General features: G+C 42.3%; 111 protein-coding genes, 1 tRNA gene, 1 other RNA gene and 2 riboswitches (1 of these 115 only partly in view). Of the genes, 37 read left to right on the top strand and 76 right to left on the bottom strand.

The genetic code is table 11. The features are described from left to right. The 27 genes from ABD960_RS08815 to ABD960_RS08685 all read right to left on the bottom strand — a co-directional run. Nucleotides 1-946, bottom strand: partial view of a phage/plasmid replication domain-containing protein gene (locus tag ABD960_RS08815; protein WP_345330704.1) — the 5' portion only. 380 nt of this gene lie to the left of the window's left edge; 946 of the gene's 1,326 nt are visible here — the first part of the coding sequence; the start codon lies at nt 944-946; its stop codon lies off the left edge, out of view. Between the two features lie 3 nt (nt 947-949). Then, complete coding sequence (locus tag ABD960_RS08810) at nt 950-1,198, bottom strand: hypothetical protein (RefSeq protein ID WP_345330702.1); 249 nt, start codon at nt 1,196-1,198, stop codon at nt 950-952. A gap of 288 nt (nt 1,199-1,486) precedes the next feature. Beyond that, nucleotides 1,487-2,116, bottom strand: a complete 630-nt coding sequence (locus ABD960_RS08805) for a D-Ala-D-Ala carboxypeptidase family metallohydrolase (RefSeq protein ID WP_345330700.1) — start codon at nt 2,114-2,116, stop codon at nt 1,487-1,489. A 3-nt stretch (nt 2,117-2,119) separates the two neighbouring features. Beyond that, nucleotides 2,120-2,980 (bottom strand): hypothetical protein, encoded by an 861-nt coding sequence (locus tag ABD960_RS08800; RefSeq protein WP_345330698.1) that lies wholly within the window; start codon nt 2,978-2,980, stop codon nt 2,120-2,122. Between the two features lie 3 nt (nt 2,981-2,983). Next, on the bottom strand, nt 2,984-4,294 hold the full coding sequence (locus tag ABD960_RS08795; RefSeq protein WP_345330696.1) for an SGNH/GDSL hydrolase family protein: 1,311 nt from the start codon (nt 4,292-4,294) through the stop codon (nt 2,984-2,986). Further along, nucleotides 4,294-4,707, bottom strand: a complete 414-nt coding sequence (locus ABD960_RS08790; RefSeq protein ID WP_345330694.1) for a hypothetical protein — start codon at nt 4,705-4,707, stop codon at nt 4,294-4,296. Before ABD960_RS08790 ends, ABD960_RS08795 begins: the two co-directional genes overlap by 1 nt. 16 nt (nt 4,708-4,723) lie before the next feature. Continuing rightward, nucleotides 4,724-5,302 (bottom strand): hypothetical protein, encoded by a 579-nt coding sequence (locus ABD960_RS08785; protein ID WP_345330692.1) that lies wholly within the window; start codon nt 5,300-5,302, stop codon nt 4,724-4,726. Continuing rightward, on the bottom strand, nt 5,302-5,904 hold the full coding sequence (locus tag ABD960_RS08780; protein WP_345330690.1) for a hypothetical protein: 603 nt from the start codon (nt 5,902-5,904) through the stop codon (nt 5,302-5,304). The genes ABD960_RS08785 and ABD960_RS08780 overlap by 1 nt, the downstream gene beginning before the upstream one ends. After that, nucleotides 5,904-6,227 (bottom strand): hypothetical protein, encoded by a 324-nt coding sequence (locus ABD960_RS08775; RefSeq protein WP_345330688.1) that lies wholly within the window; start codon nt 6,225-6,227, stop codon nt 5,904-5,906. The genes ABD960_RS08780 and ABD960_RS08775 overlap by 1 nt, the downstream gene beginning before the upstream one ends. Before the next feature lie 173 nt (nt 6,228-6,400). Further along, complete coding sequence (locus ABD960_RS08770) at nt 6,401-6,847, bottom strand: hypothetical protein (RefSeq protein ID WP_345330686.1); 447 nt, start codon at nt 6,845-6,847, stop codon at nt 6,401-6,403. Next, entirely contained in the window at nt 6,847-7,782 is a 936-nt protein-coding gene (locus ABD960_RS08765; protein ID WP_345330684.1) for a hypothetical protein, read from the bottom strand. The genes ABD960_RS08770 and ABD960_RS08765 overlap by 1 nt, the downstream gene beginning before the upstream one ends. A 448-nt stretch (nt 7,783-8,230) precedes the next feature. After that, the gene (locus tag ABD960_RS08760) at nt 8,231-8,623 is read right to left on the bottom strand and encodes a hypothetical protein (protein ID WP_345330682.1); all 393 of its coding nucleotides are present in this window, start codon (nt 8,621-8,623) and stop codon (nt 8,231-8,233) included. A gap of 355 nt (nt 8,624-8,978) precedes the next feature. After that, nucleotides 8,979-9,224 carry a hypothetical protein gene (locus ABD960_RS08755; protein ID WP_345330680.1) on the bottom strand — a complete coding sequence of 82 codons (246 nt, stop codon included), beginning with the start codon at nt 9,222-9,224 and terminating at the stop codon, nt 8,979-8,981. A 103-nt stretch (nt 9,225-9,327) separates the two neighbouring features. Next, the gene (locus ABD960_RS08750; RefSeq protein ID WP_345330678.1) at nt 9,328-9,864 is read right to left on the bottom strand and encodes a lysozyme; all 537 of its coding nucleotides are present in this window, start codon (nt 9,862-9,864) and stop codon (nt 9,328-9,330) included. Between the two features lie 164 nt (nt 9,865-10,028). Next, nucleotides 10,029-10,358: a hypothetical protein gene (locus ABD960_RS08745; protein ID WP_345330676.1), complete on the bottom strand. Its 330-nt coding sequence runs from the start codon at nt 10,356-10,358 to the stop codon at nt 10,029-10,031. Nucleotides 10,359-10,400: 42 nt separating this feature from the next. Next, entirely contained in the window at nt 10,401-10,661 is a 261-nt protein-coding gene (locus tag ABD960_RS08740; RefSeq protein ID WP_345330674.1) for a hypothetical protein, read from the bottom strand. Nucleotides 10,662-10,695: 34 nt separating this feature from the next. Then, a complete protein-coding gene (locus ABD960_RS08735) occupies nt 10,696-10,926 on the bottom strand; it encodes a hypothetical protein (RefSeq protein WP_345330672.1) in 231 nt (76 codons plus the stop codon). A gap of 215 nt (nt 10,927-11,141) precedes the next feature. Then, nucleotides 11,142-11,339 (bottom strand): hypothetical protein, encoded by a 198-nt coding sequence (locus ABD960_RS08730; protein WP_345330670.1) that lies wholly within the window; start codon nt 11,337-11,339, stop codon nt 11,142-11,144. 207 nt (nt 11,340-11,546) lie between these two features. After that, on the bottom strand, nt 11,547-12,818 hold the full coding sequence (locus ABD960_RS08725) for a tetratricopeptide repeat protein (protein WP_345330668.1): 1,272 nt from the start codon (nt 12,816-12,818) through the stop codon (nt 11,547-11,549). Further along, nucleotides 12,808-13,947, bottom strand: coding sequence for a tetratricopeptide repeat protein (locus tag ABD960_RS08720; RefSeq protein WP_345330666.1), 1,140 nt, complete (start codon nt 13,945-13,947; stop codon nt 12,808-12,810). Before ABD960_RS08720 ends, ABD960_RS08725 begins: the two co-directional genes overlap by 11 nt. 8 nt (nt 13,948-13,955) lie before the next feature. Next, a complete protein-coding gene (gyrA, locus tag ABD960_RS08715) occupies nt 13,956-16,544 on the bottom strand; it encodes a DNA gyrase subunit A (protein ID WP_345330664.1) in 2,589 nt (862 codons plus the stop codon). 150 nt (nt 16,545-16,694) lie between these two features. Beyond that, nucleotides 16,695-17,090, bottom strand: a complete 396-nt coding sequence (locus tag ABD960_RS08710; protein ID WP_345330662.1) for a hypothetical protein — start codon at nt 17,088-17,090, stop codon at nt 16,695-16,697. Then, entirely contained in the window at nt 17,087-18,001 is a 915-nt protein-coding gene (gene hemF / locus ABD960_RS08705; RefSeq protein WP_345330660.1) for an oxygen-dependent coproporphyrinogen oxidase, read from the bottom strand. The genes ABD960_RS08710 and hemF overlap by 4 nt, the downstream gene beginning before the upstream one ends. Before the next feature lie 56 nt (nt 18,002-18,057). Then, the gene (locus tag ABD960_RS08700) at nt 18,058-19,287 is read right to left on the bottom strand and encodes an MFS transporter (RefSeq protein ID WP_345330658.1); all 1,230 of its coding nucleotides are present in this window, start codon (nt 19,285-19,287) and stop codon (nt 18,058-18,060) included. Nucleotides 19,288-19,390: 103 nt separating this feature from the next. Continuing rightward, nucleotides 19,391-19,588, bottom strand: coding sequence for a cold-shock protein (locus ABD960_RS08695; RefSeq protein WP_232175771.1), 198 nt, complete (start codon nt 19,586-19,588; stop codon nt 19,391-19,393). 133 nt (nt 19,589-19,721) lie between these two features. Then, the gene (locus ABD960_RS08690; RefSeq protein ID WP_345330654.1) at nt 19,722-20,357 is read right to left on the bottom strand and encodes a peroxiredoxin; all 636 of its coding nucleotides are present in this window, start codon (nt 20,355-20,357) and stop codon (nt 19,722-19,724) included. A 201-nt stretch (nt 20,358-20,558) separates the two neighbouring features. Continuing rightward, nucleotides 20,559-20,996: an Hsp20/alpha crystallin family protein gene (locus ABD960_RS08685; RefSeq protein WP_345330652.1), complete on the bottom strand. Its 438-nt coding sequence runs from the start codon at nt 20,994-20,996 to the stop codon at nt 20,559-20,561. Nucleotides 20,997-21,136: 140 nt separating this feature from the next. On the opposite strand from ABD960_RS08685, the gene ABD960_RS08680 reads away from it, so the two are divergent. After that, entirely contained in the window at nt 21,137-21,583 is a 447-nt protein-coding gene (locus ABD960_RS08680; RefSeq protein ID WP_345330650.1) for an acyl-CoA thioesterase, read from the top strand. Here the strand turns inward: ABD960_RS08680 and folB are convergent. Further along, nucleotides 21,569-21,943: a dihydroneopterin aldolase gene (gene folB / locus ABD960_RS08675; protein ID WP_345330648.1), complete on the bottom strand. Its 375-nt coding sequence runs from the start codon at nt 21,941-21,943 to the stop codon at nt 21,569-21,571. The two genes, ABD960_RS08680 and folB, sit on opposite strands and share 15 nt — an antisense overlap. 204 nt (nt 21,944-22,147) lie before the next feature. Here folB and ABD960_RS08670 point away from each other — a divergent pair, with 204 nt between their 5' ends. Together ABD960_RS08670 and ABD960_RS08665 are read left to right on the top strand one after the other, a co-directional pair. Then, entirely contained in the window at nt 22,148-24,229 is a 2,082-nt protein-coding gene (locus ABD960_RS08670; protein WP_345330646.1) for a tetratricopeptide repeat-containing sensor histidine kinase, read from the top strand. A gap of 113 nt (nt 24,230-24,342) precedes the next feature. Further along, the gene (locus ABD960_RS08665) at nt 24,343-25,179 is read left to right on the top strand and encodes a sensor histidine kinase (RefSeq protein WP_345330644.1); all 837 of its coding nucleotides are present in this window, start codon (nt 24,343-24,345) and stop codon (nt 25,177-25,179) included. On the opposite strand, the gene ABD960_RS08660 is transcribed toward ABD960_RS08665, so the two are convergent. Then, entirely contained in the window at nt 25,176-26,540 is a 1,365-nt protein-coding gene (locus ABD960_RS08660; protein ID WP_345330642.1) for a GH1 family beta-glucosidase, read from the bottom strand. The genes ABD960_RS08665 and ABD960_RS08660 overlap by 4 nt on opposite strands. Nucleotides 26,541-26,833: 293 nt before the next feature. On the opposite strand from ABD960_RS08660, the gene ABD960_RS08655 reads away from it, so the two are divergent. From ABD960_RS08655 to rnpB, 5 genes are all read left to right on the top strand, one after another. Further along, nucleotides 26,834-27,301, top strand: a complete 468-nt coding sequence (locus ABD960_RS08655) for a DinB family protein (RefSeq protein ID WP_345330640.1) — start codon at nt 26,834-26,836, stop codon at nt 27,299-27,301. 29 nt (nt 27,302-27,330) lie between these two features. After that, nucleotides 27,331-27,747, top strand: a complete 417-nt coding sequence (locus ABD960_RS08650) for a hypothetical protein (RefSeq protein WP_345330638.1) — start codon at nt 27,331-27,333, stop codon at nt 27,745-27,747. Then, on the top strand, nt 27,748-28,404 hold the full coding sequence (locus ABD960_RS08645; RefSeq protein ID WP_345330636.1) for an SCO family protein: 657 nt from the start codon (nt 27,748-27,750) through the stop codon (nt 28,402-28,404). It abuts the gene before it with no gap. Further along, nucleotides 28,401-28,820, top strand: coding sequence for a c-type cytochrome (locus tag ABD960_RS08640; RefSeq protein ID WP_345330634.1), 420 nt, complete (start codon nt 28,401-28,403; stop codon nt 28,818-28,820). The genes ABD960_RS08645 and ABD960_RS08640 overlap by 4 nt, the downstream gene beginning before the upstream one ends. Before the next feature lie 31 nt (nt 28,821-28,851). Further along, nucleotides 28,852-29,225: RNase P RNA component class A (gene rnpB / locus ABD960_RS08635), an RNA gene on the top strand. 92 nt (nt 29,226-29,317) lie between these two features. Here rnpB and ABD960_RS08630 read toward each other — a convergent pair. After that, a complete protein-coding gene (locus tag ABD960_RS08630) occupies nt 29,318-29,932 on the bottom strand; it encodes an outer membrane beta-barrel protein (protein WP_345330632.1) in 615 nt (204 codons plus the stop codon). 189 nt (nt 29,933-30,121) lie between these two features. On the opposite strand from ABD960_RS08630, the gene htpG reads away from it, so the two are divergent. Further along, the gene (gene htpG, locus ABD960_RS08625) at nt 30,122-32,005 is read left to right on the top strand and encodes a molecular chaperone HtpG (protein ID WP_345330630.1); all 1,884 of its coding nucleotides are present in this window, start codon (nt 30,122-30,124) and stop codon (nt 32,003-32,005) included. 131 nt (nt 32,006-32,136) lie between these two features. Further along, nucleotides 32,137-32,637 carry a DUF4251 domain-containing protein gene (locus tag ABD960_RS08620; RefSeq protein WP_345330628.1) on the top strand — a complete coding sequence of 167 codons (501 nt, stop codon included), beginning with the start codon at nt 32,137-32,139 and terminating at the stop codon, nt 32,635-32,637. On the opposite strand, the gene eutC is transcribed toward ABD960_RS08620, so the two are convergent. The 3 genes from eutC to eat are packed head-to-tail and all read right to left on the bottom strand — an operon-like array spanning nt 32,638 to nt 36,114. Further along, nucleotides 32,638-33,393: an ethanolamine ammonia-lyase subunit EutC gene (eutC, locus tag ABD960_RS08615; RefSeq protein WP_345330626.1), complete on the bottom strand. Its 756-nt coding sequence runs from the start codon at nt 33,391-33,393 to the stop codon at nt 32,638-32,640. It lies immediately after the preceding gene. Continuing rightward, nucleotides 33,390-34,808: an ethanolamine ammonia-lyase subunit EutB gene (locus tag ABD960_RS08610; protein ID WP_345330624.1), complete on the bottom strand. Its 1,419-nt coding sequence runs from the start codon at nt 34,806-34,808 to the stop codon at nt 33,390-33,392. Before ABD960_RS08610 ends, eutC begins: the two co-directional genes overlap by 4 nt. Further along, entirely contained in the window at nt 34,768-36,114 is a 1,347-nt protein-coding gene (gene eat, locus ABD960_RS08605) for an ethanolamine permease (RefSeq protein WP_345330622.1), read from the bottom strand. The genes ABD960_RS08610 and eat overlap by 41 nt, the downstream gene beginning before the upstream one ends. Nucleotides 36,115-36,240: 126 nt before the next feature. On the opposite strand from eat, the gene ABD960_RS08600 reads away from it, so the two are divergent. Beyond that, nucleotides 36,241-37,305, top strand: a complete 1,065-nt coding sequence (locus ABD960_RS08600) for a hypothetical protein (protein ID WP_345330619.1) — start codon at nt 36,241-36,243, stop codon at nt 37,303-37,305. Between the two features lie 45 nt (nt 37,306-37,350). Here ABD960_RS08600 and ABD960_RS08595 read toward each other — a convergent pair whose 3' ends face one another. From ABD960_RS08595 to ppk1, 7 genes are all read right to left on the bottom strand, one after another. Then, nucleotides 37,351-39,306: an OmpA family protein gene (locus ABD960_RS08595; protein ID WP_345330617.1), complete on the bottom strand. Its 1,956-nt coding sequence runs from the start codon at nt 39,304-39,306 to the stop codon at nt 37,351-37,353. Nucleotides 39,307-39,311: 5 nt separating this feature from the next. Next, nucleotides 39,312-40,277, bottom strand: coding sequence for a PorP/SprF family type IX secretion system membrane protein (locus ABD960_RS08590; RefSeq protein ID WP_345330615.1), 966 nt, complete (start codon nt 40,275-40,277; stop codon nt 39,312-39,314). 42 nt (nt 40,278-40,319) lie between these two features. Then, a complete protein-coding gene (locus ABD960_RS08585; RefSeq protein ID WP_345330613.1) occupies nt 40,320-44,465 on the bottom strand; it encodes a CshA/CshB family fibrillar adhesin-related protein in 4,146 nt (1,381 codons plus the stop codon). A gap of 235 nt (nt 44,466-44,700) precedes the next feature. After that, nucleotides 44,701-45,789 carry an SGNH/GDSL hydrolase family protein gene (locus ABD960_RS08580; protein ID WP_345330612.1) on the bottom strand — a complete coding sequence of 363 codons (1,089 nt, stop codon included), beginning with the start codon at nt 45,787-45,789 and terminating at the stop codon, nt 44,701-44,703. 98 nt (nt 45,790-45,887) lie between these two features. Continuing rightward, nucleotides 45,888-46,454: a UbiX family flavin prenyltransferase gene (locus ABD960_RS08575; RefSeq protein WP_345330611.1), complete on the bottom strand. Its 567-nt coding sequence runs from the start codon at nt 46,452-46,454 to the stop codon at nt 45,888-45,890. A gap of 173 nt (nt 46,455-46,627) precedes the next feature. After that, a complete protein-coding gene (locus ABD960_RS08570) occupies nt 46,628-47,515 on the bottom strand; it encodes a Ppx/GppA phosphatase family protein (protein ID WP_345330610.1) in 888 nt (295 codons plus the stop codon). Further along, nucleotides 47,512-49,566, bottom strand: a complete 2,055-nt coding sequence (ppk1, locus tag ABD960_RS08565) for a polyphosphate kinase 1 (protein ID WP_345330609.1) — start codon at nt 49,564-49,566, stop codon at nt 47,512-47,514. The genes ABD960_RS08570 and ppk1 overlap by 4 nt, the downstream gene beginning before the upstream one ends. A gap of 141 nt (nt 49,567-49,707) precedes the next feature. On the opposite strand from ppk1, the gene ABD960_RS08560 reads away from it, so the two are divergent. From ABD960_RS08560 to ABD960_RS08540, 5 genes are all read left to right on the top strand, one after another. Continuing rightward, nucleotides 49,708-50,199, top strand: a complete 492-nt coding sequence (locus tag ABD960_RS08560) for a YajQ family cyclic di-GMP-binding protein (protein WP_345330608.1) — start codon at nt 49,708-49,710, stop codon at nt 50,197-50,199. 390 nt (nt 50,200-50,589) lie between these two features. Continuing rightward, complete coding sequence (locus ABD960_RS08555) at nt 50,590-53,754, top strand: SusC/RagA family TonB-linked outer membrane protein (protein ID WP_345330607.1); 3,165 nt, start codon at nt 50,590-50,592, stop codon at nt 53,752-53,754. Between the two features lie 14 nt (nt 53,755-53,768). Continuing rightward, the gene (locus tag ABD960_RS08550; protein WP_345330605.1) at nt 53,769-55,295 is read left to right on the top strand and encodes a RagB/SusD family nutrient uptake outer membrane protein; all 1,527 of its coding nucleotides are present in this window, start codon (nt 53,769-53,771) and stop codon (nt 55,293-55,295) included. Between the two features lie 23 nt (nt 55,296-55,318). Beyond that, nucleotides 55,319-56,008: a hypothetical protein gene (locus ABD960_RS08545; protein WP_345330604.1), complete on the top strand. Its 690-nt coding sequence runs from the start codon at nt 55,319-55,321 to the stop codon at nt 56,006-56,008. Nucleotides 56,009-56,036: 28 nt separating this feature from the next. Next, a complete protein-coding gene (locus ABD960_RS08540) occupies nt 56,037-57,020 on the top strand; it encodes a hypothetical protein (RefSeq protein ID WP_345330603.1) in 984 nt (327 codons plus the stop codon). A gap of 99 nt (nt 57,021-57,119) precedes the next feature. Here ABD960_RS08540 and ABD960_RS08535 read toward each other — a convergent pair whose 3' ends face one another. The 5 genes from ABD960_RS08535 to ABD960_RS08515 all read right to left on the bottom strand — a co-directional run bounded on the left by ABD960_RS08535 (nt 57,120) and on the right by ABD960_RS08515 (nt 63,174). Next, a complete protein-coding gene (locus ABD960_RS08535; RefSeq protein ID WP_345330602.1) occupies nt 57,120-58,955 on the bottom strand; it encodes a DUF885 family protein in 1,836 nt (611 codons plus the stop codon). A 4-nt stretch (nt 58,956-58,959) separates the two neighbouring features. After that, nucleotides 58,960-59,862 carry an AraC family transcriptional regulator gene (locus ABD960_RS08530; RefSeq protein WP_345330601.1) on the bottom strand — a complete coding sequence of 301 codons (903 nt, stop codon included), beginning with the start codon at nt 59,860-59,862 and terminating at the stop codon, nt 58,960-58,962. Between the two features lie 712 nt (nt 59,863-60,574). Then, a tRNA-Cys gene (locus ABD960_RS08525) sits at nt 60,575-60,645 on the bottom strand. 12 nt (nt 60,646-60,657) lie between these two features. Next, nucleotides 60,658-61,794 (bottom strand): cysteine desulfurase family protein, encoded by a 1,137-nt coding sequence (locus ABD960_RS08520; RefSeq protein ID WP_345330600.1) that lies wholly within the window; start codon nt 61,792-61,794, stop codon nt 60,658-60,660. A 66-nt stretch (nt 61,795-61,860) separates the two neighbouring features. Further along, a riboswitch (SAM riboswitch) is annotated at nt 61,861-61,965 on the bottom strand. Between the two features lie 90 nt (nt 61,966-62,055). Continuing rightward, entirely contained in the window at nt 62,056-63,174 is a 1,119-nt protein-coding gene (locus ABD960_RS08515; protein ID WP_345330599.1) for an SMP-30/gluconolactonase/LRE family protein, read from the bottom strand. A 190-nt stretch (nt 63,175-63,364) separates the two neighbouring features. Between ABD960_RS08515 and ABD960_RS08510 the strand changes: the two genes are divergently transcribed. Both ABD960_RS08510 and ABD960_RS08505 read left to right on the top strand, forming a co-directional pair. Next, complete coding sequence (locus tag ABD960_RS08510; RefSeq protein ID WP_345330598.1) at nt 63,365-64,759, top strand: arginine decarboxylase; 1,395 nt, start codon at nt 63,365-63,367, stop codon at nt 64,757-64,759. 190 nt (nt 64,760-64,949) lie between these two features. Continuing rightward, entirely contained in the window at nt 64,950-65,837 is an 888-nt protein-coding gene (locus ABD960_RS08505; RefSeq protein WP_345330597.1) for a bestrophin family protein, read from the top strand. Nucleotides 65,838-65,893: 56 nt separating this feature from the next. Here the strand turns inward: ABD960_RS08505 and ABD960_RS08500 are convergent, their stop codons facing one another. Continuing rightward, nucleotides 65,894-66,112: a hypothetical protein gene (locus ABD960_RS08500; protein WP_345330596.1), complete on the bottom strand. Its 219-nt coding sequence runs from the start codon at nt 66,110-66,112 to the stop codon at nt 65,894-65,896. Nucleotides 66,113-66,289: 177 nt separating this feature from the next. Between ABD960_RS08500 and ABD960_RS08495 the strand changes: the two genes are divergently transcribed. The 4 genes from ABD960_RS08495 to ABD960_RS08480 are packed head-to-tail and all read left to right on the top strand — an operon-like array spanning nt 66,290 to nt 69,287. After that, on the top strand, nt 66,290-66,775 hold the full coding sequence (locus ABD960_RS08495) for a PaaI family thioesterase (protein WP_345330595.1): 486 nt from the start codon (nt 66,290-66,292) through the stop codon (nt 66,773-66,775). Further along, on the top strand, nt 66,772-67,248 hold the full coding sequence (locus ABD960_RS08490; protein ID WP_345330594.1) for a GNAT family N-acetyltransferase: 477 nt from the start codon (nt 66,772-66,774) through the stop codon (nt 67,246-67,248). The genes ABD960_RS08495 and ABD960_RS08490 overlap by 4 nt, the downstream gene beginning before the upstream one ends. Beyond that, nucleotides 67,245-67,868: an AlbA family DNA-binding domain-containing protein gene (locus ABD960_RS08485; RefSeq protein ID WP_345330593.1), complete on the top strand. Its 624-nt coding sequence runs from the start codon at nt 67,245-67,247 to the stop codon at nt 67,866-67,868. The genes ABD960_RS08490 and ABD960_RS08485 overlap by 4 nt, the downstream gene beginning before the upstream one ends. A 60-nt stretch (nt 67,869-67,928) precedes the next feature. Then, on the top strand, nt 67,929-69,287 hold the full coding sequence (locus ABD960_RS08480) for an MATE family efflux transporter (protein ID WP_345330592.1): 1,359 nt from the start codon (nt 67,929-67,931) through the stop codon (nt 69,285-69,287). 1 nt (nt 69,288) lies between these two features. On the opposite strand, the gene ABD960_RS08475 is transcribed toward ABD960_RS08480, so the two are convergent. The 6 genes from ABD960_RS08475 to ABD960_RS08450 are packed head-to-tail and all read right to left on the bottom strand — an operon-like array spanning nt 69,289 to nt 74,106. Beyond that, on the bottom strand, nt 69,289-70,191 hold the full coding sequence (locus ABD960_RS08475; protein WP_345330591.1) for a histone deacetylase family protein: 903 nt from the start codon (nt 70,189-70,191) through the stop codon (nt 69,289-69,291). A gap of 5 nt (nt 70,192-70,196) precedes the next feature. Next, nucleotides 70,197-71,054, bottom strand: coding sequence for a bestrophin family protein (locus tag ABD960_RS08470; RefSeq protein WP_345330590.1), 858 nt, complete (start codon nt 71,052-71,054; stop codon nt 70,197-70,199). A gap of 6 nt (nt 71,055-71,060) precedes the next feature. Then, nucleotides 71,061-72,347: a kynureninase gene (kynU, locus tag ABD960_RS08465; RefSeq protein ID WP_345330589.1), complete on the bottom strand. Its 1,287-nt coding sequence runs from the start codon at nt 72,345-72,347 to the stop codon at nt 71,061-71,063. Between the two features lie 36 nt (nt 72,348-72,383). After that, nucleotides 72,384-72,986: a DNA-3-methyladenine glycosylase gene (locus tag ABD960_RS08460; RefSeq protein ID WP_345330588.1), complete on the bottom strand. Its 603-nt coding sequence runs from the start codon at nt 72,984-72,986 to the stop codon at nt 72,384-72,386. Then, nucleotides 72,986-73,630 carry an alpha/beta hydrolase gene (locus ABD960_RS08455; RefSeq protein ID WP_345330587.1) on the bottom strand — a complete coding sequence of 215 codons (645 nt, stop codon included), beginning with the start codon at nt 73,628-73,630 and terminating at the stop codon, nt 72,986-72,988. Before ABD960_RS08455 ends, ABD960_RS08460 begins: the two co-directional genes overlap by 1 nt. Continuing rightward, nucleotides 73,630-74,106, bottom strand: coding sequence for a GAF domain-containing protein (locus tag ABD960_RS08450; RefSeq protein WP_345330586.1), 477 nt, complete (start codon nt 74,104-74,106; stop codon nt 73,630-73,632). The genes ABD960_RS08455 and ABD960_RS08450 overlap by 1 nt, the downstream gene beginning before the upstream one ends. 72 nt (nt 74,107-74,178) lie before the next feature. On the opposite strand from ABD960_RS08450, the gene ABD960_RS08445 reads away from it, so the two are divergent. Together ABD960_RS08445 and ABD960_RS08440 are read left to right on the top strand one after the other, a co-directional pair. Further along, nucleotides 74,179-74,883 carry a DUF3291 domain-containing protein gene (locus ABD960_RS08445; RefSeq protein WP_345330585.1) on the top strand — a complete coding sequence of 235 codons (705 nt, stop codon included), beginning with the start codon at nt 74,179-74,181 and terminating at the stop codon, nt 74,881-74,883. Next, nucleotides 74,884-75,132, top strand: coding sequence for a hypothetical protein (locus ABD960_RS08440; protein ID WP_345330584.1), 249 nt, complete (start codon nt 74,884-74,886; stop codon nt 75,130-75,132). A gap of 75 nt (nt 75,133-75,207) precedes the next feature. On the opposite strand, the gene ABD960_RS08435 is transcribed toward ABD960_RS08440, so the two are convergent. Then, nucleotides 75,208-75,897 carry an SIR2 family NAD-dependent protein deacylase gene (locus ABD960_RS08435; protein ID WP_345330583.1) on the bottom strand — a complete coding sequence of 230 codons (690 nt, stop codon included), beginning with the start codon at nt 75,895-75,897 and terminating at the stop codon, nt 75,208-75,210. 99 nt (nt 75,898-75,996) lie between these two features. Beyond that, nucleotides 75,997-77,061 (bottom strand): acyltransferase family protein, encoded by a 1,065-nt coding sequence (locus ABD960_RS08430; protein WP_345330582.1) that lies wholly within the window; start codon nt 77,059-77,061, stop codon nt 75,997-75,999. A gap of 111 nt (nt 77,062-77,172) precedes the next feature. Between ABD960_RS08430 and ABD960_RS08425 the strand changes: the two genes are divergently transcribed. After that, nucleotides 77,173-77,337, top strand: coding sequence for a hypothetical protein (locus ABD960_RS08425; RefSeq protein WP_345330581.1), 165 nt, complete (start codon nt 77,173-77,175; stop codon nt 77,335-77,337). Nucleotides 77,338-77,470: 133 nt separating this feature from the next. Here ABD960_RS08425 and ABD960_RS08420 read toward each other — a convergent pair whose 3' ends face one another. The 3 genes from ABD960_RS08420 to ABD960_RS08410 are packed head-to-tail and all read right to left on the bottom strand — an operon-like array spanning nt 77,471 to nt 81,181. Then, nucleotides 77,471-78,043: a DUF6580 family putative transport protein gene (locus tag ABD960_RS08420; protein ID WP_345330580.1), complete on the bottom strand. Its 573-nt coding sequence runs from the start codon at nt 78,041-78,043 to the stop codon at nt 77,471-77,473. A 57-nt stretch (nt 78,044-78,100) separates the two neighbouring features. Then, nucleotides 78,101-79,171: a DUF5074 domain-containing protein gene (locus tag ABD960_RS08415; protein ID WP_345330579.1), complete on the bottom strand. Its 1,071-nt coding sequence runs from the start codon at nt 79,169-79,171 to the stop codon at nt 78,101-78,103. A gap of 9 nt (nt 79,172-79,180) precedes the next feature. Next, entirely contained in the window at nt 79,181-81,181 is a 2,001-nt protein-coding gene (locus tag ABD960_RS08410; RefSeq protein WP_345330578.1) for a TonB-dependent receptor plug domain-containing protein, read from the bottom strand. A gap of 107 nt (nt 81,182-81,288) precedes the next feature. After that, nucleotides 81,289-81,489: riboswitch (cobalamin riboswitch) on the bottom strand. Nucleotides 81,490-81,609: 120 nt separating this feature from the next. Here ABD960_RS08410 and ABD960_RS08405 point away from each other — a divergent pair. Beyond that, complete coding sequence (locus tag ABD960_RS08405; RefSeq protein ID WP_345330577.1) at nt 81,610-82,353, top strand: SRPBCC family protein; 744 nt, start codon at nt 81,610-81,612, stop codon at nt 82,351-82,353. 49 nt (nt 82,354-82,402) lie between these two features. Here ABD960_RS08405 and ABD960_RS08400 read toward each other — a convergent pair whose 3' ends face one another. From ABD960_RS08400 to ABD960_RS08330, 15 genes are all read right to left on the bottom strand, one after another. Continuing rightward, complete coding sequence (locus tag ABD960_RS08400) at nt 82,403-83,071, bottom strand: helix-turn-helix transcriptional regulator (protein ID WP_345330576.1); 669 nt, start codon at nt 83,069-83,071, stop codon at nt 82,403-82,405. A gap of 121 nt (nt 83,072-83,192) precedes the next feature. Then, nucleotides 83,193-83,537, bottom strand: a complete 345-nt coding sequence (rplT, locus tag ABD960_RS08395) for a 50S ribosomal protein L20 (RefSeq protein WP_345330575.1) — start codon at nt 83,535-83,537, stop codon at nt 83,193-83,195. Between the two features lie 79 nt (nt 83,538-83,616). After that, nucleotides 83,617-83,817, bottom strand: a complete 201-nt coding sequence (gene rpmI / locus ABD960_RS08390) for a 50S ribosomal protein L35 (protein WP_173413919.1) — start codon at nt 83,815-83,817, stop codon at nt 83,617-83,619. 63 nt (nt 83,818-83,880) lie between these two features. Further along, a complete protein-coding gene (infC, locus tag ABD960_RS08385; protein ID WP_232175673.1) occupies nt 83,881-84,447 on the bottom strand; it encodes a translation initiation factor IF-3 in 567 nt (188 codons plus the stop codon). Between the two features lies 1 nt (nt 84,448). Next, nucleotides 84,449-86,374, bottom strand: coding sequence for a threonine--tRNA ligase (thrS, locus tag ABD960_RS08380; protein WP_345330574.1), 1,926 nt, complete (start codon nt 86,372-86,374; stop codon nt 84,449-84,451). A gap of 210 nt (nt 86,375-86,584) precedes the next feature. Then, on the bottom strand, nt 86,585-87,424 hold the full coding sequence (locus tag ABD960_RS08375; RefSeq protein ID WP_345330573.1) for an endonuclease/exonuclease/phosphatase family protein: 840 nt from the start codon (nt 87,422-87,424) through the stop codon (nt 86,585-86,587). 22 nt (nt 87,425-87,446) lie between these two features. Continuing rightward, nucleotides 87,447-89,243 (bottom strand): RagB/SusD family nutrient uptake outer membrane protein, encoded by a 1,797-nt coding sequence (locus ABD960_RS08370; RefSeq protein WP_345330572.1) that lies wholly within the window; start codon nt 89,241-89,243, stop codon nt 87,447-87,449. A 30-nt stretch (nt 89,244-89,273) separates the two neighbouring features. After that, nucleotides 89,274-92,780 carry a SusC/RagA family TonB-linked outer membrane protein gene (locus tag ABD960_RS08365; RefSeq protein ID WP_345330571.1) on the bottom strand — a complete coding sequence of 1,169 codons (3,507 nt, stop codon included), beginning with the start codon at nt 92,778-92,780 and terminating at the stop codon, nt 89,274-89,276. A gap of 154 nt (nt 92,781-92,934) precedes the next feature. Beyond that, nucleotides 92,935-93,888, bottom strand: a complete 954-nt coding sequence (locus tag ABD960_RS08360) for a FecR family protein (protein ID WP_345330570.1) — start codon at nt 93,886-93,888, stop codon at nt 92,935-92,937. A 71-nt stretch (nt 93,889-93,959) separates the two neighbouring features. After that, a complete protein-coding gene (locus tag ABD960_RS08355; RefSeq protein WP_345330569.1) occupies nt 93,960-94,580 on the bottom strand; it encodes a sigma-70 family RNA polymerase sigma factor in 621 nt (206 codons plus the stop codon). 66 nt (nt 94,581-94,646) lie between these two features. Next, nucleotides 94,647-95,633: a glycosyl hydrolase gene (locus ABD960_RS08350; protein WP_345330568.1), complete on the bottom strand. Its 987-nt coding sequence runs from the start codon at nt 95,631-95,633 to the stop codon at nt 94,647-94,649. 66 nt (nt 95,634-95,699) lie between these two features. After that, entirely contained in the window at nt 95,700-96,077 is a 378-nt protein-coding gene (locus tag ABD960_RS08345) for a hypothetical protein (RefSeq protein WP_345330567.1), read from the bottom strand. Continuing rightward, a complete protein-coding gene (locus ABD960_RS08340) occupies nt 96,001-97,521 on the bottom strand; it encodes a mechanosensitive ion channel family protein (RefSeq protein ID WP_345330566.1) in 1,521 nt (506 codons plus the stop codon). Before ABD960_RS08340 ends, ABD960_RS08345 begins: the two co-directional genes overlap by 77 nt. A 140-nt stretch (nt 97,522-97,661) precedes the next feature. Continuing rightward, a complete protein-coding gene (locus tag ABD960_RS08335; RefSeq protein ID WP_345330565.1) occupies nt 97,662-98,342 on the bottom strand; it encodes a metal-dependent hydrolase in 681 nt (226 codons plus the stop codon). 66 nt (nt 98,343-98,408) lie between these two features. After that, nucleotides 98,409-99,062 carry an HAD family hydrolase gene (locus tag ABD960_RS08330; protein ID WP_345330564.1) on the bottom strand — a complete coding sequence of 218 codons (654 nt, stop codon included), beginning with the start codon at nt 99,060-99,062 and terminating at the stop codon, nt 98,409-98,411. Nucleotides 99,063-99,226: 164 nt separating this feature from the next. Between ABD960_RS08330 and uxaC the strand changes: the two genes are divergently transcribed. After that, the gene (gene uxaC, locus ABD960_RS08325; RefSeq protein WP_345330563.1) at nt 99,227-100,633 is read left to right on the top strand and encodes a glucuronate isomerase; all 1,407 of its coding nucleotides are present in this window, start codon (nt 99,227-99,229) and stop codon (nt 100,631-100,633) included. Here uxaC and cysM read toward each other — a convergent pair. The 3 genes from cysM to ABD960_RS08310 form a co-directional block, all read right to left on the bottom strand. Continuing rightward, nucleotides 100,623-101,516: a cysteine synthase CysM gene (cysM, locus tag ABD960_RS08320; protein ID WP_345330562.1), complete on the bottom strand. Its 894-nt coding sequence runs from the start codon at nt 101,514-101,516 to the stop codon at nt 100,623-100,625. The two genes, uxaC and cysM, sit on opposite strands and share 11 nt — an antisense overlap. A 10-nt stretch (nt 101,517-101,526) precedes the next feature. Further along, on the bottom strand, nt 101,527-102,336 hold the full coding sequence (epsC, locus tag ABD960_RS08315) for a serine O-acetyltransferase EpsC (protein WP_345330561.1): 810 nt from the start codon (nt 102,334-102,336) through the stop codon (nt 101,527-101,529). Between the two features lie 93 nt (nt 102,337-102,429). Further along, the gene (locus ABD960_RS08310) at nt 102,430-102,942 is read right to left on the bottom strand and encodes a DUF4269 domain-containing protein (RefSeq protein WP_345330560.1); all 513 of its coding nucleotides are present in this window, start codon (nt 102,940-102,942) and stop codon (nt 102,430-102,432) included. Nucleotides 102,943-103,151: 209 nt separating this feature from the next. On the opposite strand from ABD960_RS08310, the gene ABD960_RS08305 reads away from it, so the two are divergent. The 10 genes from ABD960_RS08305 (at nt 103,152) to ABD960_RS08260 (ending at nt 114,511) form a co-directional block, all read left to right on the top strand. Then, complete coding sequence (locus ABD960_RS08305) at nt 103,152-105,191, top strand: ATP-binding protein (RefSeq protein ID WP_345330559.1); 2,040 nt, start codon at nt 103,152-103,154, stop codon at nt 105,189-105,191. A gap of 69 nt (nt 105,192-105,260) precedes the next feature. Beyond that, entirely contained in the window at nt 105,261-105,644 is a 384-nt protein-coding gene (locus tag ABD960_RS08300) for an acyl-CoA thioesterase (RefSeq protein ID WP_232175597.1), read from the top strand. Nucleotides 105,645-105,666: 22 nt separating this feature from the next. Then, on the top strand, nt 105,667-106,491 hold the full coding sequence (locus ABD960_RS08295; RefSeq protein WP_345330558.1) for an MOSC domain-containing protein: 825 nt from the start codon (nt 105,667-105,669) through the stop codon (nt 106,489-106,491). Between the two features lie 106 nt (nt 106,492-106,597). Beyond that, on the top strand, nt 106,598-107,035 hold the full coding sequence (locus ABD960_RS08290; protein WP_345330557.1) for an RrF2 family transcriptional regulator: 438 nt from the start codon (nt 106,598-106,600) through the stop codon (nt 107,033-107,035). 227 nt (nt 107,036-107,262) lie between these two features. Next, entirely contained in the window at nt 107,263-109,353 is a 2,091-nt protein-coding gene (locus ABD960_RS08285; RefSeq protein WP_345330556.1) for a nitrite reductase, read from the top strand. Then, the gene (gene cobA / locus ABD960_RS08280; RefSeq protein WP_345330555.1) at nt 109,353-110,129 is read left to right on the top strand and encodes a uroporphyrinogen-III C-methyltransferase; all 777 of its coding nucleotides are present in this window, start codon (nt 109,353-109,355) and stop codon (nt 110,127-110,129) included. Before ABD960_RS08285 ends, cobA begins: the two co-directional genes overlap by 1 nt. Continuing rightward, complete coding sequence (locus tag ABD960_RS08275) at nt 110,113-111,630, top strand: TSUP family transporter (RefSeq protein ID WP_345330554.1); 1,518 nt, start codon at nt 110,113-110,115, stop codon at nt 111,628-111,630. Before cobA ends, ABD960_RS08275 begins: the two co-directional genes overlap by 17 nt. 1 nt (nt 111,631) lies before the next feature. Beyond that, on the top strand, nt 111,632-112,336 hold the full coding sequence (locus tag ABD960_RS08270) for a phosphoadenylyl-sulfate reductase (RefSeq protein WP_345330553.1): 705 nt from the start codon (nt 111,632-111,634) through the stop codon (nt 112,334-112,336). A gap of 14 nt (nt 112,337-112,350) precedes the next feature. Continuing rightward, complete coding sequence (cysD, locus tag ABD960_RS08265) at nt 112,351-113,259, top strand: sulfate adenylyltransferase subunit CysD (protein WP_345330552.1); 909 nt, start codon at nt 112,351-112,353, stop codon at nt 113,257-113,259. A 1-nt stretch (nt 113,260) separates the two neighbouring features. Further along, nucleotides 113,261-114,511, top strand: coding sequence for a sulfate adenylyltransferase subunit 1 (locus tag ABD960_RS08260; RefSeq protein WP_345330551.1), 1,251 nt, complete (start codon nt 113,261-113,263; stop codon nt 114,509-114,511). 178 nt (nt 114,512-114,689) lie between these two features. On the opposite strand, the gene ABD960_RS08255 is transcribed toward ABD960_RS08260, so the two are convergent. Beyond that, nucleotides 114,690-115,154, bottom strand: a complete 465-nt coding sequence (locus tag ABD960_RS08255; protein WP_345330550.1) for a hypothetical protein — start codon at nt 115,152-115,154, stop codon at nt 114,690-114,692. Nucleotides 115,155-115,343 lie beyond the last annotated feature (189 nt).

Below are 115,343 nucleotides of genomic sequence, written 5' to 3'. Positions count from 1 at the left end.
GCTTACTAAAATGTACATCACCGGTACGAATAGCGGTAGCCTGTACGACAGGCGCACAAACATAATTATGACCACGCTCACAGAAGTTTAAAACATCCCTGTATAATTGCGGCTGCATTTGCCTAAATGATTTACGTGAACGCTCATTAAAGAAAAATTTAACATAATCGGAATAAAGCTGTTTTTCACGAAAGAAATAATCTATTTGCGCTTTGCGGAATGTAATCTCATAACGCAACATCCTATCAGATTGATCCTGTAACTCTAAAAGCGGAATACCTGTAGGATTTTTAATAGAAAGTTTACGCTTATCATGTTTATGAAACTCAGTTCCTTTATGATATATTTTAAAAGAATAACGCTTGGTAACATAAGTTAAAGACGTATCATAATTAGTATAATCATTCTTTGTTGAACGAGCATATTTCGGCAATAATTGCTTTTGCTCACTGAGATATTTTAAAGCGTCATATTTAGAATTAAAGAACTGATTATAACTAAAATCAATACGATGAATAGAAATATCTTTGAAATCAATGGGTTCAAGGCTATACTTATTAAAAAATGATTTTATGAAGCCCATCAAATAACGATACATACCGTCGCTATCCTGGTCATGCCATTTTACAAACTGTAAAATATTTGAACCATATAAATATTTTGGAATTGAAAACTCAAAATCTAAGCAATCACTTTTGATATAATATTTATACAGTAGTTTATAATTAGAAGAAGCGTTATACAGACTGTTAGATTTAGTAAGAGGAATAATATTACCGGTATCATGGTGCAGTATAGCCCTAACTTTAGTATCATTGAAACACTCACCGGTATTCTCATCCACAGAGATAAGGGTTTTTCCCTCTTTGTCCGTGTGTTCATACCTGAATTTAGTAAGCGGATAATTGCTGACATTGTTTAATCTTAGTTTAATGGTATCGATCATAGTTTAATTAAATAGTTGTAGCTGTTTAGCCAACCAATCATCATGAGTTTGATTTGCCAGGTTAGCATGATGCCGGCGCTCATCGTAAAAACCTTTACGAGCAGCTTCAAGAAATAAGTGTTGGTTAAGCTGTTTAACAAGTTCCGGTATCATTTCAAGAGGAAAACGATCAAGCGAAAACTTAACGGATGCCTTATTATCAGGCGAAACGTCAACCTCATAAAAGAGCATATAAGAGTTTTGTTCAGGCATAACATAGTTTTAAAGGTTAAAAAAAAAGTGCCTGACCGAAGCCAAGCACCTATTAACAAGGTTTATTTAGACAGAGAAATTACCGCCAGGCGACCAAGAACGCCAACGATTTAGTAACGACGACCACGACGGCGAGAACGGAAAGAACGGGTAAACCGTTTTCCATAACGCCGAGCAGAACGGTAACGGCGACGACGGCCAGTAGAACCGCCATTTAACATAAAGTACCAAACGGCAGCCAAACCGGCAGCAAGTACAAGCAAATGCTTTTTAATGAAATCCACAGTATTAACGAGTTATACGTTTAAAAATAAAGAAACCAAGAAGCCCAATTACGGCTAAAATCGAGTAGTTACGGCGGGTATCGGGTAAAAGAAAATCTTTTAGTTTACGCAACTTAGTTTCATCTTTTGTTTTATCCCATTCGGCGAACACGGTTTGACCAACGTCACCGATATCAATATGAATACCCCACTTATAAATACCTAAACCGCCGGGGAGTTTAAATTCACGATAGAACATTGCTAAATCTTGCGGTAATTTAGTACCTATATCAATAGCATGGCCTTTAGTGTGCAAAGAGTTTGTAGCGGAACCAGGAACAGTTTTATTATACTCAGGCGAACGGTACGACGAGTTAATAACTAACTTATGGTTTTTGCCGTTCGTAGTGTACCATTGCTGAGTAAGCAACTGCAAGCGAAGCAACAACATTTTGTGCAACTTGGTATAAGAGGCAACCGGATTTTTAGTTAATAAATCACCGAGAGTATAACCGAATATAATCGGATAAGAAAGATTTGAATTCTTATCAAATACAATATAACTACCCTCGATACGAAAGCGATTAGCCGCCGCATCTGTTTTAAGTTGATTATCAAACGCATTGGCGTTATCGAATTTTACAGGTACACTCATAATTTAGCGTGAAAGAGTTTGATTAAAGCGAATAACAGCGTCAATAATAACAGACACATCAGATTTAGTAACGTCAGTAAAGAAACCGGCAGAACCTATAGTTGCATCTGAAAACAAAGATGTACCATTCTGATAGTGAGTATAAGCACCAAGCGCAACAGGAGTAACACCGCCAACGAGGGGAGGAGGAACGTTTGAAACGGTAGCAACAACAGCCTTATTACTATAGAGTTCAACCACACCGTCAATAATAGATACACCAATAAGACCGGTAGTTCTGATAGCATCAGCAGAACGAGCACCATCTACAGTTGTATTAGCTACACCATCATATAAACGACCAGTCAAAGCGTTACCGGCAGAAGCCAGGTTATAATGACTTGACAAGAAAATGAGTGATGAGTTCGGAGTGTTACTACGAGCGCCGAGAATACAACTACTAATAGCCGACTCAGGTTCAGTAATATAAGCAAAAGCGAAAAAACCATTTATATCACCTGAAAGGGTATAGTGAGTATTACCGAAACGAGATGAAGCGGCGGCAAGCTTATACCCCTTATCAACATGAGCGGCGGCGCTATCAGCACTAAATGTAATTCGGTACGCAGCATCATTGTCCAAATAGTTAAGAAAATTTAATTTGTGACAAGAAGCGGCAGAGCCAACCATAGGGTATAAAGCACGACCCTTAGAAAACACATTGCCATTATCAAGATCATTTTTCAACAACTGCAAGGCACCACGTTGTAGATCAGGTAATGAAACCTGAGAAGCAGTTTCAAAACCGCTAACATGTTCACCAATAGCAGAGGTAAAACCGACCGATATAGAAGCAAAGTTCTTATTTGAATAGATTATATCCATAGCTTACAATGAGTATTTATTTTTATAATAGGTATTCATACCGGAGCCTAACCACAAACCAAATTTTTTGTGACCGGCTATATTTGGGTGCAACTTATCAGGTGACAAAGGCGAAGATGTTTGCGCATCTGAATACATGTTTTCGTAATTAAAACCACTTTCAGAGTAAGCATTGAACGCCTTAACGCCGTACCGAAAACAAACCTCTAACATAGCATGAACCATATCATCAGCGTTTAAATTGGTAGCGGTATTAGTAGCGGGAAACCCCGAGGTAGCACGTTGCAAAGGGGTTACAAAAAACAAATCGGAGATTTTATTACGCCGCTGCAAATAGGAAAACATAAACTTCATAGCGCCTATAATGGTATCAGTACCTGTACTTGACATAGTACCGAGCGTACACGAACGACCTATTAAATCATTAGTACCACCAAAAATAATTTGACCATCAGGGATAAAAGAAGCGTTTGAGGTATCAAGACGTGATGTTTCACACATTGGTGTACCAATACCACCAGGATTATAAATAGCAGGTGGAACCGACAACGATGAACCGGCTATGCCGTTAGCAACGACGTTACATTTAAAAACATCCCTGATTATAGCCCAATAAATATTCTGATCTGTAATACCGTCTTGCGGACGGGGAGCAGTAGTTATACTATCACCCTCAAACCAAAAATTGCGACCTTTAAGGGCATTGTAAAAATCGATACCCTCAACATAACGAACCTTTAACGTACCATCCTTAGTAAGACGGAGCGCACAAGCGCCGGTTAAATTATCCTTTAGGGCTATAATATCATCATTCTCACCGTTAACAATAGTAAATTTTCCAGGAACACCGAAGCCCTGAGTAAAGAACCTACCAAGATTATCAAGCAGAGCGGCATAATTGCCAACAAGGTCACGTAAACCAAAAATATGAGTTTCGGTATCAGGCTGTACTATATCAAACTTATCTTTAATTACCGCTAAAGAGCGTATTTGTTGTTGATTATAATAATTAGAAAGAAACGCAGAAACATCAGTTACTTTATAGGTTAATACGTAAGCATTGCCAGTATCAAAAATAGCACCATCAGTAAAAATCTTACCGGACGGCGGTTCAGGGAATACCAACGGCTGACCATCACCGCCAAGAAAGTTAATGTAAGTACCAATCTGTGTGACGGGAAACCAGGAGCGACCCGCAGAATGAACACCGGGAACAGTATCAAGATTAGGAGGCCCGAGATTAGACGTAACAGAAAGGGTAGAAGTAGTAGCGCCGGAACCAAAAGAACCGGCGAGTATTTGAGCAATATCCATTATGCAATACCCCCTATATTAATATTAGTACCCCCAACAGGGTTAGGAGAAACACCGGTAATAATTATGCTAAACTTCTCACCGCCTACAATTCCGGAAAAATAATTATCAATTGTATAAGAACCGACCAAAGCGCCGGACGGAACACCGAAATTACCCGAAAAACTATCTATCAACTCACCACCTGAGTAACGGCGGTTAACCGTATAAAAGACGGCAATAACACCGTTAACAGCATTGGAAAGGCTTGCGGAAACCTTAACAGTGTATTTATTTACACGAACAACAGTTCCGAATATAGAAGCCTCAGCGACAACAGGAGGAGCAACGATAGGAGGAGGTTTAGTTACTTTAGAAGAAGCGGCAACAAAGCGCTCAACAAACGACGTAGTTTGTAAATTCAAAATATCCATAAAGGTTAAAAAAAAATTATTCGGCTAAAACCCGATAACCTGAGATAGAAATTGAGAAAGAGTAATTCGCAGTATGAGCGCCCGAAGTTTGCCCCGTTTGCTGAAAAGAATTTCCAACGATTGAAAACTTAGCACCGGAGATATTAATATTCCTAACAATGTGAACCGCAAGAGGGTTAAACGGCAAAGGCTGATTTGCGTTAGGGTACAGACCGGCAATAAATGAACGGAAAGACGTAGCACCCGCCATTAAGTCACCACCCGCCATAGAAACAAATTGCCTCAACTCACCATCCAACTCATATTCTAACAGAGTAAAAGACGGTTTTCCGTCAACATCTAAAGAAACATCAAGAGCGGGGTGAATAAACTGCATTAAACCAACATAAGTTCGTGTTTGAAACTGAGAGGTTTTTTCATCAGTACTATTATTAGGAAAATATTTACCAGGAAATTGAATACAGCCTACAAACGGATTAACCATACGAGGCTTATCCGAAAAGCTATCAGTAATTAATTGCTTTACCCATTCCTCAGTAAAATAGTCTATATTCTTAACTATAAGGTCAGAATGAGTTTTTTGATCAAATTGCATTAAGGTACTTTAGATATCCAACTTTGAATTTGTTTAAGTTCCTTATCACTTAAAACAACGGTCAAATGATAACGGAGTGTACCGTATAATTTTGAACCGCCATTGGAAAGAAACATATCGTTCCAAACATCACCATCGAAAATATGAGCAATCGAATTTCGATAATTTTTCAATTCACGCTGACCATAACAGATAGCGACTAACTGAAAAGTCTGAATAGACATAGATTTAACAGTCCTCAAAATAGCGTCCTCATCAACAGACGACCGATCAAGCATTTGATTTAAAGCGTTAGCACTTGTAACATGCGTGTTATTAGGGCTATAACCCTGAGTAGCTAAACTTTTTTTCAAACTTTCAAGACCGGAACCCTCAGCAGCAGGACGACTTGTAAAGTGTTCTAAACCATCTTTGTCAACATCTTTACTTGCTGACTGAAAAAGAGTAGAACCGAAGAACTTTTTGTAAATAGTATAAACAAGCAACCCGCCACCGGCGAGCATAGCCATGTTTATATAGCCGGAATATTTACCGGCAGACGCAAAACCTTTTTTAAGGTCAAATTTGCGCCCCCTAAAGGAGCGCATCTTTGTATATCTCATTAGTTACCATGTTCAGGGTAATCGTCCTCACCACCATCGTCGCCGGGGTTCATGAAATCTTGAATATAGCGAACGATAAATATGAAAGATATTGCGAAAAGCGCCTTAACATACCACTCATCCAGGACAAGAATAGCCTTATCTTTAAGCGTAAGCGGTTTAGCGTCGGGTTCGTTATTGGCAAGTGCTGTTTTTTTAAGCTTTGCAGCCTCTTGTTGTTTAGAGAACCAAACATCCATATTACGCTGAATATCATCATGTTCAGGAGCAGTAATAGGAGCGACTTTAAGTAATACCTTACTTATTAAGTTTTGAATTTTCACAGTTTAAAATATAAAGTTGAATAACAATTAAGAGATAATAAATACTTAACTAATAGAAAGTTAAAGCCAATCAACTAAAGCACGGTTTTAAAGCGCACCCAGGAAGAACATCATTTAAAAGATGCCTAAAAGCGGCAATAGATGAAAGGCAATAACTAAATATTTAGTTTGTATTAGCGACGACCTTTTTTAGAAACAGCCATCAAACCGATAAGCAAGGCACCACCAACGCCGACCGGCAACAACCAGGACGGCATTGTATTTTGATTTGCGCCAACTTCAAATTGCACCGGCTTATTACCGCTCAAAACCTGAGCGGCACCTTTGAGCAGTTCGCCCCAGGATTGACCACCGGGGGAAGCGCCTGTAATTGAAGCACCGGCAGTTGCATTTGAAATATATTGCTGATTTGCGGCCAAGCCAGGATTAATTGGCGAGGGCGTATAAACCATATCGGCGGCGGTAGCCTGAGTAGGTTGAGGAAGCAAGGAAACGCCAGTAGTAGCGGCAAGCGCAGTATTGGCAGCACCTAATGCGATTTTACCAACGGATTTGGCACCTTTACCAATTGCTTTACCAACAGAGCCAAGCGCTTTACCTATAGAACCAAAGAAGCCCATTACACAGTTGCTTTAGCGATATCAGCCACAAGTTTATCTTGATGCTTTGATGCCAATTGTTCGGCTTTTTGAACTATTGACGCATCAGTCTTATATGACCACCAAACAAGGTAGTTTTTTGACTGAGCAACCTGATCTCCGTTAAAGGAAACGTCTAATACCAGGTCGTTAAACTGATTTGTAAAGTCAGTAATTAGGAAACTTTGGTCAGCTTCAAAAGCCGCACCGGCATCACCCCAAAGATTTGAGGGCAACTTTGAAAAACTTGCAGTTTTCATGTTAATCAAATCGCCATAATTGAGCGATTCAACATAACGGTCTGAAGAAACGGACATGTTAACGATAACGTTATTCTGAAAATCCGTTTTATCATAATTGATAAAAGCGGTACGGAGAACGTTTGAACCGATTGAAAATTGCTCAGAGGTATTGCCCTGCTGAATATTTTGAGTACGAATGAACGGTATGTATTGTTCATACCCGATAGATTTGAGCGTCTTAAACTCGATATACGAGTTTTGGAGGTAATTAGCATCAGGGAAAACACCCTCTTGCATAGTCACCTCAACAATTAGCTTATCGGTATCTTTTACACGAAGAAAGCCACCAAGCGGAATATTGAAAGCAACGATAGATTTACCGTTACCCAACTTAACCACGTGATCAGTACCGGCGTAAAACGCTTGTTGCTGAATTGTGTTAAGGGTAGAAGCTAAACCGATAACTTTTAAGTTATCCTGTACCAAAACGTGATCTTTACCGTCACGTTGCAGGGTAACCTTAAAATTACATTTTGAGAAATCAACCTTTGAGCAACCCAAGGTTGCATCACCATTGTTAAAGGTTGTTACATTTAAATACGCCTTAACCGAAAAACCGTTGATTGTTTGCGAGGTATAGACGTTATTTTTTTGTTCGGAGTGTTTAACGATCATGTTAAATAGTAGAAAAAGAATTGTTAAAAAATTGTGTTAAGGAAAGATTAAGCGGCAGTTTTGTTCGTGATCTTATTGAACGTTTCAACCAGTTTATCTTTAAAAAAGAATGCAGCTACACCAAGTACAGCTAAAAGAAGCATTTTATTATTGCGACGACGCATAGTAAAAATTTGAAGTAAGTAATTTTTAACAGAGCCTTAAACGACTATTTAGTATTTACCAACGACGGCGGCGGAAGAACCGGCGAGGGCGAAAGAAACCATAACGAGGGCGGGCGTAGTTACGTGAACCGTATGAACGGCGACCATAAGAGCGGCGGCGAGTACCAAACATGCCGAAGAATGCCATAATGTAAATGGGTTAAATTAGTGGATAAATTAATGAAAAGTCTAACCGGTTAGACTGATTGTTCCGTGTTACAAATCTTGGAACAATCAGTCAAGGACTAAGCAGCTTGTGTACTATCAGTAGCAGGAACGGGGAGGAACTCTAAAGCGCCTTTAAACGGCTCGATAGAGGTAAATTCACGATCTATAGCAGCACGTAATACCTCATCCCAGGTAACGCCGTTAGCCATGCCTATAGCAGTTAAACGGCGAAATACATCCATAGGAAGCAGCAATTTAGCATGTTTGAAATTGCCCTTTATAACAGAGCGGCGCAATTTATGCGAAGTAACGTACATAAATTGCTCATCAGGGCTAAAATGAGCGTCTTTAGGCAATATTACAGCGTCGTTAGCGTTTGAGGTAACAGCAACAGCCGGTAAGTCTGCTAATTGTGAAAGATCATTAAGCGTTTGAGATTGTTGGCGGTTCTTTTTGGTTAGGTTTGCCATTGATTTTTTTAATTAGTTTTTTAATTAGGGTAAAGCCCACCTGAGTAACAGCAGATAGGATTAAGCTTATAACGGTAGCCTTAACGGTTCCGAGATCGCTATTTGATAAAACAGTAAAAGGAGGAGCAGAGCCAATAGCGACGTTTTGAACAGTATCGTTAGAGGCTAACTGAGAAATTTGTTTAAGCACTGAGTTTACGAATAGTGCCTTTACGGTGGGTATTTACAATTCTTGCGGCTAAACGGGAGTTAAACCTATACGCCGAGCATTCGGGCACGGTATCAGTAAAACGGCGTTTTTGCTTGCCAACGTAATTACCACAGGGCAAAGCGATAACATACATAATTTGAGGGTTTAAGGTTTTACGTATTGAACATCAAGCGTGTAATTAACACTACGAACCGAAGCAATTTTAGAGAGTTCAGGGTCAGCACCGGGACACAGGTATAACATACCATCAAGCGCAGCCTTAGCACCGGCAGCAGTTGAAAAACGAGAAGCAGCCATACAGGACGTTGTAAACTTAAAAGTAACGCCACCGCTATCTACTGAATTACCGGCTAAAAACAAGGAATGAGCAATTGAAACAACGTAAAACATGTTAGTTTAAATTTAGAGGTTAATAAATAGGTTCATCAAACCATCCACACAGTATGCAAATAAGCGTAGAGGCAGCCCAAATCATTAGGACAGTGAACATAGTTTAGTTTTTAAAGGTTAAAAAAAAAGTACGAGCGAGGAGCAAAGCCCCGACGGCGAGAAATAAAGATGATTTTGGATAGGCTTTAACAAATTCTAAAGCCTCAGCAGCACGACGTTCGACCAAGCCAGTGGAAACAACTTTAACACCATTTTTTGTGGTGTATTTATAAAGCTTGATATGTTCAGCAACTTTATTAACGTCATGCGTAGTATTCCAGGTTGTTAAAACCTTAGCTAAAGAGCCAGTTCCGGCGTTATAACCAAATTTAACGAATACATCATATTGCGACTGATTAAGGGCATGCTTGGAACCCTTATTTACCTGAGTTTCTAAAGGTGCCAAATCGGACGCAAATAGTTCCATGCCTTTAGCCTTATTAATTGTCGCAGTAAGTAAATATTGTTCGTTAGGTCTAATTTGGTGACCGTAACCAATGGAAAACTTTTTAACACCCTTAACTTCGCCGTCAGAGTATGCCTTAGCAGAGAATTGTTCAATTTCGAGCAATTCCGCTATTGCGGAAGAAGATGTTTTCACGAGGTATAAAACGGGAATGTTTTTTGTCGGAAAACTTTAACGAAAGACGAGCCTCATCTTTTAGTTCAGCAAGAGGTATACCCACGTTCGATTTAGGAACAGTGTGTATCTCATCACACAGAGGCGCTATTTTAAGTGGAAACGTGTATTCAACACGTTCGCCGTTATCCGACTTTACGTTTACGGTGTACAGATGATTGCTTATCCAAAGCAATTGCACCCCGACCCTCAATTGTAAGGGTTTTTCTAATACTTGGAGCCTTTTTGACATTTTTAAATAATTCCGAACCGAGTTCGATTAACAAAAACTCACATGATTTTAGTTTGGCACGTAAACGCCTATCCCAAAAGAGAAAGGTAGTAGGTTTGATATTTGGCTTTTGTACGTCATTAAGACGTACCCATTCAATGAGTACATCTTTATAATATTGTTCCAAATAACGCAATAACATACGTTTAGATGCTTTATTAAAAGCGTTTCGCACTATTCCCATAACTGAGATTTTTTAATTTATATAGATAGGTAGAAGAAGTAACTAAATCGTTCGAACAAACGTTGGTTCAAGTTCCATTAAACAGACCTCAGCGTCAAAACCCTGATCTTTTGCCCGTTCTTTAATTTGTTTCCCGATTGAAACGGCTTTTTGTTCGCCGCCAAATTTTGCAGCGTCGGCAGTATCGGCAGTGATTAATTTACCACGCAAAGCGTAATCATAACCATCATCCAATTTAGTACCAACGACCGAACCCGCAGACAGCAAATGACCGTCCACAAGTAAACAGAATAGTTTAGCCATTGTGAAGATTTTAAAGGTTAAAAAAAAATAGAAATTAAGCGGCATTAACCGCAGGAAGATTGTTATTAATATACTCTACAGCGTCAACCAAAGCACGTTCACGGTTCAGGAACTGACATATAAATACATCACCGCCATCTTTAACCACGTATTCAAGCTTAAAGGGAACAGTAGTAAAATAAGATAACAACAAAAAGAAATAAACAGGTTCATTTTTAGGAAAGCACAACCTATAGGAGTGCCTAACATAAATAAGCTTTTGCACTTAGTTTTAGATTTATAGTTTAAATAAATTGAGGTATGAAATCATTAGGCGAAAAACGAGCCAAATATTCACGGGTTCGTCTATTATAGACATTGAAATAATGCCAACCAGGATGTTTTTCATTCAAGAACTTAGAAAAACCATAAAGACCATGAACATAAGTCCATTTTTTAACTTCACCGGTATCGCAAATCACAATACACGAGTAATCATTTTTATGCGGCATTTTTAATACTGTAGAAATAATCCGGCGTTTTGGGGCTGTTTTTCAACACCAATGTATATTCGGAAGTTCGAGCATTTTTAAAAACCGCATAGTCAGCGTGAGCGGCAGAAACCAAATAGTTTTGGCGGCCACTTGGATAAGCCACCAGGCTACCAACTGTTAATTGAGTGAATAAGATTTTGTCCATAATTTTATTTTAAAAGCGTTAATATCACTAAGTATATGAAGTAGCACCAAAAATTTAATAAAAGATTTGGAGCGTATTTTTGAATTTAATAGTTATATAAATGCCAGACATTCAAAGAACTATAAGTGATTTTTTCGTTTTCCTATAATTAATATTATGTTAAATAAAACCAAAATTTAATAGGGCCTTTTCTTCAGGCCCTATTTCTTATTGAAGCGCTTCTATTTGCTTTTGAATTTTGTTGGCGTTAGCTGTATCTTTTTTACCTAAGTAATAGGTTTTAAGATTTGTTAATGCTTCAGGTGATTTTGGATTTAATTCTACAGCTTTATCTAAATAAGGCTTTGCAGCGTCAAATAAACTATTCGCCTTAGCTACTGCAGCTACATATTCTTTTTGTTTGTTAACCGGTAACGCATTGGCTGCATTATAAGCATCAATTGCCGGGTTTACCATTACAAAACCTAAGTTAAGCGCGGCATCAGCATAGTTCGGATCAAGCTCAAGCGCTTTTTTATACATCTCGGCTGATTTGGCGTATGCTTGCTCTTTTTTAGCTAACAATGGCGCCTTAGCAGCCAGGGTTTTAGCTTTCTTGGCATCTTTGTCGGCCATGTCGGCAACCTTGGCATAAGTTATACCGCCATAGTAATATAAAGCTTTGTCTTTAGGGCTATTGGCAATAGCGGCCTCAATTTTTGAAACGGCCTCGGTTTCTTTACCTTGTACAAGGCTTATCTCAATTTCGCGTGAACGTAAGTTAGCGCTTGTCGGGAATTTTTGCACACCTTCTGATACCGTTTTCAAAGCGCTCGCGGTGTCTTTGCTCATCAGGTAGCTGCTTGCCAGGTCGTTATAAATATCCGCTTTTTTGCTGTAGTTGGTAGTTAGCAATTTTTGGTAACCACTTACAGCCATTGGCAAAAATTTGGCATCATCCCTACCCGCGTTTGCTGCTGACAGAGCGGTATAATAAATTGCATTAGTATCTTCCGGTAAAATTTGACGGTAAGTATCAAATGAGGTGTACGCAAGGCTGTATTTACCGGCCTGATAATGTTTCACACCTTGATTTAACGCGTATTGTGCCAGGTAGCGCTCACCGTTATTGATAAGTTCTTTTAATTCTTTGTCGTCGCCTTTTGTGTCAAGCTCTTTAGCTTTTTTTACAGCTTCGGCAGCTGCAGTTTGTAAAGGCGCAGCTGTTGTTTCAACACTATCGCGAGATGCTAAGGCTGCGTAAACTACACCCTTTACCGCATAGGTTAACGGCAAATTTGCAGTTTTTTCGTGCGCAGCTGCTTTATCAATTGCAGTTTTGGCCTCGCCTAAGCTTTTTACCGCTACGGCAGCCATTGCTTCTTTAGTACTTTCATACTTCTGATACTCTTCCTTAGCTTTGTTAAGCTCACCTTTCTGTGCAAAGGCTGTAGTTGTAGCAAGAGCCAGCAAACCAGCCGTTAAAAGTTTAATTTTCATAAGATACTTTATCAGTTAACTGTTTAAGTTTATTGTTTACTTTATTTAATTGCCTTGTGTTTCCTGTGTGCTGATATATTTGCTGCAACAGTTGTAAGCTTTTAACATCAGTCGGTAAAATCTCAGCGGCTTTTTGCAGCCATTTTGATGCATAATAAATATCTTTTAAAACGTCGTCATCTTTCTTATCAATGGCGCTTTTTTTATAATATAACAACCCCAGATTAAAAACCGGATCAAAAGCTACGCTATTTAATTCAATCGCCTGCAAGTAAAGCTCTTCCGCTTTATCATATTTCGAAAGCTGATCGTAACAATTGGCTGCCACAAATATCACATCCGGATTGTTTTTATATTCAGCAATAAGCTTAGGCACCAAAGGTTCTAACGCTTTATAATCTTTTTTGTTATTGTAGATATTTGCTTCATCCATTAACAGGTACTTGTCGCCAGGTAATAAAGTCTTCCCCCTTTTTATGATGTCAAGTGCCCGCGCGGTATCCCCCACCGCCATATTGATATTCGCTGCGGTTTGAATGTATTCGGGCTTGATGTTATTACCATCAATAAGTGAATTATAAAAATTAGCCGCTTGCTGCAGGTTACCCAGTTTGGTGTTTGAGTAAGCCAGGTAGGCATTAAGTGGTTTATACGATGGATCGTAAAAATGCGCACGACTAAAATACTTTTCGGCATTGGTAAAGTCCGACCGGTTCATATAGCTAAAACCGACACGTATAGCCGCGTTTGCCAGACACTGCCTTATAAACTTTAGCTCGTCCGGGTAGCGGTTGATCTTTGGGTGTTTGGACAGTTTGTTGTCTACAAACTCAGCAGTAGTATTAAAAAAGTCTCCGGGTTGGTTTAATTTATTGGTTGTATCTACCTGTAATATAGTGGCATATACCAATCCTCGATAGGTGATTTTCTCGATATTATTTGAATCGCGCCGACTGGTAATTAAACTATCGATAGACTTTTTTGCCCTGCCGAGCCAGTTGATATCCTTTGTTTGCTGAAAAAAACCAAGGCTGTTTGCCACAGTCTTCAGCGCTTCAGATTGACCAAAGGCTAAGGGCGCGGCAAACAGCGCTATCAAAATGGTGAGTATTACTTTACGGCAATGCATCCAAATTATTATTCGTTATCAGTTTCCGGTGCGTCGTTATCAGCGCCGGCTTCCGGTTCTGTATTATCGGTATCAGCCTCAGGATTTACGTTTTCCGTCGTGCTTTCCAATGCGATTGTTTCTTCTTCCGGATCGTGTTCAACTTTCGCAACCGACGCAATTTCATCGGTACCCTTCAGTGTTATCAACCTCACTCCTTGCGTTGCACGGCCCATAACCCTTAATTCGTTTACGGCAATACGTATCACTACGCCAGAACGGTTAATGATCATCAAATCCTCAGCATCAGTAACACCTTTTATGGCAACAAGGTTTCCGGTTTTTTCGGTAATATTAAGTGTTTTTACGCCTTTACCACCGCGGTTGGTAACACGGTAATCATCAATATCAGTACGTTTACCATAACCTTTCTCTGATACAACCAGTACAGTAGTTTCCGGGTTATCAATACTGATCATGCCGATAACCTCGTCATTATCATTATCAAGTGATATACCACGAACACCTGTTGCAGTACGACCCATCGGCCTAACAGTCGACTCGTTGAAGCGTATAGCACGGCCCGATTTAAGCGCCATTACAATTTCGCTGCTTCCGCTGGTAAGGTTTGCCTCAAGCAATGTATCACCCTCGTTTACATTAATGGCATTAATACCATTAGCACGCGGACGGGAATATGCCTCTAACGAAGTTTTTTTGATGGTACCTTTACGGGTACACATAATAATATAGTTATTCTCGAGGTACTCCTGGTCTTTAAGACTGGTAAGCTTAATGTAAGCTTTGATCTTCTCCTCTTTAGGGATATTGATAATATTTTGGAGCGCACGGCCTTTTGAGGTACGTGTACCCTCGGGTATTTCAAAAACACGCAACCAGAAACAACGCCCTGCTTCAGTAAAGAACAGCATGTAGTTGTGGTTTGAGGCCACCAGCAAGTGCTCTATAAAATCCTGATCGCGGCTGTTGCTGCCTATGGAGCCTTTACCACCCCTGCCCTGCGTACGATACTCAGTAAGCGGCGTACGTTTAATGTAGCCCTCATGCGATATAGTGATTACAACATCATCGTCAGAAATAAAGTCTTCTGTCTGCATCTCGGCTGATGAGTGTACCATTTCGGTTTTACGCTCGTCGCCAAATTTCTCCTTAACCTCAAGCAGTTCATCCTTAATGATCTGCATACGCAGGCCTTCATCGGCAAGTACTGATCTTAAGTAGTTGATCTGCTCCATTAATGCAGCATATTCGTCTTTTATCTTATCACGCTCCAGTCCGGTTAAACGGCGCAGGGTCATGTCTAATATCGCACGAGCCTGGATATCGCTCAGTCCGAATTTCTCGATCAAACCTTCGCGGGCCTCATCAGGTGTTGACGATGCACGGATCAGGCGGATAACTTCATCCAGGTGATCAAGGGCGATCAGTAAGCCCTCTAATATATGCGCGCGCTTTTCAGCTTCAGCCAGCTCATATTTTGTACGGCGGATAACTACTTCATGCCTGTGCTCAACAAAATGATGGATCATGTCCTTCAAATTAAGCAACATTGGCCTGCCTTGCACCAGCGCGATGTTGTTTACGCTGAAAGAGGTTTGCAGTGAAGTATATTTATACAAATTGTTTAATACAATAGCCGCGTTGGCATCACGCTTGATCTCGTAAACCACCCGTATACCTTCACGGTTTGATTCATCACGTATAGCCGAAATACCTTCCAGCTTTTTCTCATTGACCAACTCGGCAGTACGTTCAATCATCACCGATTTATTTACCTGGTAAGGTATCTCGGTAACTATAATACGTTCACGATCATTGTTATAAGTTTCGATCTCTGCACGTGCGCGGATAACGATACGGCCACGGCCGGTTTCAAATGCTTGTTTAGCACCTTCGTAACCGTAAATAATACCACCTGTTGGAAAATCCGGGCCTTTGATGTACTGCATCAATTCCGGAACCTCTATCTGGCGGTTATCTATCAGCGCTACTGTAGCATTTACTATCTCGGTAAGGTTATGCGGCGGCATATTGGTTGCCATACCTACGGCAATACCCGACGCACCATTAACCAGCAGGTTGGGTATTTTAGATGGAAGAACGGTTGGCTCCTCCAGTGAGTCGTCAAAGTTTAACTGGTAATCAATAGTATCCTTATTGATATCGGCCAGCATTTCCTCGGCAATTTTTTGCAGCCTCGCCTCGGTATAACGCATGGCCGCCGGTTGATCACCATCTATTGAGCCGTAGTTACCCTGACCTTCAACAAACGGGTAGCGAAGGCTCCAATCCTGCGCCATACGTACCATGGCATCGTAAACTGAGGTATCGCCGTGCGGGTGATACTTACCTAATACCTCACCAACAATACGTGCCGATTTTTTATACGGTTTATTGCTGGCCAAGCCCAGATCAAGCATACCATAAAGTACACGCCTGTGCACAGGTTTTAAACCATCGCGCACATCAGGCAGGGCCCTTGATACGATAACCGACATTGAATAATCAATGTAGGCAGATCGCATCTGTTCATCAATATTAATCGAAATTATACGGTCTTCGCTTTGTGGATTGTCGTTTCCTGTTTCGTCAGCCATTTTATATTATAAAGTAGAAATCTTCTTCAATTCGCTATTGGTGATAGCACCTTAAGCGACCTGCGAAGTTAAGAATTAATATGATTTTTGGCACGTATGTTAGTAAAAACACCTAATGTGCACAATATACTGTAAGGCATAAGGTTACAATTATTTAACCTTTTTCCAATACTCCTCAACAGCTGCCCCGTTTGGCAGCTTACCTTTAAATTTAAGGGTATCGTTACTGATGGTATAGGTGTATGTTATGGTTTTATTTAGTGTTTGCGATGGTTGGCTGCAATAGGTTTGTGTTTCAAGGCAGGTATCGGCTATTAACTGATAGTTCCCTACCTCATATTTCACCGCCTTTTGGCCAGGTTCAAGCACAAAAGCTTCAAAGTCTTTCTTTTTATATTTACGCTGCAGCGTATATTCTGTTGGTGCAACCGATAGCTTTCCGTTAAACATGCCGCCGCAATATTGCCACACACCTTTTAACGATGCCTCGTTGAAAGAGCTACACAGGGCTATCACCCCCATGCAAATTATTAGCCTTTTTATCATTCTGCCCAGTTTACACCTTTTTTTAATAACGATAAGGTCCGCTCTTCATTGCTGCCTGCCGCGGGCGTATGGTTATACACCCATTTAGCGGTTGGCGGCAAGCTCATTAATATGGATTCGATACGCCCATTGGTTTCCAAGCCAAATTTTGTACCGGCATCATAAACCAGATTGAACTCTGCATAACGGCTTCGGCGCAAGTATTGCCAGTGCTGGTGTTCTTCAGTAAATGGTGTGTCGCGGTTGCGTTCAACTAACTCAGTGTAAATCGGGATGAATGAGCGGCCGAGGTTTTTAGAGAATTCAAATATATCTTCCCAACTCACTTCATCATTTGCTGTAAGCCTGTCATAAAATATACCGCCTATGCCGCGGGTTTCATTACGGTGTTTGATGAAGAAATAATCATCAGCCCACTGTTTAAAGCGATGATAATATTCAGGATGACAGGAGTCGCATACCGATTTCAGATAAGCATGAAAATACTGGGCGTCGGCATCAATAACATAATGAGGTGTAAGATCAATCCCACCACCAAACCAACGTAATGGTTGTTTATCCGGATCGCCGGTAGGCATTTCAAAATACCGGATGTTCATGTGAATGATAGGCACCCACGGCTGATTGGGATGAATTACAATAGATACGCCGGTCGCAAAAAAGTCGTCGTTCTCTACCTTTAACGCTTTTTTCATCGTATCAGGCAACTGTCCGTACACCGCCGAAAAATTTACTCCACCCTTCTCAAATATGTTTCCGTTTTGGATAACGCGGGTAATACCGCCGCCGCCGCCGTCGCGTTGCCACTGCTCCTCTTCAAACCGGCTTTTTCCATCTACGGCCTCAAGCGCCAAGCATATCTCGTTTTGTATAATCCGGTAATCCGCCGCTATTTGTTCTTTGCTTATCATTAAGCGCAAAAGTAACTATTTTGTTAATTGAATAAGCATTTAACCAAATTGCCCTTTTAGCTTTCCATATAGTCCAGGTCTTTATCAAAACTCTCTTTTAAACGGCTCAACGCAAAAAGGGACAGGCCGATCAATATAAATAGCATGATATAACCGCTGGTGATACGGCCGTATTGTTTAACCAAGGCATCAAAAGCAAAGTTGATGGGTATCAGCGCACCGCGAACAAAATTGGGTACGGTAGTAGCTACAGTTGAGCGTATGTTGGTGCCAAATTGCTCAGCAGCGATGGTGTTAAAAGTTGCCCAGTAGCCAATGCAAAAGCCTATGATAAAACTCAGCCACATAAATTTATCGGGCGTAATGCCTTTCGCGCTTAAATACACAATTACACTAATGGTTGAGGCTACCTGGAAAATGAGCATGGTAAGTTTGCGCGACCTGGTGATCTGCGACAGTATACCAGCAAAGATATCCCCGATTGAAAGGCCGATATAAGTGAACATTACACCGGTTGCGGCACTTAGCGGCTCGGTAGCGCCAAGCTCTTTACCAAACTCGGGCGCCTGGGTTATTAATATGCCTACCACATACCACAACGGCGCGCCGATCAATATACAGCAGATGTATTTAAAAAATCGTTTGCGATCATTAAAAAGCATGAGCAGGTTACCTTTTGATACGGCGCTTTGTTCGGCCCTTTTGTACATGCCCGATTCAAAGGTGCCCATGCGCAGCAGCAACAGTAAAAAGCCAAGCCCGCCGCCGGTAAAGTATGCTGTGCGCCAATCCTCCTTACCAACCAATGATGCCACCACCGCGCCAAACAAACCAATAGCCGCTACTATGGTAGTGCCATAGCCGCGTTTCTCTTTACTAAGTGTTTCGGTTACCAGCGTAATACCTGCGCCAAGCTCTCCTGCCAAACCAATGCCGGCTATAAAACGGATAACGGCATAGGTATTAACATCGTGCACAAAGCCGTTGGCAATGTTGGCCAGCGAATACAATAGTATGGAGCCAAAAAGCACTTTTATGCGCCCAAATTTATCGCCGATAACGCCCCACATAAGCCCGCCAAGTAATAAACCAAACATCTGCATGTTAATGATGAACACGCCGTCGGGCTGTATATCCGCGTCAGACACGCCGATATCTTTAAGGCTCTGCGTACGTACAATTGAAAATATGATCAGGTCATACAAATCAACAAAGTAGCCCAGGGCGGCCACGAGTACCAGGAATACTACATTGCGCTTTTGCTTGCGCGAAATATCATCGCTCATTAAAATTTAAATTGGTGTGTTTTTGAACCGTAAACATAAAATTTTTTACATAAAAAAACCTCTGTAGCACATACAGAGGTTTCAATTATAAAAGGGTATTTGTTTATACTTTTTTTACGTTGACTGCCTGTGGGCCTTTTTTACCGTCTTCCACTTCATACTCCACTGAATCATTATCCTTGATAGCATTTACACCGCCCTGAACATCCTTAAAATGCACAAAAAGATCTTTACCTTCTTCGGTTATAATAAAACCGTAGCCTTTTTGCGTATTGAACCATTTTACTTTTCCAGTTTTCATATTAATTTCGTATTAAGTTATAGTGGACAAGAATTATTACTAAAACCAAACTGAATATAAAACGGATTGATAATCAGAGCGGAATAGACAAATCTATCTCCTCAAATATAAAAAATTATTAATCCAAATAAAATTATTTATTTGGCTGCGGAGTTAACCGTAAATATGGTTTTACCTCGGTGTAACCTTTCGGGAATCTGGCAGGGATATCCTCTGTTTTAATAGCGGGTACCACTACTACGTCCTCCCCTTCTTTCCAGTCGGCCGGCGTGGCTACGCTGTAGTTTGCCGTTAATTGCAAGGAGTCTATCACACGTAATATTTCCTGAAAGTTTCGGCCGGTTGATGCAGGGTAAGTGATGATCAGTTTAATAGTTTTATCGGGCGCGATGATGAACAGCGAACGCACGGTAGCCGTTAACGAAGCATTGGGGTGAATCATATCATATGCCTCCGCAATCTCCCGGCTTTCATCTGCTATTATCGGGAAGTTCACCTCAACATTTTGTGTTTCGTTGATATCGTTTATCCATCCTTTGTGCGACTCTACACCGTCAACACTCAGCGCGATCACCTTTACATTGCGCTTGTCAAACTCTTGTTTTAGTGAAGCTGTGCGGCCAAGTTCGGTAGTACAAACAGGTGTATAATCAGCAGGATGCGAAAAAAGCACGCCCCAGCTATCGCCTAAATATTCGTAAAAATCTATCTCTCCTTCTGATGTTTGCGCTTTAAAGTTCGGCGCTTTATCTCCTAGTCGTAAACTCATGGTATGTTGTTTTTAATGGTTAACCATAGCTAAGGTATAGCGATTTAAATTAAATATCTACAAAATTAATAGATTTTTTTCCGGCGTTTCAACATAATGGCATTATCGTGACCGGCAGCTTGAGACAAGGCAAAAAAAGAGAGCCGCCCTGTAAGGCAGCCCTCCCATTAAACCAACTCTATTATGAAAAACAAAACTTACTTATTTTATAACAATCTCTCTTGATTGTACTTTGGCTTCCTCTTTCTTAGCAACGCTAAGTTTCAGGATACCGTCGGTATAATCAGCTTCGATGCGAGACTGATCTGCCGATTCAGGCAGGGTGAATGAGCGTACAAAAGAATTGTAGCTGTATTCGCGCTTGCTGTATTTTTTACCCTCGTCAACGTTCTCTGTTTTCTTTTCAGCAGAAATGCTCAACACATTTTTATCAAGATTGATCTTGAAATCTTCTTTCTTTAAGCCTGGTACGGCTAATTCAATATGAAATTCGTTTTCAGTTTCAGCAATGTTTACTGCCGGAACACGAGACGCTAAACGGTCGCTTACAAATGAATCATTCAAAAATGAATCGAACACATCGCTGAAAAACGGGCTTACCGAACGGTTTCTGTTGTTGCCAAATTTTACTAAAGTCATTTTTATATCCTCCTAATGTTTTTATATTTTAAATGCTAACTTCGTCGCAACATGTTCAACTGTTGTACCAATGCTTTTTGAGCATATTTCTCGCGACAAAATGTCGTTAAATATTTTTATACGCTGACTTTTTGACACTAATGGCTGAAAATCTTTCATATTATCGATTTAAAACCGATATACCTATCCGCTTTTCTGATCTCGACGCTTACGGCCATGTTAACAATGCGGTATATCTTACTTACTTCGAAATAGCCCGTTCAAATTATTGGAGGGAAGCAATTGGATGGGACCAGAAAAAGGTGGGCGTAATCTTGGGTCGGTCTGAAATAAATTATTTAAAGCCCTTAACGCTTGAAGACAAAATATCTTGCTACGTACGCACCACGCGGATTGGAAACAGCAGTTTTGATATGATGCACGTGTTGGTTAAGCACACGCCAAATGGTGAGGAAATTTGCACTACCGGCAAAACCGTTTGCATTAGTTATGATTATGGCGCTAATAAATCAACCCCTATACCCATAAGCGAACGGCAGCGCATGATTGAGTACGACGAGCCGCCACTGATATTAAATACCAATTGATTTTTTAGCCGCCTGATAATTTACGTTTACGGCAGAATATGCAACTGTACCGCCTAACGGTGGATTGAGCTTTTTAAGTATAACATCTAATTCTGTTATGTAAGGATAGCCGTTTTTAATGCGCTTCATTATTGCGTGCGCAACGGTTTCAATTAATTTACGGGGAGTAGCCATTTCTTCTTTACAGATAGTATATATAGCTTGATAGTCAACCGTTTGCGGTAATTCATCATTAAGTTCTCCTTGGGGTTCAAAGGTTACGGTAATATCTATAAGGTATCGCCCCCCTATTAATTGTTCTTCGGGATAAAAACCGTGATAAGCAAAAAATTCTGCATTGTTTAAACGTACCGTTATCATGCTGCGAAAATAGGCATTGTTTCAGCTAAGTAAAATAAAGCAGCACATAAACGTGCGTGGCCCTATTTAATGCATTAAATTATTAGTTAGTATTTTAATGTTTGCATTAACAGTAAATGTAAATACATTATATTTGTTACAACTATTGTTTGCATCCCCTTGAGTTTTTTCGCCAACCAATGTCAACCTAAATCGCGCTGCAGCTTGCTGTGGCTATGTTTTGCCGCGTTGTTTATTATTTGGTCGTGCAAACCCAAACAAAAAAAGGGAGACGAAAGGTTCTCGCCTGAGTTCACTAAAATATTAAAGCACGGCACCGCTTTACTCGAAAACCATAAAAACGAGGAAGGCTTAAGGTATATTGATTCCGGGTTTAACACCGTCGCGTCGCCAACTACCGGCGATTATGTTCGCCGGCATGGCTTGCATTACATGGTTTTGCGTCGCGGTATGGGCGAAATTGAAAAAAGCCTGGTTTACGCCGACAGCATGGTTTACTATGCCACCCGAAACAAGAAAGATAAATATTATGCTGAAAACCTGGCTGAAGCCAGTTTTTCAAAAGGTGATGCGCTGTTTGACCTGAAGCGGTATGACGAATCGTACCAACAATATTACGAGGCATATCTTATCGGGCAAAATACGCTTAACCGGGTAATGTTGAGCGAATTCACCTATCGTATGGCACTGATAATGTTCAGGCAGGGCAATTACGAGCTCTCAAAAAAATATTTTAAGGAGAGCTATAGCCAAAGTTACGATAACAATGAGTTCCTGATGTTTTACCGGCGGCAGGAAGTACTGGATAATATCGGCCTGTGTTATAAAAAACTTTATCAAAACGATACCGCGCTTTACTATTTTCAAAAAGCCCTTAAGTTTATTAACGATAACGAACCGCGTTTTAAAAAGAGTATACCGCAACCCGTTTACCGGCAGCAGGTAACGGGCGATCATTTCGATATCGCCCGCGGGGTGGTTTATGGGAATATCGCTGAAATATACCAGCGCCAGGGCCGGTATGCTGAGGCTGCAGATTTATTGAAAAAAAGCATAGCCATTAACCTGCGCAAAGGCAATGATAATAATGACGGGCAGCTAACGGAAATTAAACTGGCCAAACTATGGCTGGAGCGTAACCAGATCGATTCGCTTAAGCAAATACTCGATGATATACGGTCGCAATTTGATACGTTACGGAATGAGGAAGCTGTTGCGGACTGGAACAACCTGATGGCGCAGTATTACCTGCGTAAACGCGATTTTGAGAAAGCCGCTAACTTTTTACTGGTATACGATGAAAAAAAGGACTCGCTAAACAAAAAATTAAGTGATTTAATAGCGAGCGACGTAACTAAGCAGGTTGCCAGTTATGAAAGCCAGCGAAAAATTGAGTTGTTAAGCAGCAACAATAAGGTGCAGCGTATATACCTGGTAACTGCCGTTGTAATCGGAATTTTATTACTATCCATCATCATATTGGTTTACCGTAACTGGAAGCGGTCGCGAACGGCATACCAGGTGGTTAACAATCTAAACGAGCAGATAAACGAACAGAATTCGGTACTGGCCAAAGCGCTCACCGAGCTCAATATAAACAGTAGGGAAAAAGACAGGATTTTGCGCACCGTTGCGCATGACCTTCGTAACCCTATCGGCGGTATAGCATCATTAACCACCGCCATGATTGATGACGCGGGGCTTACCCACGAGCAGCAGGATCTGATTAACTTGATTAAGGATACCTCATACAACACGCTTGAGCTGATCAACGAGATTATGGAGATAGCCAACAACAACAACGCGCCGTTGCGCATGGAAAATGTGGAAATAAACTCGTTGGTAAGCAATAGTGTTGAGCTGCTCCGCTTTAAAGCCGCAGAGAAACAACAGCGCATTGAGATGGAGCTGTTGCCAAACGAAAAAGAACTTTACATAAGCCGCGAAAAAATATGGCGTGTTATTAGCAACCTGATTAGTAATGCTATAAAATTCAGTCAGTTTGGATCAATTATTAACGTACGGGTGATTGAAGATACTGAAGGTGTGCGAATAGCGGTGAATGATCGTGGTATCGGCATACCTGATAAATTAAAAAGCCAGATATTCAACATGTTCACTGATGCTAAACGCCCGGGCACCGGTGGCGAGAAATCTTTCGGCTTAGGGCTATCTATCTGCAAACAAATAGTTGAGAAACATAATGGCCGTATCTGGTTTGAAAGCAGCGCCGAAAATGGCACCACCTTCTACGTCAAACTTTTAAATACTTCTTCGGCTGCGTAAAATTTATTTGTAAACTGTACGTTTTGTAAATACAAATTAAACCTTAACAAGAGGTTTAACGTATACCCGGCTACACACTGCTTATAAATTATTTTTTTTCAATCCGTGGCTCTATGGAATCAATTTTCAGCAACCGGTTTTCGGCTTTCAATACTCCCGAAAATAACTTTGAGCATGATGGTGATTCCATTTCAATGAGTTACGGCTCGCCGCAACAAAGCGATGGGGTTAATTTTTCCGCTGAGCAAATTCCATCAAAAAAATCGATTGATTATGGCCGGTCTAAAAAAGAGTTGTATGCCATTGCTCACGATCTGAAAAACCCCTTAGCTACCATCATAACCTTAACCGAATTGGTTTTGCGTAAGGGACAGTTAACTGACGAGATAAAGGAATATATAGATCATATACGCCGTATATCCGCTCATTCGTTAGAGTTTACGGAAGATGTGATCTACTCCGCAAACCTCAACCCTGCCGATGAAGCTTCAATGCTACATGATGTAAACGATTTGGTATATACCGTTATGTGCGACATGAAGTACATGGCAAACAACAAGCAGCAAACCGTTATCTTCAGGCCCTCGACTGCTGACGCGTCTGCTAAGATAAACCGGTCGCAAATAGTACGCGTGGTAAGCAATGTTATTGGCAACGCTATTAAATTTACCCCGGCGGGCAAAAATATACGTATAGCTGTTGATGTAGTTGATGGCCAAGTTCAGTTCAGCATTGAAGACGAAGGTATTGGTATACCCCTCACCCTGCATTCAAAAGTATTTGATGCATTTACCGACGCAAAAAGGCATGGCACAAACGGCGAGGCTTCGTCCGGGTTAGGGTTATCCATATGTAAACAGATAGTTGAAAATCATGGCGGCCAAATATGGTTTGAAACCAAGCCTGCTAATGGTTCTGTATTTTATGTTAAGCTTCCAAAAAGCGTTTAAACCGTATCGTTTAAAAATTTAGCATACCATTTTCCGGAATCTTTAACAGTGCGTTTTTGGGTTTCAAAGTCAATATGTATCAACCCAAAGCGGGGATGGTAACCTTCGGCCCATTCAAAGTTGTCTGTTAGCGTCCACACAAAATAACCATCAACTTTTAGGCCTTCGTTTTTTGCGCGCAACACCTGTTGCAGGTGTGTTTGCAGATAGTCGACGCGTTTAACGTCATGCACCGCTTCCTGTTCAACCTTGTCCGGAAAAGCGGCTCCATTTTCAGTAATAATTAACTTGCGAATGTTTTTATAAGCGTTGAACTTTTTAATTACCTCGTATATCGCCGGTGGATAAACTTCCCAACGCATATCCGTTAGCGGTACTCCCCTGTTCTCTGCCTTAACAAGCCTTGCGCTGATGTACGGCGTAAAAAACGAATACTTCACAATTTCGCGGGTATAGTTTTGAATACCGATAAAATCAAAATCAAAGCTCATGCTGTCTTCATCGCCGGGATGAAAATATTTTCGTAATTTTTTGAGCACCGGTAAGTCGTCCATCGGATATCCTAAGCCAAGTATTGGCTCAATAAATAAACGGTTTATGAGCGCGTCAGCACGTTTTGCGGCGCTAATGTTACGCGGATGAGCTGAGTATGGCTCGATGTGGGAGCATGAAAAGGTTGTACCAATTATTGCCTCTTTACACTTTTCCCGCACTATTTTCGCGCCTGCAACAATAGCCAGCACGGCATGATGGATAGCCGGCAAAAAATTCCCTAAGCCGGTGCGACCCGGAGCATGTATTCCCAAAAAATAGCCCGCGCCGGTAAAAACGGCAGGCTCGTTCATCACCATCCAATATTTAACACGGTCGCCAAAATTTTCAGCACAAATATTTACATACGCGCTGAACCAGTCAACAACTTCCCGGTTTGTCCAGCCGCCTTTATCTTCAAGCGCTTGCGGTAAATCCCAATGATAAAGGGTAACCCAGGGCTCAACCCCTACGTGTAAGCAATAATTAATTACCTGGTTATAATGGTCAATACCTTGTTGATTTATGGTGCCAGTACCATTGGGTAATATACGTGTCCAGGCTATAGAGAAACGAAAGTTGGGAATATTTAGTTGCTTAACTAAGTCGATATCCTGTTTATAACTGCTGTAAAAATCGCAGGCGGTATGTGCATTGTCGCCATTTAGTATCTTGCCTTTTCGGGTAGTGAATTTATCCCATATGGATTCACCCTTGCCATCGGCCGAACAGGAACCCTCTGTTTGGAATGCAGCCGTTGATACCCCCCATTTAAAATAGTTGCCGAAAGAACGGCGCAACAATTGGTTACTTTTGATAGATGCCTCCATTATTTTGAGCCTAAAAGCAGCCCAAAATGTGCATTTAAATTGTATTTAACAAGCAACGGCTGCGTATTAATGAATGAAGGTAGAACGCATACTTTTTAAAAAGAACCATTCTCGTAATTGATCAATCAGATAATTAACAAATTTCAGCGCTTTCATAATTGGAAGTTTTGATGATAATAAAATTAACCTCCTACTGTCAACTCCGTGTACAATTTGTGTTATCAGATTGTTAATTAGCCAAATACTGACATTACTACAACCAGCAAAACGCATCATCAAGTTAAATTTGCAGCATGTCTATTCTAAAAAAACATTTCAGCAAACTTTTTGAGTACGATTGTGAGAGCAACGAGAAATTCATCCATTTACTTAATAAGCCGGACGCGCCGCCGCAGGCCATAAAATTAATGGCACACCTGTTAATGACGCAGCACACCTGGTTAAACCGTTGTAAAGGACTGGAAAATCCACCCGATCTGCAGGTGTGGCCCGGCTGGAAACCGGTCGTTTTTATGCCAACACTGACACAAAACCACGACGACTGGACCGTTTTTTTGGCGAATGTTAAGGATGATGAATGGCTAAGAATCATCAACTATAAAACCACGCAGGGGGTGCCCCATGCCGACCCTTTGATGGACATTGTTACGCATGTAATCAATCATGGCACGCACCACCGCGCGCAGATTGGCCAGTTACTTAAAGCGCAGACCGGTATGCAACTGCCCGTTACAGATTATATCGCTTTTATCAGACAATAAGTTGCCTATATTTGCAGCACTTAGATTATATGAAGAAGATCATCTATTTACTGCTTTTCCCGCTAATTTTAACAGCCTGCGATAGCGAAGCGGACAACAAAGCGCAGGAGCGTAAATTATTTGACGAGGTAATAAGCATACATAATGAAGTGATGAATTATGAGGGCATGATACTCGAAAACAAAGCTAAATTGGATACGCTGGCTAAAATGCTGAAAGATAAATCACTTCAGGATTCGGTGCTTACGCTAAGTGAAAATTTGCAGCAGGCTGATGCCGCGATGAGCGAATGGATGCATCAGTTTGAACCGGATTATTCGCAAAAAACTCATAAAGAGGCCATTAAATACCTTGCAGATCAAAAGGCAAGCATTACTCAGATTGATTCGGTTACCAAGAAAGCCATTAAAGCATCATGGCAGTTTCTTTCAAACCATAAACAGTAAATGAACAAATATTTTATAGCGATTGTAGCCACGGCTCTATTTTTTTCAGCTTGTAAGTTTAATGATGGTAAAACCGGTAAAGCCTTACCTATTTACGGAGAACGCGAAGCCGTTACCAAAACTGTGGACGGTAAACAGGTAGCCGATACGGTTTATCACACCATTCCATCATTCAGTTTTGTAAACCAGTATGGTGACAGCGTAACCAATAAAAGTTTGGACGGTAAAATTTACGTAGCCGATTTCTTTTTTACCACCTGCCCTTCAATATGCCCGGTAATGCACCGTAATATGCTGAACGTTTACAAGGCTTTTAAGGACGCGAGAGATGTAAATATCATCTCCATGACGATTGACCCGAAATACGATAGCGTACCGGTATTAAAAAAATATGCCGACGCGCTTAATATTCACGGCAATATGTGGTGGCTGGTTCAGGGCAAAAAAGAAGAAACTTACAATCTTGCAAAAAGCTATTTGGTTACTACTCCCCGAGAGGATGAAAAAGAGAAATTCATACACGACGGGTATTTTATATTGATAGACAAGCAGAAACGCATCAGGGGATCATATATCGGTACGGATGAGAAGGAAGTTGCCAAACTGATTGAGGATATTAAAATACTGCGTGCAGAGCCTGATCAGCAAGTTAAATGAAAAAAGCTGTTGCAGTTTTTATACCGCTATTGGCCATTATAGTTATAGCTATATCATGTCAAAACCAGGATCAGTTGGAATATGCGCGATACTATACCAGCGGTAAACTTATCTATCAGCAAAAGTGCCAAAACTGCCATGGTAGTAAAGGCGAAGGCTTGTCTGCACTCATACCACCACTAACTGATACAACTTACTTAAAGCAAAACAAAGCCAGACTGGCTTGTTTTGTGCAAAACGGAATAAGTGGTTTCATCCGCGTGTCGGGCAAGATGTATGACAATAAGATGCCACCATCGGGCCTTAGTCCTATCGAGATTGCGCAGGTTTTAACCTACGCAGGCAATTCATTTGGTAATAAAATGGGGTTGATAGATGTAAAGCAGATAGAACGCCACCTTAAAAAATGCGATTAACGCAGGCATAATTTAAAAAGCTTATCTTTGCAAAGCAAAACGTTCTATCGCTTCGTGTTTACGCGGGGAGGAAAGTCCGGGCAACGCAGAGCATCCTGCTTCCTAACGGGAAGGCACCGACAGCCGGTGACAGCAAGTGCCACAGAGAATATACCGCCCGTAGGGTAAGGGTGAAAACGTGAGGTAAGAGCTCACGGCTTTTCCGGGCGACCGGAATCGCGGTAAACCTCAGGAGTTGAAAGACCAAATAGGTCCTGATAAGTGAAGTTGCTCGCTTCCGCACCGGCGATAGCCGGTCATCAGGATGGGTAGGTTGCTAAGAGCTTGTTAGCAATAGCAAGCCCAGATTAATGATAGAAGCCGTAAATTACGGAACAGAACCCGGCTTACACTTTTGCTGCTGATATAACCCCTTTCGTGTAAAGGGGTTTTTTATTTAAACGAATCTAAAACAGAAAAGCGCCTTGACGGGCGCTTTTCTTACGTTGTATCAATTACTACATCGAAAATATCTTATAAGCCAGCGTGAGGTTAAATAGGTTGATACGGGCTTTTGAATTACCTTCGTTGTAAGTTTGTTTGGTTAAACCGTACTCGTAGCGGAGATCTATTGACAGATCGCGGATATCAACACCCGCGCCCAACTGCCAGGCAAAGTTTTGGTTTTTTACGTCTGTTAAGGTAACCGCGTTGCCTACAGCGTTGCCAAAGCTTTGATCATCATTAATTTTGAACGAGATAAGCGGACCGGTGTAAAAACGACCGCCAAAGCCAAATGCGCCCACCTTTGTACCTACTAACAGAGGAACATCAATACTGGTAAATTTAACGTTGTTTACCGCGGTAACCCCGCCAACTTCCTGCTCAATTTTAACATTTTTACCGGTTAAATAAAGTTCTGGTTGAAAATGGAAGCCAAGGCCACCTACCCTGGCCCAAAAACCACCAAGGTAACCGGCACGGTTAGCGCCATCAAAATTATTATTTGAAAAGCTGAAGCTTGACAGGTTGACACCCGCTTTAGCGCCAAACTGAAAATTAGGTATAAGCTGTGCCGAAGCAAAATGGGTGACACCAAAAATGAATGCCGCTATTAAAGTAAATTTTTTCATGAGAGGTTTTATTTGTTTAACAAAGTGATTGAAAATTTGTGCTAAGTAACAGCAAATACATGAAAAATGTGTGATGTTTTATTAAAACCACTAATCAACACTGCCAATTTGACAACCAAACCAACTTTGGAACGGGCATTGACATTTGCCGGATACCGATCATTATTAAAATTATAACATTATAGAATTATGCAAGAAAAAGGCACAATTTCAATCCACACCGAGAACATCTTCCCGATAATTAAAAAGTTTCTGTACTCGGATAACGAAATATTTTTGCGCGAGTTGGTATCTAACGCGGTTGACGCTACACAAAAGCTGAAACGCCTTTCGTCATTAGGCCAATACAATGGCCCGGTTGATGATCTGCGTGTTGAGGTTGCATTTGATAAAGATGCCAAAACCATCACTATATCTGATAATGGTATCGGCATGACGGCCGAGGAGATCAAGAAGTACATCAACCAGATCGCATTCTCGGGCGCTACCGAATTTATGGAGAAATTCAAGGAAGCCAAAGATGCCAACGAGATCATTGGTCGTTTTGGCTTGGGCTTCTATTCGGCATTTATGGTAGCTGATAAGGTGGAAATACAAACCTTGTCATACCAGGATGGCGCAAAACCGGCTTTCTGGGTTTGCGATGGCAGTACCGAGTTTGAAATTGGCGATGGCGTATTAGAAGAACGAGGTACGGAAATCACGCTATATATCAACAGCGAATCTGAGGAATTTTTAGACAAATACAAGCTTCAGCAGATACTGGATAAATACTGCAAATTTTTACCTGTGCCAATTAAATTTGGCACTAACGAGCAGGAAGAAGAAGACGGTGTTGACGATGAAGGCAAACCAAAGTACAAAACCGTCGAGGTTGATAATATCATCAATGATACCAACCCGATCTGGACAAAAGCACCTAATGAGTTAAAGGATGAAGATTACCTGAAATTCTACAAAGAGCTTTATCCGTTCTCAGAAGATCCGCTTTTCTGGATACACCTGAACGTTGATTATCCGTTCAACCTAACCGGTGTATTATACTTCCCTAAGCTTAAAAACGATTTTGAAATACAGCGTAACAAGATCAAATTATTCTCGCGCCAGGTATTTATTACCGATGAGGTAAAGGATATCGTTCCGGAATTTTTGATGCTGCTCCATGGTGTTATTGATTCGCCGGATATTCCGCTTAACGTATCGCGAAGCTTTTTACAGGCCGACAGCAACGTTAAAAAAATCAATAACTACATCACCAAAAAAGTTGCTGATAAGCTGACCGAAATCTTTAAACAAGACCGCAAAGCCTACGAAGAAAAATGGAGCGACATTGGCCTATTTGTTAAATATGGTTTTGTTAGCGAAGAAAAATTCTACGAAAAGGCTAAAGACTTTGTATTGTTAAGCAACACTAACAACGAAAACTTTACGCTGAACGAGTATAAAGAAAAGGTAGAAGCCACCCAAACCGATAAAGACGGCCTACTGGTATACATTTATACGAATGATGCTGCCAAGCAGGATTCATTCATACAATCAGCCAATAAAAAAGGTTATGATGTGTTGCTGATGAACTCGCCTATCGATAATCACTTCATCAGTCACCTGGAGCAAAAATTGGAGAAAACATCGCTTAAACGTGTGGATGCCGACGTTGCCGATAAACTGATTAAAAAAGATGATGCGCCGGAAACCGTATTGACGGAAGATCAAACAACAAAGGTTAAGGATATCTTTACTAAAGCCATTAACAAACCGGCTTACCGTGTAGAACTGGAAAGCCTTAGCCCTGACGAATTGCCGGTAACTGTTACGATGGATGAATTTATGCGCCGCATGAAAGATATGGCAGCTATGGGCGGCGGTATGGGCTTTTATGGCAACATGCCTGATAACTATAAGGTTATTGTAAACGGCAACCATAAATTGATCAGCCGTATTTTGGAAGCCGATAATGATGATACACAATCGCAACTGGCAAAACAGGCCTTTGATTTGGCGCTGCTCTCTCAAGGTTTATTAACCGGTCCGGAACTTACAGAATTTGTTAACCGCAGCGTTAATTTGATATAAGTTACCGCTGTGATTTTATAGAGGCCGTTTCATCAGTAACGGCCTCTTTTTTTGATAACGCGAAATAAAATCCAGCTTTACAGCAACTTATGATTAAACCATTTGTTAGTGTTATGATCTAATGTATAATCATGAAAGCAATTATCAAACTATTAATTATAGCCATTTTTAGTTCGGCTGTAAATATCACCTACGCGCAAAATAAGAAAGCGGAAAAAAAAGCAAAACAGGAACAAGCTGTAAAAAGCCAGATCGACTCAACCAAATACAGGTTTGTAGCACAGTGGATGAACCCGCTTGGTGGCCGCCAGGTATTTCTTACTCCTGCTAATTATTATGATATAAAAATCCGTAAGGACTCGGTGATAGCTTACCTGCCATATTTTGGTCGTGTTTATATGAATGCCCCAGTAGCTGGTGAAGACGGAGGCATCAAATTTACTTCTACCAAATTTGATTATAAGATCACACCTAAGAAAGACCGCTGGCAGGTGACCATCAATTTTAAAGACACCCGCAAAGCACGCCGCCTTACTATGGATGTTTTTAAAAACGGTACCGCTACCGCTAACATCATTAGCGATAATCGCGACCCGATATATTTTCAGGGCAATATTGATATTAAGATATAATCAGGGAAAATAACGCTCGTCTGCGTCATCCTTAAGCTGCACGCCTGATAACTGCCTGCGAAATGCTTGCCTTATAAGGTGAAAAATCTTTTCAGCTGCCAATTGCACAGGTAATCCTTTTGCGCGGATGTTAGAGATGCAGTTCCGGCTGTCATCGGTCAATCCCGGTTTTGGTGAAAAGGTAATATATGCGCCCATGCTATCAGCCGCGCTCAGGCCCGGGCGTTCTCCGATAAGCACAAGCGATAACTTTGCGTTAAGTGCTGCGCTAATATCATCGCCAATGGCCACCCTGCCCTGCTCAACAATGCATATCGGCGCTAAAGTAAATTTTACAGCTTTGAACATTGGTATAACCGCATTCAACAATTGATCAGCGTTTTGTTGTATAGCTGTTGCCGACAGTCCATCCACAATAATTATTACTATATCATATCTGCCCTTGTGCGTAAGCAGTGTCTCATTTGATGATTCGTCTATTAGTCTGCCCAAATCAGGCCGTTGCAAGTACTGCTCACGATGTACTGCGCGGCTTTTAAGGTTCAGTATGGGCAATTCATGCTTAGCTAATTCATTAAGCAGTACATCTATATCAAGCATTGAATAAACGGCATCCCGTGCGTGGGCATGCGCCAGCTTAAATTCCAGTAAATTTTGTACCGGTATGCTGCTACCCGTGCGGCCAATGGCAATGCGTGCCGAGGTGTATTCTTTAAGCTTATCCCACAGGGTTCGTTTATCTAACTCGTCGCTCATAAGTTGGCAGCCTTTAGCAAACGGTTTCCGCTATCTGATATCAGCATTCCCCGCTCATCTATAATATTATGCTTTAGCAGCCACGCTTCAAACTCCGGTGCCGGCTTTAGCCCGAGCATCTTACGGATGTAAAGCGCGTCATGAAAAGAGGTGGACTGATAATTCAGCATAATATCGTCAGAGCCTGGGATACCCATAATAAAATTACAACCGGCTACGCCCAATAAAGTCAATAGGTTATCCATATCGTCCTGATCGGCTTCGGCATGGTTGGTATAACAAATATCAACACCCATCGGCAGGCCGAGCAGTTTACCGCAAAAATGGTCTTCGAGCGCTGCACGGATAATCTGCTTACCGTCATATAAATATTCAGGGCCAATAAATCCCACAACGGTGTTTACCAACAGCGGATTAAACTTACGAGCGATTGCATAGGCACGGGCCTCGCAGGTTTGCTGGTCTGCGCCATGATTGGCATTGGCTGACAGCGCGCTGCCCTGCCCGGTTTCAAAATACATCACGTTTTGGCCAATAGTGCCGCGATTTAACGCAAGCGCCGCTTGATAAGCTTCTTCGATAAGTGTGAGGCTTATACCAAAACTCCTGTTTGTTAACTCCGTACCACCGATGGATTGAAAACACAGATCAACCGGCGCTCCGCTTTCCATTAAAGCTATGGTTGTTGTAATATGGTTAAGCACGCAGGTTTGTACTGGTATATCAAAACGCTGGCGTAACTCATCCATCAGGTTGAGCAGGTTGGCGTTTATTGTGGGGCTGTCCGTAGCCGGATTAATACCGATAACCGCATCGCCGCTTCCATATAGTAAACCATCGATTATGCTGGCCGTGATGCCACGCGCGTCATCAGTTGGGTGATTAGGTTGCAAACGGGTTGAAAAACGGCCTTTTAACCCTATTGTGTTACGAAACTTGGTAACAACCTCGCATTTGCTTGCCACCGCAATTAAATCCTGATTGCGCATCAATTTTGATACTGCTGCTGCCATTTCCGGGGTAATACCAGGCGCAATCTGCCGGAAAATCACAATATCAATTTCATCCCTTAACAGCCAATCCCTAAAGCCTCCGACGGTTAAATGACTGATTAATCGGAACGCTTCTGCATCATGACTATCTATAATTAGCCGCGTCACATCATCCAACTCATATGGAATGATCGCCTCATTCAAAAAATCTTTAAGATAGACGTCGCTAAGGGCAATTTGCGCAGCCACGCGTTCTTCGTATGTTTGGGCAGCAACGCCAGCCAGTACATCACCGCTGCGGTAAGGCGATGCTTTGGCCAGCAAATCCTTCAGGCTGTTAAACCGGTAAACTTTATTATTTATGGTATACCGGTAGCTCATTTTAAAGTTTTGGTGTTGACGATGCTTGCAGCATATCGTCATGTGTGATTTTAATTTTGTGCTTACCCATCATCACAAATATTGCCAGGGATAGCAATAGTCCCGCTACAAAAATGATGCTTATGATGAGGTTAAAATACATAATAGTAAGCAAACAAATTGCGGATATTATTAGTGCAATTGCCGGAAAAACAGGGTACATGGGCGACTTAAACGGCCGCTCCAACTGTGGCTCCTTTTTGCGCAGCATAAATAAGCTCGCCATGCTAACCATGTACATCAGCACCGCGCCCATTACTGATAGAATGATGATCTGGCTGGTAGTACCCGTAAACAGGGCGATGGCGCTTACTACCCCACCGGCTACAATTGCCCAGTGCGGCGTTTTAAACCTGTTGTTTATCGTTGATAACGGTTTGGGCAAATACCCGCTGCGCGACATGGCGAACACCTGCCTTGACGATGCCAATATGGTACCATGAAATGAGGCGATCAAACCAAACAAACCGATGCTGGCAAATATTTTAGTCCAGCCACTACCCCGTCCCAAAACAATGGCGATAGCTTCCGGAAGCGGATAATCAAGGTTGCTCAATTTACGCCAATCTGTTACGCCGCCCGTTAAAACCATTACACCTATTGCCAACAGCACCAATGTAAGCATGGCCGAAATATATCCTTTGGGTATATTGCGTTTGGGCTGTTCAACTTCTTCGGCCACTTGGGCCACGCCTTCAATGGCTAAATAAAACCAAACGGCAAACGGCAAGGCAGCCAACATGCTGCCCAGGTTTAATGGTGTGGAGTTAGCCAGATAATTTTCCATTTTGAAAGATGGCGCCACTATCCCCATAAACAAAAGCAACTCTGCAACAGCCAGCAATGTGATAAACACGGAAAAAGCCGCCGATTCTTTTACGCCTGATATGTTAATCAATATAAATACCACATTAAAAAACAAAGCAGAACCTAAAATGGATAAATCCGGATATAGAAAATGCAGGTAGCTGCCTAATGCAAAGGCAATGCCCGGCGTAGCGAACAGAAATTCTACTAAAGTAGCATAACCTGCTATTAAACCACCGAATGGCCCCATAGCCCGGTAAGCATAAGCAAATGCGCCGCCGGCATGTGGTATGGCGGTTGTAAGTTCGGTATAACTAAAAATAAAGGTTACATACATTAGCGTAACTACCGCGGTGGTTATTAAAAACCCTACAGTGCCTGCTTCGCGCCAGCCATAATTCCAGCCAAAATATTCTCCGGATATAACCAGGCCTACGGCTATTGCCCACAGGTGTAAAGGCTTTAACACCCTTTTTAGTTGCGCTGATCCGGATTGCTCCATGTTTTAAGTTGTGATAATACTAATGCCGCTTTTAAGTTAATTAAAGCATTTTTTATAAGCAATATTTAAAAAGTATTTGCATCATTATATTTTCTGCTACATTTATAAAACCGATTTAAATGCCTTATGGATACCTATCAACTTGCCGCATTAGAAGCCCGAATACAAAACTGGAAACAGAATTTCGGCAGTTCGCAATTAACTGAAAGCGATATTGATGAACTTGCTGTTTTACTTAAAGACACCTACTTGGAGTTACACGCCGTAAATTTGAGCGATGATGAGGCCTGGCTGGTGGCCACGCACCGCATCGGTCAGCCGGAAACAGCAGAAGTTCAGGCACAAAAACCATCAACCAATAACGCCAATCGTAACTGGATGATGATGCTTTGGGGTGCTGTGGGAGTTTTAATATTACAGGCGATATTTATCATCATGCCGCAGGTATTCAATCAAACGGTAATCAGTGTATTCAAGCCCGATAACAGCGATAGCTTTATCAAAAACGAATATTACGCCATGGCTGTAATTTTATTTGTGTTGTTTGTTTTGGTTACGCTACGCAGTGGTTACTTTATTAACAGATTTACCAATTCACTTACCAAAAATGCGTCGTTGTATGCAATAGTTGCTATTGTAGCCGGTTTATGGGCAGGTTTTTGCAGTTACATTACTTTTGTAAAATACCCCATGGCCGCTACTATTAATGGCTACAGTGATGATACCCGCAAAGCTTTTAGTGTATTGATGTTTGGCTTTTATTTTCCACTGATATTCGTAGCCGCGTTTGCTACTATCCGTTACTATGCGCGTGAGAGCGTTACTTTCCAGGAGTTTAATCGTAACATCAACTGGAAACATGCTATAATACTGGGTTTGCTGGCACAAACACCCATACAATTTTCGCACATATTTAGTGGTAGCGATGCTGTGCGTATGACGATTATTATCAGCCTCTCAATATTACTATTTTCGATAATAGGCTGGATGCTGAGCTACTCAAAAAACGCGTTAAGCAGTATCGCCGCGGCGCAGGTAGCCCCGTTATTTATCTGGATTATAGGTAGCGTGATGAATGAACAAGCCAGGTTTATTTTCTTTATCTTTTATATTGCCAAAGTAATTGCATTAGTATCGAGCTATTACATTGGCAAAATACGCCATCAGCCGGAAGTTGCGCTGGCTCAGTAAAACGAAAGGCCTCACTACGATCAGTAAGGCCTTTATTGAATTCTATTACATTTTGATGATAGTAAATTCAGTGCGACGGTTAAGCTGATGATCCGCATCGCTGCATTTCACGCCGTTTTTACAGCGGTTGAGCAAGCGGGTTTCGCCATAGCCGCGGGCAATTATCCGTCCTTCATCAATATTGCCATTATCTAAAATATAGTCTACCGCTGCATTAGCGCGCTTACGCGATAAGTCCATGTTGTAATCATCATCGCCCCTGCTATCCGTATGCGAACCTAATTCTATCTGTATGGTCGGGTTGTCCCGCAATATTTTGATCAGTTTATCCAGCTCAAGCGCCGCGTCTGGCCTTATCTCCCACCTGTCAAAATCATAATAAATATTCTCGAGCCGGATGGCTTTATTTAATACTATTTTTTCCAGGTAAAGATCCTTTTTTAACGTTTGCGAACTGGTCAGTCCGCTTGTGTTTACTTGCTCATTATCGCTCAAATATCCCTGCTTTTCTGCACGCAGGCTATAATTGCTGTTTTGTTTGATGCCAAAGCTATAGTAACCGGTATTGTTGGTAATAACAATACCGCCTCCACTCAAGCCTACTTTAGCGTTGTATAAAGGCTTGCGTGTACCTTTTTCGTAAACGGTGCCTTCTAAACGTAAGTTAAGTTCCGGTTGTTGGTTAAAGCTATAAATATCATCACTTCCTACTCCACCTAAACGGTTTGAAGACAGGTAACCGGTACGGCCATTATAAATTACATACGAAAAATCATCGCGCGGTGAGTTAGTTGGATATTGCAGGTTCTCCGCTTTAGCAAAAGTGAAATCACGTGTTTTAAAGGCCCGAAAAACGTCGAGCCCGCCCATACCAATCAAGCCATCTGTCGAAAAATACAAGTTACCTTCATTATCGATAAATGGCGTACGCTCGCTGCCTGATGTATTTATGCTTTGCAGGTTAACGGGCATCTGCCAGTTACCTGCTTCATCTTTTACGCAATAATAAATATCTGTAGCGCCCATTCCGCCCGGCATGTCTGATACGAAGTAGAGCGTATTTCCGTCAGGAGATATAAATGGATCACCCACCGAATATTTCTTCTCATTATTAAACTTAAAGGCTACCGGTTTCATCCATTTTCCTTCAGCATCTTTTTTACTGGAGTATATCTCAAGTCTGAATGTTTTAATGCCCGACAGATCCTTACTCCAGTTACGCGGTACGCGCGTAATAGTGTAATACATCTCATTTCCGTCAGCGGTGAACGAGGCAGGTCCTGTGTGATAAGCCACGTTATTCACTATCGGAAATAAGCGACCGCTATCCGCCCCGGCAGATTCGTACAAGTGAAGATAGCCATTACCTGTCCAACCGTATTGCCTTTTATCAGGCGCTTTGGCGCCGTCGAATTTAAAAAAGGGTTCATCATCCTTAATAATATTCCTGGTAAAACGGCTTTCGCGGTCTGATACAAAAAACAGTTGATCGTTATAACTGCGTGCCCCCCAATCAGCGTACGTACTATTTAACAACTGTTCATTTTTTATTTGAACAGGTGTCGGGTTCTTCATCCATTTTAGCGCCGAGTCGCAAGCGTCCGTCCAGAATTTAAGCTGCGTTTTATCAATTACCTTGTCTGACGCATAATATTTTCCAAACTGGCGTTTGGCTTCGGCATATTTGCCATTATTTTTTAGCACTTCGGCATAACGGTAAATGTTGCCGTTATTACTTTCGGGCATAATAACCGTTTTTTCATACCAAACTTCGGCCTCGAGGTAATCATGCAGCATGCGGTATGAATTAGCCAGACGCTCCACAATATGCAGCGATGACGAATCGCGCTTATAGGCGTCTAAATATAGTTCAGCTGCCTTTTTGTAGTTATACAGGTTATATTGTTCATCGGCCTGCTTTAATACGTTTTGCGCACTGGCAAGCTCAACACTGAAAAGCAGCGCTGTAAAAAGTCCGATTTGGGTTAATGCTCTTTTCATCTGCTTTAAAAATATCTTGGCGTTAACATCCGGCTTTGTTTGGTTTTAAAGTAGATACCGATTGATATCTCATGCGTGCCGCCATCATATCCGCGAAGCGGGCCGATCGAAAAATCGTAACCATAGCCTATACGCAGATAAGGATTAGGGAAAAACTCTGCGGCGGCTGTAATCGAGTTTAGCGGCGTCAGGTCATTTTGCAGATAACTCTTGTCATACAACTTTACCCCGGTACGGTAAGATCCACCGAGCCATAGCTTCTCGCCAAGTAAAATGAAGGCATTAATATCCAAACTGGTAGGCCCGCCCCGGTCATCTTTTAACAAAAAACTCGGCTTCACCATAATGTCTTGATTCAACGGAAATAACATACCGCCGGTGAGGTAATAGTGCGCTTTAGGCTGCGCTATATAACCATCCTTACGTACGTTAATATGCTGGGCTACCAGGTTGTCTGCAGAAAGCCCTGCGTAAAATTTATTGTCGGAGTAGTAAACACCCAAGCGAGCATCGGGCACAATGGTACTTTGCGTACCGGTAAACATATCAGGCTCCGGGTCGTTCGGGTTTAGTTTTGAGCCATTCATACCCAACTGCATTATGCCGGCGCCTAAACCGAAAGCTAACCTCGAACTGCCATCTTCGTTCATGCGTAAGCGATAGGCATAATTTGCATATGCCGAAAGGTACTCCTGAGCGCCAAGCTTGTCGCTCGCCACCTGGAAAGCCAAACCCACGTTGCCGTTATTGGCGGTAGCATCAACGGCTAATGACATGCTGCGCGGCGAACCTTCAACACCCGTCCATTGTGCACGGTAGTAAGCGTGCAGGTTCAGTATCTCCTTATAACCGGCGTATGCCGGGTTGATGTAGATACCATTAAACATATACTGGCTTTGTTGTGCATCCTGTTGCGCGTAAAGTATGCCGGTATTTATGAGTAATATTAATATGGTTAAAAATCTTTTCATATTATGTTGTTCGCCGCCGGTACCGACGGGTGTCTCATCATCTTATTTTTTTAAACTCCGCATTAATGTGATGTAACCTTTATACACATTCCACTTGCCCATGCTATCCTGAACCTGCAGTATGTAATAGTAGGTACCCTCATTTAAACCGGTACCCGCCCAGTTATTCTGATAATTGGTAGCCTTATAAACCTCGTTGCCCCAACGGTTTATAATGGATAGTTTGTTCTGGCTATATTGCTCAAGGCCACGTATCTCAAACACGTCGTTAATTCCATCGCCGTTTGGCGTAAATAACGTTGGTATTTTAAACGGCGCGTTGGCGTTAATGGTGAGGTTAACCGTTGCCGGGTTGGTGTAGTAACCGTAGAGATCTTTAATACGATAAGTAAATGAGTCGGTACCTGTATAACCATCGTTTGGCGTGTAAGTAACGGTGCCATCAGCGCCTACCTGTACCGTGCCGTTTTTCGGTTGTGTAAGTATCTCAATAGATTGCTGATCGAAGCTTGAATTGCCCGGCAGGTCATTGCGGTCAACATCAATTATAACCGGCGTGTTTCTTTGTGTTGATGCATTGTCGTTCACCGCTATCGGCGCCGGATCAACCGGAACATCAACGGTCGCGTTGTCGTTAACTATGTTTCCAACAGGGTCAGTGCTGCTTACTGAGGCGTTGTTGGTTACCTTACCTGCTTCTTTATCGGCCTGAGTAAGCGTATATCTGAAAGTTAAAGTAGCTGTACCGCCAGGTATCAATCCACCTGCCGGTATATTTACAACAGTATTGGTCAGTCCAAGATTGGTATCAGTAAGTGTAACATTAGTTAGCGTTGCGTCACCCGTATTAGTAATGGTAAAAGTATAGGTGATATAGTTCGCTGTAAATACGCCCGTTTTTTCAAGTGATATGGCGCCAACCGGAGTAATGGTCACGACGGTCGGGTCATCAGCAGCCGGTGTTGTCGGGTCATCAGAGCGGGTGTCACTCACCGGCCTGCCGGTTTGATCTGTACCGCTTACGCTGGCCTGATTACTGAAACTGCGGTTATTTATGTCGACCTGTGTAAGCGTATGCCTTGCCGTTACCGTACGTGATGCACCTGCGGCCAATGTAGGTATGCTGGCCGGGGAAATACTGCCCGCATCAGCGCCAACATCAGTAACAACCAGGTTGGTAAGCGGCGTTTGGCCGGTATTAGTTACAATTAAGCTGTAGTTAATAACGTCGCCGGCTTTACTGCCAGTATTGTTTGCCCTTTTGGTTAAATTTACGCTCGCCGAATATATGGTAATTGTTACCGTAACCGGATCGGACACTACACCATCCGGCGTAGTGAGTGTATAAGTGTAAGTATCAACGCCAGTATAGCCGGAAATAGGTGTATAAACAACCTGCCCTTGCGCGTTAACCGTAGTAAATCCGTTTTGGCCATTAGTACTGGTAACCGTAGTACCAACGCCGCTTGGGCCGTCGTTTGCTTTTACTGTTGTTGTAACGCTGGTATTAACCGGTGTAATGTCGGTATCATTAACCGGCACCGGCCTAACAGTTACATCAACTGTTATTGGTGCCGAAACTATGCCATCGCGGGTAAGTGTGTAAGTGTAAACGTCTCGCCCAACATAACCGTTAGCTGGCGTATATATTACATTGCCCTGGGCGTCTACGGTTGTGGTGCCATGTGCGCCTGCGGTCGGCGTTACCGTAGCGCCAGCCGCCGCCGCCCCGTCATTCGCTTTCACATTTGTGATAACCGGCGTATTGATATTAGTTATGGCTTCGTCGTTAACCCCATTGGGTGTAATGTAGATAGTAACTGTTATCGGGTCAGAGGCAATACCGTCTGCAGTAGTTAAAATATAGGTATAGATATCAGTGCCCGCATAACCGGCATCAGGTGTATAGACAACGCGTCCTTGCGCGTCTACGGTTGTAGTGCCGCGCGCACCGTTAGTGGCGGTTACGGTAGTGGCTGTAGCATCAGTGCCATCATTAGCTTTTACTATCGTTGTTACCGGAGTGCCAATTGCTGTGGTATCAGCGTCATTCCTGCCGGTTGGTTTCACAATTACTGATATAAGTGAAGGCAAGCTCTCCGAGCCATAATTATCGCGAATGGTATATGAAAGTGGGATAGCCTTACCCGCGAATGAAGCCACCGGCGTGAAGGTTACCCTGCCGGTTGTAGTGTTGGTAACGTAAGTTCCCTGCCCGGCTACGGTTACAGTCCTCTTTTGGGTATTATCTATCGGGTCAACGAGGAATACCTGCGCGGGGTTGATCGTTCCATCAGCGTCAGTATCGTTAGCCGGAGTGTTAAGCGTAACGGCCACGCCGGCTGTTGTAATAGCTGAGTCAGCAGCTGCGACAGGAATTTGGTTGAGCGCAAAGTTCACCCCCGCTATATCAAGGCTCGTACCCGGTGTACTCACGCTGATCTGCAGATTAGGGGTTCCGGTTTCAATACCGTTTCCGGCTACGTTATTTGTGCCGTATGCCTCGCCGGATGGTTTCCAGTTAACGGGCAGGTTTGGCGCCACCGCGGCTAATATGGCGCCGGTGTCCACATCGTTAGTTGATATGGCCACGGTGTAGGTGCCGTTATTGTTATTCGCAATACTGTACGTACCGGTGCTGCTAACCGCAACTTTTTGCACTACTTTGTTGGTGGAAGCATCAACCAGATAAGCGTATAATGGCGAACCCGACACCTGCTGCAAGGGCGTACCTGATATGGAGCCATTGCTGCCACCATTTCCGTCATTAAAAACAGTACCCGATATGGTGATACCTGTTATATCTTTCAACCGGTAATCTTCTGTTTCCCCATCAGCTGCAAAGGAGGTGCTACGCTCGTCTACTACTGTTGATGGATTATCAATCAGGTTTGTTGTGGTGATACGAATACGCGAATAAAGTATACCAACCTTTATTTTTGAGGCAAACTGTGCATTAGGGAAAGTAAGCGTATAATTTTGATTTGTTGTATTAGGCGGAATGGTAGCGCTTACCAGCTCATCGGCTTCAAATAAGCCGTTACCGTCAAAATCGAGCCAGATACGCAAAGCGGCCGGCACATTTTTAGTGTTAGTTACCGGCACATTAAAAACGATGTTACCAGCCTGATTTACTTTTACCACCGGTAAATTTGCCGGGTTTATGGTGTTTTCATCATCATTGCCGGTGTTGTTATCACCATCCGCGTCAACGGTGCCTTCAGGCTCGCCATCGGCGTCCACATTGTTTTCGCCTATATAGACTGAAGCGCTTGCTATTAAAGGTGTAGTAGGATAATTTACAACCGCGAAAGTACCGTCACCGTTAAAGTAATCCGTTATCTGGAAGTTCTCCATGTAATGCCCCGTGTTGCCGTAACCCAACGGATCATCGCCCAAATCAAAAGGCAAAACAAAACCGATGGCCATGGCCGTAAGGCCTGACCCCTTCATACTTACATTGTTGAGGTTGCGGGCGCCACGAGCGAACATAACCGCCTGCACGCCAAAGTTTCCGGGCGGAAGGTTGGCAAATAGACGGAATGACCGGCCGGAATTGCTCAACTGCATTTTATACTCATCATCAGCAGCATTGTTTTGGGTGCGCTTGTTAAGCAGTTGCCAGGCAATCGGGTTGGGCGTATTGGCTGTTATAAATTCGCCTCCTGCATCAATAGATTCGGCGTCGCCGATTATCATACCCGGATATGCTACGTCTGTCCATACGCCATTGATGAGAATGAAAACTTTAATATCAATATCAAACGTTGCGGTGCCGCCGTAGGGCGTTACCACTGCCGAGGCTTCAACACCTCTTGAGTCGGGCTTGGGGCGGTTATTGCCCGAGTATAGCAGGTCGAGCCCATCGCTGGCGTAGCTACCCGGTGTGTAAGCCTGCATGGGCTGGTTGCCGCTGGTAACCAGGTCACTGATCGTTGCTCTGATTTGCACCGTAGGCGAAAATTGCCAAACATAATTACCGTTGGTAATATTTTGAGCGCTTGAGCCACTTGGTGATGTTATCAGCGTACTTCCGGTGAGCGTTTTATCCCAGGTGAGCCAGTACACAGAGTTTACAAGGCTGGTGCCGGCTTCGCCACCAATGGCATATTGGGCTCGCGCTTTATCGCTATAAAAAAATATAGCTAATAGTAGTACGAAAATTTTGAATAGGTATAGTTTTCTCATTTACGGACGTTAGGTATAACAGCGTTACGCACGTTCTCCAGGATTATAACTTGTGTTTATAAATCAATTTAATCAGCGTTTAACTTAAAAGGCGGCTTAACAAACATAATTAAGCCTATCGGCAGGTTAATTATTTATCGGTTAAATACCACTTTATACTGCAATGGGCTATAAATGGTTACATACAATGCCTTTTTTAGCCTGATAAAATTCGGTTGCTTTTGTCAACCTATATTTACCACTTTATGTTCTTATCGATAAATGCAATTAACTGATCGGCCATAGCCTGCTGTTCGGTTGCACTGGGATGACCGGGCGTTTGCTTGTACGGAAAAAAACAGGTGTAAATTTTCTTGTCGTTAAGATCCGCGGTGGCCTGTTTAATGTAACCGGGCCAGGGAGAGCCTTCTTTTGTAGCATCCATATTACCAAGCGCACATATAATATTGGCGTCGGGATATTTAGATCGTATAGTTTTTACGAAATTCCGGTAAGCAGAGGTCAGTTGTTCGGCCGTTGGTGGAGTTGTGCCGAAACGAGATTTAAACTGGGGGTTATCGGGCATGTTGGTTAACCAAGAGTCATTTTGAAAAAGGTTGATGATTACCACCTGCGGCTGATATTGCTTAAAATCCCATTTAATAGTAGAATCGTTCGCGTAAAGCCTATCGTACATTTCGGGCATTATAAGCGGAAACCAACTTACAGTAATACCTATCCCGCTTTTTGATGTGCTATAGTAATCCGCGTTGAAATGGCGCGCTGTAATAGTTGCATAGCTAATGTAACCGTTTTCGTAAGGTGCTGTACCTCTATCCTTACCTGAAGTATCTTCAACAGCGTAACCGCAGGTTATGGAGTTGCCGAAAACCTCAATACGGCGTTTTTTGGGTGCTGGAGCGTTGAGCAAAGTCGCACCCTTGTTAAAAGAGAATCGGTATAACCAGGTTCGGCCCATACTCCATTCGGTACGTTTAAATAACTCCAATTCATGCTTATTGTCGGGTAGCCCTTCAGCAAGTGTGTATTCCTTTTTTCCCTTTTGCAGATGCAAAACGCTTTTTACCCTGCCATCTAAAATAACGTTGTAGTAGTTGTCACCTGCTTCGTCATTCAATAATACTTTGGCAGAAGTACCTTTAAAATTCACCTTTACCGACGTCGCCGTCCACGAAAGCATGGTATTACTATCACTAACAGCCACCCGGCCTGTGTAACGGATATGCTGCAGGTCGTTATTTTTTAAAACAACGGCTTGCGCTGAGCATGATAAATAGGTAACGCTTAGTAAAGCTACACTTAGGTATTGGTAAAGTTTATTCATATTGATGCCGGTTAGGTACAGCAACACAAATATATAATATAGCTTAACTTTTGAGGGGGCTGTTTTGTAATGATTAAAGCCTTTATATATAATATCGCTTACTGACTTTCACCCCATCTGTAACTGTTGTTTTCTAATCCGATTAAGTCTACCACACGGTCAACCACTGTAAGCGCTACTTCCTCAATTGTTTTAGGGTTGCTGTAAAATGATGGCACCGCAGGACACACTATTGCACCAGCCTCGGTTACAGTTATCATGTTACGTAACTGAATTAAGTTAAGCGGTGTATCACGCGCTACTAATATGAGTTTGCGCCGCTCTTTCAAAATTACGTCGGCCGCGCGGGTGGTTAGGTCGTCAGATACACCGCTGGCTATACGGCCGAGCGTTCCCATTGAACACGGAACGATAACCATGGTATCAAACTTGGCAGAACCTGAGGCAAACGGCGCGCTGAAGTCATATTTATCGTAAAATTTGAATGGATAAGATTGATAATCATCGTTGCCTAATTCAACCCGCCAAACTTCGCGTGCGTTGGTTGACATGATGATGCCAACTTCGGCTATCTGGTTTTGTAATAGCTTAAGTTTATTTAACAAAAGCCTGGCATAAATAGCGCCGCTGGCTCCGGTAATGGCTATAACGATCTTTTTTTTCATAAACGGAATGCAAGTATAACAAAAGCGGCGGGATAAAGTTGAGGCACAAAAAAAGGGTCGAATACTATGTACCCGACCCTACATCTACCTATGAAAAACATACCCTATGAGAGGGCACTACAAATATATTAAGATTTTTACAAAAACTTAATAATTTATTTTCAATTTTTTCATCAGCGATTTTGCGGAAAGTTCTTCTCTATCAGCGTTTGTATAATGCCATCAACCATGCCTACGCTCGGTACATAAATCTGCTTAATTCCTGCTGTTTTCATTACTGTAATGTATATCTCACATGCTGGAATGATCACATCTGCCCGGTCATGGTTAAGGCCCAAAACGTTTATCCTGTCTTTTAACGAAAAGGAACTTAAATAGCTATAAAGCGATTTAAGCTTATTAAACTGCATCGGCGATTTATCTTTTTGTTCAGACAAGCGGTAAAGCTTGTTGATGTTTCCGCCTGTGCCTATACCTGCGATATCTTTAAATCCGCGGGTATGCTTACGGATAAATTCGCGCATTTCTTCCCAGGTTTCTTCTTTATCCTGGTTATCCAGAATACGTATTGTACCCAGGTTGAATGAATGTGAAGCGATAAGCTCCCCGGCCGAAAATAATGACAACTCAGTGCTGCCGCCGCCTACATCAATGTACAGATAGTTTTTGCTTTTGTCTATTTCCTGATCGGCATGGCTATTGTAAATTATTTTAGCTTCTTTTTCGCCATGTATAATCTCCAGGTCGATTCCAGCTTTTTCCTTTATTTCCTTTACTACCTTGTCGCCGTTATTTGCTTCACGCATGGCTGATGTGGCGCAGGCCATATAATCCGTTACCTTGTAAACATCAATCAGGTTACTGAACGCCTGCATGGTTTTAACCAAATCGGCCGATTTTCTCTCAGAGATATGCTGATGAAGAAAGGCATCATCGCCCAGCCTTAACGGCACACGTATGAGTGTGTTTTTTTTAAACGATACCGAATGGTTGTTTTCAACAATTTCGGCAATCAGCATGCGTACAGCGTTTGATCCTATGTCTATGGCAGCGTATCTCACTTTAAAGTATTTTTGTTTTTTAGGTAATTATAAATATCTATTTGCGCCCGGTGCGGGTTTACATTACGGGTGCGATGGTATTTGTTACTATTATTTGAGGTAATATCCCGTGCTTTGGTGTTATCGGCTAATTGCAGGTTAATAATATCTTTGATCTCTTTTTTCAGATCTTCATCGTACAAAGGAAAACCCACCTCTACCCTGTTATCGATATTACGCGTCATAAAATCTGCCGAAGTAAGGTAGATCAACTCATTGCCGCCATTACCGTATATATGTACGCGGGCATGTTCAAGATACTTATCAACTATACTGATAACACTGATGTTCTCACTATATCCTTTTACGCCGGGAACAAGGCAACACATGCCCCGCACAATCATATCTATTTTCACACCCGCCCCGCTGGCCTGATAAAGTTTTTCAATCATTTGCTCATCGGCCAGGCTGTTCATCTTTAATATCATATATGCCGTTTTACCGGCCTTGGCGTTACGTATTTCATTATCTATTAACTTATAAATTGCCGGGCGCGAGTCAACCGGAGATACGATCAGGTTTTTGAAACCTTTTGGCAACTGACTTCTGTTTAACGATTTAAATACCTCGGCGAGTTCGTCGGTAATCTTTTTGTTAGCCGTAAACAGGGTATGATCTGCATAAATCTGCGCGGTCTTCTCATTAAAATTCCCTGTAGAAAGACAACCGTAGTTAACCACTTTGCCTTTTTCAACCCGGCTTACCATGCAAATTTTTGAATGCACTTTATAGCCGGGGATGCCATAAACCACGCGTACTCCTTCTTCTTCTAAACGGTTACTCCAATATATATTGTTCTGCTCATCAAAACGGGCACGAAGCTCAACAAGGCAATTAACTTTTTTACCATTCTTAGCAGCGTTTATTAGTGCATGCACTACCCGCGAGTTATCAGCCAGGCGATAAACTGAAATGCTGATCTCTTTAACCTTTGGATCAATGGCTGCTTCTCGTAAAAAGTGAATAATATAGTCGAAGGACTGGTAAGGCGTGCTTACCAGGTAATCCTTTTTAGCAATTAAACTGATCAGGCTTTTACCAAACGAAATACCATCAACAGGTAATGCCGGATACTTGTTGTATTCCAACTCGCGTTTACCAACATTCGGGAACTTTATAAAATCCTTAAATTTATGGTAGCGGTTACCTGGTATCATACTCTCGCCGTGTAGTCCCATTTTGCCTACAAGGTGCTGTAGCATATCGGCAGGCATATCGGTATCATAAAGTAAACGCATCGGTTTACCTTTTTTTCGTTTAACCAGGCTTTTTGATAGGGCGTCAACAAATTTCTCACTTACCTCCTTGTCCAGGTCAAGTTCAGCATCGCGGGTAAGCTGTATGGAGTATGCCTCTATACTATCGTGATCAAAAATGAAGAATATATCTTCCAGATTGTATCTGATGATATCATCGAGCAGGATAATAAACTTTAAGTTATTTGTTTCGGGCAGCACCAGAAAGCGGGGTAAATTATCCGGAAACTCGACAAGCGCGTATCTGGATTTTTTATTTTTGGTCAGCTTTACAAAAAAGTATATCGCACGGTCCTTTAACTCGGGCAACGGGCCGTTATCTGTGAGCATTATAGGCACCAGTGTTGAAAGCAATCTCTCACGAAAGTAGCTTTTAACAAATGTTCCCCTGGCAACGTTCAGTTGTTTTTCATCTAAGATGAATATCTTCTCTTCCGCAAGTTGCTTGATAATAATATTTTCATACAGGTTATTAAACTTTTTTTCCTGCTTAACCACGATGTTCTTTATCTGATTAAGTAGTTTTTTGGGGTTATAACCTAATATTTGCTTTGATTTTTGGTTGAGGTTGGCCAGCCTGTTCAATGTGGCAACCCTAACCCGGTAAAACTCATCCAGGTTTGATGAAAAGATAGCCAAAAAGCGAATTCGGTCTATAAGCGGCACAGTAGGATCTGCTGCTTCCTGCAGTACACGATCATTAAAATACAACCAGCTTATTTCACGATTGGTTAAAGGTATCTGTTGGGTATCCATATCATATATATTCCGCTTTGCAGCCGAAACAACAAATGTGCCTATTTATTTGTTAATTTAGTATTAACTCATTGTTAGCATCGTTTTTATAACCGTTAACTTGTCTTTTTGTGCTACTTTTGTCACTTAAACACTACCAATATGCCATCATTTGATATTGTAAGCAAGATAGACGGACAAACGCTTGATAACGCTATTAACAACGCTAAAAAAGAAATTTTGAACAGATACGATTTTAACGACTCAAAAAGTACTGTCGAACTGGATAAAAAAAACAATGAGATAACCATAGTTACTGAGAATGACATGCGCCTTAAGGCGATAACTGATTCCATTATAACCCGCATGACTAAACAAGGGCTTGATGCTAACGCGCTTGACTTTGGTAAAGAGCATTACGCAGCCGGCAACATGATTCGCAAAGAAATTAAAGTTAAAGAAGGTATCGATAAAGAGGCCGCAAAGAAAATTGTAAAGGCAATTAAGGACAGCGGCCTTAAAGTGCAAGCCTCCATAATGGATGATCAGGTGCGCGTGCAGGGAAAAAAGATCGACGATTTACAGGCCGTTATAAGCCTTTGCCGCGGAAATGATTTCGGTCAGCCGTTGCAGTATATCAACATGCGCAATTAAAATTTTACCGTTTTCTATGCCCGCTCGTATTAACTGCAAGCGGGCTTTTTTATTATCGTAATTCTCTTTCAGGGGCATTTACTAATGAAAAGCAACAAGAATGTTACAGAATTGGTAAAAAATCTTGTATTATTGATAAAACGATATAATAAAACATTATCACTGTCATAAATATTAATCATAAATAGATAATTCGTTTTATCATCATTCATGTAAAATATTGTTTTACCGACCGTTAATTTTTGCCATATTTTCAATCAACAAACTTATATAATAACAAAATGGTTAAGATTTAGCCATGTTAAGATAATATCATAAACAAAATTGGGGCATTGTAAAGATAGTTTTGAGATAATTATTAAAAACTATTAACACTGCAACAATTAATTTATGACCAAAAGATTTACTTTTTTAAAAGCCGTCTTAGTTGTTTGCTGCCTACTTTACCTGCTGGTTCCGTACAGCGCGCAAGCGCAAACGGTAGTTACTGGTACAGTGGTCGATAAAGACAATCTTCCGGTGCCAGGCGCAACCGTAAGGGAAAAAGGCGGTACTGCTACAACATCAACCAACCCTAAGGGAGAGTTCTCGTTAAAAGCATCCACATCGAAACCTGTTTTAATCGTTACGTTCGTTGGTTTTTTAACTGCCGAAATTGAAGCAGGCAGCAAACCAAATTTAACCATTTCATTAAAAGACAATCCGCAGCAGTTAAGTGAGGTTGTATTAATTGGTTATCAAAAAATTACCCGTAAAAAATCAACCGCGGCGGTTTCCAGCTTGTCGGCAAAAGAGATTGCTAATTTACCGGCTGCGAGTTTTGACCAGTTATTGCAAGGCCGTTTATCAGGTGTAAACGTGCAAAACTTCTCAGGTGCGCCGGGCGCTACGCCAACCGTATCCGTACGTGGTAACTCATTAGTGAGCCGTGGTTACAACGAATACAATGTAGTAAACAGCCCGCTTTACGTGGTTGATAACGTACCTCAACCTACTGAAGATTATGTAGGCCCTGGCACCGGTACCGGCGCTAACTATTTAGCCGGCATTAACCCAAATGATATTGAAAGTATTGATGTGTTAAAGGACGCATCAGCAGCCGCAATATACGGCTCACGCGCGGCAAACGGTGTTATCCTGATCACTACCAAAAAAGGTTTATCTGGCGATCCTAAAGTAACGCTTAACAGTTATTACGGTTTAACGCAACGTCCGCAGTTGCGCGATGTCACCCTCGGCGCCGAAGAACGTCGCCAAAAAATGCAGATACTAAATCAACAGTTGAATTACGACCAAAAGCAACAACTTCCGTTTATGCTTACGGATAGCTTAAATGAAGCTTTTAATGGTAATAACGACTGGCAGGACCTTTTTTACCAAACCGGTAAAATCTCAAACGTTGACCTCGGCTTAAGCGGCGGCGGTGCAGGTAATATGGTCTATCGCTTTAGCGGTGGCCATTATAACGAGGAAGGTATAATTAAAGCCACCGGTTTTAAGCGTTATACCGGCAGGTTAAACCTAACCGCGCACGCGCTTAACAATAAGCTGACGATTAACCCTTTAATTGCCTATTCACGTTCAGACAGGGCACGCGGTAACGGCGACAACTCCAGCCCGATCAGTCTGGGTGCCGGCAACATGCCTTCATCTTTATTTAATTTATCGCCAGATAAAAAAGAGTATTATTTAGGTGCTTATCAGTCAAACCTGGATAAGAACATCAGCAACCAGCTTACGTTTAACCTGAATCTCGCGCTTGAGATAAATAAACATCTAACGCTAACCTCACAATCATCATTCCTGCAAACCAACGCCAGGCGTGATTTGAGCCGGAGCAGTTTACTGCAAAACGGTCAGGGTAATTACTCTTATAGTTATGCCGATGCCGGTATGCAGATAAATACCTCAAACTTTTTCACTTACAACAATTCATTTGGTAAGCATAACGTAAGTGGTGTGGCCGGCCAGGATATATTGTATAACACTTTTCAAACCACTACCGCTTCCGGTTTTAACGGACCTTCAGATAATATACAAACCGTTAGAGGCTTCCAGCAATCAAAAATCGGCGCAGGGTCGGATTACCAGGCTTACGGGTTACTTTCATACTACGGCCGCGCCAGTTATGATTATGATAGCCGCTACCTGTTATCAGTAAGTGCCCGTACAGACGGTTCATCACGCTTTGGTAAAAACCACAAGTGGGGTTTCTTTCCCGCCGCGTCTGTTGGTTGGTTAATCTCTGAAGAGTCGTTTATGAAGGACAATGAAAACAATCCCTTCACTTTGTTAAAGCTACGCGGTAGTATTGGTACATCGGGTAGTTTACCTACCAATAACTACTTGCAATATAATTTGTATAACGTTAATAACGGTGGTTTTGAAGGTAATGGCGGCGCAACATCATACAATGGTGTTACCGCTATTACACCAAACTTTTATGATGGTGCTGCACAAAACAGCTTAAGCTGGGAGCGTTCAAAACAATGGAATATTGGTACCGATATTGAAATCAAGAATGGTAAATATGCAGTATCGTTAGACGTGTATAACAAAGAGTCTTCCCTGCAATTATTCAGTGTTGACTTGCCGGTTACTACTGGATATGACCTTGCACTTACCAACGCAATTGGTGTGCGTAACTCAGGTGTCGATCTGACTATTTCTGCCAATCCTTTAGAAGGCAACTTCAGATGGTATACCCGCTTAAACGTTACCTACAACAAAAACAAGATTATGAACCTGCCGAACGGCAACCGAGATTTGGTAATGAGTGGCGACAGGTTTGATAAATCGCACATACTATCGGTAGGCTCTCCTATTAATGCGTTCTACCTGTATCAAACACTTGGTGTGTTCCCTACAATTGAAAGCATTCCTGCTAACCCTTACACCGGCGAGCGTTACCGTAACAGCAACGGCACTTACAACCCGGGCGACTTTTATCTGGCTGACCTTGATGGCGACTATTTTGTAGATGTATTTAACGATGGTATCAACCCGGATAAAACGCCAATCGGTGATCCGAATCCGCGCTACGTAGGCGGCTGGAGCAATGATTTTAATTACAAAAGTTTCTCGTTAAATATCTTCTCTACGTTTACCTTTAAAAGGGACGTGCTAAACCTTTTTGAATCTGACCGTTTTTCAAACTCTACTGATGGCGATCCGATTAACAGGTTCGCTTACTACTCAACCCCTGACTTTAGCAAGCTGAATATTTGGAGAATGCCGGGAGACAACGCGCAGTACGCTAAATATGACATAGGTACTTACAGATATTATTATACAGGCGCTCAAACCTTCTTCCTTGAAAAAGGCGGCTATTTCCGTATTAAAAGCGTAAGGCTTAGCTATGATTTCAACCCAACTATTTTGAAAAGACTCGGACTGGGAAGATTAAGAGTTTACGGCATCATGGATAACGTAAAAATGTTCCAGCAATCAAAACGCTTACCTGATGCTGAAGCAGTTAACCCCTACGGCGAATATAATGGTGCAGGCTACCCAATACCTAAAAAGTACACTTTAGGCCTTGATATTCAATTTTAATAACGCATAAAATCATGATAAGAAAGATATACAAAGTAATATGTGTGATAGGTTGCGTGGCGGCTTTATCAACATTCAGTTCATGTAAAAAATTGCTTGAACAAACGCCAAAAAACTCTACTTACTTTGACGTTTACTGGAAAACAGCTCAGGATGCTAACAATGCGATAGCCGGCAATTACGCCTTGCTGCGTAATGCTATGAGCAACAAGTACAACCGGTATTATATGTATGGCGATGCCGTTGCCAAAAACTATTTCACTATACAATACGGCGGCGATGGTATAGAAGGCATACAAGGTGGTGACTTTACCTTTCAATACAACCTTAACTCATTAGCTAACTACACGCTTTATTTCAAATCGGTAGCGATGTCAAACATCATACTGAAGAACGTAAGCAAGATGACGGATGCGCAATTAAAGGATGCTGATGACCCGGAACAATTCAGAAACAAAATATTAGGCCAGGCTTATTTTTTACGCGCCTTGAGTTATTTTATGATGGTAAGGGTTTGGGGAGACGTACCGGTAGTAACTGAAGCTTACGATGACCCGATAAACGCGCCACAACTGGCCCGCAGCCCTAAAGCCGAAGTAATGAAGCTGATTGAGGATGATTGCCATAAAGCAGCGCCTTTGTTAAGCTGGAGTTACGCAAATGTTGGCGATGCAAAGGTAACCGCTAACCGCGGATCGGTATACGCTTTACTTACACATCTTTACCTCTGGAGAGCTACTATGCTTGATGTAAGCACCGCTACGCCAAACATGGCGGATGTAAACAGTGCCGATACGACTATTAACGCGATAGTTGCCAAAGGCGGTTACAGGCTGGTTGATACCGCAAATTACAAAAGCATATTCGTAGGCCGCTCGTCAGAAGGTATCTTCGAAATTAATGTAAGCGAGAATACGTTGGAAGGCTCAAACAGCTCGATCGGTATGTTCTTCTTGAATTCATCATATATCAACAACGGTACAAATAACCCGCGTATGTTTGTTACGCCTGTTTATCTTCGTAACCATTTTCAGGATTCAGATACTACCGACGTTCGTTTTAAAAAGAACTTCGCACTTACTACATCTGAAAGGCCAATGTGCATTAAATATGCTAATGTTATTTACCGTAACGCCGGCCAGCAGCTTGATCCTTACCTGAGCAACAATATGGTTGTTTTTAGATTGAGTGACATTAACCTGTTAAAAGCAGAAATAGCGCTATATAAAAACAATGTAAGCACTGCCATTAATATTATTAACGATTCGAGAAAACGCCATAATGCTAACCCAACAATGCTTGCAAATGATTTAACGAAGGATGAAGTGATGGATGAATACATAGTAGAACGTGGCCGGGAGCTATACCTCGAAGGCCATTTATTTTATGATTTACTGCGCACACGCAAATATGGTAATGTAGTTGATTGGCTAACAGATCAAAGGTTTCAGCTGGAAGGCTTTTACTTCCCGGTTGACCCGGCCCTGTTCAGACAAAATCCGAAGCTTAAACAAACTACTTATTGGTTAGGCAAAGTATAACATTAAACGTAATGAATTTAGTTATGAAAAAATATATAGGATCAATTGTATGCGCAGCCGTTATTTTGCTGAGCGCATGTAAAAAAGATGACTATAAAAACGACGGTGGTCCAAGCAACCCTTATGTGGATATGACCACTTACGATTTTTTAAAGTCGAAACCGCAGTTCGATTCGCTGGTTAAAATAATTGACCATGCCGGGCTAAAAGACGCTGTTAATAGTGATGTTACTTTTTTCGCTACGACTAACTACAGCATTACTGGTTACGTAACTGCCAAAAAAAACCAGAAAGCTGTTGAGACAGGCAACGAAAACTTTGAGTTTGGAATAGATGATATACCTACAAAAGAACTTGCGGATTCCATGAAAACCTACATGTTTAAGGGTAAGATCAATCGAGATGTAATCACGGTGTCAGGTAAAATTTATCCCACTTTATTAACGACGCCACCAGCCGGTGTAAGTTATCTAATAAAGTTTAGGCGTGCCTTTGATTACAGTCAGTTTGTGGATTACGTTGACTATGTGAGCTATGTAAAAGTAGTTGGTACCCGTGACGACAGGGAGCCGGAACCGGATAAAATACCGGAAAGCCAAAAAGACAGATCAATAGACTGCCAAACATCAGGCATTATTACTAAGACCGGTATAGTACACGTGATTGATGGCAGGCACCGCTTGTTCTTTAACGCACAACCATTAGGAAATTAATCATAAACAGATCAATAATTTAAAGGACATGAAAAAAGTTATATTGGGTTTGTTTATCATAGCAAGTGCTGTAGCTTGCAAAAAGATTGACAACGGTTTTCAAAGCGATTACATCCGCTATAAGGACAATAATATTTACGCCAAACGCGGGCTTATCCTATTTCAATCAGACAGGATAAACGCCGATGGCTCTACCCCGCCATACAAATACAAAATGTTGAATTTGCGCAATGTGGACGGTAGTCCGCTGCCAAAGGAGTTTAATACCGAGTACGAGATAACATTATTTAAGCCCGGTCTGTCATTCAACGCGGAAACAGATACAACAATAGAGCTGTTGAATATGAAGCGCGAAACGGTAAAAAGGCTGCCTATGGAATTTAACGAAACCAGCGGCCAGCTTACTTTCAACAGGGCTTCAGCTAACCTGCCATTAGGAAAGTACGTTTACGATGTACAAATGACCAATCCTACCGGTACCAAGCTTTATCCGTCATTGGCTACCATAAACGTGGTTGATCCAACTACAGATGATTTGTTTACGATAACGGATAACGTATCTAACGCGTTTCATGACGTAACGGGCGCGGTAACTCCAATGAAAAACCCGCAGATCACCTGCACCAAAATATCGAATGAAGGTGCCAGGGCGATATTGAAAATGGTAGACAAAAATGGCAAACCGTTTAACCCTAAAACTGGTGAAATTATTAAGCGTGGCGACAGGCCAGTATTTGAAAATTATGCCAAGTTTAACCCGGTTACGCTTACAGATACGGCGATGATATGTGATTTTGTAATAGCGCCATTCCCGCTTACCAAATACATAACGCCTACTACAGATTGGGGTTTCCTGATGTACTACCGTATACCAAGCCAGTTTGTAAACATCGACGGTTTCCCGTCATCATTGGGTACATTCTCCGTAAATCCACGCTGGTCATGGCAGTTAAAGCTTGAGGGTACTTACGTAATTCAGGTTAAATTTACAGATGTAACCAAAAAGAATTAATATCCCCGAATTAATTTAATAAAACGGCCCGTGTATTGAGCACGGGCCGTTTTTGTTATTAGGCTAATAAAAATGCCTCGTTTATTTGACTAAGCACGATTATTTAAGTTTGTAAAAGCGCCAGCTGGTTTCAAAACCAGCTGTTAAAGGTTGCTTGGTAAGTATAGCCCTGAGCATTTCAACAGGTATCAGATTTTCTTTTATTGCCGCGTCATGAAACTGCTTATAGGTCATTTTACCGCTATCAACCATTTCGCGTTTTAAGGCCATGTACTGTAAACCGCCTAATAAATAAGCTACCTGATAGAGCGGGCTATATCCACCTTCGAATGATCTTCTCACCTCTCCTGTGGCATTAGCGCGCTCATGCCCTACGCGGTCAACCAAAAAGTCAATACATTGCTGCGGTGTCCAGCGGTTAAGGTGGTAGCTCATGGAGAAAATAATGCGCGCGCAGCGGTGCATCCGCCAAAACAGCATACCTACACGTTCTTCAGGCTTTTGTGCAAACCCCTGATCCCAAAGCAGCATTTCCCAATACAAAGCCCAGCCCTCAACAGAAAAAGGTGTCGAAAATTCGTGCCTGTATGGCTTGTACCTGCTGTTCATAAAGTATTGCAGGTTATGGCCTGGTATTAACTCATGTTGAACAGTACCACGTGAAAAGTAAGGGTTGTTGCCGCGCATACTCATTAACCTATCATCATAAGCCATGCTGTTTGTTGGATAGGATATACTGATCTCTTTGCCGCCGGTGAAGAACGGATTTACCAACTGCCGTTTGGGAGACATCATGACCATGCCCCAGGTTTCCTCAGCCAAAGGCGGTACGGTGATCAGGTCGCGGGCTTTGATAAAGTCAATAGCGTCATTATACAATTTAACGATCAGTTCAGGTTGATGGCCTAATGGCACATAGCTGTTCTTTACTTTCTCCAGGGCTTTTTTCCAATCATCGCCAAAACCCATCTCGCGTGATGCCTTGAGCATTTCTTTATCGCACCAGGCAAACTCTTTGTTGGCCAGTTCAATAAGTTCTTCAGGCGTGTACGGAATAAATTCTTCGTTAAGTTGAGCTATCAGTGCGTCGCGACCGATGGGTTTACCTTTTATGCCACTTCCATCGTCTTTTTGAATGGTGTTAATCGTTCCTTTTGATGTGGCAACCTCTGAGAAACTGTTTAACTGGCCGCTGATTTTTTTAAATGGCAAAGGTACCCACCAGGTAAAAGCCGGGTCGTACGTGTTATAAAAATCAAAGAAACTTTTTAAACGGGCTTTTAAAGCCGATGCCGCATCGCTCAGTGTATTGGCTAACGGCTTATCTAAACTTTTAACGTTGTTCAGCTTTGCCGAATCAGCAGCTATTTTTGCTGAAAGCCGGTCGAACACCTTAGCAATTTCTTCCCCATTAACATATTCGCCACGCCGGCGTTTTTTTTCAAGCAGGTAAATATCATCTGCAAAACTCAGGTACATCATTACCTGATTGTACCTGGCGTTTTCGTCTGTAAGGCTTTTTACATGTTTCGCGATCTCCTTTTTTAGCATCAGGTAATCGGCCTGGCCATAAATACTTAAGCTTTTAAAATCTGTTTTTTTCAGATCAGCAAGGTAAGCGCTATCTATTTGCATCAAACGGCGGCGTTGCTCAGGCGAGTTAAGTACGTAAACTTTGTATTGGTATTCACTCCGCTCGTTTACCTCATAAGGCAGATAAAAGTCGCGTACGGCGTCAATGTCCTGCTCATATTGAATTATTGGCCCGGCAAGTTCGCTTGATTGATCGAAAAGTATGCCGGGTGGCTGGCTTTGCCCATGGGCATTACCAGCCAATGCCAGTAATACCCATAAAGCGATATGCGCTTTGCCTTCTTTATTCAAGTATTTTTTATACTTACGTATAAGTGTGCGTTTGCGTAAAGGTTTATCCATGTAATTAACTTGCGGCACGGTTTAAGCTAATCATGTTGTTATTATAAGCGTCCAGGTAGCCACGTGGGGAATTACCGATGATGCATTTAAATACACGGTTAAAATTGGTTATACTTTTAAAACCGCATTTGTAGGCGATGATATTGATATTCTCAAAGCGTTGCGAGATCAATTTTTTGCAGGCTTCATTTATCCTGATCTCATTTAAAAATGATACGAATGTATGGCCTGTATGTTTCTTAAAGTACCTGCAGAACGACTCAGGCGTCATGTAAGCTATCTTGGCAACATCTTCAAGTGTAAGTGATTCGGCGTAATGCTGAATAATATAATTATATATTTTACCAATACGGATACCCTCGATATCGGTAATTCCTGGCAGGCTCCCATATGTTGATAATGGCTCAAGTTTAGTTTTAATGCCATTCATACACTTCATCAGGTTGAAAAATTCAACCAATTGGTCCTGTCCTGATGTACGCTGTAATGACGACATGATCTGCGAGATATCATTCACCAGGTAATGCGGAAACTTAAAACCCTGCTGATATTGTTGCAGTAAAACCGTATAATTCTTCATTTCAGGCAAAGCAAACAATGGAGCCAGGGTACCTTCCGGATTAAAAAACACGGTTAATGCTTCAATCTGCTTTCCGTTATCAGCATTAAAATACTCCGGGTTGCTCTTGAACACATGCGGCAGGTTAGCACCTATAAAGAACACATCTCCGGCCGAATAATCATGCATGTTATTACCGGCAATAAGAGTTCCCTCTCCTTTCTGTATCCAGGTAAGCTGCACTTCTTTATGACGATGCAGATAGGGATAATGGTGTTGCTGACAAACCTTGTCGACTACCACACTCTTGTCGTATGGCATTGGGATGGTGAATTGCAGTACTTTCATGGTTCAAAATCAATTAATAGGGATTGTTAGTGAACAATTTACAGTTAATTAACATTCAATTGCAATATTTAACATGATGTGGGTAAGATTTGGTAAAGAGTGGTTAAAATAATGCTAGATCAATCCTTCTCTATCCTAATTATATAGTGCTAAACCCTGCTTCCGTAAAATAATTGCTTGTTTAAACCGGTAACTGCGTTATTAACAGAAAGTGCTAAAACAAAAAAAAGCACCCCATCGCGGCGGTGCTTCTTTTTTAACTTACTGATCGTACTATAAACCCGAAATGATTATAATACTTATTCTATTTGACAAAATGTATTAACTCACGTTAACACATAAACAAACATAGCAAGACTAAATACCATTCTATACCAGATATTTACCTGCTTATAAGCAGATATTATCACAAGTTAGTTACAAAGTAATATATAGGGCCGAGTAATTATAACAGCCGGTTTATTTACCGGCTGTTATAATTGATAGTATAACCGCGGCAGCCATAATGGTGCCTACGCCCAATAAGAATGTAATGTTTCTGGAGCCATACGGATACTTCACAAATTTCCTTTTCCTCTTTTGGCAATGCATTTTAGTAGATATTATTTATACCTGCAAACGAGTTTTATAAAATTTTGTTTACGGTTTTAGATTTTTTAACAATTGTTTAATTGTATGAAAATATTGCCCGTAAGCCCGTTGGCTATTATTGACGTCGCGGGCAGATTCGAACTGCCGTATAAGGTTTTGCAGACCCCCACCTCACCACTCGGTCACGCGACTATTTAATTAAGATCAGGCAGCAACTGCGTTTAATAATGCTGACAGAACGCTTAATGTCCGGTCAACTTCATCAGCAGCATTATATTTACTGAACGAAAACCTGATGGTTTGCCGGTTGCCTTCAGCGCCTATAGCCTCCAGCACATGCGAGGCGTGGCCCGTTGTACATGCGCTGCCACCTGAAACCGAGATGTTGTTAGCGTCCAGGTAATTCATCAGGAAACCTTGAGCCAGTTCCGCGGGGAAACTTGCACTCAAAACAGTGTACAAACTTTTGCTTGCTATGGCCGAGTTTCCGTTGAAAGATACGCCGGGTACAGCTTCTTTAAGTCCGTTTATCAACCTGTTTTTAAGTGCCTGAAGATGTGCGCCGTGATGATTAATGTGTGCGTAAGCTATCTCAAGGGCTTTGGCTAAACCGGCTATTCCTGCCACATTCTCAGTACCTGCACGCAGTTTACGTTCCTGCGAACCACCGTGAATCATTTTGTGAAGATCAACCCCCTCTCGGCAGTATAAAAAGCCAATCCCCTTTGGCCCGTGAAATTTATGTGCCGATGCTACAATGAAATGTGCACCCAGTTTTTTCACATCGTGGCTATAGTGCCCCATGGTTTGCACAGTATCGGTATGAAAAATAGCCTTGTGTCTACAACATTGCTCAGAAATTAGCTCGATATTATTGATGTTTCCGATCTCATTATTGGCATGCATGATAGAAACCAATGCTTTGCCCTTGCTTTTAAGTAGGGCTTCCAAATGGTCATGGTCAATGTCACCGCGTTCGTCAACGTTAACAAAGCTCAATTTTATTTCATTTGCGGCCTGTAAGGCTTTTAATGTATTGAGCACTGCATGATGCTCTAAAGGCGAGGTAATAACGTGCCTGATGTTTTGCAGGCGAATGCCGGATAAAAGCGCGGTATTATCAGCCTCGGTACCACCGCTGGTGAAAATAATTTCGGAAGGTTTGGCATTAATTAAACCGGCTATTGTTGCTCTTGATTCTTCCACAATCTGCCTGGCAACACGGCCATGCTGGTGCGCCGAAGAGGGATTGCCAAAATGATCTAAAAGATACGGGGTGATGTGATTGAATACGTCACTGTCAATACGGGTTGTTGCTGCGTTATCAAAGTAGATGCTCATGTTCATTATCGTTTTTAATTTCATTAATTAACTTATCCACGACATGAGTTTTTTTTAAAACGCTATCTCTTATCTATCCCGGCATATTACCGGGCAGGAATTAGCACCTTATACCAAGTACAGGTTGCTAAGACGTCATAGGGCCTTTCCCTCCGTCTTTCTGGATAAGTATGTAAAAGAACTATAATGCAAACATACATATAAAATCCATAAGTCCTATAGATTTTATATTTTTTTAAATATTTATTGTGATGAGACCAGTTATGGCAGTTTCACCTTGTACACGGTGTAAGGAAGCTCAGTGTTATTTTGACCATTGTTCCACTGCGGGTCGCGGTTCAGCTGCGCGCATGAGAAATATAGAAATCCATCACTTCCAATGCCCATCGAGTCTGGCCAAATAATCCGCGAATCCTGCACGAGCGTGTTTAGCTTACCATCCGGTGTAATGTATTTAATAGCATAGTCTGTAGAAGTTGTTAAAAAAATATTTCCCTTTTTATCGGCTTCCAAACCATGCGTTATACCCACAATGCCAACATCCTGCACATGCGATGCCAATGCTTCAGCATTAAGTTTGGCATCAGCTAAATAACGGGTTTCGATGCGGTATAAATGCAGTTGATTAATGGCTTTAAAATATAAATATTTATTATCTCTCGTTATTGCGATGCCGTTAATATTTGAGCGGAAAGGCTTGCCGTCTTTATCCCTCATTTCAACACCTTCATAACTCAATACCACACTGGTATCAGCTACGGTAAATGGTTGCTGTTTTAAAACTGTGCGTGTTTTACCGCTTACCAGGTCGAGTATCACGATGGCCGCCTGCCCGGGGTCTGAGAGGTATCCCAAACCCTTTTCCGTGTCAATCCGGATATCGTTTAGCCCCGACCGTGCCTTGTCCAGATCGTCAAAAGTGTAAACCTTGTCGACCGTATTGGTTTTCAGGTTAATCTTAACCAGCTTAAAATAACCTTGTGCAGGCATACCGCCATCGTTACCAAATATTGACCCGCCGGATGAAGGCTTGGAGTCAAGCACCCAAAGTTTGTCATCAGTATCAATATATAAATCCTGCACATTAACGAAGTGTTGCTTCGGATCGCCTATATTGCTGTTCCATGTATCGTCCGGAAAAGGCACTTCCCTGCCGTTCCTAATCTCTACCAATCCGTATTTGTAACTCGCGCCGCGGTTTGGGAACGAAACAAACAACCGGTTGGTTGATGATACCTTTACGCCTATTGGCCGCCTGTCGCCAAAAGTAGCAACAGGTACTAATTTTTCGCTACGGTATTTAGGCGATTGCCCCAATGCATTACTGTTAAGTATTAAGCTTAAGGCGAATATTGAGAGTGTAATTTTTGTTACCGTCATAACCTAACAATCATATTATGATAGCAGAATGTTTCAATAAAGTTTAAATAATGGCTTTTAGGATTTAAATGATATTGATTATCAGTGAAATATCTATATGCAATTATAAATTACATTCAGTACATAAATTGCATCAACATTTTCAAAAAAATACCGTTTAAAAATTACATTTTTGCCAAAATTTTAAAGCATGCAAAGTTACCAGGAATTTCTTGACCTAAGCGTGGGCTTTCCGCAAGAGGGTTTTGAGATAATTGAAGATGAATTGTACTTTCACGATCTGAACCTGATGGAGATGATTGAAACGTATGGTACTCCCCTGCGTTTCACCTATTTGCCCATCATATCAAAAAAGGTTCAGCAAGCTAAATTGCTGTTTCAGCAGGCTATCATTAAAAACAATTATCGCGGCACCTATAAATATTGCTATTGTACAAAAAGCTCACACTTTAAACATATAGTTGAGGAAGCGTTAAAGAACGATATCCACCTGGAGACTTCTTCGGCGTTTGATATGCCGATGATTGACGCGCTCGAGAAAAAAGGAACAGTAACCAAGGATATCACGGTAATTTGCAACGGCTTTAAAACGTACCAGTACAAGCAATATATTGTTGATATGCTGCATGATGGCTTTAAAAACATCATCCCGGTGTTAGACAATAAAGAGGAGTTTAATATTTACGATGACGAAATAGAACTCGACGAGCCTTGTAACCTCGGCATCCGGATAGCATCAGAAGAGCAGCCGAACTCACAGTTCTATACATCACGTTTGGGTGTACGTATGGAAGATGTGATAGATTTTTATCATTCTAAGATAGAAAAGAACCCTAATTTCAAGGTAAAACTGCTGCACTTCTTTATCAATTCGGGTATATCTGACACGCCGTATTACTGGAACGAGCTGGAAAAATACGTTACCTTATATTGCAAATTCAAAAAGGTAAACCCTGACCTGGATACCTTGGATATCGGCGGCGGTATGCCGTTTAAGGATTCGCTGGTATTTGATTTTGATTACGAATACATGATCAACGAGATTGTAAGCCGTATTAAAGAAATCTGCGCAATACATGACACGATTGAACCTGATATCATTACCGAATTTGGTAAATATACTGTTGCCGAAGCTTCGGGAATATTATACAAAGTAATTGGCCGCAAGCAGCAAAACGACCGTGAAAAGTGGTTGATGCTTGATGGTTCATTCATCACTAACCTGCCGGATGTTTGGGCGCTTAATCAAAAATACATCCTGTTGCCTGTTAATAACTGGGATGCGGAGTATGATCGGGTCAACCTGGGCGGTATTACCTGCGACGGGCAGGATTATTATAACCAGGAAGCGCACATGAACAGCGTATACATGCCTAAAACCCGTAAGGTACAATACCTGGGCTTTTTTAACACCGGGGCTTACCAGGAGGTATTGAGTGGTTATGGTGGTATTCATCACTGTTTGCTGCCATCGCCAAAACATGTTATCATCAGGCGTAACCGTGACGAAACTTTCAATTTTGAGGTGTTTGGCGAAGAGCAAAACAGCAAGCAGGTATTAAAAATACTTGGCTACACGGCCTAAGCATAGATATTTTTTTATACAAGGAGCATATAACTATGCTCCTTTTTTTGTGTCGTTCATTCTGATATATGCGTAACCTTGCAAAAAAGTATAGCGGTTTGTTTTAACATCAAACTTTCCTGTTGAATTGACGTTTAGCTATGGCTTTGTACTGAAAGATGCCGGAGCAAGTAATCAAGATCATTAATTTATGTTAGTAGCTAATAAGATTTCAGTTGTATATTTTTTAAAGTTAATTAAGTGGGACATTTTCGGCATATTTCTTTACGCCTGCCTGGTAGGAATGCTGGATTATTATACCTTTTTTAAAGATCTAACAATACCTTTAAGCGTATCAGCCTTGGTCGCTACGCTATTATCCTTACTGCTTGCTTTTCGTACGGCACAATCATACGAACGCTGGTGGGAAGCCCGTATAATTTGGGGGGCTGTTGTAAACGATAGCCGCACGCTTATCAGGCAATTACTACAATTTTTGCCTAATGATGACAAAAAGATAGCTTATGTGCAAAGCTTCGCAATCAGGCAATCCATATGGTGTTATTCTCTTGCCGAAACGCTGCGTAAATGTCCGGCTACTGAAAAGGTAGAGCAGTATATTCAAAAAGTTGGGGCTGATAGTGATAACCGGCCTAACCTGCTCCTGTCAAAACATGCGGCAGAACTGGCTGAACTAAGCGAACATTACCATCTGAACAATAACAAACAAGTACAGTTGGATAGCACGCTGCAACGTTTAACCGACTCAATGGGCAGATGCGAGCGAATCAAGAACACGATTTTCCCCAGGTCTTACAGTATACTCATACATTTTTTAATATACGTATTGACAACAATTTTCCCTTTCGGTCTCGACGATCACCATTGGGCGGTTGAGATTTGCCTGGCAACGCTTGTACCGGTGTTGTTTATTGCCATTGAGCGCACAGCCATATTGATGCAGGATCCATTTGAGAATAAACCAACGGATACGCCAATGACCGCTATTTCAAAAACTATTGAACGCAATTTGATGGAGATGGCCGATTTGCCAAAACCACAACAGGCAGCTCCGGCTGATACATTTTATTTGATGTAAACAATTTGATAGTTATGTAAACAAAAAATCCCGGACTCAATACCGGGATTTTTTATTTACATTTTCGATGTAGTGTCTTTCTGCGCATTATCAGCCGGTACAGGGGCCGATGCCGTGTCGGTTACCGGTGTTGCCTGCGATGTATCAGTTACAGCGGTAGTTGAATCGGCGGCGCTGGTGTCAGAACCTGTTGCTTCGCCCTGTGAATAACAGCCCGTGGCTAAAACGCCGACGACAGCTGCGGCTGCTATAAAATTTACAAATTGCTTTTTCATGATATGTATTAACGTTTTTATTAAGTATTAATTAATATACGTAACGTATGGCTCAGCCGTTTGTTTAAACAACACCTGTAAATCGTTGCGTATAGGTTTATATTGTGCAGAGAAAATTTAAATCTTGAAAAAAAATCTGAAGATAGTTTACCATCATAATGCTATATTTAATGCATTATGGTTGTAAGCGAAAACACCCTTAAATGGGCTATGCGTTTTTACCCTCCCCTCCTTTTTCAGCGTATTTGGGTACAAAAGGTTGAGCCTGGTTATACGGGAGTTACCGTAGTCGTGCATAACAGCATATTCAATAGAAATTACAACCGGTCAATTTTCGGCGGTACATTGTTCGCCGCTGCCGATCCCTTTTATCCGGTGCTTTTACACCAATTGTTCAGCCATAAAGGTTACAATGTTATAGCCTGGCTCAAATCATCAGCCATACAATATTTAAAACCGGCCCGAACAAAGTTACGGTTCGGTATTACATTTTCAGATAATGATATTAATGCGATAGAACATAGCCTGAGCCACACCGGCAAACATGTAGCGCACTATCCGGTTGAGATGTATGACGAGGCCGGCGAACTATGTGTTACTATCAGCAACGAGGTTTACCTTCGTAATCTCGACTTCGTATTACAAAAGGAGGCCACGAAATGAGCACCATTATGAACGATGCATTTTTTGTGAACAAAGGGTTCCTGCTCTCGACAAATAAGAACCTGATCGATATTAAAGCGGTTCATAACTATTTAAGTACTGAATCATACTGGGCTAAAGGTATGCCTTATGCAAAGCTGCAAACCGCGATTGAAAACTCAATGTGCTTCGGTGTGTACATCAATAATACACAAGCCGGTTTTGCGCGGGTAGTAACAGATAAAGCCACATTTGCTTACCTGTGCGATGTTTTCATATTACCGCAACATCGCGGTATTGGCTTATCTAAATGGTTGGTGCAATCTATATTAAATCATGCTGATTTGCAGGGTTTGCGCAGATGGTCCCTGGCAACTGCCGATGCACATGGCTTGTATGAGCAGTTTGGCTTTTCGGTATTGACCAACCCCGAACGTTGGATGGGCATTTACAACCCATATTCTATCAGCAATAAAGACGAGGAAGTGAAATGAACATAAAAAGATTGATTTTTGAAGGTGAAGGCGTTTCTCTCGACTTTAAGAAAACCATTACCCGTTACGAAAAGATAGCCAAAACAATGGTATCATTCGCCAATAACAAAGGCGGCAAACTGCTGGTTGGTGTAGCAGACAACGGGGCGATAACAGGTGTAAAATCCGAAGAAGAAGAAAAATACATGCTTACCAAAGCGGCGCACTTTTACTGCAGGCCGGCTATTGAACCTGTTTTTGAGGAAGTGTATGTAGATGATAAGATCGTTCTGGTAGCGGAGATTCCACCAAGCGACGAAAAGCCTCATTACGCACTCGCCGAAGATGGCAAATGGTGGGTATACATCCGTGTGAAGGATAAAAGCGTACTCGCGAGTAAGATTGTGGTAGACGTTTTAAAACGATCTAATGACGAGCAGGGTGTGCTTATTGAGTATTCGTCAAAAGAAAAAGCATTATTGGAATATTTGGAGAAAATGGGCCGTATTACCGTGAAACAGTTTTGCACGTTGCTCAATATTGGCAGGCGCCGGGCGCAACGCATACTGGTTGACCTGGTGCTGTCAGGCGTGATACTGGTGCATACCACCGAGAAAGAAGAATTTTACACTGCTGCGTAACGAATAGCATAACCGCTACGTATTTGTTATTTTTGCCGGCCGCTTTTCGGCCCTTTCGTTATGAAACAGATCTACGCTAAATTTAAACCGCATTATCAGGACACGCTTAAGCTCGCTATACCCATTGTAATTTCGCAGGTGGGGCACGTGGCCACGCATTTAGCAGATAGTATAGTAGTCGGGCACTTTGTAGGCACTGTGGCTTTGGCGGCTGTATCGTTGGTTGGCAGCATCTTTATTATCCCGATGCTAATCGGTATCGGGATATCCTATGGTATAACACCGTTAATATCACAGGAGAACGGCCGCGGAAACTATGAAGAATGCGGTCGTTTATTATCGAACAGCCTGATCATTAATATAATTACCGGGTTCGTACTTTTTACGGTGATGTACTTCGGTTCGGTATACGTGCTCGACCACTTGAACCAGGCGCCTGCAGTTGTTGAGCAGGCCAAGCCGTTTTTTGTGATTCTTGGCTTTTCGATCATCCCGTTAATGATCTTCAGTACATTCAAGCAATTTGCCGAAGGTTTAGGTTTTACCAAACAGGCCATGCAGATATCTATTTGGGGAAATGTGCTGAACATTGTACTTGGCTTAACTTTCGTAAAAGGATTATTCGGCATTGAGCCCATGGGTATTCGCGGCGTAGGCTATAGCACATTGATTGACAGAAGCCTAATGGCTGTAGTGATGGCTATTTATGTACTTAGAGCGCCGCGCTTTAAACAGTATTTAAAAAGCTTTGTGTTTACTCACATTGACCGGGTTCGGAGCGCGAGGATATTGAAAATAGGTATACCTGTTTCGATGCAGAGTACATTTGAAGTAAGCGCGTTTGGCGGGGCTAACATTCTGATAGGTACTATAGGCGCGGTTGAGCAGGCGGCGCACCAGGTGGCTATAAACATGGCGGCCATCACATTTATGGTGGCCACCGGTATATCTTCGGCAGCGGCTATTAAATCAGGAAATAACACGGGCGCAGGTAATTACAACCAGTTGCGTTTATCAGCCTTATCAAGCTATCATATCGTGTTGCTGTTTATGGCCTTTACAGCTGTTTTATTTGTAGTGGCTAACCCCTGGCTGCCATGGATAGTTACCAACGATACTAATGTGATCGCCATCGCATCGAAACTGCTTCTGTTAGCGGCAGTATTCCAGGTGTTTGATGGCGCGCAGGTTGTGGGCTTAGGAATTTTGCGTGGCATGGGCGATGTAAACATACCTACTATAATTACCCTGATCGCATATTGGGTAATCGGTTTGCCGGTTGGTTATCTGATGGGTATACAGCTTGGTTTAGGCGCCGGCGGAGTTTGGGTTGGATTGGTTTGCGGACTGGGTGCAGCGGCAATTATGCTTTATTTCAGGTTCAATAAATTAAGTAAGCGGCTGGTATTAACTGATTAATTTAAAAGTAGATATCATCTGCTATGCGATAGGTATTACAGTGCGCTTCAACAATGTCACGTATATCGGTTGAGTAGCCGCCGCCCATGCTTATCTGAACTGGTATTCCACGCTGATGACACTGATTGAGCACGAAGCGGTCGCGCTGGGCGCAGCCCTCACGCGTCATTGCTAATCTGCCTAATTTATCTGTGGCTAATATATCAACTCCTGAGAGATAAAATATAAAGTCAGGTGTACAACCGTCAATGATTCGCGGCAGAGTATCTTCAAGGATGGCTAAAAATTCTTCATCGCCAGTGCCGTCGGCCAATGGAATATCACGGTCTGAATATTCCTTACGGTATGGGAAATTATTAGCGCCGTGCATCGAAAATGTAAAAACCCTGTCTTCTTTTTCGAATATCTGGGCTGTACCATTACCTTGATGAACATCTAAATCAATAATTAAGATAGATTTAGCTAAATCATCATTTAATAAATAGTTACTTGCTATAGCTTGGTCATTCAATAAACAAAATCCTTCGCCCCAATTACTTCCGGCATGGTGCGTTCCACCAGCAATGTTAAAAGCAATGCCGTTTTGCATCGCATAATGGCAACCATCAATTGTGCCTTGCGCAATACGGATTTCCCTTTCGATCAACTTAGCAGAAAGCGGAAAGCCTGTACGTCTCACTTCTTTGGGCGGCAAGGTGAGATCGCGCAGGTGATGCCAGTATTCCCGCTCATGCGTAAGTAAAATAAGATCCTCAGGGCATTCCTTCGGCGAAAACAGATTTTCCTGGGTTATTAAACCCTCATGCAGTAGTTGACCGGGAATCAATTCGTACTTCAACATCGGAAACCGGTGCCCGGCCGGCAGCGGATGAATATAAACCGGGTCAAAGGCTATCTTTAACATCTTCGTTAATAAAATATTTCGCCTACGTGCAGCCTGATGTTGTCACTGATGGTTTGCAGCGGCAGATCGTTCGCATCCGTTCCAAACGGATTTTCTATCTCTTCGGCAATTAATTCAACGCTGGCAAAAACAAACAAAATGAAAGCTACAAAAGGCACCACATAATAGCTTAAGGTAAATGCCCAGGCAAAAGGCAACGTCATAATGTAAGTAAAGATAAACTTCTTGATAAAGACACTATACGAAAACGGAATGGGCGTTTTTTTTATACGTTCGCAAGCGCCGCAAATATCTGTAAAAGAGGTTAGCTCGGGGTTTAAGCTCAACAACTGCTCCTGGTTAATTAAACCTTGTTTGTTAAGTTCATAAATACGGCCGATAATAGCCGCAGCAATTTGATTCGGCACATGCTTGTTTGGGTTTATGCCGATAAAACTTTGCTCTTCCGGGTGATATTTATCCCGAAGGTGATGCATTAAAGCACGCGCATACAAAGGTATAGCGAAGTTGAAAAAAGCCACATCTTCCGGCTTATCCGTCAAATATTTCAACTTGATGGCCAGGTTACGGCTGTTGTTTACCAGGCTACCCCACAGCTTACGGCCTTCCCACCATCTGTCATAGGCCGAATTGATACGAAAAGCTAACAGAAGCGAAAAAAGAAACCCGATGGTTTGATGAATATAGCTGATTTTAACCAACGCGCTATCCGGTGTTACCCGGAATACTTCAGTCATCAAAAACTCAACTACAACGGCGTAAACCGCTACCGCAATAAGTAATGGAAACAATTCGCGCAATGTATCTGCCCGGTGAATGGTAAATATAAACCTGAACCATTCCTTAGGGTTATAGCTAATCATAAAATCCTAATTATCAATTAAGTTAACGGCTTCTTTTAACCCAACGTAAGCCAGGTAAACATCAGTAAAACTGTTATACAACGGTACCGGGCTAAGCCTGATCACATCAGGTTCGCGCCAATCGCCTATGATACCTTTACTCATCAGGTAGTTGAATATTTTTTTCGCCTTATAGCGGCAAATGATGGACAACTGACAGCCACGTTCTTCAGCATTAGCGGGCGTGATGATCCGGTAAATCTCCTTACCACACTCATTGTTAATGCTTTTTATCAGGTATTCAAAATACCCCGTCAGTTTAATGCTTTTCTCGTGTAGTACAGTTATGCCCCCGGCCTGCTTAAAAACATCCAGCGAAGCCTTATGGAGAGCCAGCAACATAACCGGACTGGTACTGACCTGCCAGCCTTCGGCACCAACAGCTGCGTCAAAGCCGGGTTGCATTAAAAAGCGTTTGTCTTCACGGTATCCCCACCAACCGGCAAAGCGCTTGAAGTTGGAGTTATGATGTTTTTGATGTACAAATATACCGCTGATGCCGCCCGGGCCCGAGTTCATGTATTTGTAAGAACACCAGCAGGCGAAGTCTACATTCCATTCGTGGAGCTGGACAGGCACGTTACCGGCCGCATGTGCAAGGTCAAAACCCGCGTAAGCGCCCGCTTTGTGTGCTACCTCGGTTATAGCTCGCATGTTAAACACCTGGCCGGTATAATAATTTATTCCGCCAAACAGCACCAAAGCAAGTTCATCTTTATGTGTCTCAATAGCGTCGATAATATCTTCAGTGCGCAGCGTATGCTCATTTTCTCGTGGCTTTAACTCAACAATTGCCTCCGCCGGATCAAGATCATAAAATTTAACCTGGCTTTCCACAGCGTATTGATCCGACGGAAACGCGCCGGCTTCCATCAGTATTTTAAACTTTTTAACCGTTGGATTATAGAAGCTTACCAACAATAAATGCAAATTTACTGTAAGTGAATTCATCACTGATACCTCACTGTTTTCAGCGCCTACAACCGGGGCAACAAGCGCTGCCACTTCGCGATGATATCCCAGCCATGGCTTATCGCCATCAAACCAACCTTCAACTGCTTTTTCCTGCCAGCTTTCAAGTTGCTCCTTCAGGTATTTTTCGGCAGCTTTAGGTTGTAATCCCAGGGAGTTACCGCAAAGGTATATTGCATCTTTGCCGTTGTGCTGTGGTATTAAAAATTGTTGCTTAAATGATGCCAATTGGTCGGCAGCGTCTGCCTGTGTTGCAAAATCAGCAGTTGTATTATAATTCATGCAAATCAATTATAGCAAAAAGAAGTTTAAAGTAGGTTATTTATTAGGTTTACTTACGTATGGGCATCCTTTTACATAAAACCGATAAGGCAAAAATGCATCATCTCCCGCATAAGCCACACCGATTCTTGGTCCGGCATATACCTCTTCATCGGTAAAATTCAGGCCCCTGTCTTCCAGCCATATTTCATCACCTGTAAGAAAAACACTGTTTAATTTACGATTTATGCCCAAAGCTTTAGCAACTGATCCGGGGCCGGCAGTAATATTCGGCTTAAGTACAGGCATGTTGCGCCTATCCTGCATAATATCAATACCGTCTGTAGGTACAATGGCGCGTATGAGTATAGCATGAGGCGTACCTTCGCTCGCGGTTACCACATTAAACATCTCATGTATGCCATAACACAGGTAAACGTAAGCGCGGCCACCCTCAGCAAACATGGTTTCTGTACGTGCTGTGCGGCGGTTACCAAATGCATGTGATGCCCTATCCACTACTCCGTTATAAGCCTCCGTTTCAACTATATATCCGCCGGTAAGTAAACCATCTACATAAGTAACTAAATACTTACCTAATAACCGGCGGCTTAGCTCTACCACATCATGGCTTGAATAAAAAGAGTGTGGTAACTTCATCAGTTAATTATTCCTTTCAATATCATATTTATCTCGGCGGCACGGTCGAATATCATTATATGTGTGCCATTTTCGATGATTTGAGCGCCAATAGCTTTGCGGCAGTTAAATACCTTGTCATTACTGCCGGTTATATGGTAAACATTATCAGGGATAATTGTGTTTTTCCAATCGAGTATCGCTCCCATAGCCCATTTGATAAATGCCGGCGACGTGTTTTTATACATATCTTCAAACAGATGCTGATCTTCAGGAAGCATACTGCCGAAAATGTATTTTACAAATAAGCGTGCCTTAACAAGCAAACTGGTAGGAATGTATTTGTAAAGCGGCACAGAACGGAAAAACGAGAAATATGCTGACGCTTCTTCGCTTGATTTAATGCTTGAGATCAATATGGTTTTAGCCATAGGTTGTAGCTTGGCTATTTCAATGGCTACCATGCCGCCCATGGAATTGCCGATAAGAATGGAATTTTGTTGTATTTTATAATAATCTATAAGCTTTTGCGCGTAAGTTGATAAAGCATCAGCCGGATCGGGTGCTATCCAGTTTACAAAAAAAACGTCGTGACCAGCCAAATCCAGATTTTTATAGATGCGGCAGTCGGCGCCTAAACCGGGAATTAAATAAATGCGACTCATTAAAATTTTATCAACCGGATGATCTGCTCTAAATATCGCGCGTCGGTATCATCAAATTCCGCAAGTTCCGCACTGTCAACATCAAGCACACCAACCACCTCGCCATCAGCGAATACCGGAACTACTATCTCTGATCGGGAAAGTGAACTGCAGGCAATATGCCCCGGGAAGGCCTCCACATCGGGCACAATCAAGGTTTTCTGTTGTTGCCAAGCCGAACCGCATACGCCCCTGCCCTTTGCAATGCGCGTACAAGCTACAGGTCCCTGAAACGGCCCCAGTACTAACTCGCCGTTTTTTACCAGGTAAAAACCAACCCAAAACCATTTAAACTGCTCCTTTAACGCGGCAGCTATATTAGCCAGATTAGCTACTAAATCGGTTTCGCCGTATATCAATGCCTCAATTTGCGGAATAAGGCTTTCATATTGTTGTTGTTTACTTGCGTTATCAATTATTTTTAAGTCATCAGCCATAGGGCAAATGTAAATAAGGATGGGCCAAAGTAAATAAGCAGATTATCATATTTAAAGTTTTAATTTAGCTGCATGATTGTTAGCCTGACCATTGTGCGCTACAAAAAAATATTTATTCCGATGGCGCTGTTTGCTATGGCCATCCACCGTTTACCTCTGCTTTTGAACCGCAGCTGCAAATTTTGGAAACTGTTAGGGACAGGCAAAAACGGCACCTTTGATCTTAACCCCGACTGGCGGCAATGGGGATTGTTAGCCGTATGGGATAATTTAGAAGATTTTAAGCAGTTTGAATCCTCATCGTTTATACAAAAGTGGTGGCGACAGTTTTGCGCTGAGCAATGGACGGTGTTGTGCGAACCGCTAATGAGCCACGGCAAATGGGATGGCCAAAATCCTTTCGCTACTGATAATGCAGTTGCCGAAACATATACAGGCCCGGTAGGCGTACTTACCCGGGCTACCATCAGATTTAAGCGCTTGAAAAACTTTTGGGCCGATGTAGCCGGTGTAGCGAGTTTAATGAAAGACGCTCCCGGCTACCTAACTTCTGTAGGTATTGGCGAAGCCCCGGTATACCGCCAGGCTACATTTTCGTTTTGGCAAAGTGAAGAACAAATGAAAGCCTTTGCTTACAAAAGCCGCGAACACGCAGAGGTAATTAAGAAAACAAGAAAAGAAAATTGGTATAGCGAAGAGCTTTTTGCGAGGTTTAAACCATTGGCAAGCTCCGGCACAATAAACGGAATTGATCCCTTGAAAAACATATTAAGCTAAATGAGAATTATAGCAGAACTCCCTCATCCGGAATTTAAGATTTCTATACTGAACATGAACAATAAGTTTATAGTTAAGGTAGAACAGGGCAGCCTTGAACAAAGTTACAAGATACCCGAGATGGATTTGACCGATGGCGTAAACAGCGTATTCGAGGTGCTGGATGAAGAATTTTTAAAGACTGTGGCATCGCGTTTCGCTGAAATGCGTAAGGATTTTAAAGACGCTTATTTCAGATATAATTATTAAAATTTGACTTTATTAAAACCTTATAAGATACTGATAAACAATTTTATATAAAACATGAATTTCATAAACAGAATTTTATTTGGCACTCAGAAGCAGCTCGTTTACTGCAGATACAACGCCTGTCGATGCTTTCTCTTCCACACGAATAACATTCTGAATGGTAACTTCCGGTATTTTTGGGTCGATAACATATTTAGGTGTTTCCGACGGGACGTAATCCACGAGTCCGGCCGCCGGGTAAACGGCTAACGAGGTACCAACCAAAATAAAAATGTCAGCCTGTGCGCATAGCCGGGCGGCGGGTTCTATCATCGGCACGTTCTCACCAAACCATACCACATGTGCCCGGAGCTGCGATCCGAGCTTGCACTTCTCTCCCATCTTAAGTTCCCACCCTTCTATCGGATATGTAAGATTTGGATTCAAACTACTTTGCGATCTTGTAATAATGCCATGCAGATGCATAACATTGCTTGAGCCAGCCCGCTCATGCAGATCATCGATATTTTGTGTAATGATAGTGACCTTGTATTTAGTCTCCAGCCGGGCTAAAGCAAAATGCGCGGCATTCGGCACGGCTTCAAGTACCGCTTTGCGCCGCATATTATAAAAATCCTGCACCAGCTCGGGGTTACGGCGCCATGCCTGTGGTGTGGCCACATCTTCAATGTTGTACCCTTCCCACAAGCCATCACTGTCTCTGAATGTTTTTAAGCCGCTTTCCGCACTGATTCCGGCGCCGGTAAGCACTACAATGTGTTTCATATTGTTCAAATATAACCCACTCGACATCTGAAGTCAAAAAATGGAGAACCTGTGCTGTTAACTAAATGACAAATAAAACAGTATCTGTAAAAGTCATTACTATTTAGTCATCCTCTTTTTTAACCAAACCCTTATCGGAATGTCAGCCATCTTTAAAATAATGTAAGCCAACAAGATCAGCAGTAACGTGCTGAATACAATTACAATTGTTTGTCCATAAAGCGATGGTTTCAGCTTTTCTACATAACTCATAAAAAGCCATATGAAAGGATAATGTATGATATACAGCGGATAAGAGATATCACCTAAAAACCGGCATAACTTATTTTGTAGTGCAGGCAATCTTGCTCCGGCACCTAACGCCACCACGAAGGGAAAGTAAATTATAACGATTAATGGATCAACAACACGATTAAATGCTGAAAAAGGAATGAGAAAAGTGATTAGCAAAAGCAAACCAACCGGCAGAAAACTCAACTTTGTATAAATAATCCATCCTGACCGGTATACGAGTATGCCAACAAGAAACGAAAAAAAGACGCGAATGCCGCCGCCTATAATATTGTCGCCACCCCAACCTACGGCCAGGTTCCCTGATCGCTGTGCTTCAAAGATCAGCGTTCCGGCTGCAACCAGCGTCAATATCCATAGTAACTTACTTCGAATTTTCACCAGAAAGACGGCATAGCAAATGTTAGCTATATACTCCCATAACAATGACCAGGTAGGCGGATTTAAGTGAAAAAGATTGAAATACCTTTCATGAACAAGCGGATAAGGGATCATCAAAAGTGAAGACAAGAACAACATAAATGTACTGTTTTGATATTTACCGTAAAGATTGTTGAAGGGATCAAACACAAATGCCAGCAAACCAATGACGGCTCCAATAAGCACCAACGGATGCAGCCTGATTAGACGCAGGGTTATAAAATTTTTGATGCCGATTTTAGCCAGCCGCTGGTCGTATGCGTAGGCAATCACGAAACCGGAAAGGCAAAAAAAGAAATCTACCGCCAGGTACGCATGTGCAATAAAACTGTCTTTATAATCCGGAATGGTAATTTCCATAAAATGAAATATTACCACTGCAATAGCAGCTATACCCCTTAACCCATCAAGCGTATTAAAATGTTGTTTGGTGTCGATCAACGTATCATTCATCAATAATTTATTATTTGTAACAGAGGGGGTAAAAATGAGATTTACACCTTGGAATACTCAGAACTATTGTATCAATGTTTCGCTGTTCTGTTTCAATTTTTCATAGCTGGTATGAAAACTGATCCTTTATTGCGAACTATAGTGCTAAAAAGGCAATACGAGGAAAATTTTAAAGAAAAAGGCAAGGCGGACTACATCAACCCGGTTTTTCAAAATAAGATTATTGATGCTCAATCGCTTGCAGCGGAGTTCCGGATATTGACGCTGTATAGATAACTAAATGTTAAAGCTTGTCTTTACTGAATGATAGAGGTTGTACTTGGATAAGCACCATATATCATACACCCGATGTAATAAACAAAAAAGCGGCCCTTATCGGAGCCGCTCTACATATTTTGTTTTTGCAAACTTACATGGCAAGCTCGTGCCTGCTACGTAAAATGGTGTATTTGTTTTTCGCTAATTCAAAACCACCGTACAATGCTAACCCAAATACCGCATCGCTGATAAGCATGTTGCGCAGAAACGGCAGCGCATTGGTAAGCGAAGTGATATAACCGCTCATGTCGTGCGTGTAATAGGTGCCGTAAAGAAAAGGCAAATCGGTGATCAGCCAGAACAACACTGCCGAAGCAACCGAACCCGCTAATACATTAAGCACATTAACCCTTGTTATCAACGTACCGATCAGCACCGTTAAAGCAAAGCATGAATAGGTTACCAGATCGAACCACGAAAATAAGGTGATATGGCCTGTATACAGATAATTAATGCCGATGTTGCTCAAGAATAATACTACAAGCGGCACCAAAAACGACTTCCATTTATCGGTAAAATAAGTACCTGCAAACAAAGCTACCGCGCCAACAGGGGTAAAATTACTTAAATGCTGAAACTCAAAAGTAACAAAACGCATGGCTATAGCGCCTACTATCATGAGTATGAGTACTGTATTGCGGGTGTTCATATTATATGCCGACATTGCTTGTATATTTATATGCGAAATTAACGATTAAAAAGCAATTTGTAAACTTAGCGTTTAGTTGTTTTTAAACACAACTTTACCCGGTATTAATCCTGTAGCTGCGCTATCCTTAATTGCCCCTTCACGGCTGAATATATAAAGTTTGCCATCAGCGGTGTAGCCTTTAGCATCCGTAACAAATACTTCACCGGTACTCTCTTTAACCGCTATGGCAAATGGTGTAGCAAATTTAAAGTTGCCGGTTATGAAATTGGCGTTACTTACCTGGTCGGTAGTTGTGTTAAATACCACTACTTTACCATCGCCCGAAATCAGGTATGCAGAATTTCCGGCTATCGCGATGGTGTTGCCATAACCAATATCAGTGGTCTCGCTCGATTTTATCGCATCGTTAGTACCATTGATAATGGTAAGTGCAGGCAGTATCTTATCATAGTCGCCTGCTGAAATCACGTATACGTCGCCGCCTGCATCAGCAGCCAAACTAACCGGGTTAGCCGGAACAGTGATCTTCTTTGTTTCCGTATTTGTATTTAAGTCAATAACTGATACACTGTTATCCGGATTGCCGAAGGTAAGTCCGCCTGAGTTAGCTACATAGAGTTTTCCGTTCGCAATGGCCATTTGTTCAGGGTTACGACCAACAGTGATGAACTTCTCGATAGTGAGGCTCGCGGTATCAATCACGGCTACCGTATTATCATACGATGTGATATAGGCCTTATTTTTATAAAAAGCCACATACCTGGGCTGGCGCGCAACACCGTTATTTTTCATGTCGATATGTTTGATCAGCTTACCATTGCGCGGGTCGACTACCTCTAAGGTACTCGAAACGTTCACCGTAATGTACATTTTTGAGCCATAAATTGCAGCATCATTCGCTACAGAACCCAAGCCGGTGCCATTAGCAGCCGAAAATACATCTAAAGTAACCTTTTTGGTTGTGGTATTATAGAAAGTTAATGACGCATTGCTTGCGCTGAATGCTCCCTGATTAACGATAAATACGCCAGTGCCTAAATTATCTTCGGCAACTATCGGGTCGTCATCCTTACTACATGAAGTAGCTAATAACGAAAGGGCAGATAAAAGTAATAAGTAGCTGTGTTTAAATGATCTCATTTTGATGTATTAAATTGTTAATTGAAGTGTTAAGCGTAGTGAGCGCGGCGGCATGGGGTATCCTTTCACAATTACGTAATTACTGTTAAACGCGTTGTTAACCTCCACCGCTGTATAAAACTGTTTTTTCAGCAGCTTGAAATTATAGGTTAGCGACAGATCGCTTACATGATATGCAGGAACATAATATTCCGGCCGGTTATTGCTCAGATAATATCGCGACGATGAAAAAATGTGATTATAAAATAAGCCGACGCCGTTGTGCCTAACGCCTGCATTTAAAGCAAGCGTATGTTTTGGCGTGTATGGTATCTGATCTTTATAAAAACTATCGCCCGGGTTACTGATATCAATTGCCCGTTGATAGGTATAAGCCAGGCTAAGTAAACCCGCATAACCATTAACCGGTTTAAAACGTGTTTTTAGGTTTAAATCCAGCCCTCGGATATCTACCTTACCAATGTTGCGCACGCTTAAAATCTCTGCCGACCGCCCCGGAAAGGAGAAAATTTTATTGGTTACCTTATAATAATAACCATCAACGCTTGCCAAAAAATATTCTGTAAAACTGTCGAAATTTTTGGTGTAGACCGCACCGGCATTAAATTGGCGTGATTGTTCCGGTTGAAGATTACGTGGCTGTACGGCGTAGTAATATTGCTCGGACAGGTTAGGGTAACGATAAACATCTTTATAAAATGCCCGAAACAGTAATTCGCCGTTCTTTATCGCCTCAAAGCTTGCCACAAGCGTTGGACTTAATGCCGATTTTGATTTTGCTGCGGTGTTTGTCTCCGCATCATCATTGATATACATGCTGAGTAAACTTGCCTGAAACCCGAAGCGGCCTGTTTTTAAGTTACTCGCCAACACATTGTATAACGACAATCGCTTTGGAAACGCGTACCTGTAAACATCAATATCCATATCTGTAAACGACGCATCGGTACCGTAGGATATTTCCCAGTTATTAAAGGGTTTATAGCTTAAAGTGGCGGATTGGTAAAGCTCGCGCTGTGTATAATGTTCATTAGCGCCGCCATTATTATTCAAAAATGAAGCATCGGTATAATGCTGGTAATTGTGCGATGCCTTGGCGGTTAATAACAGATGCAATGAACTCTGCCAAATACGGTCATAAACAGCCTGCACAAAAGCGTCCTGGTTAAGCAGGTGCTGATCTTGATATACAGCATTAAGTATGACCGGACCGGGCAAACCACGGTCAGAGCTGATGTAATTAAACTGAAGCCTGAACGTCGTACTGTCGTCTTTGCTGTAGTAAACTCCCCAGTCAATTTGCTGGGTAGATACGTCGCTATTTACACGCCTGCCGATGGTGTCTCTGCCACCAAAGTTATCTTTAAATTTGTAATTGCCGTTAGCTTTTTGTGTTGAGGCGTTTAGTACAGCCGACCAATTATTACTCAATCGCTGCTGCCACTGTACATAAGGATTGATTAAACTAAAGCTTCCGGCACGCACACCGGCAGTAATGCCGTAAGGTTTTTCAACACTTAATTGAGGCTGCTTTGTAATGAGCGAAAGCACCGCCGAATTCGCATACGAACGAGCTGGCAAGCTTAGGTTAATCGGCTGGCCGGTATATAAAATAATCTCCTGTAAATTCAATAAATTAAAGCGCCCAAGATCTACCTGCCCGGTTTGCGCATCGTTTATCGGTATACCATCGTACAAAACGCTGGTGTAACCGGCACCCATACTGCGTACCGAAACTGTTTTTAATCCGCCTATTCCGCCATAATCGCGCACGGCAACTCCAGAAAAATTGCGAACTGCATCGGCTACGCTAAAAGCGCTATATCTGGAAAAATCAGCAGATGTAATAGCCTGAACAGGAGTAGCCGACTTTAAAACACCTGATGTAATACCTTGAATGTGTACTTCCTGTAAGTTTTTGACACTGTCGGATTGCGCGAGGGTATTCTGGCTAAAGCCCAATATGAAAAACGCTATCGCATTTAATGCAAAAATATTTTTGTTTAACATATTGATTTCACCACGACTATTTAAAACGAAAAGAGATCAGGAGAAATATAATATGAGTGAAATGCGCATTGCACATGCCATTCAAGCTTCAATCCCCGAAAGCTTCGAATAATTAATTACTTATGGCAGGTATTCTGACTTGCTCCCCTCACTCCTGCCTTCCCATAGTTTATTACTACAGTGGCTTATTGACGGATTTTTGGTTACAGAGCTTACAGCTGCGGGACAGTTACGGACTTACACCGTATTCCCTTTTAATTTGCGAGGCTATCAAGTAACAACGCAAAACCAAAAGCGCACAAATGTACAATAAATAGCGACTACTATTTAAAAAAAAACCGTTCGTGTAAAAGCAAGTTTTTTAACTAAAGCAAAACTCCTTTAACGGCACAATGTTATATAAGTAATCTACTTAAAAACATATCATTATGTCGAATGCATCAATACAGTTGGCAAACAACTACCACCGCGCCGAGAATAACGCGGAACCTATAAACCTAACATGGCCGGAGCGATATATCTCCATTGCTACGGGTGTTAAATTAGGAATATCGGGTTTTAAAAACCTGTTTAAAAGTCCGTTTTCAAGTATTATAAAACTTGGAGCCGGCGGCTACCTGCTAAGCAGGGGATTTACAGGCCACTGTGAATTGTATAGCCGGGTTGGTAAAACCACTACCGATGATGTGGTGAACGTAAATGTACGTTCAGCCTTTGTGGTTAACAAGCCGCGTTATCAGGTTTATGAGTTTTGGCGTCAGCTTGATAATTTGCCTCTGTTTATGAAACATCTGGAAAGCGTACAGGTGATTGATAACACCCGATCGCACTGGGAGCTTAAGTTACCGGCCGGCGTAGCCCGTGTTACCTGGGATGCTGAGATTGTGAAGGACGAGCCGGGTTACATGATTGGCTGGAGCTCACTGCCGGGATCTATCATTGATAACGCAGGTAAGGTACGTTTCAGAGATGCCGAAAATGGCGGAACCCTGGTTGATGTGGTGATCAGCTACCACCCACCTGCAGGTGGCCTTGGCGCAAGTATAGCGTATGCTTTGAACCCGGTGTTTAAAAGCATGGTCAACGCTGATGTTCAGAACTTTAAGCAATACATGGATATCGACAATGATACCCGCGAATTAAACGACAAAAGCACAGACCCGCTGTTGTAGAAATTAAATCTATTAATTAAGGCGCTTACAATATTTGTAAGCGCTTTTTTTATAGCAGGTTGAAGGCGCGGGCGTATTCTGTAAATTCAAAATTATTGGATATGCCAAGCTTTTGTTTGATGTTTCGGCGGTGTGTTTGCACTGTCTCTGCCGATATGAATAGCTCTTTAGCTATTTCGGGCGAACTTTTGCCGCCAGCCACCAATTTTAAAATGCTGATCTCCCGCTTACTTAACAAGCCAAAACGCGCCGCATTGTTACGAAGGAATATATTTTCGGCTAATAATCGCTCGGCTTTGGGTTCAACTTCTTTCAGATTTTCAATGGGCAGCGCGGTAGTTATGGTTAGCAAGGGCTTGCCATCATCATCCCACATAAAAATACCGGTGGAGGTAATGTGCCAGGTCCAGTCATCCTTACCGGCGTATTTTACCTGTTGAAAATAGCTGAAACTTTCGTTCTTTTTATTGTCACGTAAAAGCTTCTCCATTTTCGGCAGCAGGCCTTCCATATATTCCATGTTGAAATAACGCGGGTAGTATTCTGCTCCCATTTCCCTTAACTCATCAACGGTTACTCCCAGTAACTTCTGCCCTTTTGAGCACATATGAACTACCGAAAAATCAGCAATATGGTGGATGATAGTTACGCCGGGCAGCATTTCGGCATAGGGTGCGAATTCGGTTATTTTTTGGCTGATAGGTTTGGGTAGTTCCATTTACTCAGGGCGAACATTAATTTCCCTGAATATGTAAAATAATATTAGAAAGTAAAAATGCACAAAAAAAACGCCCGGTTAATACCAGGCGTTCTTCAATGTAAAACGTTGCTAAACAGAACTATTTTACTGCGTCAATAATTGCTTTGAATGCATCTGGGTTGTTCATAGCCAGGTCAGCTAATACCTTACGGTTTAAACCGATCTCTTTAGCGGCTAATTTGCCCATTAATTGCGAATATGAAATTCCGTGCTGACGGGCACCGGCGTTAATACGCTGGATCCATAAAGCTCTGAATTCTCTTTTCTTGGTTTTACGGTCGCGGTAAGCATACTGTAAACCTTTTTCTACTGTGTTTTTTGCAATGGTATAAACCTTGCTGCGTGAACCCCAATAACCTTTAGCGAGGTTCAAGATTCTTTTTCTTCGTCTGCGTGACGCTACTGCGTTTACTGAACGTGGCATCTTGTTGTTGTTTTTGGTAGTGAGTGCCGCTTAAGGGCGAACTTTAGTACTCTAATACCTGGTTAAAAATTTAAATTAATTACTTACCGATACAAAGCATACGCTTTACGTTACCCATGTCAGCATCAGACACTAAGCTGGTGTGACCTAAGTTACGCTTACGTTTGGTCGACATCTTGGTTAAGATGTGGCTTTTGTATGCGTTTTTCCTTGCAATTTTACCGGTTCCAGTAAGCTTAAAACGCTTTTTGGCACTGGAATTGGTTTTCATTTTTGGCATAACTCTTATTTGTTTGTGTTTAGACGTTTTCGCAACGTTTTATTTTTATTTCGAATATCGAATTTACTTTTTTGCACCCTTTGGAGCTACTGTAAGGAACATACGCTTACCCTCTAATTTCGGTAATTGCTCAACCTTCCCCACTTCCTCCAACGCCTGGGCAAATTTTAATAAGAGTATTTCGCCTTGCTCCTTGTAAACAATTGAACGGCCTTTAAAGTGTACGTAAGCACGTACTTTCTCGTTCGACTCCAGAAACTTAATAGCATGCTTCAGTTTAAACTCAAAGTCATGGTCATCAGTGTTAGGGCCGAAACGGATTTCTTTTATAACCGTTTGTTTGGCATTGCTTTTTATCTCCTTCAGCTTTTTCTTCTGCTCGTAAATAAACTTATTATAGTCGGTTACTTTACAAACAGGCGGGTTAGCGTTAGGCGATATCTCAACAAGGTCAAGCTCCTGCTCCTGGGCAATGGCAAGCGCGTCACGTAGTGAATACACGCCAGTTTCCACATTATCACCAACAAGACGAACCTCTGGCGCCTTGATGAATTGATTGATGTTATGTTCGGCCTCTTTTTTCTTGAAAGGGGGCCTTGGTCCTCTGTTGAACGGTCTGTTTAAAGCCAAGTTATACTGTTATTTCTTTAGTTATCTGTTTTATAAACTCCTCTACGCTCATGCTGCCCAGGTCGCCCTGACCATGTTTACGAACTGAAACCACATTTTCTGCGGCTTCTTTTTCGCCAACGATAAGCATATAGGGGATCTTTTTAACTTCAGCATCGCGGATTTTACGCCCGATCTTCTCATCTCTGAAGTCAATTAGCCCGCAAATATCGGAATCTTTTAATTCATCTGAAAGTTTTTTTGCATATTCTTCATATTTTTCAGATATAGGAAGAATAATAAATTGCTCCGGTGAAAGCCACAGCGGGAAGTTACCGGCGCAATGCTCAATTAACACGGCCACAAAACGTTCCATTGAACCGAACGGCGCGCGGTGTATCATCACCGGGCGGTGCTTCTGGTTATCGCTGCCGGTGTACTCCAGTTCAAAACGCTCAGGCAGGTTATAATCAACCTGAATGGTACCCAATTGCCATTTACGGCCAAGGGCGTCTTTCACCATAAAGTCGAGCTTAGGGCCATAAAATGCGGCTTCACCAAGTTCAACAACAGTTTTTAGGCCTTTTTCTTCAGCCGCTTCTTTTATGGCCGATTCAGCCAGCGCCCAATTTTCATCGGTACCGATATATTTAGTTTTATTCTCCGGATCACGTAATGATACCTGTGCTGTATAGTCCTCAAATCCAAGGGCTCCAAAAACGTATAACACAAGGTCAATTACCTTTTTGAATTCTTCCTTAACCTGGTCAGGGCGGCAAAATAGGTGAGCATCATCTTGAGTAAAGCCACGCACACGGGTTAAGCCATGCAGCTCGCCACTTTGCTCGTAACGGTAAACGGTGCCAAACTCAGCGTAACGTACCGGAAGATCCTTATACGAACGTGGTTTTGATTTATATATCTCGCAATGGTGCGGGCAGTTCATTGGTTTTAACAAAAACTCCTCTCCTTCCTGCGGTGTTTTTATCGGCTGGAATGAGTCTGCACCATATTTTTCATAGTGGCCGGATGTTACATACAGATTTTTATGCCCGATGTGCGGGGTAATTACCTGCTCGTAACCGGCTTTGGTTTGCGCTTTTTGCAAAAAGCTGGTCAGGCGCTCACGCAGAGCGGTGCCTTTAGGTAACCATAATGGTAAACCCATACCCACTTTTTCGGAGAATGTGAACAGCTCTAATTCCTTACCCAACTTGCGGTGGTCGCGTTTTTTAGCTTCCTCCAGCATGTGTAAGTACTCGGTAAGTTCGCTTTGCTTGGTAAAAGTTACGCCATAAATACGGGTAAGCTGTTTACGGCTTTCATCGCCGCGCCAGTAAGCACCGGCAACGCTCATTAGTTTAACAGCCTTAACAAAACCAGTGTTCGGAATATGTGGGCCGCGGCAAAGGTCTGTGAAGTTTCCCTGAGTGTAAAAAGTAATAGAACCATCAGGCAGATCCTTGATCAGGTCGAGCTTGTACTCGTCGCCTTTCTCGGTAAAGTATTCTACAGCATCGGCCTTGCTAACCGGCTTCCGTATGTACTCCGACTTTGCCTTGGCCAGCTCAATGATCTTGTCTTCAATCTTTTTAAATTCTTCGGACGAAAATTCGCGGTCGCCAAAGTCAACATCGTAATAAAAACCTGTTTCAATAGCAGGGCCGATACCGAATTTAGTACCCGGATATAAAGCCTCAAGTGCCTCGGCCATTAAGTGGGCCGATGAATGCCAAAAGGTTGATTTACCATTGGCGTCATTCCAGGTCAGGAGCTTAATGCTGCTGTCTTCCTCAATAGGGCGACTGGCATCCCAAACCTGGCCGTTTACTTCGGCTGCTAATACATTACGTGCTAAACCTTCAGAGATCGACTGCGCGATCTGCATGGAAGTAATTCCTTTGTCGTACTGACGAACGGAACCATCAGGGAGTGTAATATTAATCATCTACAACTATGATTCGGCCTTTTCATGTATTGATACGGCCAGTTTATAAATATGTTTTTAAAAAAGATCGCCTACTAACGCGACCTGTATGTTATGTGGCAAAAATATAATTTATTTATTAGCTGTGATAGGTGTTGAAAATAAAATTGCGCCTTAAAAACAAAGCCTCCCTTTTGAGGAGGCTTTGAAAAAAATCAGAAACAGAAACAATTAAAATGTAAACTCTGCCAGCACCGGGAAATGATCTGACGGGAATTTGCCGCGGTAGCTATCGGTTAATATGCCCCAGCGTTTAACATTGGCAGTGCCGGTTGTAAATATATGGTCGATAATACCGTCCTTATCCAACGCTTTACCAAAGTTGTTGAACGAGGCATTGAAAATGTAAGGATGTTTAGCCATTGTGTAAGTATCCTTTAAATAACCTGATGTGGCCAGGCGCTGGTACCAGGTACTTTCATGGTCGCCGTTAAGGTCGCCGGTAAAAATAGCTTTTTCGTTGCCGGCGATTTCTTTTATTTTTTTCAGGATAAGTTTGCTGCTTTCTTCGCGGGCGATTTTACCCTGATGATCAAAGTGTGCGTTAAAGAAATAAAACTTCTTTTTGCTTTGTTTATCAAGCAGGTAAACCCATGAACATATACGGTTGCAGCAGGTAGCATCCCAGCCTAAGCCCGGTTTGTCCGGCGTTTCTGACAGCCAGAAATCGCCTTTCTTTAAAACCTGAAAACGATCCTTTTTAAAAAAAATGGCTGAATGCTCCCCTCCTTCTTTACCATCATCACGGCCAAGGCCATAACGTTCGTATTCAGGCAGGGCTTTACTTAGGTCCTGAAGCTGATTTTCGCGGCCTTCCTGCGTACCTACTACATCAAAATCATGAAAGCGGATAAGCGCTGCTGCTACCGGTGCACGATTAACCCAAAGGTTACCAGTATCGCCGGCGTTATCAAAACGTAAGTTGAACGAGCCTGCAATTAAATGCTGTGCCTGTGTTGCACCGCTTGCCATTAAAAGCAGTGCCGAAACAAATAAGTGTTTAATTTTCATAGTATTGTATGTATAATTAGTATTACCAGCCGGGGTTTTGACCAAGTTTTGGATTGATCAGCCTTTCGGTTTCAGGTATCGGGTAAAGATAATATTTATCATCCCACTTACGCGTTACGTTTGTAAGCCAGGTAAGTTCGTTACTGCTGTTAAGGCGTTGCGGGTTTACTGTTCCGGTTGATAAGTTGTCTGCCACGCTCACGTAAGTAACACCGGCTACAGCAGTTGGCATGGTACGATAAAAAGCTACATCAAGCACGCCATCACCGTTCAGATCCATTGGCTTATTCAGCTCTGGCACATAAATACCATTCCACTCTTTGTCCATCAACTCACCACGTTTCCAACGAACAATATCATTAAAACGGAATCCCTCAAACACCAGTTCTATACCACGCTCACGCCTGATCTCCAATAACGATGGATCGCTTATCCCCGGAAAGTAATTGGTTTGCAAGTACGTATCAACCGTTGTTGGTTTAGCGCTTGTATTACCTGTTATACCGGCACGGCGGCGTAAGGCACCTATGGTTAGGTTCCAGTCAGCATCAACAAATGTTCCTAATTCAGCCTTAGCCTCCGCATAATTCAACAATACTTCGGCATAGCGTATTGATGGAATAGAGTTAGTGTTACGCGAACCGCCATCCATTGATATATCGTCAAGCGTAAACTTTATAGGATGATAACCTGTATAGGTATATGAAAATGCCGGAGGTGTTAACTCCTGTTTTGTACCATTTAAACGAGTGTAATTACCCATACGTATAGTTTGCTGTAAGCGCAGATCGCGGCCTTTTACTTCTTCGGCAAACGGCATGGTTCTATAACCGGCTTGGCTGGTAAATGGTGTGCCGTCAATATTTAAATATGTATTAACAAAGGTACGTATCAGGCTTAAACGATCGCCGTAGGTAGCGCTTGTCCAATACCAGTTGGCATCGTTAAAAATGCCCAGCGCCGGGTCAACAACAGCGGCCAGCATCACCTCATTACTAACTGGTGTTGTGCTGGTAAATAGTTGACGGTACGCTTTATCAGTGCCGCCTCCTGTGTTCAGGCTAAAAGCATTGGCATCTATAACTGCTTTAGCTGCATCCGCAGCCTGTTGTAACAATCCATTGGCTGATGAAGTCAAATTGTATTCGGTATGATATTTACGGAAGGTACCTTCAAATAAGCATATTCTTGACTTAAAGGCATACACAATATTTTTGGTAATTTGTGTGCGTGAGGCATCAGTTGTTGTAGTGATGTTTTGTGAAGCGTAATCCAGGTCGGCTATTATTGAATCAACCACAAGTACACGTGAATCACGGCCACCGTACAATTTAGGATCATCTACCGCCATGGGTGAATTTATCCATGGCACATCACCAAAACGCTTAAGCTTATCAAAATAAAACCAAGCACGAAAGAATCTGGCCAGGCCATTAAAGTGTCGGCGCTTATCTTCCGGTACTTGCGGCCTTACATTGTTAATTAAAAAATAGTTGATATTTCTCAGTGCAGACCAATCATTCGATGACCAGCCTGTGCTTTGCTGCGGGCCATAAGCGCCGGGTCTTAAAAAATCCGGAACAGAGGTACGGGCAGCATAATCAGACATGGCATCACCACGTACTAACGCGCCTGCATCCGGCAGTATCTCGTACATTGAATTTACGTATAATTGTAAACCATCAGTACTACCAAATACTGCGGGTGGTGTTGCTGCCGACTGTGGTTCCTGATCAAGCTTTTTACAGCCCGCTGCAATAACAGCAATAAATGTTATGCTCAGCAGTATCTTGTTATATTTAAATTTTATTGAAAACATATTTAAGCTGATTAAATTGTTTGTATTTAATTAGAAAGTTGCTGTTACGCCAAGGGTTACGCTCTTAAGTATCGGATAATTGTTGCCGTTACCACTGCCGCCGTCCGTAAGTATCCTGTCTGATCCGTTGATGCTTTCAGGATCAATATCCTTGGTTACCTTGTATAATGGCGACCATGTTAACAGATTCTCGCCCGAAACAAACACCCTAAGATTGCTTAGCTTGATTTTTTGTATGAGCTGTAACGGCAGGTTGTAACCTAACTGAATGTTTTTAAGGCGCAGATAGGCCGCGTTTTGCAGGTACTTGGTTTGTGCCTGTGCCAACTCGCCCGATCCGTTTTGCGCCGAGTAGCCACGATAGCGGGGAAAATAAGCGTCCGGGTTATCTTCTGACCAGATATTGCCGATCATAGATACCGGTATTTTGTTGTAAGGCCGGTTATATTGCCCCCAAAATACGCTGGCTTCTGAACCTGGGTACCAATCGCGTTTACCCACACCTTGCAAAAAAGCAGAGAACGAGAAATTGTTCCAGTCGGCATTTAAACCTATACCATATGTATAACGTGGGGTTGAGTTACCTATGATTCTACGGTCACCAGGGTTATTAGCGGTTTGCAAGCCATTGTCTATAACACCATTACCATCAAGGTCGGCAAATTTGATGTCGCCCGGTAGTAACTGGCCGGTTGTTGACGCCTTGGTTAATATTTGTTTTGGTGAATTGGCAATATCTTCGGCTGACGTAAAGTAACCTAATGTAGTGTAGCCCCATATCTCACCAAGCGTTTGGCCGGTATAGTAATCACTTAACCTCTTATCTGTATTGTTGTATTTGGTGACTTTGGCCAGGTAATCAGATAAGGTAAGCCTTACACTATAATTAAAAGGTTTACTGCTTAAATCAAAACGATCATGCCAGTTCACAGTTACTTCCCAACCTTTTGTTTGCAGGTCGGCATAGTTACCTTTTGGTGGTAGGGCACCAAAAACACCCGGCACCGTTGGGCCTGTAGTATACATGTTTTTAGTATCGCGGATGTAACCATCGGCGCTTATGTTTAACCGATCATTTAACATACCTATATCTACACCAATGTTCTTAGTACGGGAGGTTTCCCAGGTTAAACCATTAGGTAACACAACCGGGTTGCTTGTACGCTGAGGTAAAACACCGTTTAATATTCGGCCTGATCGTGTAATGTCTAAAGTTTCCTGAAACCGGTATGAACCAATACTGCCATTACCTAATGAGCCATATGAGCCGCGAAACTTTAAGTTGCTAATCAGATCTTTTGATATGGTAAAGAATGGTTCTTCAGAAACTCTCCACCCGGCTGAAACTGAAGGAAAGAAAGCATAACGCTGATTTCCCGGGAATTTGGATGATCCATCATAGCGCCCGTTAGTTTCAATCAGATACCTGTCCTTATACGAGTAATTTAAGCGATAAAAACCACCTAATATAGCCCATTCTTCCCAACCGCCTTTTGGAGTAATTCCCTGGCCAAGGGCAAGGTTAATATCTGTAGCATCTTCCTGCAACAGACCATTACGCGTTACCTCTAAATGCTCAAATGTTGATTGCTCGTAATTGTAACCAGCAAGAGCTTTAAAATAATGCCCGCCTTTTAATTTAGGCTCATACTCGCCGTAAATATTTGTAGCCAGGTATTTTGTATTTTCCTGAATCTTCTGTAAATCATTGTACGCGGTACCTATATACTGTATAACACCTGGCCTTGTACTGTAAGGAATCGGTACACGTTTACGATCCTGACCGTTATCGGTATTCTGGAAAGTGAAGTCACCTTTTACACGAAACACATTATCAAAAAAGTGCGCGTTAAAACTCGTTGTATTACGGAAAACACGGTTATCAAAGTCAATTCCGTTTTTACCGTAATAAAGGTCACCTACTGAATAAGCCGCTGAATAAGTTAATGTACCATCGGGATTTAATAACGGCACCATGGTATGACCTTCATCTGCAATATTACGCCATATACTGCCACCCTCGCCTACGTTAAGCGGGTTATGGTATTTCATGTTTGAATAATCAGCATTGTTGCTGATAGTTAACCATGGGTATACCTGTAATGAGCCTTTTGCACGCAGGTTATAAATATTATAATCATCACTGTTGTAACGGAACAAACCATCCTGTGAGAAATAACGGCCGGTGATCAAAAAATCGGCCTTACCGCTGTTACCTGAAATTGACAGGTTATGCTCACGGGCGCTGTTATGATCTTTATAAAGCAACTTATACCAGTCAGTATCGCCATAATATTCATAATCACCTGTAGCGTTAACAATAGTGGTAGGCAATGAGGGATCGTTATTGCGCTTTTCAAGTTCGGCCAAATACGGCTGAGTGAACTTTACCGTTTTGTTGATATTTTGCGGCGTTTGCGAGTAATCGTTCCAGGCACTCCAGGCCTCATTAAACATTTTGGCAAAAGTATAGCCATCGGTAACAAACTCAGGTACCGTAGTCGGGCTTTTTATGGATTGATTGAATGAGTAAGTTATGCTTGTTTTTTCTTTTGACGGATTTTTGGTAGTAATCAACACCACGCCAAAAGCACCGCGTGCACCATATATAGCGGCCGAAGAGGCATCTTTTAATACCGATACGCTGGCAACGTCGGCAGGGTTGATACGGCTTGGATCGCCCTCAACACCATCAACTAAAACCAACGCGTTGCCACCCTGACCAATTGAGGTAATACCCCGGATGTTAAACGTTGGCGATTGCACGGGTTTGCCATCAAGCGGTACAATGTTTAAGTTGGGGATAGTGCCCTGCAAACCCTGTGCAAGATTTGGTAAAGAACGGTTCTCTAAAACCTTCGATGTAACCTGATCAACAGAACCCGTCAGGTTTTCCTTCTTCTGCGTACCGTAACCAACAACCAACACCTCGTTAAGCGTACCGCTTTGCCCGGTAAGGCTAACCGTATTGAGTTGTGTTGTTTCGCCGGCTTTAATACGCACGCCGGGTATACGTTTTGACTCGTAAGAAACGAAGCTTACAATCACCGTATACACACCCTCTTCAGCCTCGATGCCGAAAGCGCCATCAATGTTTGCTTGCACACCTTTATTGGCTTCAACAAGCATAATGGTAGCGCCAGGCAAAGGTTCGCCTTTTTCATCAATTATTTTACCTGATATTTTGCCGGGAGCAGCCTTAGGCTTCTCGGCTTTTTTGTAGAGTGTAATGGTGCCTTGCACTTCTTCTTTAAAACCGATTGAGGTATTACTCAACAGTTTTTTAAGCACATTATACAGGCGCTCGTTGCTAAAATCGCGATTTTTAATAATAACGCTGTTTAAATTGACCATTTGCGGATCGTAGGCAAAGTCTACTTTTCCGGCTTGTTCAACCTTTTTTAATGACGCGGCAAGCGTTTCGTTTTTTAATGAAACGCTGATGCGCTTTTCAAATATCTGCCCTGATGACGGCGAGGCTACCAGCACTCCCGAAAAGGCAATCAATGCGGTGTAAATAAGAAACGTAATACGCATAGCTTTACTTAAGCGACGTAAGTTTTTTTTCATACATTTGATTTCTTTAGTGAATTTTTAATGAACTAAGGGCAAAGCTGTTAGGGCTCAATCTGTCAGCAATGCAAGCACCGGCCGGTACTGCTTCAGTTCCGGCCTTTTTATTTAAATATTATCAGTAAATAATTACTTCATTGTTTATCCTCCTGTATTGATTTTGATGTACCGAGCAAATGACACGCAGCGTTTCTTCAAGTGTGCGCGATGTGTTAATATGAATATTATAGCGATATCCGGCCGCTGCTTTGTTTTTGCTTTTTAATTGTATACCGTAGATATTAGCTATTGCGAACGCCAGGTCGTCAAAGTTCGCTTTGTTAAATACAAGCTTGCCCTCAGTCCATGCGCGGGCCACGGAGCCGTCAACCGTTTCTATACGCTTTTTATCGTTTACCGTATTGTAGGTTACCTGCATGCTGGGTGTTAAAATAGCCAGCAGCTTTTTACTATTAGTCACTTGCACTTTACCTGTCCGTACAGTTACTATGGCGCGTTTCAATGTTTGATACGCTTTTATGTTGAAGGATGTACCCAGCACCCGGGTAGTTACATGAGGCGTTTTAACCAGGAATGGGCGCCGGGGATTTTTGGTCACTTCAAAAAAAGCTTCGCCCTCGTCTAGATAAATTGAACGCTGTTGCCGGTTCTGAAAATCATCACTGATGCGGATTTCACTGTTTGCGTTAAGCCAAACTGACGATCCATCAGGCAAACTGATCTTTTTTACCTCGCCGGTTTTGGTTTTGATTTGCGTAAAACGCTCTTTGCCTGAAACAGAATTTAATAAAACCGGTGCTTTTTTGCGAATGAATAACGATACAGAGACCAGTAATATAGCGACGGCCGCCGCATAACGCATAAACTTTATAGTACGAACCTTCGCTTCAGGTTTCTCTGTTTCGAGTTTGATAAGCCCGCGTATATCTGCCTGCAGGCGCTGCTCGTCATCCGGGTTAAGCTGGCTTTCCGTATAAGATGCATACCAATCATCAACCAGCTGTTTTTCGGCTTCAGTAACCTGGTTTTTAGAATAGCGCTCAAAAAGATCTTTTAGTTCGGCCGGAGTCATTCAGTAATTGTGCTTTATTATCAAGTTGCACAACTACCGCCTAACTACTTCAATTTAAAATGAACCTTAGGTTAATTATTTGTAAACAGAGCGGTGACAGCAACTACGCATCCGGCATAACGTTCAGGATATTCCATTTTGATGCGCTTCTTAAGCCTTTTAAGCGCTTCGGTAATGTTGTTAGAAACCGTTTGCTCGGCCAGGTTTAGGTTGCCGGCAATTTCTTTGATGGAATAGCTATCGCTTCTGAGTAAGAAGCTATTTTTCATATTTACCGGCATTTCTGCCACTTCTTCGCTAACAATACGTTCCAGATCAAAGTAGGTAGAAAGATTTTGATGCGAGTGTAACAATTGCGTAATGCGTTCAAGGGCATTATCCAGTACCTGTTGTTTGATGTTTTCCGAGCGATAATGTTGCAATACCTTCATCTTCACTGCACCATGTAAGTATTGCTTTATACTACTGGTTACCACAATGGTGCCGCGCTTTTGCCAAACGTCAACAAATACATTTTGCACGATATCTTTAGCGATATCTTCATCATCAACGCGACTGTAAGCTGATAGGTAAAGGCTTTTCCAGTAGCTGTTGTATAGCTGCTCAAAAGCCAGTTTATCGCCTTTTTTAAGCAATTTAAGTAAATCAATCTCGCTGTAGATGCCACTTGCGCCCATGACCCAAATGTACATTTGCAAGTTAAAGGGAATGTTAAGTTTGATAAGTTGTGTAAAAATTACACGCTGTTGAATAAACTGCTATTTGCCGTATTTTTTAATTATATCGGGCACTTCATCAAGTGTAATAATCAAATCATGATTGTAAACTCGCTTCAGATATTCTTTGTCTACTGATGTTAAATGCCCGGTATGCCACTCCATCCACCACGACCAAATAACGCCTTCAGCAATGCACTTGTCCGGATCAGGCGGTATGCCGCATTCATGGTAAGCGATCGGGATGTTTCGGTTACTTATTTGTTTGGCTGGATTGTACATAGCCGCGTGCGGACTATCGTCGCCATAATCATCAGCGCCAACAATATCCACATATGCGTCCCCGGGGTACCAGGCTATGTCGGGCTTTGAGGTATAGCAGAATACCCAAATCAAATTATTGAGCTTTTCCTGCTTAACAAAATAGTTGTACATGGTTATCCACAGCTTTTTCAGCGGTTCCGGGCCTTGCTTGCTCCACCAAAACCACGTTCCGTTCATTTCATGGAAGGGTCGCCAAAGCACCGGTACCTTGGCATCTTTAAGCTTTTTTAACAGACGGGCCTTGTCCCTCAGTTCAGCCCACATGGCTAAATTTTCCGGCGTACCCACTTCAAAGCATTTTGCTATATCAATCTCTTTCTTTGAATTATCGTAACCTTGCCCGATTGCTGGTGCTCCCCAATGCCACATAATGGTTGGTATACCGCCTTTGCGCCACCATTCAATGGCATGTGCAATCTCGTTATCATTTTCGACACTGTCAATAAAATCCATCCCACGAATGGCAGGCTGTTTACCGGTAACATCCTGAATATATTTTAGCTCGCCATCACCCCACTTCACATCCATTTGGCCCGACAATGTTTTTTTACCGTTTATAGCCAATAAGTAGCTAAAAAGCGCCTTGGCTTCTTTTGATGCTTTTTTGTTAGATAAATTTACTGGCTGCTGCGCTATAACCGAAGTTGATAACAATGACAACAAGTAAACTACTACTAATAAAGTGATGTACTTTTTAGATAACATGGTTATTACAAAACTCTCAAATATAGGCAGAAGTATAAGTCATGCCAACAATACTTATCACTTAACCTACTTATCGTCGATCTTTACTTTTATACTGCCCGGCTGATAATCTTTTGGCAGGTATTCAGGCGGCATGGCGGTGGCATTGCCATCCCTTACGGCATAATATCTTGGCGACATCAATTCAATCCCGGCCTCATGAAATACGTCCTGAATATTTGCATGTAGCTCAGAATAAATAGCGGCCTGCTTATTTGGCAATTTTGTAAAAGCGTTTACACGATAGCTCACATAAAAATCGTCTAAACTGGTTTGCAACACGTAAGGCGCGGGTTCTTTCTCAAGCATTGTAGTACGTGTTGCAGTATCAATAAGCAATTGATGCACTAGCCGCCATGGCACATCGTACCCACAAGTAACTGTTGTGTGCACAATCAATCCCATGCGTTGCATCGCTGCTGTAATTTACGGTGTGATTACTCATTACCGTAGAATTGGGTATAGAAATAATCTCGTTTTGAATAGTGCGGATACGTGTAACCAGCAAGTTCTTTTCAATTATATCACCGGTTACCTCACCTATTTTAACCCTGTCGCCAATTTTAAATGCCCGCATGTAGGTCAATACCAAACCCGCTACCACATTGCCTAACGCCCCTGCTGAACCGAAGGTGAACAATACTCCCACAAATACGGATACTCCCTTAAAAATAGGCGACTCGTTACCTGGCAGATACGGAAATATAACCACCAGCATAAATGCCAGTATCAATACCCTTATAATTTGATAAGTGGGGTTTGCCCAATCCGGATAAAATCCCGGAATGGTTAACTGGCCACGTTCAATTTCGAGCTTTATAAAGTTGAAAAAACGTAGCATATACCTAAATACGACAACAAGAATTATTATGGTAATCAGGTTTGGAATATAGTTCCAGATGGCTTCGCCTATCCGCCGCAACGGGCTTAATATATACCCGAGCAAGGCAGTCGAAATATCGCGCGTAAACGGAAATATGCTAAAGAGTATAGTGAGTGCAAAATAAATTGTAATTAGGATAATCACCCAGCGCACTAACCCGATAACTGTATTTATTAATCCAAGTTGCCTGGCCGGAGTCAGCAGTTGATAATTGCGAATATGTACGCCTTTTTTTGAGACCCGCTCACTTAATGCCAGCTTGCTGGTAAACCATTTGAATAACCTGTTTATGAAGAATATCAGCAAACTTAACACGCCAATCACCAACAAAGCGAGCAAGCCTTCTTTTACAAGGGTTTGAATGCTCGTTTCGTCGCGGTGGATATTGATTGCGCTGCCCATGGCGGCACGCAGTTTCTGCGCCAGCTTTTCGCGGGACGTATTTTCCCAGAGGGCATCCATATCTGATACAGACATGATCAGTTCATCGGCATAAATGATATCCGTAGTTTGTTCGGCTTCGCTGATTTTTAAAGAGTCAGTGCTGAAGCGGTAATTATCCGCAAGCCTTATCAAACGTTGTTCTATTGCGTCTGCCCGGTCTTTAGCTGTAAAACTTCCTTGCTTTAAATAGAGCGAAAAAATAGTATCCCGGAAGGGTTTAACCGGAAAACCTTTTACAAATTTCCTGAGTGAGTCAACCTGTTGTTTTTGCCTGATCGTTCTTAACGAATCTTTTTGTTTTAGGGCGTTGAGTTCTTTTACCAACGCAGACCGCTGAGCATCATTCAGTGTTAAGCGTGCTACCCTGGCTTCAAGTTCCGTTCTTTTTAACGAATCAGCAACCCCCTCTGCTGATAGCTGTTGCACACTATTTAACTGATTTTTCAGATTATCGCTATGGGCAGTATCCGTTTCGCTATGTATAACTGAATCTGTAGATTGAGCGTATGTTAGCAACTTCAAACACAATATAAAAAAGATCAGTATATACTTCCTCATATGCAAACTTAACTAAACTGCTTTATTAACAGCCATCATTACGTTAATGTTGTATAACAAAAAAGCCACCCTTTTGGATGGCTTCCACATTTAATATTGACCTGTTAAATTGTTATTGTTTCGCCTATTGCCGGTAAAAGTAATTTTATTCCAGCCTGCTCGAAGCGTTGTTTGGCATCTTCGGTATCTATCATAATAAAACCAAAAGTATTGTAATGCACGCCAAAAACGGTATTTACACCTACCATTTTAGCGGCTTCAATGGCATCATCTATACCCATAGTCAGGTCATCACCTATAGGTAATACTGCATAATCAAGATCAGCCCAGCGTGGCACTAGCTGCATGTCCAAAGTCAGGGCAGTATCGCCACTGTAATAAAAATTGCCTTCGTCGCTCTTGATAGCGAAACCGGTTGCTACGCCGCCGTAACTTCCGTCAGGCATACTGCTTGAATGTACTGCGGTAAAGCATTTTACTTTACCAAAATCGAGCGCCAGTTGTCCGCCTGGGTTTAGGGGATGCGTATTGCTCACGCCATTGTTGTTAAACCAGGTATGCACCTCAAAGCTGGCAATTACTTTAGCACCGGTACGATTAGCAATACTTTCCACATCAATCATGTGATCAGAATGCCCGTGAGATACAAAAATATAGTCGGCCGGTATTGTGTTGATATCAATTGCCTTTGCCAATTCATTAGGCGTGATGAACGGGTCAAATAGAATATTTTTCCCGCCTATTTTAACAGCAAAGCAAGCGTGGCCATAATAGGTAAATTCCATGTTATTGTTGTTTATTGATTTCTATTTAGAATAGTTAACAGCGGGCATAATTATTTGTTGTGATAATTACTTAACCAGGCTTTTAATATACGAATCGTTAAAATCGGGCGCAAAATGGAGGATGTTGTCTAAATAACTAAATTCATCTACCTCATGCGTAGTCGTCAGGATAACAGCTTTCATGTCGGCATTGGCTGCCGCCTCTGCTCCTTTGGGTACATCTTCAAAAACCAAACAATCCTGCGGGGGCACATTCAACAGCTGGGCGGCTTTAATAAAAGTTTCCGGGTGCGGCTTGCTAACGGTAACATCATCAGCGCTAACTACTACCTGGATGTATTTACGGATATTCAAACCATCTAATACAAAGTCGATATTAAAAGGTATAGCGGCCGACCCGATAGCCATCAATATACCCTTATTATGTGCTTGTTCTAAAAACTCCTGTAAGCCGGGTAATAGTTTCAGCTCGGGTAAAAAGGCTTGTTGATAGCGCTTTTCTTTTTCGAGCGAAAGCTTATCCATTTCCTCGACGGTAAAGCGCCCCTGGCCAAACATGCGCACCAGCAATTCGTGATTTTTTCCATACATGTTTTGCTTAACCTCTTCACGGGTAAAATTCCCGCCAAGGTCATTGTTCAGGATATCCTCCCAAGCAAGGGTATGGTACCACATATCGTTTATCATGGTGCCGTTTAAATCAAATATAATTGCTTTCATTGAGTGCTAAGGTAGTTTAAAAGGTAACATAACAACCAATATAAGTTTCAACATTGATTTAAAACTGACAGAGGGCGTTCGGTAACGTTTGCGTAATTTTAAAGAAGTTTATCTTATCACTTTGCATTTAAACTCGTTATAATCGCAATAAAAATACTACCACTGTGCAAAGCTTTTTAAATGAAAACTTTTTGCTTACCAATGATACTGCTAAACAGCTTTATCACGATTATGCAAAAGATCTGCCTGTAATAGATTACCATTGCCACCTGCCGCCGGATGAAATAGCTAACAATAAAAACTTTGCTAATCTCACGGATGTATGGTTGCGCGGCGATCATTATAAATGGCGCGCCATGCGTACAAACGGTGTTAACGAGGAATATATAACCGGCAACCGCAGCGATTATGAAAAATTTGAGCAATGGGCAGCTACTATCCCTTATACACTGCGTAATCCGCTTTACCACTGGAGCCACCTAGAGCTGCAGCGATATTTTGGAATCAACGATATATTATCACCAAAAACCGCAAAAAACATTTACGATAGCTGTACAGCCAGCCTGCAGCAACCGGAATTCAGCACGCGCTCACTCATCACCCGGATGAACGTGGAAGTTATTTGTACTACGGATGATCCCGTTGATGATTTGGCACATCATCGTCAATTGTTAAAAGATGGTTTTGATGTAAATGTGTACCCTACCTTCAGGCCTGACACGGCTATGAACGCAGGTGAACCCGAAATCCTGAACAAGTATATTGACAAGCTTGTCGCCGTTGCGGATATGGAGATTAGCACTTATGATGATTATTTGACCGCGTTAAAAAGCAGGCATGATTACTTTGCTGATAATGGCTGCATGCTTTCTGACCACGGTATTGACCATATTTATGCTGACGACTACACGGAAGCCGACATTAAATCCGTTTTTGATAAAATAAGAGCTAACAAGCCGGTTAGTCGTCAACTGGCAAACCAGTTTAAATCAGCCATTTTATTTGAGGTTGCCCGGTGGAATCACGAAAAAGGCTGGACACAACAATTTCATCTTGGCGCGCTGCGTAATATCAACAACAAAGGCTTAAACACACTCGGCCCTAATACTGGCTGGGATGCCATTGGGGATTTTAGCCAGGCGGCGGCGTTGGCGCGCTTTCTTGATAAACTAAACACTGAGAACGCGCTGGCTAAAACCATTGTTTATAACCTCAATCCGGCTGATAACGAAGTTATCGCGTCAGTTGTTGGATGCTTTAACGATGGCGAGATTGCCGGTAAAATGCAATTTGGCTCGGCCTGGTGGTTTCTGGATCAAAAAGACGGCATGATGCGCCAGCTAAACTCACTTTCAAACATCGGCCTTATCAGCCGGATGGTGGGTATGCTTACCGATTCTCGCAGCTTCCTGTCCTACCCACGGCATGAGTATTTCAGGCGTATACTGTGTAATTTGTTTGGTGAGGATATCGAAAACGGTGAACTGCCTGCCGATATAGCGTGGACAGGCAAAATCATCAGCGATATATGTTATTACAACGCCCGCAACTATTTCAATTTTAAATATTAGTATCCGGAACGTCGCCAAAAAGGCCGCTGCTGAGGTAGCGGTCGCCGCGGTCGCAGGCTATGAATACAATAGTTCCGCTATCTAACTCCTGTGCCAGTTTAATGGCGGCAGAACATGCGCCACCGCTGCTCATTCCCGCAAAAATGCCTTCAACCTTTGCCAGCTGGCGTGTCATGTCTACGGCAACGGCCTCGTCAATATCCATAATACGGTCAACACTGGCCGGATTAAATATTTTAGGCAAATAAGCCTCGGGCCAACGGCGAATGCCGGGTATAGAAGAACCTTCTGTAGGCTGGCAGCCAACTATCTGTATATCTGAATTTTTTTCTTTAAGATATTTTGAGCAGCCCATAATGGTACCGGTTGTGCCCATAGCGCTCACAAAGTGGGTTATTTTGCCTTGCGTATCGCGCCATAACTCGGGCCCGGTAGTTTTGTAGTGGGCCATATAGTTATCCGTGTTAGCAAACTGGTTTAACAGAAAGTACCCGGCCGTTGCGCCTTTCTCTTCTGCGTAATCCCGGCAAACCTCGATATTCTCAAGTAAGGTAACTTTAGCGCCGTAGGCTTCCATAGTAAGCGTGCGTTCACGCGTAGAATTTGCGGGCATAACCAATTCGATATCCAGATTATACAACCGTGCTATCATGGCCAAGGCAATACCGGTATTGCCGCTGGTGGCTTCAACCAGTTTGGTGCCTTCGTTAATATCGCCGCGTTCAATGGCACTGCGTATCATGTTATGGGCAGCCCGGTCTTTAACGCTGCCGCCCGGGTTGTTACCTTCAAGCTTGGCGTAAACAGCCACATTAGGGTTCGGGTTAAGTTTTGCCAGCTTAACTAATGGTGTATTGCCTATAAAATCGGTAACTCCTGCCATTATAAAATTCTTATTGTTGTGTAACTTTTTGTATAGTGATTTTAGGGATATGATAAACCGTAGAGTATGGTGCAACACTGTTGGTTAACCAAACATTACCCCCTATAACGCTATCGTGCCCTATAACCGTATTACCGCCTAATATAGTAGCGCCCGAATAAATGATCACCCTGTCCTCAACATCCGGATGCCTTTTTACGCCCGACAGGCCTTTGCGTACGCTCAACGCGCCCAGCGTAACCCCTTGATAAAGCTTTACATAATTGCCGATAACGCAAGTTTCGCCAATTACAATACCGGTGCCATGGTCAATATGAAAATACTCTCCTATTTTGGCTGCGGGGTGTATGTCAATTCCTGTTTTTGAATGCGCATGCTCCGTCAATATCCGTGGGATAAATGCCACGTTGAAATTATACAATATGTGTGCTATACGATAAAAGCAAATAGCGTAAAACCCCGGATAGGTACGTATTACCTCAAATTCGCTTTGCGCGGCAGGGTCGCCGTCGTAAATAGCCTGTATATCCGTATTTAAAGTAGCGTACAGCAATGGTAACTGCTCAAAAAATTCAGCAGCTATATCATGCCCGGTAACCGCGTCGGCATGTGCGCCTGTGCTTAAAATATTAGCCAGCTCGTTTTGTAAATCAGCAACGTGCTGCTTTAAGTCAGACAGGGACTCAAGCGCCATGGTTGAATGCTCGGGGTATAAAAGATATACTACCTTAAGCGCCCAACCCGCAATTTTATCGTTAGACGGAACTACCTGTTTAGCACGTGGTTTGGTAAGCAATTCTTTGTAAAAATCATCAATCATAAAATGGTGGTTCTGTTCAGCGGCTTTTACAAAAATACATTTTTAGTTTTTTAACCAATGTCACGTAAAAAACAAATACCAATTTAACAGCGGTTACAGCTCTAAATCAAGCAAAGCCCGGTACGGATCGCCCGTGAGGCCCAAAGCGATTGCAAACGCAGGCTCGGTTTTGTAACCAGCCTTTTTCAGGCAGATTACCCGGGTTCTAAGGTCATCTCCATGGATTTGTAATAACCGGTGCTCTATCAGCATGTGCCGGTAAGCATGTTGCATACGGGTTGGTTTGGCCTCACCATAAATCTCGATCTGAAAATTGTCAACCGTAAAATTTGCTACGACTGCGCTGCTTTTTACAATTAATTCGAAATTCTTGAACCCATTAAATAGTTCTGTAATATGTCCAGCAAAGCTGTCATGATCGTGGTAACAGCAAATTATATCAAGGTCACTGCTTTCAATGTTGACGGCTATAGGTACCGTACCGGTTAGTAATGGATCATAGTACTTAAGTAGATCCATGATATGATACCTGCTTAGCGTACCGTAGGCGCTTTTTTGAGCAGCGTTACCGTGTTGTAAATATCCAATATCATCAAAAATTTCCATACTCTATAGCCTGTTGGGATGGATAAAAGCCAAACATAATTAAGCGAATATATTTTTAAAACCACAACGCCAATTTAGCTGTTAAGTTATATTATTACTTCCGCCTGTTATTAATTACTAATTGTTTACATAAATTTGGATGTTATAACGATAATCTACACGTCTACTAACGCGTGCCGAATATTTATATATGCTATATTTTATTTAAGATGGATAACCCGACGTTAGCGTCAAAAAACAATATACACGATAGCCTGCTTCTGCAAGTGCTATCCTCCTCAACCTATGCTACTGCTATTTATGTGAGCGAACATCTCCATATAGGCTTCGTAAACGAAGGTATGCTCCGTTTGTGGGGTAAAGACCGGAGTGTTACAGGTAAAACGTTTGAGGAAGCTATTCCGGAGATTGCAGGCCAACCTTTTGCCAGCCTGCTCAAAAATGTATGGCATACAGGCAGAACATTTAAAGCCGAGAATACTCCTGCCGATTTAATTATTGACGGCGAGCTACAGACGTTATATTTTGACTTTGAATACCGCGCTATAAAAAGCGATACCGGCGATGTTTACAGCATTTTACATACCGCAGTTGACGTAACGGAAGAAGTAAGGCAGGGAAAGGTTATTGTTGAGAAGGAAAACCACGAACAGGAACTTTTTGAAGAACTTGCCGCCTCTAACGAAGAACTGACCGCCATAAACGAAGAGTACCTGGCTACTAATGAGGAACTTTCAGCAACTAACGAAGAGTTAACGGCTACAATTGAGGAACTGGCGCAATCACAAATGGAATTGCGTTACAGTAAGTCGAAGGTTGATCAGATACTGAATTCGCAAGCCGCCCCGGTAGTAGTTTTACAGGGGCCTGAACATATTGTAACCTCGGTCAATGAGGCGATACTTCGCTTTTGGAACCGTACAGCCGACCAGGTTTTAGGTAAACCGATGCTGGAGGTTTTTCCGGAGATGAAAGACCAGATTTTTCCAAGCCTGTGGAAACATGTGCTTGATACCGGCGAGCCCGTGGTAAAAAAGGAAATTGAAGTTTATTATAATCACCCTCAGGAAGGCGAACGCAGGTTTCTGGCAGACTTTCATTACCAGCCGCTGCTCGATCTGAACGGTAACGTAAACCGGGTGTTAGCTACCGTAATTGATAATACCGAGCGCGTGCTTAGCCGCAAGGCTATTGAAAAGGCTGAGGAGCAGTTACGCCTGGCTATCGAGTCATCCAAAATGGGGACGTGGAATATTGATGCGAAAACCTATGAGTTTTTACCTTCCATACGGATGAAGGGCTTCTTTGGTTACGATGAGGATGAATACATGAGCTATAACGATGCCCTGGCTTTAATTAGTGATGAACATCGTGACCGCGTGAAATCAGCCATGCGGAATGCCATTAATAAAGGCTTACCGTTTGATGAAGAATTCAGCCTAAAAGCCCGCGACAGCCAACAATTACGCTGGTTTAAGGCTACGGGCAAGCTTTACCAGGATAAACATGACGGTAACAAATATTTCTCGGGAACTTTGTTAGACGTTACGGAAGCTAAGGAAGACGATCTGCGCAAAAATGACTTCATCGGCATGGTCAGCCATGAACTTAAAACACCACTAACGTCATTAAACGCTTACCTGCAGATGCTTACCGCTAAGGCGCAAAAGGCAGACGATACTTTTACCGCGCAAGCCCTTGGCAAAGCAGGTACACAGGTAAAAAAAATGACATCGCTTATTAACGGTTTCCTTAATGTATCACGCCTTGAATCCGGGAAGATCTATCTCGAAAAGCAAACGTTTGACCTGGAACAATTGGTTGATGAGGTTGAGGACGAAATGAAACTGATACATACTACCCACCCTATCATATTCAATCGATGCAGTCCGGTTTTTGTTGAGGCTGACCGCGAAAAGATAGGCCAGGTGATCAATAACTATTTGAGCAACGCTATTAAGTACTCACCCAAAGGCAGCCCGATTGTTGTGGAATGTACCGAAACCGAAAACTGTGTTCGGGTAACTGTTAAAGATCAGGGTATAGGTATAAAAGCGCAGGACAAGCAAAAACTGTTTGATCGTTTTTACCGTGTAAGCAACAAGCAAACTCAAACTATCAGCGGATTTGGCATCGGCCTTTATCTTTGCGCCGAAATTGTCCGCCGGCATGGTGGCGATATCGGTGTTGAAAGCGAACCAGGCAAAGGCTCATCTTTTTATTTTGAGTTGCCTGCTATCGCTAAATAATACAATAATCTGTTTCAACAAAAACGCTTAATACCGTGCCCAAACGCGTGGTATTGTTATTTTTGCCGCATGGATATTGAAGAAAAAATTCAGCAGTCGGAAACGCGTATGTTCAGACCTATTTTTCCGGGCGCGACAAACCATTACGATACGCTGCACGGCGGCAACGCCATGTTTATGATGGATGAAGCCGCTTTTATGGCCGCAACGCGTTTCAGCCGTAAACGTATGGTTACCGTATCGTCTGATCGTATTGATTTTAATAAACCCATCCCGGCAGGCACCATTGTTGAACTGATTGCCCGGGTTATACATGTAGGCAACACCAGTTTAAAGGTATTGGTAGAGATTTTTATTGAGGAAATGTACTCCGAGCACCGCGAAAAAGCCATAACCGGTACATTTACCTTTGTAGCCATTGATGAGCATAAAAACCCGATAAAGGTTTTATAGATTACAACTGATAAATACAAGTATGTTTAAAATATCAGCCTTATATATCTATCCGGTAAAATCATTAGGCGGTATTCAGCTTCAACAGGCAGAGGTTACCGACCGCGGTTTTAGATTCGACCGTCGCTGGTTGCTTGTAGACAGTAAAAACCGGTTTATGACCCAACGCCATTTCTCGGCCATGGCTTTACTCAAGGTTGCTATCACACCCAATAGTTTGTTGATAACCTACACCCCGGATGCCGAAACGATACGCATACCATTTGAACCGCAAACAGATGATAAATTTGATGTCACTATTTGGGAGATCACCTGCCCGGCCATAAGGGTTAGTAACGAGGCGGATGAATGGTTCAGTACTAAACTGAATAAGAACTGCAAACTGGTATTTATGCCTGAAGATACCCATCGTAAGGTAGACCCAAGGTATGCACATAACGATGGAATCACGACCTTTGCTGATGACTATCCTTTTCTGCTGATCGGCGAAGAATCGCTGAACGACTTGAACGGTCGCCTGGCAGAGGCCCTGCCTATGAACCGGTTTCGCCCTAACATTGTATTTAGCGGTGGAGAGCCCTACGCTGAAGATTTATTTAATGAATTCAGCATTAATAGTATAAGGTTTCAGGGCGTTAAACTTTGCGCCAGGTGTGTAATGACGACCATTGACCAGGATACTGCCGTTAAGCACAAGGAACCGCTTAAAACACTGGCAGGCTATCGCCGTAAAGGGCAAAAAATAATGTTCGGGCAAAATCTGCTTCACGGCGGAACAGGTGTTATTCGCGTAGGTGATGCACTCGAGGTTATAAGTCAGCACACCGAAGAGCGTTTTTTGGTTTAACAGCCGGTTATGTTTTTTCAAAGGATTACTGTCAGCAAATTATTACCCTATAAAAAAGATATTCTTTATATATAACATATATCTTTGCGAATTGTATCTTTAAACGATGCTGTCGAAAAAAACTAAGTACGCTATCAAAGCATTGGTTGTTCTGGGCAAAAATACAGACAAGCCACCCATGCAAATCTCAAAAATTGCAGAGGAAGAACGCATACCCAAAAAATTTCTGGAACAAATATTACTCGACCTGCGCAACGCGGGCTTTTTGTACAGTAAGAAAGGTGCGGGCGGCGGCTACAGCCTGAATAAAGACCCTAAGGATATTTTTTTAGTAAGCATTATGCGCATAACCGACGGCCCTATTGCCATGGTGCCATGTGCAAGCCTCAACTTTTACCACAAATGCGACGAATGCCACCAGGAAACTACCTGCGGCATACGCAGTGTTTTTGTTGATGTACGCGATGCTACGCTCAAAATACTCTCAGAAACCAGCATTGCTGATATTATAGCGCGCGAAAACACTTTGATAACCAGCCTGTAATGTGGATAACAAATTCATATTAATGCAATTTTGACTTAAAGTCTATTATTTCCGTATAGAATATATATATTTGTGACATTATGAAAATTACTTATATTTATATGCAACTGATGTACTGCTGCTGTCAGCGTGCAAATGTTAGGCTATAAGTATAAATAAGCGATATTAACGCCTCTTTAGCCACAAGCAAAAGGGGCTTTTTTATAAATAACCACCAAATTCTCGTTATGCAAAGCTTCAGAACAGAACTGGAGAATCCTGTAGTTGAAAAAGATATTATAGACCTTGAACGGAAGATACGCCTGTTCAGGGAAGGTAAGATACACGATGAAAAGTTCAGGAGCCTGCGCCTTGCGCGTGGGGTTTACGGTCAGCGCCAGCCGGGTGTGCAAATGGTACGTATTAAGCTGCCATTTGGTAAAGTTACCTTTAAGCAGTTGCTTACTATTGCCGATATATCTGATGAATACGGCAGCGGCAACCTGCACCTTACTACCCGTCAGGATATTCAGATACATTATGTAAGTCTTGACCGTACGCCCGAGCTTTGGGCAAGGCTTGAGCAGGACGATATTACCCTGCGCGAAGCATGCGGTAATACCGTACGTAACGTAACGGCTGCCCCTACCGCGGGTATAGACCCAAAGGAGCCATTTGATGTATCGCCGTACGCGCATGCCACTTTTGAGTACTTTTTACGTAATCCTATCTGCCAGGAAATGGGCCGTAAGTTCAAAATGTCGTTCTCGGCTACAGATAGCGATGAGGCTTTTAGCTATATACATGACCTGGGTTTCATCCCCAAGGTGAATGCTCAGGGCGAACGCGGCTTTAAAGTATTACTGGCAGGCGGACTCGGCGCACAACCTTTTCTGGCAAGCGCTGTAGATGAGTTTTTGCCTGAAGATCAACTCATTCCATACATAGAATCTGTTATTCGTGTATTTGATCGCTATGGCGAACGTAACAATCGCAACAAGGCCCGTTTAAAATATTTGGTGCAAAAGTTAGGTTTAGATGAAGTTTTACGCCTGGCAAAGGAAGAGCGTGTAGCCAACAAGGTAAAAACGTACCCGATTAACCGCGAAGCGCTCCCCCAGCCAGCTATACCTGATACCACTGTTTACGCTGATGTACAACCCGTAAACCCGTTGCGTTATGAGCAATGGCTGGCTACTAATGTATTTGAACAAAAGCAGGAAGGCTTTTATGGAGTTTATATTAAAGTACCTGTAGGCGATATCGATACAGCCACCGCACGCAAACTGGTTGATATTTTAAAACCGTTGGTTGCTGATGAATTACGCATCACCCAAAACCAAGGGCTGTTATTAAAATACGTACGCAAAGAAGCTTTAACCGCTTTATACAACGGCCTGACCGAATTGGAACTATCAGCGCCGGGTTTTGATAGCGTGGCCGATGTAACCACCTGTCCGGGTACTGATACCTGTAACCTGGGAATCTCCAACAGCATGACCATGGCTCGTGTACTCGAGAATGTGATCTACACCGAGTATGAAGACTTTATTTATAACCGCGAGATCAAGATTAAGATTAGTGGTTGTATGAATTCATGTGGGCAGCATGGTTTGGCACATATTGGCCTGCATGGCAGCTCGCTAAAGGCCGGAACAAAAGTATTGCCTTCGGTACAAGTGATGCTTGGCGGCGGTACAGTTGGCAATGGCGTTGGCCGTGTAGCTGAACGTGTGGTTAAGGTACCTGCAAAAAGGGCTACCAGCGTTTTACGCTCGTTATTGGATGATTACAAAGCAAATTCCATTACCGACGAAACTTATCACGGCTACTATGACCGCCAGGGTAAGGATTATTTTTACCGTTTGCTGAAACCACTTGCAGACCTGACTACCTTAACAGAAGAAGAGTTTGTTGACTGGGGACACGAGGAAACATTTGTTACCGCCATTGGTGTAGGTGAATGTGCCGGTGTGGTTATCGACCTGGTGGCTACATTATTATTCGAATCCGAAGAAAAACTGGGTTGGGCCAATGATGCTTATGCCGAAAGCCGTTGGGCTGATGCTATTTATCACGCTTATAGCGTATTTGTAAGTTCGGCTAAAGCGTTGTTGCTTGATAAGAGTATTAACAGCAGCACACAGGCGGGCGTAATCAATGAGTTTGATGCGCAATACGTAGATTCCGGAGAGTTTAATTTAATCGGTTCGTTTAACGATTTGGTTTTACAGATCAACAAAAACGAACCATCTGAGGAGTTCGCCACCGCTTATTTAGCACAGGCAACTCAATTTTTAAATGATAGCAAGGCAAAAAGGGAGGCTTTGGTAAAATAATGATAAACAACACACAAGATATTACGCCACGCATTACCTTAGTAGGTGCTGGTCCCGGCGATGCGGATCTGATCACCATAAAAGGTATCAAAGCACTTCAAACTGCTGATGTGATTTTATATGACGCTTTAGTAAACGATGAATTGCTCGACCTTGCTCCTGCGCACTCAATCAAAGTTTACGTAGGCAAACGTTCAGGCGATCAAACACATTCTCAAGCCAGCATCAATCAATTAATGGTTGATTATGCTTTTAATTATGGCCATGTGGTTCGCCTTAAAGGTGGCGATCCATTTGTATTCGGTCGTGGATTTGAGGAAATTGAATTTGCAGCACAGCATAATATACAGGCGCAGGTTGTTCCGGGTATTTCAAGTTCCATTGGCGTACCCGAGTTACAACAGATCCCCGTTACACATCGTGGTTTAAGCGAAAGCTTTTGGGTGGTTACCGGCACTACCGCCAACGGTAAAATATCATCAGATTTGATTGATGCCTCAAAAAGCAAGGCTACCGTAGTGGTGCTAATGGGTATACATAAATTGGCTGAAATTACCGAAGTGTTTAAGGCCGAAGGTAAAAGCAGTTTACCCGCGGCGGTAATTCAAAGCGGTACTACTGTTAATGAGAAAATAGCCATAGGCACTGTTGATACCATAGTTGCTGCCGTAGCCGAAAAGCAAATCAGTTCGCCCGCGCTTATCGTGTTCGGCGAGGTGGTATCGCTTCATCCGGAATTTAAAACGATCAAAGCATTGTATGACACAGTTGCCTGAAGATAATAGCGTAAAACCTGTTGAACAGGATAAAGACAGAGGGAATCAACTTTTCCCGGTTTTTATCAAGCTCAATAACTTGCATACGGTGCTTATTGGTGCCGGCAATGTTGGCTTGGAAAAGCTGACGGCCGTACTCAAAAATAGTCCGCGTGCCAGGGTTACCGTTATCGCCAGGACAATACTACCTGAAATTCATGCGCTGGCGTCAAAGTACGCAGGTGTGCAGGTGGTAAATAAAAGCTTTGCTGAATATGACCTGAACACCGCCGATTTGGTTATCGCCGCTACCGACGACAGCGACCTGAACAATTATATTTGCCAGGCCGCGCATGATCGTAAATTGCTGGTCAATGTTGCTGATAAACCCGACCTGTGCGATTTCTATCTGAGTTCTATCGTCCAAAAAGGTGATCTTAAGATCGCTATTTCTACCAATGGCAAGTCGCCTACAGTGGCTAAGCGAATAAAGGAATTCCTTAACCGTGAGATACCGGATGAAATAGATGACACCTTACAGCAAATGAGTGAGTTAAGAAATTCACTTAAAGGAGATTTTGCCTATAAGGTGCGCAAATTAAACGAAGCGACGGCTGTATTAGTTGAATCCAAAAAAGCTAAGCCAGACAATAAGATGTTTGTACGCTGGCTGATCTGGCTAACATCAATAGCGGCTGTGGGCATAAGTGTAGTGTCGCTTTGGTACCGCGAACCGGCATTCCAGAATTATGTAGAGAACATTGACCCGATGTTCTATTATTTCCTGGGCGCTGGTTTTGTGTTTTCAATGATAGACGGCGCTATAGGCATGTCATACGGGGTAACATCTACCACGTTTTCATTATCAATGGGTGTCCCGCCGGCATCGGCAAGTATGGCGGTGCATTTGTCGGAAGTATTAAGCAATGGTATTGCCGGTTGGATGCATTACCGTATGGGTAATGTAAACTGGAAACTATTCAAGCTACTGCTTATCCCGGGTATTATTGGTGCGGTAACAGGTGCTTATCTCTTGTCATCGCTGGAGCATTATGCGCATTATACCAAGCCGTTTGTATCATTATATACATTAATATTAGGTTTGGTTATCTTGTCAAAAGCCTTCAACCGTAAGCCCAAAAAATCGGCTGATAAGATCAAAAAAATATCACTGCTGGGTTTAGGCGGTGGCTTTATTGATGCTGTTGGCGGAGGCGGCTGGGGCTCCATCGTGCTATCAACATTAATAGCGGGTGGCCGTAACGCGCGTTTCTCCTTAGGCACAGTAAAACTGTCGAGGTTTTTTATTGCGTTAATGAGTTCGCTAACCTTTGTAACCATGCTTAACAGTGGGCATTGGCATGCGGTGGCGGGGCTGATCATTGGTAGCGCCGCTGCATCGCCTATCGCGGCAAAAATATCCAATAAAATATCTACCAAGGTAATTATGGTGGCCGTAGGTGTAATAGTAGTGGCTATTAGCCTGCGCAGCATTGTCAATTTTATTATTAAGGTGATTTGAGATGAGTGAGTTGATTAATTATATAAAAGAAGATATTAGCGGACTTGAACCTGTGGAGGCGCTGCGCAAATTAGCGGAACAATTCCCGGGAGAGGTGGTTTTTTCAACCAGTTTTGGCTGGGAAGATCAGGTGATTACCCACATGATCTTCACCAATGACCTGCCGATAAAAATATTTACACTTGAAACAGGGCGGATATTCCCTGAAACCTATTACGTTTGGAACCGCACTATGGAAATGTATGGCAAACCGATATTTGCCTACTACCCTAACCATTCACTGGTTGAGGCGATGGTAAACCAAAAAGGACCAAGCAGTTTTTATGAGTCGGTTGAAAACCGTAAGGAATGCTGCGGCATCCGCAAGATAGAACCCTTAAAACGTGCCCTTGCAGGCAACAAATGCTGGGTAACCGGTATCCGTGCCGATCAATCCGCTAACCGTCAGCATATGGATAACCTGGAATGGGACGAGGTTAACAATATACTCAAGTACCATCCTATTTATAGCTGGGCTTTGGATGATGTAAAGGCATACATCAAGCGATACAACGTACCGTACAATACATTGCATGACAGGGGTTTCCCGAGCATTGGCTGCCAGCCATGCACCCGCGCCGTACAAGAGGGCGAAGATTTTCGCGCCGGACGCTGGTGGTGGGAAGATCAAAGTAAGAAAGAATGCGGCCTTCATGCCGTAAAATAATATATAACCACCAAATGAGTACTAATAACCACCTGGATTACTTAGATGAGCTTGAAGCAGAAGCGATATACATTCTGCGTGAGGTGGCGGGGCAATTTGAAAAGCCCGCGCTGCTTTTTTCGGGCGGTAAGGATTCTATCACCCTGGTACGATTGGCTGAAAAAGCGTTTCGTCCGGGTAAATTTCCATTTCCGCTGGTACATATCGATACCGGACATAATTTTGTTGAAACCATTGACTACCGCGACCGGATGATTGAACGCCTTGGCGAAAAACTGATCATCGGTCACGTTCAGGATTCGATAAATGAAGGTAAGGTAGTTGAACAAAAAGGCAAAAATGCCAGTCGCAACGCCTTACAAACCGTTACATTGCTTGATACAATTGCCAAACATCAATTTGATGCCTGCATTGGCGGCGCCCGTCGTGATGAGGAGAAAGCCCGCGCTAAAGAGCGTATCTTTTCGGTACGTGATGAATTTGGCCAGTGGGACCCAAAACGCCAACGACCTGAGTTATGGAACCTGTACAACGGTAAAATACACAAAGGCGAAAACGTAAGGGTGTTCCCGATCAGTAACTGGACCGAACTCGATGTTTGGAACTACATCCGTCGCGAAAAGATAGAACTCCCTTCCATATATTTTGCACACGAGCGTGATTGTATCACCCGCAATGGCCAGTTAATGGCTGCCTCTCCTTTCCTCAACATGGATGAAGAGGATGTTGTAGAGCGCAGAAACGTACGTTTTCGTACCGTGGGCGATATGACCTGTACAGCAGCTGTTGAATCATATGCTTATCATATTGATGACATCATCAACGAGATCAGCGAATCAAAAATAAGCGAACGCGGCGCACGTATGGACGACAAGGTATCAGAAGCGGCAATGGAAGACCGCAAGAAAGGAGGCTATTTTTAATATGGATATTTTAAAGTTTATAACCGCCGGCAGTGTTGATGATGGTAAAAGCACCCTTATCGGCCGCCTGTTGTATGATAGTGAAGCGATCTTAGCCGATCAGCTAGAGGCGCTGCATGCCTCAAACCGTAAAAATGATGATGGTACCATCGATCTGGCCATCCTTACCGACGGCCTTAAAGCCGAGCGAGAGCAAGGCATTACCATTGATGTGGCTTACAAATATTTTAATACCGATAAGCGCAAATTCATCATTGCAGATGCACCCGGCCATATACAATATACCCGTAACATGGTTACAGGCGCAAGCAACGCCGGTTTGGCCATTATCCTGATCGACGCGCGCAAGGGCGTTATCGAGCAAACTATCCGTCACTCTTTCCTGGTATCCTTATTAGGCATTCCGCAGGTGGTGGTTTGTGTAAATAAAATGGATATGCTTAATTATGATGAGGAAGCTTACAATAAGATAGTGGGCGATTATGAAGCTCTTGCGAAAAAAGTTGAATTAAGCAGCGTTAAGTTTATACCTGTCAGCGCTTTAAAAGGTGACAATATTGTTTATAAATCATTTAACATGCCTTGGTATGCGGGTGAAAGCCTGCTTACTTATCTTGAAAACGTAGACATAAAGGTTGATGTAAAAGCGTCACACGCACGCCTGCCGGTGCAGTGGGTTATACGCCCGCAAACTGATGAACTGCATGATTACCGTGGTTATGCAGGACGGGTGGCAAGCGGCACTTTCAGGGTGAATGATCAGGTTACTGTTTTGCCATCAGGCTTTACAAGCACAATTTCAAAAATTGAACAACTGGACAGGGAGCCGGTGGAAGCTATTACGGGCATGTCAGTAACTATACACCTGGCAGACGATATTGATATAAGCCGTGGCGATTTGCTGGTAAGCAGTGCCGCGCAGCCGCAGGTAGCTCAATTAATTGAGGTCGACTTATGCTGGATGGATACCCGGCCGCTGGATGTTACGCATACTTACCTGGTACAGCACAACAGTAAGGTAACAAAATGCCGTATAAGTGAAGTATTGTATAAGGTGAATATCAACACACTTGAAAAACAGTACGACGAAGAATTTAAATTGAATGATATTGGCCGTATTGTTATAAAAACTGCGGATCCTTTAGCTTTCGACCCATATCAACTCAATAAGGCAAACGGCGGTGCCATTATAATTGATAGCCGTACTAATGTAACCGTAGGTGCGCTCATGCTGCGTTCTGCGGTGGATTAGTTTGAGCAATAGAAATTAGTGAGCAGTGATTAGAGAACAGTCTGTCTGATTTTTAATCACTTTTTTTGCGTCTGATTTTTTGTAAAATCAGTTATAAACAAACCTGGAATTAAACACAAAAAAAGGCTGCAACCAATTAAGGTGCAGCCTCTTTGCTATATATGTTATGGGTTGTAGCTTATTTTACTTGTTGAAAGTAATAAACCGCTGAAGTTGGCGCAACACGTACTAAAATTTCGTCTTTGCTGCTTTTTAAATCTACAAAGTGCTGGATGCCATCACCAGAGTTTAATTCAATTACCTGACCTACAGTATAACCTTTGTAACGGTTGGCAATTTCTTTTTGCGCGCGTGCCGAAATGGCTTTGTAAGCAACTTGTTTGGTTGTACCCATGTATTCACCATTCAGATTGTAAAAAGCGGTCATTTTAACACCGTCTAAAGTAAACTCTGCTTTTTGAGTAGTTTCGGTTACAGTCCAGGTAACATTTTCAGCATCGCGGAAATCAGATTTGAACTGGTTAACAACGGCGTAAGATACGTTTGCGTTTTTGTCGTCGTCCTCTTTAACTTTTTTATCGGCTGCGTAAGCACCTGTAATTAATAAACCGATAATTGCTGGTATAACTAATAACTTTTTCATTGTCTTGTTGTGTTAAATTTTAAATCCACAACAAATATCCAACATAATTATTAATTATTTAAATTATGGACAATTATTATAAATTATTCATAATTAAGTTTATTTAATTTTAAATATTTAAAAATTTAAGCCATTAGATAGTGTAAGTTTTACAATATCTTAATTTTTATTGCAATCTAATAGTGTATA

Source organism: Mucilaginibacter defluvii, assembly GCF_039543225.1.
Classification (GTDB): Bacteria; Bacteroidota; Bacteroidia; order Sphingobacteriales; family Sphingobacteriaceae; genus Mucilaginibacter; species Mucilaginibacter defluvii.
This window is presented reverse-complemented; position numbering and strand designations above follow the sequence as displayed.

Bases quoted from the DNA above. Each gene is read 5' to 3' on its own strand.
- ABD960_RS08770 (WP_345330686.1), bottom strand. From the start codon at position 6,847: ATGGGCTTCTTTGGTTCTATAGGTAAAGCGCTTGGCTCTGTTGGTAAA.
- ABD960_RS08435 (WP_345330583.1), bottom strand. From the start codon at position 75,897: ATGAAACACATTGTAGTGCTTACCGGCGCCGGAATCAGTGCGGAAAGC.
- ABD960_RS08475 (WP_345330591.1), bottom strand. From the start codon at position 70,191: ATGTTAAAGATAGCCTTTGACCCGGTTTATATTCATCCGCTGCCGGCC.
- ABD960_RS08575 (WP_345330611.1), bottom strand. From the start codon at position 46,454: ATGAAAAAAAAGATCGTTATAGCCATTACCGGAGCCAGCGGCGCTATT.
- ABD960_RS08690 (WP_345330654.1), bottom strand. From the start codon at position 20,357: ATGAGTTTACGACTAGGAGATAAAGCGCCGAACTTTAAAGCGCAAACA.
- ABD960_RS08275 (WP_345330554.1), top strand. From the start codon at position 110,113: ATGACACAGTTGCCTGAAGATAATAGCGTAAAACCTGTTGAACAGGAT.
- ABD960_RS08800 (WP_345330698.1), bottom strand. From the start codon at position 2,980: ATGGATATAATCTATTCAAATAAGAACTTTGCTTCTATATCGGTCGGT.
- ABD960_RS08745 (WP_345330676.1), bottom strand. From the start codon at position 10,358: ATGGGAATAGTGCGAAACGCTTTTAATAAAGCATCTAAACGTATGTTA.
- ABD960_RS08535 (WP_345330602.1), bottom strand. From the start codon at position 58,955: ATGGATAAACCTTTACGCAAACGCACACTTATACGTAAGTATAAAAAA.
- ABD960_RS08795 (WP_345330696.1), bottom strand. From the start codon at position 4,294: ATGGATATTGCTCAAATACTCGCCGGTTCTTTTGGTTCCGGCGCTACT.
- ABD960_RS08345 (WP_345330567.1), bottom strand. From the start codon at position 96,077: ATGGGATTGATTGTGCACACAACAGTTACTTGTGGGTACGATGTGCCA.
- ABD960_RS08620 (WP_345330628.1), top strand. From the start codon at position 32,137: ATGAAAGCAATTATCAAACTATTAATTATAGCCATTTTTAGTTCGGCT.
- ABD960_RS08365 (WP_345330571.1), bottom strand. From the start codon at position 92,780: ATGCGTATTACGTTTCTTATTTACACCGCATTGATTGCCTTTTCGGGA.
- ABD960_RS08290 (WP_345330557.1), top strand. From the start codon at position 106,598: ATGCTGTCGAAAAAAACTAAGTACGCTATCAAAGCATTGGTTGTTCTG.
- ABD960_RS08720 (WP_345330666.1), bottom strand. From the start codon at position 13,947: ATGCATTGCCGTAAAGTAATACTCACCATTTTGATAGCGCTGTTTGCC.
- ABD960_RS08760 (WP_345330682.1), bottom strand. From the start codon at position 8,623: ATGGCAAACCTAACCAAAAAGAACCGCCAACAATCTCAAACGCTTAAT.
- rplT (WP_345330575.1), bottom strand. From the start codon at position 83,537: ATGCCACGTTCAGTAAACGCAGTAGCGTCACGCAGACGAAGAAAAAGA.
- ABD960_RS08540 (WP_345330603.1), top strand. From the start codon at position 56,037: ATGAAAAAAGTTATATTGGGTTTGTTTATCATAGCAAGTGCTGTAGCT.
- ABD960_RS08255 (WP_345330550.1), bottom strand. From the start codon at position 115,154: ATGAAAAAGTTATTAGTTATACCAGCAATTATCGGTTTATTAATTACA.
- ABD960_RS08590 (WP_345330615.1), bottom strand. From the start codon at position 40,277: ATGAAAAGATTTTTAACCATATTAATATTACTCATAAATACCGGCATA.
- ABD960_RS08400 (WP_345330576.1), bottom strand. From the start codon at position 83,071: ATGGAACTACCCAAACCTATCAGCCAAAAAATAACCGAATTCGCACCC.
- ABD960_RS08445 (WP_345330585.1), top strand. From the start codon at position 74,179: ATGATTGTTAGCCTGACCATTGTGCGCTACAAAAAAATATTTATTCCG.
- ABD960_RS08430 (WP_345330582.1), bottom strand. From the start codon at position 77,061: ATGAATGATACGTTGATCGACACCAAACAACATTTTAATACGCTTGAT.
- ABD960_RS08810 (WP_345330702.1), bottom strand. From the start codon at position 1,198: ATGCCTGAACAAAACTCTTATATGCTCTTTTATGAGGTTGACGTTTCG.
- ABD960_RS08560 (WP_345330608.1), top strand. From the start codon at position 49,708: ATGCCATCATTTGATATTGTAAGCAAGATAGACGGACAAACGCTTGAT.
- ABD960_RS08790 (WP_345330694.1), bottom strand. From the start codon at position 4,707: ATGGATATTTTGAATTTACAAACTACGTCGTTTGTTGAGCGCTTTGTT.
- ABD960_RS08405 (WP_345330577.1), top strand. From the start codon at position 81,610: ATGTCGAATGCATCAATACAGTTGGCAAACAACTACCACCGCGCCGAG.
- ABD960_RS08335 (WP_345330565.1), bottom strand. From the start codon at position 98,342: ATGGAATTTACCTATTATGGCCACGCTTGCTTTGCTGTTAAAATAGGC.
- ABD960_RS08545 (WP_345330604.1), top strand. From the start codon at position 55,319: ATGAAAAAATATATAGGATCAATTGTATGCGCAGCCGTTATTTTGCTG.
- ABD960_RS08505 (WP_345330597.1), top strand. From the start codon at position 64,950: ATGTTAGTAGCTAATAAGATTTCAGTTGTATATTTTTTAAAGTTAATT.
- ABD960_RS08600 (WP_345330619.1), top strand. From the start codon at position 36,241: ATGGATACCTATCAACTTGCCGCATTAGAAGCCCGAATACAAAACTGG.
- ABD960_RS08480 (WP_345330592.1), top strand. From the start codon at position 67,929: ATGAAACAGATCTACGCTAAATTTAAACCGCATTATCAGGACACGCTT.
- ABD960_RS08765 (WP_345330684.1), bottom strand. From the start codon at position 7,782: ATGATCGTTAAACACTCCGAACAAAAAAATAACGTCTATACCTCGCAA.
- ABD960_RS08410 (WP_345330578.1), bottom strand. From the start codon at position 81,181: ATGTTAAACAAAAATATTTTTGCATTAAATGCGATAGCGTTTTTCATA.
- ABD960_RS08665 (WP_345330644.1), top strand. From the start codon at position 24,343: ATGGAATCAATTTTCAGCAACCGGTTTTCGGCTTTCAATACTCCCGAA.
- ABD960_RS08725 (WP_345330668.1), bottom strand. From the start codon at position 12,818: ATGAAAATTAAACTTTTAACGGCTGGTTTGCTGGCTCTTGCTACAACT.
- ABD960_RS08310 (WP_345330560.1), bottom strand. From the start codon at position 102,942: ATGGAAATTTTTGATGATATTGGATATTTACAACACGGTAACGCTGCT.
- ABD960_RS08355 (WP_345330569.1), bottom strand. From the start codon at position 94,580: ATGTACATTTGGGTCATGGGCGCAAGTGGCATCTACAGCGAGATTGAT.
- ABD960_RS08450 (WP_345330586.1), bottom strand. From the start codon at position 74,106: ATGGCTGATGACTTAAAAATAATTGATAACGCAAGTAAACAACAACAA.
- epsC (WP_345330561.1), bottom strand. From the start codon at position 102,336: ATGATTGATGATTTTTACAAAGAATTGCTTACCAAACCACGTGCTAAA.
- ABD960_RS08440 (WP_345330584.1), top strand. From the start codon at position 74,884: ATGAGAATTATAGCAGAACTCCCTCATCCGGAATTTAAGATTTCTATA.
- rpmI (WP_173413919.1), bottom strand. From the start codon at position 83,817: ATGCCAAAAATGAAAACCAATTCCAGTGCCAAAAAGCGTTTTAAGCTT.
- ABD960_RS08595 (WP_345330617.1), bottom strand. From the start codon at position 39,306: ATGAAAAGAGCATTAACCCAAATCGGACTTTTTACAGCGCTGCTTTTC.
- ABD960_RS08740 (WP_345330674.1), bottom strand. From the start codon at position 10,661: ATGGCTAAACTATTCTGTTTACTTGTGGACGGTCATTTGCTGTCTGCG.
- ABD960_RS08420 (WP_345330580.1), bottom strand. From the start codon at position 78,043: ATGTCGGCATATAATATGAACACCCGCAATACAGTACTCATACTCATG.
- ABD960_RS08630 (WP_345330632.1), bottom strand. From the start codon at position 29,932: ATGAAAAAATTTACTTTAATAGCGGCATTCATTTTTGGTGTCACCCAT.
- ABD960_RS08375 (WP_345330573.1), bottom strand. From the start codon at position 87,424: ATGAAAATTAAACACTTATTTGTTTCGGCACTGCTTTTAATGGCAAGC.
- cysD (WP_345330552.1), top strand. From the start codon at position 112,351: ATGAGTACTAATAACCACCTGGATTACTTAGATGAGCTTGAAGCAGAA.
- ABD960_RS08350 (WP_345330568.1), bottom strand. From the start codon at position 95,633: ATGTTATCTAAAAAGTACATCACTTTATTAGTAGTAGTTTACTTGTTG.
- gyrA (WP_345330664.1), bottom strand. From the start codon at position 16,544: ATGGCTGACGAAACAGGAAACGACAATCCACAAAGCGAAGACCGTATA.
- ABD960_RS08695 (WP_232175771.1), bottom strand. From the start codon at position 19,588: ATGAAAACTGGAAAAGTAAAATGGTTCAATACGCAAAAAGGCTACGGT.
- hemF (WP_345330660.1), bottom strand. From the start codon at position 18,001: ATGATAAGCAAAGAACAAATAGCGGCGGATTACCGGATTATACAAAAC.
- ABD960_RS08360 (WP_345330570.1), bottom strand. From the start codon at position 93,888: ATGACTCCGGCCGAACTAAAAGATCTTTTTGAGCGCTATTCTAAAAAC.
- ABD960_RS08655 (WP_345330640.1), top strand. From the start codon at position 26,834: ATGTCTATTCTAAAAAAACATTTCAGCAAACTTTTTGAGTACGATTGT.
- ABD960_RS08425 (WP_345330581.1), top strand. From the start codon at position 77,173: ATGAAAACTGATCCTTTATTGCGAACTATAGTGCTAAAAAGGCAATAC.
- ABD960_RS08500 (WP_345330596.1), bottom strand. From the start codon at position 66,112: ATGAAAAAGCAATTTGTAAATTTTATAGCAGCCGCAGCTGTCGTCGGC.
- folB (WP_345330648.1), bottom strand. From the start codon at position 21,943: ATGATAACGGTACGTTTAAACAATGCAGAATTTTTTGCTTATCACGGT.
- ABD960_RS08490 (WP_345330594.1), top strand. From the start codon at position 66,772: ATGAGCACCATTATGAACGATGCATTTTTTGTGAACAAAGGGTTCCTG.
- ABD960_RS08805 (WP_345330700.1), bottom strand. From the start codon at position 2,116: ATGAGTGTACCTGTAAAATTCGATAACGCCAATGCGTTTGATAATCAA.
- ABD960_RS08785 (WP_345330692.1), bottom strand. From the start codon at position 5,302: ATGCAATTTGATCAAAAAACTCATTCTGACCTTATAGTTAAGAATATA.
- ABD960_RS08530 (WP_345330601.1), bottom strand. From the start codon at position 59,862: ATGAAAGTACTGCAATTCACCATCCCAATGCCATACGACAAGAGTGTG.
- ABD960_RS08270 (WP_345330553.1), top strand. From the start codon at position 111,632: ATGAGTGAGTTGATTAATTATATAAAAGAAGATATTAGCGGACTTGAA.
- cobA (WP_345330555.1), top strand. From the start codon at position 109,353: ATGATAAACAACACACAAGATATTACGCCACGCATTACCTTAGTAGGT.
- ABD960_RS08260 (WP_345330551.1), top strand. From the start codon at position 113,261: ATGGATATTTTAAAGTTTATAACCGCCGGCAGTGTTGATGATGGTAAA.
- ABD960_RS08285 (WP_345330556.1), top strand. From the start codon at position 107,263: ATGCAAAGCTTCAGAACAGAACTGGAGAATCCTGTAGTTGAAAAAGAT.
- ABD960_RS08460 (WP_345330588.1), bottom strand. From the start codon at position 72,986: ATGAAGTTACCACACTCTTTTTATTCAAGCCATGATGTGGTAGAGCTA.
- ABD960_RS08755 (WP_345330680.1), bottom strand. From the start codon at position 9,224: ATGTTTTACGTTGTTTCAATTGCTCATTCCTTGTTTTTAGCCGGTAAT.
- ABD960_RS08580 (WP_345330612.1), bottom strand. From the start codon at position 45,789: ATGAATAAACTTTACCAATACCTAAGTGTAGCTTTACTAAGCGTTACC.
- ABD960_RS08370 (WP_345330572.1), bottom strand. From the start codon at position 89,243: ATGTTTTCAATAAAATTTAAATATAACAAGATACTGCTGAGCATAACA.
- ABD960_RS08660 (WP_345330642.1), bottom strand. From the start codon at position 26,540: ATGGAGGCATCTATCAAAAGTAACCAATTGTTGCGCCGTTCTTTCGGC.
- ABD960_RS08485 (WP_345330593.1), top strand. From the start codon at position 67,245: ATGAACATAAAAAGATTGATTTTTGAAGGTGAAGGCGTTTCTCTCGAC.
- ABD960_RS08510 (WP_345330598.1), top strand. From the start codon at position 63,365: ATGCAAAGTTACCAGGAATTTCTTGACCTAAGCGTGGGCTTTCCGCAA.
- ABD960_RS08470 (WP_345330590.1), bottom strand. From the start codon at position 71,054: ATGATTAGCTATAACCCTAAGGAATGGTTCAGGTTTATATTTACCATT.
- ABD960_RS08495 (WP_345330595.1), top strand. From the start codon at position 66,290: ATGGTTGTAAGCGAAAACACCCTTAAATGGGCTATGCGTTTTTACCCT.
- ABD960_RS08330 (WP_345330564.1), bottom strand. From the start codon at position 99,062: ATGAAAGCAATTATATTTGATTTAAACGGCACCATGATAAACGATATG.
- ABD960_RS08550 (WP_345330605.1), top strand. From the start codon at position 53,769: ATGATAAGAAAGATATACAAAGTAATATGTGTGATAGGTTGCGTGGCG.
- ABD960_RS08585 (WP_345330613.1), bottom strand. From the start codon at position 44,465: ATGAGAAAACTATACCTATTCAAAATTTTCGTACTACTATTAGCTATA.
- ABD960_RS08515 (WP_345330599.1), bottom strand. From the start codon at position 63,174: ATGACGGTAACAAAAATTACACTCTCAATATTCGCCTTAAGCTTAATA.
- ABD960_RS08610 (WP_345330624.1), bottom strand. From the start codon at position 34,808: ATGACGATATGCTGCAAGCATCGTCAACACCAAAACTTTAAAATGAGC.
- ABD960_RS08520 (WP_345330600.1), bottom strand. From the start codon at position 61,794: ATGAGCATCTACTTTGATAACGCAGCAACAACCCGTATTGACAGTGAC.
- kynU (WP_345330589.1), bottom strand. From the start codon at position 72,347: ATGAATTATAATACAACTGCTGATTTTGCAACACAGGCAGACGCTGCC.
- eat (WP_345330622.1), bottom strand. From the start codon at position 36,114: ATGGAGCAATCCGGATCAGCGCAACTAAAAAGGGTGTTAAAGCCTTTA.
- ABD960_RS08645 (WP_345330636.1), top strand. From the start codon at position 27,748: ATGAACAAATATTTTATAGCGATTGTAGCCACGGCTCTATTTTTTTCA.
- ABD960_RS08555 (WP_345330607.1), top strand. From the start codon at position 50,590: ATGACCAAAAGATTTACTTTTTTAAAAGCCGTCTTAGTTGTTTGCTGC.
- ABD960_RS08685 (WP_345330652.1), bottom strand. From the start codon at position 20,996: ATGACTTTAGTAAAATTTGGCAACAACAGAAACCGTTCGGTAAGCCCG.
- ABD960_RS08780 (WP_345330690.1), bottom strand. From the start codon at position 5,904: ATGAGATATACAAAGATGCGCTCCTTTAGGGGGCGCAAATTTGACCTT.
- cysM (WP_345330562.1), bottom strand. From the start codon at position 101,516: ATGGCAGGAGTTACCGATTTTATAGGCAATACACCATTAGTTAAGCTG.
- ABD960_RS08305 (WP_345330559.1), top strand. From the start codon at position 103,152: ATGGATAACCCGACGTTAGCGTCAAAAAACAATATACACGATAGCCTG.
- ABD960_RS08680 (WP_345330650.1), top strand. From the start codon at position 21,137: ATGGCTGAAAATCTTTCATATTATCGATTTAAAACCGATATACCTATC.
- ABD960_RS08640 (WP_345330634.1), top strand. From the start codon at position 28,401: ATGAAAAAAGCTGTTGCAGTTTTTATACCGCTATTGGCCATTATAGTT.
- ABD960_RS08700 (WP_345330658.1), bottom strand. From the start codon at position 19,287: ATGAGCGATGATATTTCGCGCAAGCAAAAGCGCAATGTAGTATTCCTG.
- eutC (WP_345330626.1), bottom strand. From the start codon at position 33,393: ATGAGCGACGAGTTAGATAAACGAACCCTGTGGGATAAGCTTAAAGAA.
- ABD960_RS08300 (WP_232175597.1), top strand. From the start codon at position 105,261: ATGGATATTGAAGAAAAAATTCAGCAGTCGGAAACGCGTATGTTCAGA.
- ppk1 (WP_345330609.1), bottom strand. From the start codon at position 49,566: ATGGATACCCAACAGATACCTTTAACCAATCGTGAAATAAGCTGGTTG.
- ABD960_RS08415 (WP_345330579.1), bottom strand. From the start codon at position 79,171: ATGAGATCATTTAAACACAGCTACTTATTACTTTTATCTGCCCTTTCG.
- thrS (WP_345330574.1), bottom strand. From the start codon at position 86,374: ATGATTAATATTACACTCCCTGATGGTTCCGTTCGTCAGTACGACAAA.
- ABD960_RS08650 (WP_345330638.1), top strand. From the start codon at position 27,331: ATGAAGAAGATCATCTATTTACTGCTTTTCCCGCTAATTTTAACAGCC.
- ABD960_RS08295 (WP_345330558.1), top strand. From the start codon at position 105,667: ATGTTTAAAATATCAGCCTTATATATCTATCCGGTAAAATCATTAGGC.
- ABD960_RS08730 (WP_345330670.1), bottom strand. From the start codon at position 11,339: ATGGACAAAATCTTATTCACTCAATTAACAGTTGGTAGCCTGGTGGCT.
- ABD960_RS08710 (WP_345330662.1), bottom strand. From the start codon at position 17,090: ATGATAAAAAGGCTAATAATTTGCATGGGGGTGATAGCCCTGTGTAGC.
- htpG (WP_345330630.1), top strand. From the start codon at position 30,122: ATGCAAGAAAAAGGCACAATTTCAATCCACACCGAGAACATCTTCCCG.
- ABD960_RS08455 (WP_345330587.1), bottom strand. From the start codon at position 73,630: ATGAGTCGCATTTATTTAATTCCCGGTTTAGGCGCCGACTGCCGCATC.